Origin of the sequence: Vallitalea maricola (assembly GCF_036985595.1) — a bacterium.
Lineage (GTDB): Bacteria > Bacillota > Clostridia > Lachnospirales > Vallitaleaceae > Vallitalea > Vallitalea maricola.
The window spans coordinates 1-115343 of sequence record NZ_BTPU01000005.1 but is presented as its reverse complement, the minus strand read 5'-3'; the positions used below and the strand labels follow the sequence as shown (position 1 = coordinate 115343).

127 protein-coding genes are annotated in these 115343 nt (G+C 30.7%); 18 read left to right on the top strand and 109 right to left on the bottom strand.

From position 1 onward, the window contains the following. Positions 1 to 281: 281 nt before the first annotated feature. The 11 genes from AACQ14_RS02185 to AACQ14_RS02135 all read right to left on the bottom strand — a co-directional run bounded on the left by AACQ14_RS02185 (position 282) and on the right by AACQ14_RS02135 (position 9267). Positions 282 to 1133: an amidohydrolase family protein gene (locus AACQ14_RS02185; protein WP_339361924.1), complete on the bottom strand. Its 852-nt coding sequence runs from the start codon at positions 1131 to 1133 to the stop codon at positions 282 to 284. Positions 1134 to 1166: 33 nt separating this feature from the next. After that, a complete protein-coding gene (locus tag AACQ14_RS02180; protein WP_339361923.1) occupies positions 1167 to 3728 on the bottom strand; it encodes a hypothetical protein in 2562 nt (853 codons plus the stop codon). Between the two features lie 107 nt (positions 3729 to 3835). Beyond that, a complete protein-coding gene (xerA, locus tag AACQ14_RS02175; RefSeq protein ID WP_339361922.1) occupies positions 3836 to 4840 on the bottom strand; it encodes a site-specific tyrosine recombinase/integron integrase in 1005 nt (334 codons plus the stop codon). Positions 4841 to 5039: 199 nt separating this feature from the next. Next, a complete protein-coding gene (locus AACQ14_RS02170) occupies positions 5040 to 5891 on the bottom strand; it encodes a hypothetical protein (RefSeq protein ID WP_339361921.1) in 852 nt (283 codons plus the stop codon). A 45-nt stretch (positions 5892 to 5936) separates the two neighbouring features. Then, complete coding sequence (locus AACQ14_RS02165; protein ID WP_339361920.1) at positions 5937 to 6083, bottom strand: hypothetical protein; 147 nt, start codon at positions 6081 to 6083, stop codon at positions 5937 to 5939. After that, positions 6083 to 6346: a hypothetical protein gene (locus tag AACQ14_RS02160; protein WP_339361919.1), complete on the bottom strand. Its 264-nt coding sequence runs from the start codon at positions 6344 to 6346 to the stop codon at positions 6083 to 6085. The genes AACQ14_RS02165 and AACQ14_RS02160 overlap by 1 nt, the downstream gene beginning before the upstream one ends. A gap of 10 nt (positions 6347 to 6356) precedes the next feature. Then, on the bottom strand, positions 6357 to 7391 hold the full coding sequence (locus AACQ14_RS02155) for a hypothetical protein (RefSeq protein WP_339361918.1): 1035 nt from the start codon (positions 7389 to 7391) through the stop codon (positions 6357 to 6359). A gap of 14 nt (positions 7392 to 7405) precedes the next feature. Further along, positions 7406 to 7927 (bottom strand): hypothetical protein, encoded by a 522-nt coding sequence (locus AACQ14_RS02150; RefSeq protein ID WP_339361917.1) that lies wholly within the window; start codon positions 7925 to 7927, stop codon positions 7406 to 7408. Between the two features lie 9 nt (positions 7928 to 7936). Then, positions 7937 to 8329, bottom strand: coding sequence for a phage tail fiber protein (locus AACQ14_RS02145; RefSeq protein ID WP_339361916.1), 393 nt, complete (start codon positions 8327 to 8329; stop codon positions 7937 to 7939). 46 nt (positions 8330 to 8375) lie between these two features. Beyond that, a complete protein-coding gene (locus tag AACQ14_RS02140; protein WP_113671190.1) occupies positions 8376 to 8903 on the bottom strand; it encodes a distal tail protein Dit in 528 nt (175 codons plus the stop codon). A gap of 112 nt (positions 8904 to 9015) precedes the next feature. Then, positions 9016 to 9267 carry a hypothetical protein gene (locus AACQ14_RS02135; protein WP_113671191.1) on the bottom strand — a complete coding sequence of 84 codons (252 nt, stop codon included), beginning with the start codon at positions 9265 to 9267 and terminating at the stop codon, positions 9016 to 9018. Between the two features lie 73 nt (positions 9268 to 9340). Between AACQ14_RS02135 and AACQ14_RS02130 the strand changes: the two genes are divergently transcribed. Next, positions 9341 to 10003, top strand: a complete 663-nt coding sequence (locus AACQ14_RS02130; RefSeq protein WP_339361914.1) for a stalk domain-containing protein — start codon at positions 9341 to 9343, stop codon at positions 10001 to 10003. Positions 10004 to 10016: 13 nt separating this feature from the next. Here the strand turns inward: AACQ14_RS02130 and AACQ14_RS02125 are convergent, their stop codons facing one another. From AACQ14_RS02125 to AACQ14_RS01950, 36 genes are all read right to left on the bottom strand, one after another. Next, on the bottom strand, positions 10017 to 11945 hold the full coding sequence (locus AACQ14_RS02125; RefSeq protein WP_339361913.1) for a phage tail spike protein: 1929 nt from the start codon (positions 11943 to 11945) through the stop codon (positions 10017 to 10019). A gap of 4 nt (positions 11946 to 11949) precedes the next feature. Next, positions 11950 to 15072 (bottom strand): phage tail tape measure protein, encoded by a 3123-nt coding sequence (locus AACQ14_RS02120; RefSeq protein ID WP_339361912.1) that lies wholly within the window; start codon positions 15070 to 15072, stop codon positions 11950 to 11952. Positions 15073 to 15085: 13 nt separating this feature from the next. Then, positions 15086 to 15346, bottom strand: coding sequence for a hypothetical protein (locus AACQ14_RS02115; RefSeq protein WP_113671195.1), 261 nt, complete (start codon positions 15344 to 15346; stop codon positions 15086 to 15088). Further along, entirely contained in the window at positions 15346 to 15774 is a 429-nt protein-coding gene (locus tag AACQ14_RS02110; RefSeq protein ID WP_339361911.1) for a hypothetical protein, read from the bottom strand. Before AACQ14_RS02110 ends, AACQ14_RS02115 begins: the two co-directional genes overlap by 1 nt. A 68-nt stretch (positions 15775 to 15842) precedes the next feature. Further along, positions 15843 to 16700: a major tail protein gene (locus tag AACQ14_RS02105; protein WP_339361910.1), complete on the bottom strand. Its 858-nt coding sequence runs from the start codon at positions 16698 to 16700 to the stop codon at positions 15843 to 15845. A 25-nt stretch (positions 16701 to 16725) separates the two neighbouring features. Continuing rightward, positions 16726 to 17097 carry a tail completion protein gp17 gene (gp17, locus tag AACQ14_RS02100; protein ID WP_113671198.1) on the bottom strand — a complete coding sequence of 124 codons (372 nt, stop codon included), beginning with the start codon at positions 17095 to 17097 and terminating at the stop codon, positions 16726 to 16728. After that, entirely contained in the window at positions 17094 to 17594 is a 501-nt protein-coding gene (locus tag AACQ14_RS02095) for an HK97 gp10 family phage protein (protein WP_113671199.1), read from the bottom strand. Before AACQ14_RS02095 ends, gp17 begins: the two co-directional genes overlap by 4 nt. Continuing rightward, positions 17587 to 17907 (bottom strand): hypothetical protein, encoded by a 321-nt coding sequence (locus AACQ14_RS02090; RefSeq protein WP_113671200.1) that lies wholly within the window; start codon positions 17905 to 17907, stop codon positions 17587 to 17589. The genes AACQ14_RS02095 and AACQ14_RS02090 overlap by 8 nt, the downstream gene beginning before the upstream one ends. A gap of 4 nt (positions 17908 to 17911) precedes the next feature. Next, positions 17912 to 18253, bottom strand: a complete 342-nt coding sequence (locus AACQ14_RS02085; protein WP_339361909.1) for a phage head-tail connector protein — start codon at positions 18251 to 18253, stop codon at positions 17912 to 17914. A 9-nt stretch (positions 18254 to 18262) separates the two neighbouring features. Further along, on the bottom strand, positions 18263 to 18403 hold the full coding sequence (locus AACQ14_RS02080) for a hypothetical protein (protein WP_339361908.1): 141 nt from the start codon (positions 18401 to 18403) through the stop codon (positions 18263 to 18265). Positions 18404 to 18464: 61 nt separating this feature from the next. Further along, the gene (locus AACQ14_RS02075; protein ID WP_339361907.1) at positions 18465 to 19592 is read right to left on the bottom strand and encodes a P22 phage major capsid protein family protein; all 1128 of its coding nucleotides are present in this window, start codon (positions 19590 to 19592) and stop codon (positions 18465 to 18467) included. 36 nt (positions 19593 to 19628) lie between these two features. Continuing rightward, positions 19629 to 20198: a DUF4355 domain-containing protein gene (locus AACQ14_RS02070; protein WP_339361906.1), complete on the bottom strand. Its 570-nt coding sequence runs from the start codon at positions 20196 to 20198 to the stop codon at positions 19629 to 19631. A 43-nt stretch (positions 20199 to 20241) separates the two neighbouring features. Beyond that, entirely contained in the window at positions 20242 to 21261 is a 1020-nt protein-coding gene (locus tag AACQ14_RS02065; protein WP_339361905.1) for a minor capsid protein, read from the bottom strand. A 12-nt stretch (positions 21262 to 21273) separates the two neighbouring features. Next, on the bottom strand, positions 21274 to 22743 hold the full coding sequence (locus tag AACQ14_RS02060; protein ID WP_339361904.1) for a phage portal protein: 1470 nt from the start codon (positions 22741 to 22743) through the stop codon (positions 21274 to 21276). Positions 22744 to 22751: 8 nt separating this feature from the next. Beyond that, positions 22752 to 24233, bottom strand: coding sequence for a phage terminase large subunit (gene terL, locus AACQ14_RS02055; protein WP_339361903.1), 1482 nt, complete (start codon positions 24231 to 24233; stop codon positions 22752 to 22754). Positions 24234 to 24387: 154 nt separating this feature from the next. Then, on the bottom strand, positions 24388 to 24984 hold the full coding sequence (locus AACQ14_RS02050) for a phage protein Gp27 family protein (RefSeq protein WP_339361902.1): 597 nt from the start codon (positions 24982 to 24984) through the stop codon (positions 24388 to 24390). After that, on the bottom strand, positions 24984 to 25256 hold the full coding sequence (locus tag AACQ14_RS02045; RefSeq protein ID WP_339361901.1) for a hypothetical protein: 273 nt from the start codon (positions 25254 to 25256) through the stop codon (positions 24984 to 24986). The genes AACQ14_RS02050 and AACQ14_RS02045 overlap by 1 nt, the downstream gene beginning before the upstream one ends. Positions 25257 to 25278: 22 nt before the next feature. After that, a complete protein-coding gene (locus AACQ14_RS02040) occupies positions 25279 to 25572 on the bottom strand; it encodes a hypothetical protein (protein ID WP_113671210.1) in 294 nt (97 codons plus the stop codon). Positions 25573 to 25590: 18 nt separating this feature from the next. Continuing rightward, positions 25591 to 26061 carry a hypothetical protein gene (locus AACQ14_RS02035; protein WP_113671211.1) on the bottom strand — a complete coding sequence of 157 codons (471 nt, stop codon included), beginning with the start codon at positions 26059 to 26061 and terminating at the stop codon, positions 25591 to 25593. Between the two features lies 1 nt (position 26062). Further along, positions 26063 to 26512 carry a hypothetical protein gene (locus AACQ14_RS02030; RefSeq protein ID WP_339361900.1) on the bottom strand — a complete coding sequence of 150 codons (450 nt, stop codon included), beginning with the start codon at positions 26510 to 26512 and terminating at the stop codon, positions 26063 to 26065. A gap of 118 nt (positions 26513 to 26630) precedes the next feature. Continuing rightward, a complete protein-coding gene (locus AACQ14_RS02025; protein ID WP_113671213.1) occupies positions 26631 to 26936 on the bottom strand; it encodes a Mor transcription activator family protein in 306 nt (101 codons plus the stop codon). Between the two features lie 41 nt (positions 26937 to 26977). Beyond that, positions 26978 to 27490, bottom strand: coding sequence for a replicative helicase loader/inhibitor (locus AACQ14_RS02020; RefSeq protein ID WP_339361899.1), 513 nt, complete (start codon positions 27488 to 27490; stop codon positions 26978 to 26980). 5 nt (positions 27491 to 27495) lie between these two features. Next, positions 27496 to 27897, bottom strand: a complete 402-nt coding sequence (locus AACQ14_RS02015; RefSeq protein WP_113671215.1) for a hypothetical protein — start codon at positions 27895 to 27897, stop codon at positions 27496 to 27498. After that, positions 27897 to 28337 (bottom strand): regulatory protein GemA, encoded by a 441-nt coding sequence (locus tag AACQ14_RS02010; protein WP_339361898.1) that lies wholly within the window; start codon positions 28335 to 28337, stop codon positions 27897 to 27899. The genes AACQ14_RS02015 and AACQ14_RS02010 overlap by 1 nt, the downstream gene beginning before the upstream one ends. A gap of 8 nt (positions 28338 to 28345) precedes the next feature. After that, complete coding sequence (locus AACQ14_RS02005) at positions 28346 to 29014, bottom strand: hypothetical protein (RefSeq protein ID WP_339361897.1); 669 nt, start codon at positions 29012 to 29014, stop codon at positions 28346 to 28348. Beyond that, positions 29011 to 29298 (bottom strand): AbrB/MazE/SpoVT family DNA-binding domain-containing protein, encoded by a 288-nt coding sequence (locus tag AACQ14_RS02000; RefSeq protein WP_339361896.1) that lies wholly within the window; start codon positions 29296 to 29298, stop codon positions 29011 to 29013. Before AACQ14_RS02000 ends, AACQ14_RS02005 begins: the two co-directional genes overlap by 4 nt. Positions 29299 to 29302: 4 nt before the next feature. Beyond that, the gene (locus tag AACQ14_RS01995) at positions 29303 to 29782 is read right to left on the bottom strand and encodes a hypothetical protein (RefSeq protein WP_339361895.1); all 480 of its coding nucleotides are present in this window, start codon (positions 29780 to 29782) and stop codon (positions 29303 to 29305) included. Positions 29783 to 29796: 14 nt separating this feature from the next. Next, a complete protein-coding gene (locus AACQ14_RS01990; protein WP_113671219.1) occupies positions 29797 to 30009 on the bottom strand; it encodes a hypothetical protein in 213 nt (70 codons plus the stop codon). A gap of 13 nt (positions 30010 to 30022) precedes the next feature. Next, on the bottom strand, positions 30023 to 30208 hold the full coding sequence (locus AACQ14_RS01985) for a hypothetical protein (protein ID WP_339361893.1): 186 nt from the start codon (positions 30206 to 30208) through the stop codon (positions 30023 to 30025). Between the two features lie 35 nt (positions 30209 to 30243). Beyond that, on the bottom strand, positions 30244 to 30492 hold the full coding sequence (locus AACQ14_RS01980) for a hypothetical protein (protein WP_339361892.1): 249 nt from the start codon (positions 30490 to 30492) through the stop codon (positions 30244 to 30246). 24 nt (positions 30493 to 30516) lie between these two features. Continuing rightward, complete coding sequence (locus AACQ14_RS01975; protein WP_339361891.1) at positions 30517 to 30789, bottom strand: hypothetical protein; 273 nt, start codon at positions 30787 to 30789, stop codon at positions 30517 to 30519. A gap of 54 nt (positions 30790 to 30843) precedes the next feature. Then, the gene (locus AACQ14_RS01970) at positions 30844 to 31065 is read right to left on the bottom strand and encodes a hypothetical protein (protein ID WP_339361890.1); all 222 of its coding nucleotides are present in this window, start codon (positions 31063 to 31065) and stop codon (positions 30844 to 30846) included. Positions 31066 to 31078: 13 nt separating this feature from the next. After that, on the bottom strand, positions 31079 to 31468 hold the full coding sequence (locus AACQ14_RS01965; protein WP_339361889.1) for an addiction module toxin RelE: 390 nt from the start codon (positions 31466 to 31468) through the stop codon (positions 31079 to 31081). Positions 31469 to 31594: 126 nt separating this feature from the next. Beyond that, positions 31595 to 32500 (bottom strand): AAA family ATPase, encoded by a 906-nt coding sequence (locus AACQ14_RS01960; protein ID WP_339361888.1) that lies wholly within the window; start codon positions 32498 to 32500, stop codon positions 31595 to 31597. 17 nt (positions 32501 to 32517) lie between these two features. Beyond that, entirely contained in the window at positions 32518 to 34485 is a 1968-nt protein-coding gene (locus AACQ14_RS01955; protein WP_339361887.1) for a Mu transposase C-terminal domain-containing protein, read from the bottom strand. A gap of 32 nt (positions 34486 to 34517) precedes the next feature. After that, positions 34518 to 34730, bottom strand: a complete 213-nt coding sequence (locus AACQ14_RS01950; RefSeq protein ID WP_339361886.1) for a helix-turn-helix domain-containing protein — start codon at positions 34728 to 34730, stop codon at positions 34518 to 34520. A 267-nt stretch (positions 34731 to 34997) separates the two neighbouring features. Between AACQ14_RS01950 and AACQ14_RS01945 the strand changes: the two genes are divergently transcribed. After that, positions 34998 to 35438 carry a helix-turn-helix domain-containing protein gene (locus AACQ14_RS01945; RefSeq protein ID WP_339361885.1) on the top strand — a complete coding sequence of 147 codons (441 nt, stop codon included), beginning with the start codon at positions 34998 to 35000 and terminating at the stop codon, positions 35436 to 35438. 439 nt (positions 35439 to 35877) lie between these two features. Here the strand turns inward: AACQ14_RS01945 and AACQ14_RS01940 are convergent, their stop codons facing one another. The 8 genes from AACQ14_RS01940 to AACQ14_RS01905 form a co-directional block, all read right to left on the bottom strand. Then, positions 35878 to 36438 (bottom strand): GNAT family N-acetyltransferase, encoded by a 561-nt coding sequence (locus AACQ14_RS01940; RefSeq protein ID WP_339361884.1) that lies wholly within the window; start codon positions 36436 to 36438, stop codon positions 35878 to 35880. Positions 36439 to 36787: 349 nt separating this feature from the next. Beyond that, complete coding sequence (locus AACQ14_RS01935; RefSeq protein ID WP_339361883.1) at positions 36788 to 37720, bottom strand: alanine-tRNA synthetase second additional domain-containing protein; 933 nt, start codon at positions 37718 to 37720, stop codon at positions 36788 to 36790. A 270-nt stretch (positions 37721 to 37990) separates the two neighbouring features. After that, entirely contained in the window at positions 37991 to 38872 is an 882-nt protein-coding gene (locus tag AACQ14_RS01930; RefSeq protein ID WP_339361882.1) for a hypothetical protein, read from the bottom strand. Positions 38873 to 39037: 165 nt separating this feature from the next. After that, positions 39038 to 40168 carry a Gfo/Idh/MocA family protein gene (locus AACQ14_RS01925; RefSeq protein WP_339361881.1) on the bottom strand — a complete coding sequence of 377 codons (1131 nt, stop codon included), beginning with the start codon at positions 40166 to 40168 and terminating at the stop codon, positions 39038 to 39040. Between the two features lie 134 nt (positions 40169 to 40302). Next, positions 40303 to 41256 carry a sugar phosphate isomerase/epimerase family protein gene (locus tag AACQ14_RS01920; protein ID WP_339361880.1) on the bottom strand — a complete coding sequence of 318 codons (954 nt, stop codon included), beginning with the start codon at positions 41254 to 41256 and terminating at the stop codon, positions 40303 to 40305. Positions 41257 to 41289: 33 nt separating this feature from the next. Then, positions 41290 to 42180, bottom strand: coding sequence for a carbohydrate ABC transporter permease (locus AACQ14_RS01915; RefSeq protein ID WP_339361879.1), 891 nt, complete (start codon positions 42178 to 42180; stop codon positions 41290 to 41292). 17 nt (positions 42181 to 42197) lie between these two features. Further along, complete coding sequence (locus tag AACQ14_RS01910; RefSeq protein ID WP_339361878.1) at positions 42198 to 43142, bottom strand: ABC transporter permease; 945 nt, start codon at positions 43140 to 43142, stop codon at positions 42198 to 42200. A gap of 113 nt (positions 43143 to 43255) precedes the next feature. Beyond that, positions 43256 to 44953 (bottom strand): extracellular solute-binding protein, encoded by a 1698-nt coding sequence (locus AACQ14_RS01905; protein ID WP_339361877.1) that lies wholly within the window; start codon positions 44951 to 44953, stop codon positions 43256 to 43258. A 596-nt stretch (positions 44954 to 45549) separates the two neighbouring features. Between AACQ14_RS01905 and AACQ14_RS01900 the strand changes: the two genes are divergently transcribed. Further along, the gene (locus AACQ14_RS01900; protein ID WP_339361876.1) at positions 45550 to 46512 is read left to right on the top strand and encodes a LacI family DNA-binding transcriptional regulator; all 963 of its coding nucleotides are present in this window, start codon (positions 45550 to 45552) and stop codon (positions 46510 to 46512) included. A gap of 97 nt (positions 46513 to 46609) precedes the next feature. Here the strand turns inward: AACQ14_RS01900 and AACQ14_RS01895 are convergent, their stop codons facing one another. From AACQ14_RS01895 to AACQ14_RS01860, 8 genes are all read right to left on the bottom strand, one after another. Continuing rightward, the gene (locus AACQ14_RS01895; protein ID WP_339361875.1) at positions 46610 to 46927 is read right to left on the bottom strand and encodes a DUF4387 domain-containing protein; all 318 of its coding nucleotides are present in this window, start codon (positions 46925 to 46927) and stop codon (positions 46610 to 46612) included. A 24-nt stretch (positions 46928 to 46951) separates the two neighbouring features. After that, a complete protein-coding gene (locus tag AACQ14_RS01890) occupies positions 46952 to 48313 on the bottom strand; it encodes an acyclic terpene utilization AtuA family protein (protein WP_339361874.1) in 1362 nt (453 codons plus the stop codon). Between the two features lie 199 nt (positions 48314 to 48512). Then, the gene (locus AACQ14_RS01885; protein WP_339361873.1) at positions 48513 to 49772 is read right to left on the bottom strand and encodes a methylaspartate ammonia-lyase; all 1260 of its coding nucleotides are present in this window, start codon (positions 49770 to 49772) and stop codon (positions 48513 to 48515) included. A gap of 45 nt (positions 49773 to 49817) precedes the next feature. Then, complete coding sequence (locus tag AACQ14_RS01880) at positions 49818 to 51269, bottom strand: methylaspartate mutase subunit E (RefSeq protein WP_339361872.1); 1452 nt, start codon at positions 51267 to 51269, stop codon at positions 49818 to 49820. 1 nt (position 51270) lies between these two features. Beyond that, entirely contained in the window at positions 51271 to 52662 is a 1392-nt protein-coding gene (gene glmL, locus AACQ14_RS01875; protein ID WP_339361871.1) for a methylaspartate mutase accessory protein GlmL, read from the bottom strand. Continuing rightward, the gene (gene glmS / locus AACQ14_RS01870) at positions 52662 to 53078 is read right to left on the bottom strand and encodes a methylaspartate mutase subunit S (protein WP_339361870.1); all 417 of its coding nucleotides are present in this window, start codon (positions 53076 to 53078) and stop codon (positions 52662 to 52664) included. Before glmS ends, glmL begins: the two co-directional genes overlap by 1 nt. A 418-nt stretch (positions 53079 to 53496) precedes the next feature. Beyond that, positions 53497 to 54609: an anaerobic sulfatase maturase gene (locus tag AACQ14_RS01865; protein ID WP_339361869.1), complete on the bottom strand. Its 1113-nt coding sequence runs from the start codon at positions 54607 to 54609 to the stop codon at positions 53497 to 53499. Positions 54610 to 54768: 159 nt separating this feature from the next. After that, complete coding sequence (locus AACQ14_RS01860; RefSeq protein ID WP_339361868.1) at positions 54769 to 55581, bottom strand: TIGR00266 family protein; 813 nt, start codon at positions 55579 to 55581, stop codon at positions 54769 to 54771. A gap of 295 nt (positions 55582 to 55876) precedes the next feature. Between AACQ14_RS01860 and AACQ14_RS01855 the strand changes: the two genes are divergently transcribed. After that, the gene (locus tag AACQ14_RS01855; protein ID WP_339361867.1) at positions 55877 to 56611 is read left to right on the top strand and encodes an HAD-IB family hydrolase; all 735 of its coding nucleotides are present in this window, start codon (positions 55877 to 55879) and stop codon (positions 56609 to 56611) included. Between the two features lie 64 nt (positions 56612 to 56675). On the opposite strand, the gene AACQ14_RS01850 is transcribed toward AACQ14_RS01855, so the two are convergent. Beyond that, a complete protein-coding gene (locus tag AACQ14_RS01850) occupies positions 56676 to 58010 on the bottom strand; it encodes an MFS transporter (protein WP_339361866.1) in 1335 nt (444 codons plus the stop codon). A gap of 189 nt (positions 58011 to 58199) precedes the next feature. Here AACQ14_RS01850 and AACQ14_RS01845 point away from each other — a divergent pair, with 189 nt between their 5' ends. The 4 genes from AACQ14_RS01845 to AACQ14_RS01830 all read left to right on the top strand — a co-directional run bounded on the left by AACQ14_RS01845 (position 58200) and on the right by AACQ14_RS01830 (position 60267). Beyond that, on the top strand, positions 58200 to 59054 hold the full coding sequence (locus AACQ14_RS01845) for a helix-turn-helix domain-containing protein (protein ID WP_339361865.1): 855 nt from the start codon (positions 58200 to 58202) through the stop codon (positions 59052 to 59054). A gap of 133 nt (positions 59055 to 59187) precedes the next feature. Then, positions 59188 to 59433 carry a spore coat associated protein CotJA gene (locus AACQ14_RS01840; protein ID WP_339361864.1) on the top strand — a complete coding sequence of 82 codons (246 nt, stop codon included), beginning with the start codon at positions 59188 to 59190 and terminating at the stop codon, positions 59431 to 59433. After that, the gene (locus AACQ14_RS01835; protein WP_113675992.1) at positions 59433 to 59681 is read left to right on the top strand and encodes a spore coat protein CotJB; all 249 of its coding nucleotides are present in this window, start codon (positions 59433 to 59435) and stop codon (positions 59679 to 59681) included. The genes AACQ14_RS01840 and AACQ14_RS01835 overlap by 1 nt, the downstream gene beginning before the upstream one ends. Positions 59682 to 59694: 13 nt before the next feature. After that, positions 59695 to 60267, top strand: a complete 573-nt coding sequence (locus tag AACQ14_RS01830; protein ID WP_339361862.1) for a manganese catalase family protein — start codon at positions 59695 to 59697, stop codon at positions 60265 to 60267. Between the two features lie 94 nt (positions 60268 to 60361). Here the strand turns inward: AACQ14_RS01830 and AACQ14_RS01825 are convergent, their stop codons facing one another. From AACQ14_RS01825 to AACQ14_RS01785, 9 genes are all read right to left on the bottom strand, one after another. Then, positions 60362 to 61447, bottom strand: a complete 1086-nt coding sequence (locus tag AACQ14_RS01825) for a YibE/F family protein (protein WP_339361861.1) — start codon at positions 61445 to 61447, stop codon at positions 60362 to 60364. 153 nt (positions 61448 to 61600) lie between these two features. Beyond that, entirely contained in the window at positions 61601 to 63610 is a 2010-nt protein-coding gene (locus AACQ14_RS01820) for a 5'-nucleotidase C-terminal domain-containing protein (RefSeq protein WP_339361860.1), read from the bottom strand. A 268-nt stretch (positions 63611 to 63878) separates the two neighbouring features. Next, positions 63879 to 64658 carry a hypothetical protein gene (locus AACQ14_RS01815; protein ID WP_339361859.1) on the bottom strand — a complete coding sequence of 260 codons (780 nt, stop codon included), beginning with the start codon at positions 64656 to 64658 and terminating at the stop codon, positions 63879 to 63881. Positions 64659 to 64828: 170 nt separating this feature from the next. Continuing rightward, complete coding sequence (locus tag AACQ14_RS01810) at positions 64829 to 66601, bottom strand: glycerophosphodiester phosphodiesterase (RefSeq protein ID WP_339361858.1); 1773 nt, start codon at positions 66599 to 66601, stop codon at positions 64829 to 64831. A gap of 28 nt (positions 66602 to 66629) precedes the next feature. Next, positions 66630 to 67325 carry an ABC transporter ATP-binding protein gene (locus AACQ14_RS01805; RefSeq protein ID WP_339361857.1) on the bottom strand — a complete coding sequence of 232 codons (696 nt, stop codon included), beginning with the start codon at positions 67323 to 67325 and terminating at the stop codon, positions 66630 to 66632. A gap of 11 nt (positions 67326 to 67336) precedes the next feature. Continuing rightward, positions 67337 to 68104 carry an ABC transporter permease gene (locus AACQ14_RS01800; RefSeq protein ID WP_339361856.1) on the bottom strand — a complete coding sequence of 256 codons (768 nt, stop codon included), beginning with the start codon at positions 68102 to 68104 and terminating at the stop codon, positions 67337 to 67339. Then, positions 68079 to 69260 carry an ABC transporter substrate-binding protein gene (locus AACQ14_RS01795; protein ID WP_339361855.1) on the bottom strand — a complete coding sequence of 394 codons (1182 nt, stop codon included), beginning with the start codon at positions 69258 to 69260 and terminating at the stop codon, positions 68079 to 68081. The genes AACQ14_RS01800 and AACQ14_RS01795 overlap by 26 nt, the downstream gene beginning before the upstream one ends. A gap of 368 nt (positions 69261 to 69628) precedes the next feature. Continuing rightward, positions 69629 to 70657, bottom strand: a complete 1029-nt coding sequence (gene fbaA, locus AACQ14_RS01790) for a class II fructose-bisphosphate aldolase (protein WP_339361854.1) — start codon at positions 70655 to 70657, stop codon at positions 69629 to 69631. A gap of 165 nt (positions 70658 to 70822) precedes the next feature. Further along, entirely contained in the window at positions 70823 to 71671 is an 849-nt protein-coding gene (locus tag AACQ14_RS01785; protein ID WP_339361853.1) for a helix-turn-helix transcriptional regulator, read from the bottom strand. Between the two features lie 286 nt (positions 71672 to 71957). Here AACQ14_RS01785 and AACQ14_RS01780 point away from each other — a divergent pair, with 286 nt between their 5' ends. The 4 genes from AACQ14_RS01780 to AACQ14_RS01765 all read left to right on the top strand — a co-directional run bounded on the left by AACQ14_RS01780 (position 71958) and on the right by AACQ14_RS01765 (position 75828). After that, positions 71958 to 72785: a sulfide/dihydroorotate dehydrogenase-like FAD/NAD-binding protein gene (locus tag AACQ14_RS01780; RefSeq protein WP_339361852.1), complete on the top strand. Its 828-nt coding sequence runs from the start codon at positions 71958 to 71960 to the stop codon at positions 72783 to 72785. Positions 72786 to 72787: 2 nt separating this feature from the next. Then, on the top strand, positions 72788 to 74176 hold the full coding sequence (gltA, locus tag AACQ14_RS01775; RefSeq protein WP_339361851.1) for an NADPH-dependent glutamate synthase: 1389 nt from the start codon (positions 72788 to 72790) through the stop codon (positions 74174 to 74176). Positions 74177 to 74193: 17 nt separating this feature from the next. Further along, positions 74194 to 75351, top strand: a complete 1158-nt coding sequence (locus tag AACQ14_RS01770; protein ID WP_339361850.1) for an iron-containing alcohol dehydrogenase — start codon at positions 74194 to 74196, stop codon at positions 75349 to 75351. A gap of 189 nt (positions 75352 to 75540) precedes the next feature. Continuing rightward, positions 75541 to 75828 (top strand): DUF2325 domain-containing protein, encoded by a 288-nt coding sequence (locus AACQ14_RS01765; protein ID WP_339361849.1) that lies wholly within the window; start codon positions 75541 to 75543, stop codon positions 75826 to 75828. Positions 75829 to 75949: 121 nt separating this feature from the next. Here AACQ14_RS01765 and AACQ14_RS01760 read toward each other — a convergent pair whose 3' ends face one another. Beyond that, the gene (locus AACQ14_RS01760; protein ID WP_339361848.1) at positions 75950 to 77002 is read right to left on the bottom strand and encodes a DUF2804 family protein; all 1053 of its coding nucleotides are present in this window, start codon (positions 77000 to 77002) and stop codon (positions 75950 to 75952) included. 273 nt (positions 77003 to 77275) lie between these two features. On the opposite strand from AACQ14_RS01760, the gene AACQ14_RS01755 reads away from it, so the two are divergent. Next, entirely contained in the window at positions 77276 to 77536 is a 261-nt protein-coding gene (locus tag AACQ14_RS01755; RefSeq protein WP_339361847.1) for a hypothetical protein, read from the top strand. Positions 77537 to 77657: 121 nt separating this feature from the next. On the opposite strand, the gene AACQ14_RS01750 is transcribed toward AACQ14_RS01755, so the two are convergent. From AACQ14_RS01750 to AACQ14_RS01695, 12 genes are all read right to left on the bottom strand, one after another. Continuing rightward, on the bottom strand, positions 77658 to 78080 hold the full coding sequence (locus AACQ14_RS01750; RefSeq protein ID WP_339361846.1) for a DUF1893 domain-containing protein: 423 nt from the start codon (positions 78078 to 78080) through the stop codon (positions 77658 to 77660). After that, complete coding sequence (locus AACQ14_RS01745) at positions 78067 to 78585, bottom strand: ECF transporter S component (protein ID WP_339361845.1); 519 nt, start codon at positions 78583 to 78585, stop codon at positions 78067 to 78069. Before AACQ14_RS01745 ends, AACQ14_RS01750 begins: the two co-directional genes overlap by 14 nt. A gap of 93 nt (positions 78586 to 78678) precedes the next feature. Next, positions 78679 to 79086: a DUF3842 family protein gene (locus AACQ14_RS01740; protein WP_339361844.1), complete on the bottom strand. Its 408-nt coding sequence runs from the start codon at positions 79084 to 79086 to the stop codon at positions 78679 to 78681. Then, positions 79083 to 79814, bottom strand: coding sequence for a nickel pincer cofactor biosynthesis protein LarC (larC, locus tag AACQ14_RS01735; RefSeq protein WP_339361843.1), 732 nt, complete (start codon positions 79812 to 79814; stop codon positions 79083 to 79085). Before larC ends, AACQ14_RS01740 begins: the two co-directional genes overlap by 4 nt. Positions 79815 to 79983: 169 nt before the next feature. Continuing rightward, on the bottom strand, positions 79984 to 81618 hold the full coding sequence (locus AACQ14_RS01730) for a hypothetical protein (RefSeq protein ID WP_339361842.1): 1635 nt from the start codon (positions 81616 to 81618) through the stop codon (positions 79984 to 79986). A gap of 174 nt (positions 81619 to 81792) precedes the next feature. Further along, complete coding sequence (locus AACQ14_RS01725; protein WP_339361841.1) at positions 81793 to 83118, bottom strand: MATE family efflux transporter; 1326 nt, start codon at positions 83116 to 83118, stop codon at positions 81793 to 81795. A gap of 153 nt (positions 83119 to 83271) precedes the next feature. Continuing rightward, entirely contained in the window at positions 83272 to 84300 is a 1029-nt protein-coding gene (locus tag AACQ14_RS01720) for a potassium channel family protein (RefSeq protein WP_339361840.1), read from the bottom strand. A gap of 22 nt (positions 84301 to 84322) precedes the next feature. After that, positions 84323 to 85873: a polyamine aminopropyltransferase gene (locus AACQ14_RS01715; RefSeq protein ID WP_339361839.1), complete on the bottom strand. Its 1551-nt coding sequence runs from the start codon at positions 85871 to 85873 to the stop codon at positions 84323 to 84325. Positions 85874 to 85909: 36 nt separating this feature from the next. Then, positions 85910 to 86104, bottom strand: a complete 195-nt coding sequence (locus AACQ14_RS01710; RefSeq protein ID WP_293754754.1) for a DUF350 domain-containing protein — start codon at positions 86102 to 86104, stop codon at positions 85910 to 85912. A gap of 60 nt (positions 86105 to 86164) precedes the next feature. Then, the gene (locus tag AACQ14_RS01705) at positions 86165 to 86371 is read right to left on the bottom strand and encodes a DUF350 domain-containing protein (protein WP_113671497.1); all 207 of its coding nucleotides are present in this window, start codon (positions 86369 to 86371) and stop codon (positions 86165 to 86167) included. Positions 86372 to 86401: 30 nt separating this feature from the next. Then, positions 86402 to 87172 (bottom strand): hypothetical protein, encoded by a 771-nt coding sequence (locus AACQ14_RS01700; protein ID WP_339361837.1) that lies wholly within the window; start codon positions 87170 to 87172, stop codon positions 86402 to 86404. Between the two features lie 33 nt (positions 87173 to 87205). Next, positions 87206 to 87730, bottom strand: coding sequence for a DUF4178 domain-containing protein (locus AACQ14_RS01695; RefSeq protein WP_339361836.1), 525 nt, complete (start codon positions 87728 to 87730; stop codon positions 87206 to 87208). A 231-nt stretch (positions 87731 to 87961) separates the two neighbouring features. Between AACQ14_RS01695 and AACQ14_RS01690 the strand changes: the two genes are divergently transcribed. Beyond that, positions 87962 to 88345: a type III secretion system chaperone family protein gene (locus tag AACQ14_RS01690; protein WP_113671500.1), complete on the top strand. Its 384-nt coding sequence runs from the start codon at positions 87962 to 87964 to the stop codon at positions 88343 to 88345. A 47-nt stretch (positions 88346 to 88392) separates the two neighbouring features. After that, complete coding sequence (locus tag AACQ14_RS01685) at positions 88393 to 89067, top strand: PspA/IM30 family protein (protein WP_339361835.1); 675 nt, start codon at positions 88393 to 88395, stop codon at positions 89065 to 89067. Between the two features lie 85 nt (positions 89068 to 89152). On the opposite strand, the gene speD is transcribed toward AACQ14_RS01685, so the two are convergent. The 13 genes from speD to AACQ14_RS01620 form a co-directional block, all read right to left on the bottom strand. Beyond that, a complete protein-coding gene (speD, locus tag AACQ14_RS01680; protein WP_339361834.1) occupies positions 89153 to 89947 on the bottom strand; it encodes an adenosylmethionine decarboxylase in 795 nt (264 codons plus the stop codon). A 35-nt stretch (positions 89948 to 89982) separates the two neighbouring features. After that, entirely contained in the window at positions 89983 to 90561 is a 579-nt protein-coding gene (locus tag AACQ14_RS01675) for a rhomboid family intramembrane serine protease (RefSeq protein WP_339361833.1), read from the bottom strand. 145 nt (positions 90562 to 90706) lie between these two features. Beyond that, complete coding sequence (locus AACQ14_RS01670) at positions 90707 to 91663, bottom strand: carbohydrate kinase family protein (RefSeq protein WP_339361832.1); 957 nt, start codon at positions 91661 to 91663, stop codon at positions 90707 to 90709. Between the two features lie 44 nt (positions 91664 to 91707). Then, the gene (locus AACQ14_RS01665) at positions 91708 to 92754 is read right to left on the bottom strand and encodes an NAD(P)-dependent alcohol dehydrogenase (RefSeq protein WP_339361831.1); all 1047 of its coding nucleotides are present in this window, start codon (positions 92752 to 92754) and stop codon (positions 91708 to 91710) included. 56 nt (positions 92755 to 92810) lie between these two features. Continuing rightward, positions 92811 to 93764, bottom strand: coding sequence for an ABC transporter permease (locus AACQ14_RS01660; RefSeq protein ID WP_339361830.1), 954 nt, complete (start codon positions 93762 to 93764; stop codon positions 92811 to 92813). A 4-nt stretch (positions 93765 to 93768) separates the two neighbouring features. Beyond that, positions 93769 to 95274: a sugar ABC transporter ATP-binding protein gene (locus AACQ14_RS01655; RefSeq protein WP_339361829.1), complete on the bottom strand. Its 1506-nt coding sequence runs from the start codon at positions 95272 to 95274 to the stop codon at positions 93769 to 93771. A gap of 36 nt (positions 95275 to 95310) precedes the next feature. After that, the gene (locus AACQ14_RS01650) at positions 95311 to 96288 is read right to left on the bottom strand and encodes a sugar ABC transporter substrate-binding protein (protein ID WP_339361828.1); all 978 of its coding nucleotides are present in this window, start codon (positions 96286 to 96288) and stop codon (positions 95311 to 95313) included. A gap of 213 nt (positions 96289 to 96501) precedes the next feature. Next, complete coding sequence (locus AACQ14_RS01645; protein WP_339361827.1) at positions 96502 to 97662, bottom strand: ROK family transcriptional regulator; 1161 nt, start codon at positions 97660 to 97662, stop codon at positions 96502 to 96504. 129 nt (positions 97663 to 97791) lie between these two features. Next, entirely contained in the window at positions 97792 to 98091 is a 300-nt protein-coding gene (locus AACQ14_RS01640; protein WP_339361826.1) for a hypothetical protein, read from the bottom strand. A 14-nt stretch (positions 98092 to 98105) separates the two neighbouring features. Beyond that, the gene (locus AACQ14_RS01635; protein WP_339361825.1) at positions 98106 to 99050 is read right to left on the bottom strand and encodes a DUF4846 domain-containing protein; all 945 of its coding nucleotides are present in this window, start codon (positions 99048 to 99050) and stop codon (positions 98106 to 98108) included. A gap of 115 nt (positions 99051 to 99165) precedes the next feature. After that, positions 99166 to 100518, bottom strand: a complete 1353-nt coding sequence (locus AACQ14_RS01630) for a TldD/PmbA family protein (protein ID WP_339361824.1) — start codon at positions 100516 to 100518, stop codon at positions 99166 to 99168. Continuing rightward, positions 100518 to 101909 carry a TldD/PmbA family protein gene (locus AACQ14_RS01625; RefSeq protein ID WP_339361823.1) on the bottom strand — a complete coding sequence of 464 codons (1392 nt, stop codon included), beginning with the start codon at positions 101907 to 101909 and terminating at the stop codon, positions 100518 to 100520. The genes AACQ14_RS01630 and AACQ14_RS01625 overlap by 1 nt, the downstream gene beginning before the upstream one ends. A 145-nt stretch (positions 101910 to 102054) precedes the next feature. Then, the gene (locus AACQ14_RS01620) at positions 102055 to 102798 is read right to left on the bottom strand and encodes a DUF4184 family protein (RefSeq protein ID WP_339361822.1); all 744 of its coding nucleotides are present in this window, start codon (positions 102796 to 102798) and stop codon (positions 102055 to 102057) included. A 430-nt stretch (positions 102799 to 103228) separates the two neighbouring features. Between AACQ14_RS01620 and AACQ14_RS01615 the strand changes: the two genes are divergently transcribed. Next, entirely contained in the window at positions 103229 to 104281 is a 1053-nt protein-coding gene (locus AACQ14_RS01615; RefSeq protein ID WP_339361821.1) for a GGDEF domain-containing protein, read from the top strand. A gap of 137 nt (positions 104282 to 104418) precedes the next feature. Here AACQ14_RS01615 and AACQ14_RS01610 read toward each other — a convergent pair whose 3' ends face one another. From AACQ14_RS01610 to AACQ14_RS01575, 8 genes are all read right to left on the bottom strand, one after another. Continuing rightward, positions 104419 to 104910 carry a flavodoxin domain-containing protein gene (locus AACQ14_RS01610; RefSeq protein ID WP_339361820.1) on the bottom strand — a complete coding sequence of 164 codons (492 nt, stop codon included), beginning with the start codon at positions 104908 to 104910 and terminating at the stop codon, positions 104419 to 104421. Positions 104911 to 105084: 174 nt separating this feature from the next. After that, positions 105085 to 105576, bottom strand: a complete 492-nt coding sequence (locus AACQ14_RS01605; RefSeq protein ID WP_339361819.1) for a flavodoxin domain-containing protein — start codon at positions 105574 to 105576, stop codon at positions 105085 to 105087. Between the two features lie 22 nt (positions 105577 to 105598). Next, positions 105599 to 105982 carry an FMN-binding protein gene (locus tag AACQ14_RS01600; RefSeq protein ID WP_339361818.1) on the bottom strand — a complete coding sequence of 128 codons (384 nt, stop codon included), beginning with the start codon at positions 105980 to 105982 and terminating at the stop codon, positions 105599 to 105601. 11 nt (positions 105983 to 105993) lie between these two features. Next, complete coding sequence (locus AACQ14_RS01595; RefSeq protein WP_339361817.1) at positions 105994 to 106608, bottom strand: TetR/AcrR family transcriptional regulator; 615 nt, start codon at positions 106606 to 106608, stop codon at positions 105994 to 105996. A 126-nt stretch (positions 106609 to 106734) separates the two neighbouring features. After that, positions 106735 to 107982 (bottom strand): MFS transporter, encoded by a 1248-nt coding sequence (locus AACQ14_RS01590; RefSeq protein ID WP_339361816.1) that lies wholly within the window; start codon positions 107980 to 107982, stop codon positions 106735 to 106737. A 122-nt stretch (positions 107983 to 108104) separates the two neighbouring features. Beyond that, complete coding sequence (locus AACQ14_RS01585; RefSeq protein WP_339361815.1) at positions 108105 to 108932, bottom strand: endonuclease VIII; 828 nt, start codon at positions 108930 to 108932, stop codon at positions 108105 to 108107. An 81-nt stretch (positions 108933 to 109013) separates the two neighbouring features. Then, on the bottom strand, positions 109014 to 110411 hold the full coding sequence (locus tag AACQ14_RS01580) for a sensor histidine kinase (protein WP_339361814.1): 1398 nt from the start codon (positions 110409 to 110411) through the stop codon (positions 109014 to 109016). After that, complete coding sequence (locus AACQ14_RS01575) at positions 110408 to 111118, bottom strand: response regulator transcription factor (protein ID WP_339361813.1); 711 nt, start codon at positions 111116 to 111118, stop codon at positions 110408 to 110410. The genes AACQ14_RS01580 and AACQ14_RS01575 overlap by 4 nt, the downstream gene beginning before the upstream one ends. A 138-nt stretch (positions 111119 to 111256) precedes the next feature. Between AACQ14_RS01575 and AACQ14_RS01570 the strand changes: the two genes are divergently transcribed. Both AACQ14_RS01570 and AACQ14_RS01565 read left to right on the top strand, forming a co-directional pair. Continuing rightward, positions 111257 to 111964 (top strand): coiled-coil domain-containing protein, encoded by a 708-nt coding sequence (locus tag AACQ14_RS01570; RefSeq protein ID WP_339361812.1) that lies wholly within the window; start codon positions 111257 to 111259, stop codon positions 111962 to 111964. Between the two features lie 208 nt (positions 111965 to 112172). Continuing rightward, positions 112173 to 113207, top strand: coding sequence for a 2-hydroxyacid dehydrogenase (locus AACQ14_RS01565; protein ID WP_339361811.1), 1035 nt, complete (start codon positions 112173 to 112175; stop codon positions 113205 to 113207). A gap of 29 nt (positions 113208 to 113236) precedes the next feature. On the opposite strand, the gene pyk is transcribed toward AACQ14_RS01565, so the two are convergent. Next, positions 113237 to 114661: a pyruvate kinase gene (pyk, locus tag AACQ14_RS01560; RefSeq protein ID WP_339361810.1), complete on the bottom strand. Its 1425-nt coding sequence runs from the start codon at positions 114659 to 114661 to the stop codon at positions 113237 to 113239. 179 nt (positions 114662 to 114840) lie between these two features. After that, positions 114841 to 115245, bottom strand: a complete 405-nt coding sequence (locus tag AACQ14_RS01555; protein ID WP_339361809.1) for a secondary thiamine-phosphate synthase enzyme YjbQ — start codon at positions 115243 to 115245, stop codon at positions 114841 to 114843. Positions 115246 to 115343 lie beyond the last annotated feature (98 nt).

Here is a 115343-nt window from a genome sequence, read left to right as displayed (position 1 = left end):
TTGAAAAAGTTCCATATTTTGATAAAAATATAATGAAATTTTAAATTAGTTAATAGATATGCTGATTATAAGTATTTTTCCATTCTTATGTCTTCTCTCCAATTACCTTCATAATAAACAAAATCCTTGATTCTATCAAATTCTTTATAACCTATTTTTTCATAAAAAGCTCTAGCTCGTTTCAGTTAAATTGGCTCCAATTTTGTCTATTTCTTCAAATGTTATCTTCATAGTTTTACCTCTCATAGTATTTGATAATTAATATTATAGCATGTTATTGGCTACAAATTGAATACTCTTTTTGCATTAGCGTAGAAAACATCTTTATAATATTTTTTGGGTATGAGTTTTTTAACAAATCCAATATATGCGTTAGTATCTACCAAAGGCCAATCGGAACCATATAGTATCTTTTTGTAGTTATTAGCATAAACTAATGCTCTTTTAATGTGGTTCATGAAAAGTTTTTGTTTCATCATATAATTAACTTGTTTTTTGTCCCCAACAATCAAACCTGAAATATCTGTATATACATTGCTGTTCTTATATATTACTTCTGCGCAATCCATTACCCATGGGTCGCCTAGATGAGCTATGACAAAATTGATATCTCTATAGACACCAGCTATCTCATCTACTTCTAAAGGCTTGGAATATTTTAGCAGCCCTCTTTCTGAATAAGTATCACCTGAATGTATTACAACCGGCAAACTATATTTAACAGCTAATTCATAAATAGGTTTATATATGTCATCATATACATGATAATGATAATAGCCAGCGTAGAGTTTAATACCAACTACAGTATTATTATTGATATGGTATTCAATCTTCCCTAGTTGTTCATCTTTGGTTATACCTGTTAGCAATACTGGATTAATTCCTATACATTCATACATATTATGAGGTCTTTCATTCTCTAAGTCTAATAGCATTGGATTGTGGCATGAAGTATCAGGGAAGCTGCCTTCCCTGTTTTCTTCAACGCCCATACCAATACTAGCTGCTATGCCATTTTTATTAAATTCATCATAATATCCCTCATAAGAACAATCAACCAGGGAAATATTATTTGCAGTATGAATGAAAGATTCTATTTTTGAAAAATGTACATGAGCATCTATTATCTCCATAAAATTCTCCTTGTAAAGATTTCTTATTTTTAATTATAATATATCAAATCTTATTTTAAATAAATCCTCTAGCATAACTTCGTTCAAATTGTCTTTGCTGAAAACTATAAATGAAGGATTCTGCATAATAGATGTACCAGTATCACAGCTTATATAATTCGTATGTCCCTCTATTGATATACCATTAGTATTACAGAATTCAATTGGCTCATTATCATTTATTAAATAAATCATTCTGAACTCAGTATTATTAGAACCATGAACAGAAATATGATTAGAATATAGGTCAAATTCCGTTTTACCGCATTTATAAATAGTTTTTTCGCCTCTGTCACTCTGTACTACCCAGTTGTCTTCTAGATTGTCTCCTTGTTTAATGAACATCATATGTCCAAAAGGATGATCTTCTATATACTTAGGACTGTGTTGTTTTATGATCGGAAAATCACATAAAACAGGTATACCTGGAAGCAATAAGAAATATTGGTCTATACTAATACCTCTGTATTCCTCATTCTCTACTATATCTAGGGTAGTTTTTATACCCGACCATACATTTCCAAAGTTATCCTCTAAGCTTACGAATTCGGCTTTTTTCTTTTCTTTCGCTAATGAAGCAAAACTAAGCTTATTTGAGATGTATGAATATCCTCCAGTCCAAAAATTCCACCAACTCTTTACAGTTGGTTCTGGAAAACTATTATCCAACCATTCATTGTCTTTATGTATCAATGAATAGATACCCTGAGAAAAATCAGGTGAAGCTTTTATTTTGATAATTCCATTATCAAATTCATAAACTTCTTTACCTTGAACCGTACTTATATTTGAAGCAACTTTTTGGGTACCTTTAAAAAATACTGCTCTTTCTCTTTCAATATCTTTTACATCTAAACTGACATTCATCTTTATGATATCCATATCAGATTTATTTTCGTAAGAACATTTTAGCCTGGATTTATTATCAATAAAATCAAGTGGTTCATTTACAGGTTGGAACAAATTATTTTTGGATGTTATCTTAGCTGAACCAACTGCAGGTATTTTCTTAATCTCTTTAAACTCAACTTCCATATGATTTTCTATAAAAGGATTATTATTATTTATTCTGCATTCAAAGCTTTGATTGATACTTCCATAACTAATATCCTGTGTATTTCCCATATATTTTCTAAAATCCTGCCATGTTTCAAATGTATCAATTGTATATGTTACTGGCTCAGTAATAAAGCTTTTTCCAGGTAACAGATTATTGATTTCTGTATCAACTATTACAAATACCTCATCAAAATTCATTTTAGCACTGTTATGCCAACCGATACCTGTTCTAATGTTACTATATTCACTAAAAATCCAGTTTTCACTTACTTTATTAAAGTCCCATTGTTTTGTCAATATTCCATCCAAATTAGGAGTTCTAACTACTTTACCATCCATTGGTAATAAGACATCCTTTAATAGATAGAAAGCTCTTTGACAATAAATTAATTCTTTATAGGTATAATCCTCTGAAACATTTTTAATTTCACAGTATGTCTTGGCTATACCATTTTGAAATAATTCCACATAATAATCAAGAACTATATTCTTGAAATCTTCTAATTGGTAAGTAGCCTTTATTATCTCTGATTCTCCTTTGGAAATAAAAGATACTGAATCAGCTTTTTTGTTGAATAGTTCTATGGTATAAGGTTTACCAATCTGTGGTGCTCTAAGGAATATACCATCATCACCATATTTGCCTATACTAGTAAAACGAGTCGCATTATCTTTTTTCATTAGGGATATAGAATATTTACCATTATATATGGAGTAACATGTATCATCTTCACCATGATATCTTCCTGTACATCCTCTGAAAGAACCTCTAAGTTTAACATTATGTTTAATGGTTTTACCTGAAGCGTTGATTTTTGTCTCCAGCTCTTTACTATAGAAACCATAATCTGATAGAATACACGCTATAGGCAGTGATTTCTTTTCTTTTGCTTTCAATGAACAGACTTGAGATTTTTCTTTGAATGAAATCCATTCATCATCAATTAAAGAAAACTCAACATGGGCTTCTTCGTCAAAGTTGTTTTCTATATTAATAAAACAAACTATCTCTTCCTCCAAGTTCTTTAATCCATTTTGATTAGCTATCTCCATCTTAACAGGGAAGTTAGGATAAACTCCTACTTTGAATGTAGCATCCAATCCATTAATTGATATTATTGATGTCACACATGGGTGTGTTCTATATTTATCTTGTTCTTCCTTTATTGTATCTAATGTAAATTCACCATCAATTATTTTGCTATCCTTAATGTTACCTTTGTATTCAAGGTGATTTATTATATTTTTATCTTTTATTCCTTTAATCTCTATATCGAGATCTTTCCCACTCTTGTTAATACACTCATACTGTACCTTGTAATCATTACCGACAACTAGATCTTTTTTATTTACTCTTACTTTTATTTTATAGTCATCTGTTTCAATACAAGTCAAACCTCTACCATTTTTCTCGAATTCCATTTTAAGAGTGATGCCGTCTTTTTCCCACATGTATTCGTAATATTCAAAGTCACCTTCACTTCTGTATGCTGACAAAATAATTAAGCTATTTTGCCACAATAAATGAACCATTTTTTTATTAATAAAACAGCATTTAAAAATATGGTAAATGCTGTTTAAATTTTAATTAAATTTATATATTTTTAAGCAATCATGTGCATTTTATATTGACTATATATTATTTCCTTGCTTAACTTTGCATAAACTTGTGTTGTATCTGAACTTTCATGTCCCAACAACTCTTGAACTACTTCTATTTTAGCCCCATTACAAAGAAGTAATGTAGCAAATGTATGTCGTAATAAATGAGGGAACACCTTTATTTGTACTCTTTTACCAATATTACATATTTCTTTCTCAATGCTTCTTACTTTTAAAGTATTATAAGGTTTTCTATTGCTTATGAATAACCAATCTGTATTACCTTTTCTTATTTTCAAGTATTTTTCTAAGTAATATCTTGTTTTTGAAGTAAAATAACATTTTCTTTCTTTTCTTCCTTTTCCAATAATGCTAAATGTCATTCTTGACCAATCTATGTCAGATACAGATAATCCAACTAATTCGCTAACCCTACATCCCGTAGATAGTAAAAACTCTAATAAAGCACGTTCTCTATAAGTCAAACAACTATCTCTTAATTGCTCTATCTGCTCAAGTGTTAAAGCTTTTCTAAGGTTTTTATTCCTTTTAGGATATTTAATACCATTCATAACATTTTTGGTGATATATTCTTGTTGACTTAACCAACTGTAAAATGATTTGTAACAAGCAATATATGTTTCATATGTACTTAAACTAATCTTTTTACCTTCTAATATCTTAGCTAAAAATACTTTAATATCAATTTGGGTTATTGTATCTATACACCTATTATAATGAGCTGCCGCAAATAAATCCAATAAATATTTATAATTCTTTAATGTGGAATCACTCAATCCTTCAAGCTTTTTTGATACTAAGTATAGATATATCTTATCAGGAATATCTGTCTTTGTAAGTTGATATTTTTTTGTATAAATGTCATAATCATTTAATATGTTTTCAACTACACTTCTTACAGTTATACAATCAATAAGAGGTTCTTTGTCTATAAGATTATCTACTATCTTAATAACAACTTCATTATTTAGTTTTTGGGTTTTCATTCAACGTTTTCCTCCTTTAGGACATTGCCCTAAAGGAATTAATATGTTATACTAAAAATGTCCTTAGGGACTGATTGTTGAGGAAGCTTATACTCTTGTCAGGGAGAAGCTTCCTCTCCTTATGTCCGATATTTTATTATACTAATATTATACCAAACATACGTTCCTTTTTCAACAAAAACCCTTGTTTTTCCTTACTTTAAGCCTGTTTTTTTCTATTATTGTTTTTATGTAATATAGCCATAAATTCTCCTACTTTGAGATTATTCCCTAACTTCTTTTCCCAATATTCATAACTTATATTTGCACCATCTGTTATCAAGCCATCTAACCCATCCTTATACCATTTAGGAATGTCTTTAGAAGTATTAATTACAGTATCATTCGTATTAAAACAATTAGAATAAAACTTTCCATATCTTTTTTTATATCGTTCCTGTAAAGTATATGGAATTTGGCTTCTATCTATTATGATCTTACCTACATATACACCTTGAATATATTTTCCATTTTTCCATTTTCCTAGAATCTTTAATATTTGTTTGAAATCTTCTTCTAAAACTGTTTGACAACCTGTACTCCAAGCCCAAGTTTCACTATCATTCATTGAACGGTGATGTAAATTAATACCACTAGAAATACTTTCATATTCTATATACTGTTTACTATTCCGTATTACAGGAACTATTTCAGCTCCTTTTCCAAGTTCAAAAGCTTCTTCTCTTTTGCTACCATGTAACTTGGTGTATAAAGGATATACACCTGTACATAAAGTAGGCGTTTGAGAGCCATGATTAAATCTAGCTTTTACGTCCATTGGTATATCTGGCAATGTGCTGACATTTTTAGTTGAGTAAATCAAAATTCCATTTTTAAATATGCCTAATTCTGCTCCCATTCTACCAAGCTTATGTAATTCTTTTCCATAACTATTAGGTTTACCTTTATAATCACCTAAACCTTCTGCTAAAAGAATATTATATTCTTCTTGTGCTAATTCAGGATATTTCTTTATCCAACTATCTAATATTTTTTCAAGCATTTGTCTCATTCCTTCTTAAAATTATTGATTGATGCACTAGTATCCAATAGTATCCTATGACGCACTAATTATTGCTTCAACTGCTGTCTTATATTCTTCTTTTAGAATATCGTTAGTTGTAAGTGGTAATCCTGTTTTAGGATAAATCCATCCCTCATTGATTCTTCTGACTAATATATCAACTATGATTTGATTAATCATTAAATTACCCCCTCTGCTTCAAGTAATCGTGTCTCTAATTCCTCATACGATGGTTTCGTTATAATATCCTCTGTAATAATTTTGTGTGGTGTGGTTGATACATCTACACTTTTTACTATTTTATTATCCTGTTCTCCGTATTCTGTTAGGATGTAAGGTATACCATTAGGAATATCATGAGGTGAAGCTACTCCTTCAGCATCTGCTATATAGCACCATATTTTTCCGTCGTTGTCGTAAATAATCAAACTTCCTCTGTTCATTTTTTCACCTCTATTCTATTAAAGTAATTATTCCTGCATCTGCGTAACTCTTATTTCTTGCATACCATATTTTTGATGCATTAACTCCATCACTGTTAAACATAGTATTATCATTATTGTAGTAACTTATTGTACCAATAGCAGAGGTAGAAGGGTCAAAAGCCGATGATAAACCGATTATACCAGCTCCCTCATCCACGCCACCTGCAATAGAAACCGAACCATTAGATTGCCTAACTATCGCCATTGATGGTTTAAATCCTATACCTGTAATAGGCACATTAAAATACCTTAATTCTACATTAGTTGACCCACCAAAAGAATTTTGCGACATCACGCTACTTGGAAAAGCTAGAGTTGCCACTTTTCGCCCTTGAATCAGCGTTCCAACAATCCCAGTATCATCATCATTGCTGAATATCTTCCCTGCTAGTACGTGTTCAGCAAGAGCATCACCCTCCGCACTAGCCTGCAAGAAAAAATGTGTTCCATTATACCATACTGTATATGGCTTACCGCTTTTAAGATTAGGTGCTGTAGTAGTATTTGGTTTATATAGATTCTTAGCCCCTAGACTATTAATATCTATGGTAGTAGCACTACCACTATTATCAGCACTAGATATAAAAGTAAGTTTCATATTATCTGTATAAGCTGTCACACTAGGCATACTTAATGTTATAGTTGTACCTGTTCCACTAGCCACAATTACGTTCGCAATATCAGCCAATCCCGCACTAACTTCCTCAATATTACCTTTAAATGCATTATTATCATAAGCTGTCATATTCCTACTAATAATAGTTCCTGCTCCCCAAGCTCTTGCAGTTCCTTCAAATCCTCTGGTAACACCAGTTAAGTTATTACCATCTTTGCCAGTGTACTTGATTGTCTCTGCCTGTTCGTCATTTCCTATAGTAGCTATATTAGGGGCATTAGGTAGTTTTGAAGCATCTGCAAGGGTTATAGTGGTAACTGTATCAGTTATATCTTGTGTAATAGTGGTTACAGGACTATTAGGTATTGCTTCGTACATATCTTGCATTTAACTCACCTCACTTAATAATATTTCTCTGTATAATTAATGTTCAGTTCAATATCTCTACTTGTTTCAGCATCTTCGTAGATTACTGTAGTATTTCCATCAATACCGATAAAATCGCCCTTGAAATTATCAAAAGCATTTATACCATTAATCTTTACAGAAAAGTTATTAGTATCTATTTCTAGGGTATCACCAGTATTTAATACACCTAGATATTCCATAATCTTAAAAAGCCTTATCTTTAGCTCTGCAAATCCTTTACTATCCATCTGCCCTGATAACTTTCTCATTCGTATTAACTTAGCATCAATATTACCTTTTCCGTTAGTGCTTCCTGATACTTCAATCTGAAAAATCAATCTTGCTTTTGTTGTTCCTGCTCCTGCTCCAAACAAAGAAATAGCGAATAATCCAGTTAATCTAGTTGTAATCGTTCCATAACCAGTAGCAGTAAGGCTAATAAGTAAAGCCCTGATATACTGTGTATTAAAAGGTGATAAATTATATTTTATTCGGTTAAACTTTGCGTTACTCATAAGATCATCCTATTCCAATGATACTGTTAACTCATTAGCCTGTATTTTTAATTGGTCGTCTGTCTCAACTGTCTTAGCTGTATTCACTTCACCGTGGAAAAGGTAATTACCACCTGTAGATGCATCAAATAATCCAAAATGACTTATCGTTCCCCAATTCTCTGTAGCAGGGTTAAAACTTAATTCTGCAGTATTTTTAATAACTGCTTTATCTGACTCCTGTACTGGCTCACTGAATGTAACAAGCTGTCTTGAATATGCTGAATCACTTGGTTCAGTCCCTGGTGTTAAATCTGTGCCTGGTGTTGTGAAAAGACCTACATATACTTCATTAACTCCCATAAACACAAACCCTCTAATAGTGTTTAGCCACTTTGTTTCAAGGTAATTTGACATACCCATTATGTATCACTTCCTTTAGTTTTATTTAAAATCACTAAATAATTAGTTACTTCTCAATCTTAATCTTGAATCCATTAATACTGTTACTACCTATATTCTTAACCTTAATTACCTGTTCAGTTTCTGCAGTACCATTATAAGTAATATCTATCGTATGGCTATTATCATTAAATACATTATTAATATTTACCTGTGAACCATAAGCAAATGTATCACATTCAAAAACTACTTGAAAACTTGCTAACTGATAATCCTGTTCAAATGATATAGCGTTGTATATTCTTCCTGTATAATATTTATCTGGTTCATCATCAAATTGTAATTTACCATATCCTGATAACCATTTAGCAATTTCTCTTTTTCTTAGCTGCAGCTCTTGCAAAGATGAAAACTCAAAACCTAATTCAATGGTAATGAATCTGTTATTATAATTGTTATCAAAATTGGCTGTACCTGCTTTACCTGATACTTTTATACTTGTTTTATCCCTAACAGGTAGAAGCTGTCTATCTACAGAACGCATAATTAAATTGTAAGTATCTGAATGTATATTATTAAAAATAAGACCATACATATGTTATCACCTTTTACCTTCTACAAGTCACTGTTAAAGCAGTGTTAAAAGCTATTTTAACAACTTTTAAACCCTTTAAAATATATCTATTCTATCATTAAGTTATAATGCTTTAATCTTCCAGCGTTACCTCTTCATCAGGAATCATACTAATTAACTCATCAATCTCTTTTTCCTGATTAGTTAAAGCATCATATCTTTTTTTAATCTGTCTCATGCTGTCTTTCAGTCTTTCCTTTTCTTCCTGTGCTTTATGTTTCATAATCATTAGATCATTTTTTGATAGTACATCTTCTGTAGTTTTCTTGATGATTACCTTATTTTCTTCTATTCTTTTATCCTGATTAATTATATTTGTTTTCATTTTTCTTGTCTCCTTTTTATAATTTTGTGGTACACTATATATATAAATAAATAATTGAAAGGGTTGATTACTAATGAAAATTTTTAAAGGGTTCATTGCAGGTTTTGTATGTGCTGCTTTGATGCTCGGTTTATTTGGTGGCTCTGTTACAGCTTCTATCAAACAATTTGTCATGAAACAAGCTGAATATCCTATTATTATCAATGGTGAAGAATATAAAAGCGATAAACTCCCAGTTCTTACATGGGAAGGTAATACTTACGTTCCTCTTAGAGCTTTTGCTGATATTACTGGTACTAAGCTTGAATGGAACAATGAGTTAAAAAGGGTTGAGTTATTCAAGTCTTTAGCAGTAACTTCTGTCGAAGCTGAAACTATAGTTGATGAAGATAAACATTACATTGAAGCTCCTTATGAAGATGGTAAATTCTATGTAGAAAACGGTTTGAACTTTGTTGAGTTTGATGGTAAAAAGTATATTAAATCCAGTGATATAAGTGATGCCTTTGATTTAGCTTACGCTAAAAGTCAAGGTACAAAATACGATTATAGAATAAGTGGTAGTGTTTTACCTTGTAAAGTTTATGATAGAGGTAATAACAATACAATTTTAGTTGATAACATTGATTCTATTTGCTTTGTAAAAAAAGAAAACTCTAAAACGTCCTATACTGATGATTATATAGACTATGAAATATATCAAAATCAAATATTACCACTTATTGAGCAAGATTAATTTCTTGCTTTTTTTATTCAATCTGTACCAATTTGAACCATGTACTGCCATCAAGCGAATATTGTAAATACCCTTCATAATGTTTCAACATAATACCATCTTGTTTATAATCTTTAACCACCTTATTCATAGTAGCAACTTCTCTATTATTTAGATTCATCATACCTTCACCTGTATAAATATTGAAATCATCATTGTTAGTACGCAAAGTTATGTTATCGTTTATTACAGAACCAAATTCTAAATTATGGTCATTAGCAAATATAGTCAAATAGTTATTATTGTTTCTTATATAGGCTTGATTACTTGCTGTTGATATATCTATTTGGTTAAATACATTGGTATTGTCAAAGTTGATTTCACTACCTATATACATATCTTTTCCCTGTATCCTGAATACTGGTTCGTCGAAATACTTTATTGAGAATACACTACTATCAGAAGGATTTATCTCAACTTTTGTATTACTGGTGCTGTTATTAGCTGTTAAGACACTTCCTGTTATGGTACTTCCGTATATATCTATAGCATTGAGTGTCCCTGTATTGATGTTATCTGCATCAAGATTGATTACATTGACTAGTCCTGCATTTAATGTTCCTGTTATGATTTCATCTGCTACGAAGCCTTTACCTGTTCCAAATGTTCGCCAGTTCCATTTTCCACCGACTTTATCACTTGCTATTGCAAAGATACCAGGTCCTATATACATTGCTCCATAGTCCGTACTTGATGTATTAGTGTTTTCTAGTAAGTACCCTTTATCTTCTAATACCTCTGCTGTGTTATATGCTCCTGACGCTAATAGGTTATTTTTAAGGGTATTGATTGCTCCATCCAAGTAATTGGTATCAAGGTCTTTTGTTTGCTGATTAAACACCTTTTCAACGATATTACTAGTCTTATTATATTTGACATAAAAATCGGTCATAGTGACTGGTTTATCATTTACTGTTACTACACTTCTAGGTGATTCGCTCGGTATCATGTATTCTTTATATTTCAATATCCTAGATTTTGTTTTTATATTCAATTCTTTGTCAACTACATGGACGGTGTCCCCTAATGAAAACTTTTCTGTATTTGATGGGTCTAGTTTTGTTAAATCAACTACATTAACCCTATAAATAATTCTTGGTTTTTCATATTCTTTCAGGTATTCATTCCCTTTTTCTAATAGTAAGTTAGGGTTTGTTATATTGTTATATGTGATTTCATTGTTTCTTATAAATGGATATTCATTTATATATTGACTATCCAAATACTTTTTACCACCGTTTACACTTTCTATTGTAAGCCCGTCTTTACCATATACATATAATCTGGTGATAACATCAATACTTTGGATGGATTTTTTAATACTTGATATGTTTTTCTTGTATCTAAGCAAAATACCTTTATCTTCTCCAAATGTCTTTACTATGGATATTTTAAAGTTATCCAGTATCAACTCACCACCAAATGTATTTATGCATTTCTTTATATTACGAAGAATCCCCCCACGCTCTAACATCATATCGTTTCTTTGTGTTATATCTGTAGTAACTAAGCTGTATGGAGTATTTTCAAGTAGTTCATTTACAACTTCACTAAGGGTTACATTAGGTTTGTAATTATCAAGTACACCGTCTTTTTCTCGGTAGAAGTCATTCAATCTAAAGAATATATGATATCCTGATACATGAACACTCTTACTTCCTTTTGTTTCCCTCTTATAATCAATATTGTTGATAGTGAAAAGTTGACCGTCAACCTCTATGAAATTGGTGTATTTTACATACATTAGTTTTGGATCATCTATAAGCATATCAAATTCATAGGAATAATCTCCGTTGATCTCTTTGTTAACGAAGAAATTGAATACATTCTGTAATACTGCTACTCTCTTGAAATTACTACTGCCTAATGGCTCTTTTACAATGGGTAATTGACTAATCTTCATATTGTCACCTATCTATCACTTTTTCAATTTCTGTTGCTTGTGTATCGCTAAATTCTTCTATGTCTGCATCTGTTTCAAAGATGTTAGTACCATTATTATTAATGGTTACTTTTACATTCTTAGTATTATTGGTACTGTTATTTGTTGTACTAGCTGTTTTTTCTGTTGGTATCTCTGGTATAGTGAGATTACCACCTAGAGTTGTTTCATATCCTTTGGTTATCTCCAACTGTTTTTTTAGTCCTTCTTGAAAGCTTTTTGCTAGTTCTATACCTGTTTGGTAGTATTCTCCTGCTTTATCTTTTAGAAGCTTTATTATGTCATCTGCACTTTTTGTATATATGGCTTCATTATTCTTAGCATATTCACTTACTGCTTTTAACATCTGCTCATTTTGTTCTTTTATTACATAGCTTCGTTCATTTATTAGTTCCTTCTGGGTATTGTATTGGTTTTTTAGTTCTGCTTCTACAGTGTTATAGTGTTTCATCACCTGATTAGTTAGTGTTTCATAATGGCTTTTAAGCTTTTCTTCTTGCTTTTTCAAGGTTTCTATTTTGGTTTCATATGCTTTCTTGGTGTCATTTTCTTCTTGTTCTGCTAGGTCTTTGATGTTCTCCTGCTGTTGTTTAAGGCTGTCTATCTGCTCCTGATTCTCTATATCCCTTATTTGTTTAGCTAATTCTTTAGCTTTTTTCTGTCCCTCTGCAGTTGATGACTGTTTGTATAGTTCATATAGTTGTTTGGCTTCTTGTAATTCTTGTTGTCGGTCTTGTTGTTTAGCTGAATTTTGTATTTTGTCTATTTCTTCTTGGATAGCATCTAACTTTTTGTTTTTTTCTTCCTGAATGTCTTCAAGCTTTTGCTTATGAAGTTTCTCCTGCTCTTTGATTTCGTCCTGAACAATTTCTATTCTTTTCTTCTTTTCATCTTCCAGTAATTCAAGTTGATACTTTCTTGATGATTTAAGATTATCCTGTAAGTTCTTATAGGCTTTTTCTAATGCTTCGTCTTGGTCTTTTATTGCTTCTAACTGGTCTTTGTTTTGTTCTTGCAACAATCTGTTTGCTTCACTTATGTTGTCTATCTGTTTTGTATTATCAGCAGATATATCTATGTTGGTTTTCAGGTTGATGTCTTTTGTATCAAAGTTGATATCATCAATATTCAGTAGTTCTTTTTTATATGATTCCTTTTTGGTTTTGAGCTGATTCAATATTTTATCTAATTCATTGATACTGCTCTCTCTCTTTTTCTTTTCTTTATCAAGCATCAGATTACTTTGTCTCATTACCTGGGCTGTGATTGGATCATCATATTTTTGGTTATATGGTGTTCTTAACTTGTTTATAGTTTTAAGATAACCGTTTTCAACTTCAATACGTTTGATGACTTCGTTTGTCTTGATGTTGGTAAATGATATCTCATCTTTTATTTTTTCTTTTATAGCCTGTTTATTGATGTTTACATTGTTTTCTATTGCTTCTACTTCACTGTTGATGGCTGTTATGTTCAACCCTATTACTTCATTCTGGCTGTTCCTTGCAACTATTTCTTCACCTAATAGATTCCTAAGTGAATTACTGACTTTTATCAGGTTTTCTTTCTGTGAAGTGGATAGCTGTTGTTTGGATGTCAATTCCTTGTACTGTGATACAAGTTTTTTTAGTTCGTTGGTATTTTGTAATTGTTGGTTGTATAGCTGACGGTCTGTTGCTATTTCATCATTGGTTATTGTATTTCTAAGGTTCTGTAATTCAATCTGTCTTTCTTTTTCCTTATTGGCTTCTTTTAGTGCTGTTTCATAGGCTTCTACCCTCGAAGATGCATTTTCATAACTAACGCCTATCTTATCAAATTCTTTGTCTAGTTCTCTCATTTGTTCAGTTACTTTTGATAATGCATCTGAATCAAGTAGAAATTCATTAAACTCACCGTCTACACCTTGTGCTTTCGCTATTATCTCGTCATGCACTTTTTGTAGTTCATTATACTGCTTTACCAGTTTCTTTAATTCTTCTTTTTCTTTTTGGATTTCCTCTATCTGGCTGATAGCTATTCCTTTTTCTCTTATTTCATTGGTTTTCTGTAATTCCTGATTAAGCTTTTCTTGTTCATCTTTTGATTTAGCTGCTTCTACTGCTATAGCAGCTATTACTGCAGCTATTCCAGATATAGCCAAGACTACTGGATTAGCCATTAAAAATGTAAATGCAGCGTTTAGTTTGTTTATCGCTAATATCGCAGGTCCTACACCTGCAGCTAATAATCCTATTTGTACAATTACAGACTGTGTTTCATCTCCAAAGTCATTGAACGTATTAACTATTGGTGTAGCTATGTCTAATAATTTTTTCATTAGAGGGATAAGAGCATCACCGATGTTGGTTTCAAATTCTTTTACCTTTTCGTTGAAGATTCTTAGCTTATTGGTTGGACTGTCAAGGGTTCTTGCTAAATCTCCTTGATCATCTTTTGTTTGTTCCATGATGGCTGCATACCTAGCTAATACTTTTTGTTGCTGTGTCAGTTCCTTACCTGTTTCAGCAATACCATTTTTATATGCTACTTGTTTGACTGTAGCTTCATCAATCAGGATACCTAATCTTTTTAATGGTTCTGTTTCTCCTGATATACCTGCTTGTAATTTTTGGAATGCTTCCTCTGGCTTTAGATTCCTGAAGCTTGCCATATCATAACTAAGTTCTGATAATGAGGTTGACATCTTATAAGCCTGTTCTTCGCTAATCTTCATGGAGTTAAACATTGTTTGAAAGGTTGCGACATTCTTTCTTACTTCTACAGCGTTTAATCCTAAATCATTTCGTAACTTCTCTGAAAAGTTTCTTGCAGCATCAGCCATATTTTTCATACTTACTTCAAATAGGTTTTCGCTTTCAGTTACATCCATTGACATATCAAGGCTTGTTTTTCCAAGTAATGCTAATGGAGCTGTTACATATAAAGATAGGTTTTTACCTACTTTATCAAATTCCTTTAGTTTTTCTAATGCTCTTGTACTGGATTTTTCAAGTTCTTTATTAACATTATCCAAGCCACTTTTGAAATTAGTGTAATCAGTGCCTATCTGAACAACTAATTCATCAATAACTTCTTTTGTTGCCATCTATGCCACCTACTTATGATATAGCTTTCATCATATTTATTGATACCTCTGATATGTTATCCATGTTGAGAAGTTTTCCAACGTCTTTTTCGCTTAGTTCTAAATCCATACCGTGATTAATACCAATCATTAAAAAAAACCTTATGTCTTCATAGTTATTTACTTTCAACTTTTTCAGTGCTTCTTCCATTGAACCATATCGTTTTTGAATGTCTATTAATGCATTCAGATTATAGTCTAATTTGTAGTTTTTACCTTTTATTTGGATATCCATTATATAACCGCCTCCAATGGTACTGTTTTCTTGGTCTTGATTCCATTTCTATTTATGTCTATCATTCTAAATAATTCTTTTAATGTCATGCTTAGAAGGTCATTTCTGCAAAGTTTCAATTCAGCCAACCCAATGTAATAGTATTGTTCAAGAAGTTTTGATAGATCCGTTTTACTTTTTCCTTTACTTTTTGTTGTTTTATGAGTTTTATCATTGTCAGGCATATTACTGCTTATTGCATATATGATTTTACTTGTTATAAAAAAAACATCTTTAAGGTGTATTAAACATGGATTAAATTCTTGTTTTCCTCTTAGTGTTCCACCTTCTAATGCTACTTTTACAGCTACTAGGTTACCTACCTTAATATCTTCTAAGAATGTTTGAAAACTTTCGTATTTGTTATCTATGTAAAATAAAGCCTGCATATCATATGTTAGTATATATGTAGTGTCAGCAAGCTTTATTTTAACCTGTGTAACACCTATTGCATTCATTAGGCTGTTGTAAAATCTATAGTAGTATAAGGTAGGGTATTACCTGCTGTATCCATTAGCTTGTTAAGAATTACATTATGTAACATGTTTGCTCCTAAGTTTGCTTTTGGTGTAATCGTAACGGTTTTATAATCATCAGATAGAGCAATGGTTGTATCTACATCATTAACAAGTTCATCAACTACCAAGATGTTATTTAAGGTGTTTAGATTCATTGCTTTATTGAATGTTAGTGTTATAGTAGAATCTATTGCTACACCTGTTGCTGCATCTGCAGGAACTGAACTTACTAATGTAGGTTCTGTTGTATCTTCTTCAAATTCTTGGACAGCTTTGTACCAGTTAGCTGCTTTCTGTGGGTTATATCCTGGCGAATCTGTGTCAAGTGTCATCTTGAAAGTGTTATCCTCTCTTACTATAAATTCACCTGTTAATGTAACAGTTTGAAAGTTTATATTTTCACTTTCTGATTGACCGTTTTCCTCGTTTTCCTGCCATTGTCCGTTGTATAACCATACATAACGCTTTGCACCATTTTCTTTGGTAAAGTTAAATCCATAAGCCATCTTAGGTGCTTTATCTGTACTTTTGGTTATCATCTGACCATTGCTATATTGATGTCCTAATATTTTGGCTTTTAAGGCTAATGGTAAGTTTGTAAATGTTGCTGTTACTATGTATTTGGTTGTTTTTGCTTGTGTTGCTCTCGCTGCATTATCTCCATACAATGCACCTGTTGCTACTTGTGGAGCTATTTTTATATCAGTAGAGTAACTTGCAAATTCAGGAGTTTCATAAGTCATACCATTTTTAATAGCTATATGGGAGTTTTCTACACCTGTCATATATCCTTCCATGTATATCGTTCCTTTCTTGGTTATTCTAGTTTATTGATTCTATTACAAGCTTTCTATATCTCATTATCTTATGTTGTATACCTGTTGACTTTTCACTAAGTGAATGGGTATAGAATCTCTTGTACTTGTTTTCAAACATGACTTTATCTATTTTAATGGATAAGTCTGTTGAACTTGAATTTTTAGTCCATATATCAAGTTGAATAGCTACTTTACTTGACATTACTTTATTGTCTGCATATTTATTAGGTATATTGTCTATTTCAAGATATGTGATAATAGGATATTTTTCTGCATCTACTGGTGGTTGGTTAGGATATATCCTATTTTTCACAATGGCTGTAATGTCAGCATCATTTTTAAGTAGGTTTACTACTTCTTTATTAAGGCTTATCATTTCTTTTTCAACTCACTTTTTGATTCTTTTATGGCTTCTTTCACATCTACTTTTATATGATCTATATTCATATCATAGGCAGGCTGTAAAAATGGTCTTGCCTGTGTTCCCCATTTGCTTATGTTTTTGGCTACTGCATATGCTACGTCTTTAGCTTCACCTTCGTATGCTTCAACACCATTCAAGATAACACGTTTTACCCAGGGTTCTAATGCATCTACTGGTGGAAAGTGAGGGCTTGAACCAAATTCTATAATGGCTGCATATTCAAGATTCGTTCCAATTTCCACAACTGTTTTTGATTGTGTTGATATTAGCCTAGTTGCGATAGATGCTCTTAAATGTCCAGTATCTACAATAACAAGAAGTTTTGCATCTGATTCAACTTGTAAACCACCTTTATATAATGCTCTTTCTATATTGTTGGTGGCTCTTTGATGGTAGGCTCTAAACTTTTCTTTTAATCGGTTAGCACCTATGAAACCTTCTTTAGCCATCTACCTCACCTTTTAACCATTGCAATATAAATTCAGTGTGATAATCCCATTCATGAGCTAATACAACACGATAATTTTCATCACTCACACGAATATATTCGCCTTCTTCCATTGGTATAGGATTATCTGAAAAACACCTATAACGTATATTGTCTTTTTGTATTCCGTATTCTTCCTGTGCTGTTTGACTAGAATAAGGTTGAGCATCTATCGCAAATCCGTCTCCTGATTCTACAAAAGTTAATTTGATATATCCTTCATCATCTGTATTTTCAGTAACTTGCAATTTTATTGCTGTCGCATTAGTATACATGTAATCATCTCATTTTTATTTTTCTATAACGGTTCAATTTTTTAGCATAGTTCTTTATAAAATCACTGCCACCTGCTCCAGTAAGTTTATTGTAAGATTGATAGTTAATACTTCTATCTCCCTGACTTTCACTACTTAAATTACCTAAATAACTTCCTTTTCTTGAATTATTGTAAATATCAACTACTATGTCTACTAAGGTGTAATTAAGCCCTTGTGGAAATTCTTTTATATTGCAGTAATTAAGTATCTCTTCAAGATATTGATTTATGTAACTGTTAAGTTTATCATCTTCGCTTGTATCCGTAATATCTAATCTTAATTTCACTTCTTGCAAATAATCCAATAGATTCACCTACTTATTAGTTTTACCTTTGGCGTTATCCTTGTTCGGGTCTTTGTTTTCAGGCTTCTTTTCCTCTTTCTTGTCACAACGCTGCATATGATATTTTATAATGCTGTCACTATATTCTTTCTTACAGTAAGGGCATTTCATGTTGTTTCACCTCCTAGAAGGGTATTAGAAAATGTTACTAATACCCTATTGGTATGTAAGTTTATCCTAGAATGATTTCTGCTAGTTCTGCATAAATAGTTTTGAATCCATAAAGCACATCCATTGACATCATATTCTTTTTGAATTTCATATCATAACCGTATACTACTCTTAGAGTGATTCCGTTGTAACTTACTGTATATGCTTCTTTGTCTCTTGGTAATTCTAAACTTCTGGTTACAAATGCAAAGGCATTCTTATGGAAGCCAATGTTCGCTACGTGAGCACCTGCAGTTTTATCTATAAATGTTATTGGTGTATCATCAGAAATATCTTCTTGTAAGCTTGGATAGATATTTACTGCAGCTATAGCATTACCTGACGCTTCGGTTGTATCTGCAGTTACAACATGCTGATAAGTTCCTATTGTCAGTAAGTCACCTTTTACTAATTTACCTGTCATTGCTGTAGCATCAATGTTAATTATATTTTGACCTTTGGTTACTGCTCCATTAACTTTTGGATCAGTTGCACCTGTTGCAGTTCCTGCTTCATGAACGCTTACAGCTTGAGAATAATAATTATTTATACCGTATACACGACCAATAGAACCTTCTCGTAGTGCCATTGGTGTTCCTGCTTTATCAACATTTACTAGTGCATCAAGTGTTGTGAATTTTGCATCTGCATCAACATCCCATACAGCTTGTCGATTACTCATTGGTACTTTTCTTTTGTTCAATCCTTTACGAATATTACTAATGTCTTGTAATGCCCCTGGTGTTGTTCCTGATGTTCCTGAAAAATATGGAATGTCTTGATATAGGTCAAGTCCTTCACGGTTAATCTTTTCAGCAAGTGCTACAGCCATAGGCTCTGTAACTTGTTGTCTGAATTCTGCTGCTTCAAGTGCAAGTTGTTTACTAGTCACCTCTACGGAAACATCAGCTAGTTTATCAAGTGTTATGGATACTTTTCCAGTGTTGATGTCCTGAACTTCTACACCATTATCTTCATCAAAATCGTTCGCTTGAAATACTGGTGGTTTCTTAATCTGAATAGTATCCCCTTTTCCTGCGAACTCTTGTGAATAGTCTTGGTAAATCAAGTTAGGGAATACAAGATTGTCTACAAGTATTGGTAGTGCCTGTCTAGCGATTGACTGCATAGTTAAAAATTTATTAGCCATTATTAATCTCTCCTTTTAATCTCTAAATACTGATTATTACTGTTTATAGTGTCTTTCAAAATATTCTTTGTCACTTAGTTTACTGTCATCTGTAGTTGTTTTACTGCCTGTTATTGGTGTATTTCCTGCTATACGTTTGTTGACAGCTTCTTCAACTGCTTGGTTGAACATGCTTTGGAAAGTTTCAATTTTTTTACTGGTAGCTGCCATGTCTTCACCAATAACAAGCTCCAAGCAGTCCGTTGGTAAATTCTTTTCTGCAAGCAGTCTTGTTGTTTCAATTTTAAGTTCTCTTCTAGCAATGTCTTTTTCTTTTTCAAGCAGCTCTTTTTGTTTTCTTTCCCTTTCTGCTTTTTCTCTTTCATCATCATCAAGTTTAGCTAGTCGCCTTTCTTCTTCAAGCTTTGTTTCTAGCAGACTGTTAAAACTTTCTTTTTGTTCTGCTACTGCTGCAGCAACCGCTTCATTAACCATCTTTTGATGTTCTTCTTTTGTCAGCATGGTCTTTTCTTCTTTTGTTTCAGTAGTTTCTTTTGTTTCAGTAGTTTTAGTCTCCTCTTGGTTAGTCTCTTGATTATTGGTATCAATGTTTTTATTTTCTTCCATTGTTAAAGCCTCCTAAAATTATATTTAAAATATGTTTAAAGCGTTATGCTCCATATTTTTTATACCATTTTTCATAACTTAGATTACTTGGTACAAAGTAATATCTACCTAAGCTTTTAGCTCTTCTAAATTTGTTTATATCCATTACTTTATCAAAGATAGGTATTGTGGTACTTCTACAGTTTGGATGCAAAGGTGGGTAGTTCGTTCCTACAAGTGCATCTTTTATGTTAAATACTTTATTATCCTTTTTTCTGCATTTACTTGAAGTTCTTCTATCAAGGGTAGCAATAAATCTATATTTCATTACGATTCCTGATTGTTCATAGGACTTTTTATTACTGGCATTATAGATATAATTGTTCTCTGTACGAACTAACCTAAAAGCGTTGGAATAAGCTACATTCATTCTTTTGGCTACTTTCTTAGCCAATTCATGATTACTTTTCCCTTGTATAAGTCCTTGTTTAAACTGACTTTTAATGGTTTTCAATAACTTTGTTTTATGCTTCCATATCCTGTCTGAATAGTCTTTACCTGACCAGTCATAATGAATAACAAAGCTTAACGCCTGCCGATTGAGTCTTACAAAGCTTGTTCCTATATTAGTTCCTATCTGTATTTCGTATATGCTTCGATAATAATTTTCCTCATATACATCTATCAAGTATTTTTCTATACTGTCTTGAAAGGAGTTGTAGAGAGTTTCAATTTCATGCCTTATTTCGCTTTGTAAGGCTTGTAATCTTGTTATACTTCCTTTGGAACTTAAATTCCTAAGATAACGATTGTATGTATCATTCATGACATTATCAGCTAGATATTTGTCAACTTGCTTTTTAAACACTTCTAAATCTGTTTTATCAAGTTTTTTCCTAGCTTCGTAATAAGTCAGTTTGTTATCTTTGGCAAATCTTTTATAAAGCTGTTCTATCCTCTTATCTATTGCTGTCATGGATACCCTAAATTCTTTTTCCAAGTCTTTTAGATATTCTTTAGCTTTATTATCAAATTCTTTTTCTCTTCGTAATGAACGTTTTTTCCAGTACTCCTTACTTCTCATATAGAATTACCTCTATTCCTCTAGGTCTTCCATGTCGTCTAAATCATCTTCAAAATCTAAGCTGTCATTCTCTTTTTCCTTTTCTCTTTCAATCTGCTCTATCTCTTCGTCCACATCATCAATAAAGTTTAGTTGTTTGAGTTGTGTTCTCTTTGATGTTATGCCTTCAAGTCCTTGTGCTTTTTCAATGTCTTCTAAATCATTTAGGATCATGTTTCTAGTAAAGATAATTTCTATATCATCAGGATTATAGCCTGTTCCTTTTTTCATATTTATTACATTAGTTATAAGCTTTATTTTCTTCTTTTCAGCAGGTTCGAACTTGTTTTCTTTCATTATGGCAAGCTGTTCAAGTCCAATAAGCTTATACTTAATCGCAATACCTGTAAGATTCCCTGCAAAGCTTTCATCTGTTAAGGCAGGTACTTGACTTAAAAAGAATATATCTTTGTATAATCTGTTTTTATAATTTTCTACTGCAGTATCATTCATGTTTTTAATCAGCCATTGTGCCTGACCTTTTTCATCTAGTAGAAGTATCCTTTCTTCTTTTAATGTTTTGGCTGAATTAGAACTGTCTTCACTATCATCATCAGAAGTAAGTCCACTTGCTCCAACAAGTACTAAGTAAGCATCTGTGAAGTATTCAAAGTCATTGGCTGTGTCAGATTGTGCCAAATCGTAAGCATCAATTAAAGATATAACATCTTCAAAATCTCCTTTACGTTCTTCATTGTTCCAGTAAACTAAAACAGGTACATCACCAAATGGATGAGTTTTCCTTTCTTCCTCAACATAGCTTTCATCAGTTTTTATATAAGTTATGATTTCATCTTTTGTATAAACATCAGCATAGTATTTGATTTCATCTGTCAATATGTCTTTTTCTTCATAAGGTCTTATAGCAAAGGCTAGAAAGTTATCTACATCATTGGAATAGACTGGTATTATTTCATCAGCTTTAAATTTCTTATATTTTACCTTTGCGTTTTCATTAACGTATAATAATTCAAAGGCTACACCATTTATACTTGTTTGTTTACTTGTTTCATAGTTTACATTATCATTATTGTTGTCATTCATAACCTCATTCAATGCATCTATGTAATCACTTCTATGTACCTGACTTTTTCTCTTACCTTTTTTCCCAAATAGTTTTTTGAAGAAATTTCTTTTCTTCTTGCTACTGTTATCTTTTGTAGTATAATTAATCCCTTGACCTAAAAAGTAAGATGTTGCCATGTTGGTTATGTACTTTGCGAAGCCATGAGCTAGTTTATTGTTTGGTTTAGTAGTATCATTCATTTCTCTTTCTAATATTTGATTCTTAACATCATAGTACTTTTCCAGAACATCAAATCTAGGCACATAGGTACTGTTAAAGATATCTATTATTTTATTTATCAGCTCTCCTGTTACTTCTGTGCCTTTTGAAACTTTTATCATTGTTGGAACTTCTAAATTTATATTTGTTGTTTCCATCTAATCACCTACAATCCCAACTTACTACGTTTTATCACTTTTGCTTTTTTCTTTACTTTTACATCACCATTGATAACTTCGACTATACCAGTAGTAGCATCTGGTGCATCATCATGAGGATTTTTGCCTTTGCGTTGATACTTGAGCATATCCCTTGCATAAAGCTCGAACCTTGTTTCCCAATCCTCTGGCATGATTACTTGTTCCATGACATTACTGCTATTTACAATGATACGAGTTCTTTTGTTCTTGGATTGATGAAACCAAAAGACGTTAGTAATAAAGTTCTTGATTTTCCTAAGAATCTTGCGAACATTTCTAGCAAAACCACGACCACCGTTATTACTTTCAAATATGGAATTTCTAACACGGTGTAAATTCAGTATTCTAGCTGTTTCTTTTTCTGTTACTTCCATAGGTTCATCTGTGTAATAGACATCAAGAACATAAGCATATCTTTCTATAACTCCTGCTACAATACAGCATAAAAAGTCAGTACCCTCATCTGCAGTATCAATGTAAGCAATAACATCCGTAAATTTGTCTTTATCCACCATGTCATAGGTTTTAAATCTTTTATACAACGCACCTTTTTTGTCAATAGGCTCTTGCATGTAGTTAGCGAGAAAGATATCGTTGTCTATACCATCTTTTTTATCTGCAATGGCTTCTTTACTTAGTATTTGCCTACATAAAGGTTCACCATCTTTATTCAACACTGGCATTTTCAATTCATAACAACGGTCTGGGAATTTTTTAAGTAGTCTACCTGCTAGATCATCACTCGCCCATCTGGTCATAATAATAATCTGTAATGCACCTTCTAGCATTCTTGATGTGAATGTGTTTTTATACCAGTCCCAATGGTCATCTTTTATCTTTTCATTTACAGCTTCATATTTATTCTTTATAGGATCATCAATAATACCAATATTACCTCTCATACCTGTAATTGAACCATTAAATGATGTTGCAAGGTATGACATGTAAGAACCTTCCAAACTCCATAAGTCCATAGCACCGTCACCACGTTTGATATGTACATTTGGAAAAAAGCTATTGACAACATAACTATTATCATCACCGTAAGTTTCCTTATCTTCTATATGCTCTCTAACACCTTTTGCAAATCTGGTTGATAAAGTTTGGTTATATGATGTTGATATAATCTGATTCAATTTATTTTTACCAAAAGCCCATGTTGAAAACATCATAGCTGTATAAGATTTTCCATGTCCTGGTGGTAAGTTGATTATTAAAATGTCATAGGGTTTTCCTGTTTTCTCGTTAATTAATTCTTTTTCATACATCTGCTGCATGGTATTACATAATATATCTTGAAACGGTCTCTCATAAGAAAAAAAATCAGGATTCATATGATTACAATAAACTCTAAAATCATTCTTACCTTGTTCAATTATTTCCAATCGTTCAGTATTAAGATTTATACCCTGATTACGTTTTTTTATATCTTTTAATATTGATTCCATGTTGTCACCTTTTCATATACCTTTTAATTGTTTTTAAACACCTTTTAAAACTTTTTAACTTTCTTCTAGTGTATATTTGGTAGGTTGCATCTAAAATCTAAAATAAAAGGCATTATACGGCTTCAAAAATTAATTCTAAATAAAGGATATCCAGTTACATTTCTAGTTCTATTTTTTCAAATGTCTCGCTTGCAATAATTATCAGCTTTTGATAAAGCTCTGGGTACTTACTTTCTAGTTCGTCATAAAGTCTTGTTGTAAATTCTTCTAATGCTTTTTTACGCTTGTTCTCAATATCTGCCTTATACTTCATAAATTGTATTTTGAGTTTTTCGTTTCCTACTGCAGAACGCTGTAACTTGGTTACTGCTCCAATGACATCTAGTACACTTTCACTTTCCAGTTCTCCCATGTTGGCGTTCATCAGTCTCTCAACAACCATTTCAATGGCTATCTTGTTAGCTGCTTCCACCATATCAGTATCAGGATTATCTTTTGTTTCCTGTAAGACAGCTTTTACCTGCTCCCTTATTTTCTTAGAATGTTCTAGTCGCTCTTTGAAGTTCTTAGCATATCTGTGGACACCTGCTATAGATGTACCTTTTATTTCTCCTTCTTTTACTTCTTCCATGTTGTTGATCCAATTCACTATGTCCTTATAAGGAATACCTTTTTTCAGTTTCACATCAATAGCCTGCTGCAGCTCTTCGGGATAGGTTTCAAAAGTGTGTCTTGTTCCTCTTTTACCCATTACCTAACACCTTCCAAATAGTCAATACCTTTGGCTGTTATATTGGATATGTAGCGTTTCATACCATACTGACTATTTTTTACTTCACTGGTTGCTATAAATCCTTTGTCTTTCAAGTAGAAGATATCTTGGATAACGGTTTTATTATCCATTTCATAACCTGCTTCATTAACTAGACTTGTAATAACTTTTTCTCCAACACCATGAGGACTGTTTGCTTGAAGTATTTCTAATATGGTATCTCTTCTTTCTTTTGCTATTACATCTTTCATAAATTCCACCACCTTATTTTTCTTATATGATTATCCCTAGGTCACTTTCTAATCCGTCAACTATATCCTGTCCCCTTGCAGTTATTCTAAGAAGGTCATCATCTGTATTAGTTAAGTCTTTTTTATTCCATTCAATATAACCTTTGTCATTCAAGTAGTTTAAAACAGATTTAAACTTACTCATTGGCAATCCCTCTGTTGGACTGAATGACTTTTTAATTACATTAATCTTTACAAAATCGCCCTGGTACTTATCAAGCTCTTTCAAAACTTCGCCCCTAAATACCTGCTTAGTCCTTACATCAATGTTATGCATATTTAGTACTCCCTTCTATTATTTCTTTTGCAAGAATCCCTCTATGTTTTTCACTACACCATATACGCTGTCAAGTTTCTTATTTATGTCTCTGGTCTCACTACTAAAATCTTCCTGCTTGGTGTAATTTCTTGCCACATGTTCACGGAATGTATAAATTTCTTTTGAAAGCTTCTCCTGCTGCTCTTGTAATCTTCTGACCTGATTTTCATTTTTAGATTCTATGGTGTCTATCTTGGCTGTGATTTCTTTTTGTACCATATCCATTTTAGAATTTATGGTGTCAATAAGTTTTTTGAAGCCCTCTTCTGTCTCCTTATTGTTGTTAAGCTTATAATTATTAAAGTTTCCTTCTAGTTCCTCAATCTTGTTTGAATTGTTGCCCTGTTTCTTTTCAAAGTTGTTAAGTGTCCTCTTCATGAAGTAAGTGTTACCTGATACAAGTAAACCAACTACTACCATAATTACATCAAATATGTATTTCTCCATCTTACATCAACCCTTGTTCAGGCTTGGTCTCTTGTTTTAACTCGAATACTTTTTGTTCTATAACATTCTGTATATAACCATCTACGTTAGTAATCCACTTTGATAAATATTGCTTTTCGTTGTTACATACATTTACAACTTCATCAAAAGCTTTCTGTCCAAGTTTTTCAATTTCTTCTTTTTCGATTTCACCATCTTTTACCATTTCTCTTAATTCTTTGGCTGTAGTTTGTTCAATTGATGTTACTACCGTTTTAGATACTTGATTAATACGCTCCATTGCTTCTCGTATTAAGAAAGTCATGTTATCATTCTTAATCAGTGCTGTCTGCTCCTTTGCCTTTGCTGTTAATTGGGTAATGAATTTTACAGCATAAGCACCAATTAATGATATAATACCTATTACAATAGTAATGCCTAAGTTTGTTATAGTTTCTTGAATCTGTTCCATATCCTTTGACTCCTCTCTTTTTTGCCAATAAAAAAATATCAGCAGAACTTAATCTACTGATATTTTACTTCAATATATAATAGGGCTGTTAAGAAAAACTTTTAGTAATTCTTTTCCACTATATGTTTAAATCGAATAATGATAATTGTTGTTTAATTGAATTGTCACTTACAATTTGCTTTATCCGTTTAGTTGTCAAATTATATTTTTTAGCAACTTCTTTTAGATTGTACCGATTGTATTCTTTTTTTATTTTTCTGTCTCTTACAACTTTAAGTAGTTCATCCAGTTTGTTAACATATATAGAATCCCCACCATATATTTTGCATAATTCTAGCAGATTATCAAGTCCTATTATTTCAGCCAATTCTTTGTTTTTTTCGTCTAAATCTTGTATAGTGATATCGTTCGTCCAGTTGTTCATGTTAAACACCTGCTTTATATATATTTAACTTTGCTGTTCCTCTATGTTGTTAAATACTTTTGGTTGGCATTACCTTTTATTGCTCCTATTTTTGTCTTTAGACTTGTTGTCAGTAATGCATCACCGATAATATTTGCTTTATTCTCATTAATAAATTTAATAAGATGCCCTTTTACATACTCTGGGTTATGAATGCATAAGTTTCTATACCCATAGTTCTTAACAATTTTATAAGCTGTATCACTATGTTTTCTTATGTATTCAAGTCCTTCACCTGATCTATACATACCAAACTTATTTACAGCATCATACATAATAGCAACTAGTTCATCAGCAGTTTGTAATTCATTTAAACAAACCATCTTTCTAATGTCTGCTACTGTTGGTGGAAAGCTTTGTGTTTGTATGTATTTGTTAAGACCGATACTTACCAATCTGTAATCTAAATCTTTAACATTTTCATACCATGCATCTAACTGTTTTGTAGTCAATTTAAAAGTGCTGTAAAATGCTGAAATACCTGCTATAATCTTTTTAAATTCTGGTTTATCCAAGATTATTACCCCCAGTTCTGCAATGTATCGACCATGTTATTAAAGTTACTGTTTCCCTGTTTAGGCTTTTTACTATTATTCATCTGTATAGTTAACTTATCATAATTACGTCTTACTGCTTCTGGACTAAGAATGTTACCCTGCCAAAAGTTATTACTATGTGCATATGCTATAATTTCTTTTGTCGCTTCCACCTGTCTATTATCCAGTCTAAGAAGTCTGTCAAATCCAATAGCCCACTTATTCAAATCACTGGGTACTTTCGCATATGGATTACTTCCTAGAATACTGTTTTTAAGATACAGTGCTAATTCATATTCCTTTGAATCAATATCAAATGTTTTAGTTTTTCTTTTCTTGGGTTTATAATCAAATTCTTTACCACAATGAGGACATATCAGTTTCATTAGGTCACCTTCGCTTTCCTTTTTACCATACTTTTCAATCCTTCAATCACCTTGCTTTTTTGTCTTGTGTTTAACCATTTCAGATGATCTACTTGAATATTGATTCTTTTCTTGATGAAACCATTGAGACGTTTCATATCAATTTTATTTTCATCTGTTATCCATCCAAGCTGTCTAGTTAGTTTCATGATATATTCGTCCTGGGTCATTTTATTACTTTGATAAGAAGTTCTAGGGTAATAATAAGTCTTCCCCTGACGTCTATATAAATCTTTTATTACTGTTTGCTGTTCCTTGATGGTTAGTTCTCCAATACTATCTTTACCAGTAAGACCTTCGACGATACCATGTAATTCATCTTTAGTAATATTAAGTCCTTTTTCCCCTGCATTCGCCCATATCTTACGATTGTTGGTTTTCCATGTTTCTGATTTTTTCATCATAACACCTACTTGTAAGAGCAACCAATTCTTGTATTTTCTTTGACTAGGATAGTCTTTTTAAGCTTAGTTATAAGAAGTGGTATTTCTTCTTTGTCATATCCTGCAGCTGTAAGAATTTCTACAAGCTTCCTATAATTCATTGATTGATGTATAAAGTATAAATATACTTCAATATCATTCTTAACTTCTTCATCCACTCCAACACTTTCAAGAAACTCTTTGTCTTTTATCCAAGTACCTTTTAATTTCTTCTTGGCAAGTTCTATCTGTGTGTTGTTCATTTTCATTTCTTTCAGTATATCTTCTAAGTCTCTAGTTTCGTAATTTTTGGTGAATACTGCTGTTATACCTTCCTTGAATTTCTTGTCAAATTTATAATCAATTTCCTGTGTTTTGGTTATACAGTTTGATGTCACATTTTTAAGTAATCCTGAAAGGGTGATATAGTCCTGCATTTCCACATCTTCTGTTTTTTGAACAAGAGCATAATTATTATTGTTTCCCCAGAACTGGATAGTTTTAAGATTTTTATCTTCAAGTTGTTGTAGTCCTCGTTTCTGTAATTCTGCCTTGATAGTCTCCATTTCTTTTTTTGCTTCTGATTGTGCCTTGTGCTGTTTAGTAAATTCATCTACTAATTTGTCAATACGCATGGTATTATAATCCTGATTCATTTCTCTACACTCCTTTGTTGTTCTGCTATTGGTTCTTTGCCTAATGCTTCACTGATAGCATCATGGCAATTTTGACAAACATATTTACCTTTGTAATTCTTAACATTTTCCTGCTTTCCACAAAAGATACAGCGTGGTAGATAAGGCTTTAATATAATGTTTTTACCTTCAACAAATAATTCGTAGCCATCACCTGATTGTATACCGTATTCCCTTCTTAATTTAGCAGGAATCGTTATTGCTCCACTTTTTGATACTGTTCTGAATGTTCCTTGTGTCAACATCTAATCACCCTTTCTTATCATCATTTATCAATTCAATAATTTGGTCACATATAACATTGCATAAGTAATCACAAGCTTTTTCATTTATGCATAGGATTCTTTTATCTTTATAGATAACTCTTATTTCATAATCAGGAATATCTGAAAGGAATCCAACTACTTTTAATCTTTGTCCATCCTGAATCACTTTTTCTATATCCTTATAATCTGTATAGCTTTCTAAAATACATTTCTTGCAATCTTTTTCTTTACATTTATCTTTTAATACTTTTTGCATTTGTTGTATATTCTTAAGTGCACATTTAGTACAAACAAACATATAGTAACAATCATTACTATCTTTCTGTTGTTCTTTAATTTGTCTACCCAATGGAATCTCCCAACATTTCTCACCACATGAAGGGCATTTTGTGAGTATCCAATCTTTACTACCAGGTTGTGGAACATTACTTGCTAATGGCATACATATATATTTAACTTCCATTAAATCACCCTTTCCTATCTAACAACCAAAATAACTGCTTTACCATTTCCTGTTGTCCTTTTACCATTAGCTTTAACACTGTATGTATTATGAGTCCTGTAGCATGTTACATTATGTCTCTTAGCAAGTTCTTTTGTTAGTTCTGCATCTGTAAAAGCATTAAGAGGTTTATTGTATTGAAATACTGGTTTTCCTTTTACTGTTCTAGTTCCTTTTTTAATATTCATAGTATCGTATCTCCTATCCGACTTTTTTATAAGTCTTTTTTATCTCTGTAATTGTTTCATCTAATATTTTTTTATCAGTATCATTTAAATTGTTTTTACTTTTTTGAAGCTCCAAGAGAAAATATAATATATCTGCTCTTTCACCATTTCTTAATAAACATTTTGGTTCTTTATCCACTTTGTCGTAATAAGCTAACATAATATCAACCCTTTCCTATTTTTAATCATATTAATTTATCCTTCAGCATTTTCATCATACTCTTGTTCACTTATTGGTATTAACATGGAAACGTCAATATTTAGTTTGTTGGCTATTCCTTTCTTAGCTTTATCATGTAGTTCGTCGTACTTGTCACCAATTAATTTTCTGTATTTAGTTGTTAGCTTAATTTCAATGTAAGCACATTCCTTTTCACCTGTAACAGAATCATAAGCTAATCCTGCTTCTTTTAATACTTTGTAACAGAACCTATTCTCTATCATATGTATCACTCCATTTATATTTTTTTACCAACCTACTTTTATATCTTTGATTGTCCAATCAATAGCACTTGTATATACTGTATGCTTTTTATATGGTCTATAATCTATTTTGTAACAAGGCGTATCCCCTTCACCTTTATAAGCTGCCCATGCATTACATGGTGTTATATAGCCATGTTGTCTTAGATTACCCATATAAGTTGCTTTTTCAGTTACCTCATTACCAAAATGACCTTTTGCTATTATAGTAATTTTAGAACCAACTGGAATAGATTTAACTTTTTCTAGTAAACTCATTAATATACACATCCTAAAATCAATCTATTATTTGTACTAAGGTAATCCATTTACTCAAATACTTTCCTTTAGCGATTCAAGTTTTTTTCTTATTACTGTATTCTTATTACAATCTTCATAACTAGCACATTCCTTACAATATGGAGAATCTGTTTCACCTTCACAATCGCATTGATTATAAAGTTCTATTTGTAGCAGATTCAAATTATGCAATATTGCATCAAGCATTATATTAAGAATTTCTTTATCCTTATTTTTTCTTTTTTTATATCTCACAAGCTCTTCCCCCTTACAAATCACAAATTGGATTAACTACTTCTTCAAACAAATCCATTGGATTATATTTTGTTTCACCTTGTTTTATTAGATTTTCCTTATATTTCTTTATTTCCATAGCTATTTTCATCATCTTTAAAACACCTATTTCTTGTAAGTCTATATCTTTTTTAATACCTGTATTACTTGGCGTCATGAATACAATAGCTTCTGTTATATAAAGTGCATTCTCATAAACAGAAAAATCTTCAAATTCCTTATTCACTTCATTTGCAAATTTTCTTCTATTAAGTCTTGGCTTTACTGGTGGTAGTACTCCTTTTGCCCTCATTTCTGCACGAAATCGTTTATTTGCTTCCTTTTCTTTTATAGTCATTCTTTTGTATTTTCTTTTAGCAGCCATTACTTCACTTCCTTTTTTATTCCACTTTAACACGTTTTAAAAAGCTATTTACAAGCTGTTAAAAACGTGTTAAAATTAAATTCGTTGTTATTATATTTTAGGCTTTTATAAGCCTTTTTTTTATGTCTAATTAAATCCAATTCCCATGAATTTCGCCATACTCACAAGTCCTTCAATAGTTAAGTCTCCATTACCTGCAGCATTAAGATATAGATTAACTGCTCCACGTACTCCCCATTTACTAGAATGTGAAATACGATATAAAAACTTTTGTTCTTCTTCTCCAAGCGTTGGAAATAGTTTAACCATATCTTCAAATTGAACACTAGTTGTAAGTACATTTTTCCTTATTGCTATTCGACTGAATAACTGTGCTAGTTGTGCTTCTTGTTTTCCTGTCATTCTGTTATAAATCATTTCATTACCTATCAATACTAATCCACAACATGAATCATCTACTATCATAGAACGAAGATGTTCTAATGTCTTAATAGTCAAATGCTGTGCTTCATCAATAATAACTACTCTATTAGAATTTCTAAGTTTCCTTACTATGGACATGTAAGCAGCCATATTTGTTCGTTTATCTGTAATTCTAAGTTCTTCACAAAGTAATTCATTTACACCTTTAGTATTAGCAAATACAGGACTAATTGTTATCATAATTGCATCTGTATTTTGTCTGCAATACTCTCTAGCTCCTTCTGTCTTTCCAATACCTGCATCACCATAGGCAGTACCCATTACCCCTTGAATATGACAATATGTAATAACATCCATAACAGTTTTAGACACATGAGTAGGTTGGAAATCAGGTCTTTGTGGTGCTATTTGCTTTTGCTCCTGAACCTTTAAATAAGCTTCAATCTTAGGTATTACTGTATGAGGTGCTTTATACCCATCATTCAAAAATAAAGAAAGTGTTGCAGGCGATACATTTATCGCCTTAGCAAATGCTGATTTGCTCATTTGATTTTCTTTTAAGTATTCATTCACCATATTGATAGATTGTTGAATTTGTTCTTTTGACATATAATTACTTCCCTTCTTTAATAATATTTATTATTGTTTTTTCTTGATTTCTTTAGATTACTAATCATTCTATCCAAATCAATATTAACGTCCTGTCCTACAGCTTTATCCATTAGTTTAGGATTATATTCTGTTTCATCAACTCTAACCATTTCTAAAACCTTTGCTTTCGGCTCTTTTTGATTCTCAATGTTCATATTGGCACGTTTAAGCATTATATCTAATTTGTCAGGAGCTTTATAAACATTGATTGAATTATCTTTCAAATAATTTTTAACTGTTTTTTCCACTCTTTTAATCTCACTAGCAGCCTTTTTAATATCTTCTTTACTTGCTCCATATTCAAGGGCTTCTTTGTTTTCTGCTATGCATAGAAATTTATCATTTTCATCATAGACACGAACTGTTCCAACATTTTCAGGATCATATCTTAGATATACTTTATCTTTTTGATGTGTAACAATTAATTGTTTATTCCAGTAATATAAATCCTGACCATACAATTTAAGCTTGACACCCATTCTATTAACTGTCTGCATTCTGGTACTTCTCATAAGCATTAAGTTTAAATCTTCTTTTTTAGCAGTTCTTTTTATGATTAATTGTTCTTCATATACCTGGTTAGGACTTTTCCCTTCCATACCTTCACCATATTGCTCCTGTTCGTTATACCAACCTTCTACATATGTATAAAAGTTCTTTGTAAATTCATCATCCATAATGATACTATTAAGTACTTTTACTTTATCTTTTAGGCTCTCTGGTCGTTCTAAAATATGCCCCCCTGTATATGTATCTATTAACTTACAAAACTCGTTTTTAAACTGTTTAAACGCACGTTCAACTATTTTTGCACGTCCATTTCTTACTATGGCATTTGTAAATTTAATACCTAATCTTTCAAGTATTGTTGGAACTTGATGTTCTCCATCATCTTTAGTTTTTCTTCTACCCCTACCACCTATATCATGAACCAAGAATTCACGACCATTATCTGTATATATTTCTTCTGGTATACCATATCTTTCAATGGCTTTCTTTAAACAATACAGGTTTGCATCTGAATTAGGTGTATTGGTTACATAACAACCAACCATTTTTCTTGACCTTATATCCTGATAGGCTGTAACATATAACCTATGAGTTTTCTCTTTACCATCATCAAATCTAGTAATAACATCAAATGTATGGTTATCTGCAACCCATATTTGATTACTATGCAAGTTTTTATATAACCTTTTTATATAAGGCAACGCTTTATCTTCACAAGCTTTCTTACCATATCTAAAATACTGTATAATTGCATATGGTATCTTTTGGGCTTCTCTGTGATATGTTCTATAACTTGCTAGTGGAAGTAATTCAGGTCTTTCAAGTATTGCCCATTCTTTAACTAATCTATAGCAATGTGAAATATCGCTTCTTGCTTCGCTCAAATAATATTGTTCAAATATTGCCCATGCTGTAGGATTAATAGTTGTCTTTCCTCTATTCTTTTTTCCTCTATTCTCAATTAAAGCAGTATCACCATATGTTTTCCAATTCTTCCATCTACGTTTTAAAGTAGAAATTGATATATTATGTTCTTTATGACTGTTATTCCATACTGCAATAAATTGTTGATCCAACTCTGTTTTTTTACCGCCTGTATTTCTAAATGTATCCCAATCTTCCAGTAACTTTTTCCAGTAGATAATTTGTTCTCTTTCTTGCCTAGTGTATTTATCAAAGCTTTTTTCATTGTCAATATTATTAATTTCAATGTCAACAACTTCCTTTTGCCTTTGTAATCTATAATATTTTCTTTGGTATTTAGGTTCCAATGAAATTAGTGGTATACGATACTGTTTTCCGTTCTTACCACCACGACTTGATTCTTCTATCAAAACGTCATTTATATTTCCGTTAGTAATTTGATTTCTAATCCATCTTTCGCTACAATTCTTTAATTCCGCAACTTCTTTTACTGTAAGTAATACTTCCACTTTTCCACCCCCTTGTTATCCCTTACATTCCTCTAACTAGCAATCTTTTTTTCTTCAATCTCTAAAATACTGCATATTTGATTAACATGTTTTTGTGGTCTTTTAAGACCTTTTAAAATATCACATAAATAACTATCACTTATTCCAACTATTAAAGCTAAATCATGTTGTGTTAAATTTTTTTGAATTAACGCTTGTTTAACTTGCTTACCAAACTCTGTTGTCATTCTTCTTGTTTTTGCCATTGAAATTCCTCACTTTCAATACTTTTTAACATTCCACCAAGTTGATAACCAACATATTATTTAGATATAACTTTTAGATATGGTATATTTTTTAGATATGAAGTATAATAGAATTGTATATTTACGATTTATAAATTACTTGTATTTGACATGTTGTGTTACAATTTATGTGAAACTTTTCTATATATATTATTATAATTGCATATATGCAATTTGTCAATTATAAAGTTGATATTTTGCAATTAAATTCAAAAAGGAGTTGATTAGATGCAATCACTAGGAGAAAGAATTAAATATTTAAGAGAGTTAAATAACTTAAATCAAGATGAACTTGCCAAAGCATTTAATGGCAACAAAAGTACAGTTAGTAGAATTGAAAAAAATCAAACAAATCCAACTTCTATAATTCTACTTGCAATAGCTAATTTTTTTAATGTATCAACAGACTGGCTTTTGACAGGAGAAGAAAAAGTACATACTAAACAATCAAATTCTATTGACCTTCCCCCTCACTTTATAAAATTACTTGGTGATGTTTCAGATGATGAAGTAGAATTAATTTTAAATTATAGAAAATTACCAGATATTAAGAAAGGTAAATTATTAGGTAAATTAGAAGTAGAAACTTCTGTTGCAGATACGCAATTCAAAAAACAAAAATTATTCCTTTCAAAAGACGAAGAAGTAGCTACTAAAGAATTAGCTTGATTTTTATACTTATATAGTGTATTTTTACACAATTAAACATTAATAATTTTGTTCATTTATCTTGTCAATAACAAATATATTTAATATACAAAACTTTTATATTCCTTGTAAATACAGTATTTAATGATATTGAGGAAGTACTTCGCCAATTCGCCAATAATACTTCCCCAATATCAATTATATTTTTTCTATTTTTGTTTCCAAACTTTTAACTTTTTAAAACTGTTAAATGCCTATTCTCAATGGTTTAAAGATTGTTAAAAATTATTAAAGATAATACGTATTACATTTTACAGTACAATAAAAAAGAACCATTTTTTATATTTTGGCTCATTTTATAGAAATTAGTTTGGTTTATATAAATTCTTTTAACCGTTGTTATTTCGGGTTTTTATCATGTTATACCGTGTTTTTTCGTATTTTTCTTTTTTATCATTTATTATGTCAATATACAACTTCTGCCATCACTTTCAATCTTAATCTCCCTTACACTATCATCATACCAATCAAAAGTATCGAAGTATTGTTTTACAGCTTCAGTACGCATAACATACGGCATAAAATTCATAAGATGTGTACTGCCATCTCTTCTTTCCCAGAAGAATCCACATTTTTTATAAACTGGTACAGCTTTATCATTACCTTGCCAAGTATATAGATCAAGTCTTGGCCACTTGGACTCCATAGCCTTCTTAACACATTCTTTCACAAGGGTTTTACCTATTTTTTTACCAATATGGTCAGTTCTAACATTCAACAAGGGTATATAAGAAGCTCCTTCATCTTGCTTATACTCAGAGAAGCTGCAATAACCCACAACTTCATCTCCGTCAAGAGCTAGAAATGCACAGATATTACCCATTTTTTCATTTTCATTGATAACATCTTCTGCGGTTCTTGATACCTGTTCTCCTCCCCAGTTCTGTCCGCTTTGGTTCCACATATCAGCTAAAGATTCTGCATATGTGTGGTCATACATTACTATTTTGATTCCATTCATTGCTTTGCCCCCTTCTAATTCTTAAAAATGAATAAAAAAATAAGCCGTATTATCTACAGCTTTGTATAATAAAAAAACTGTAGTGTAAACTACAGTAATCTTACTAATATCAATTAATATATAAAAACTGCAGGTCTGTACCTACAGCTAAATATAACTTATTATTATAAATAGACAGTATCCTTCAACTGCAGGTCATGTTGTTCAATTATATTATATTGTTTGTTTTTCCCAGTATTTATATTAGTTTTTAACATTTACATGACCTCCTTTTCACTAATTCTATTTATTTACTTATTTATAATATCATGAAAATTATTCCATTTCAAGCATTAATTTTAGATATATCTTATAGATGATACTTCAAGCTATTTAATTCATTAATATTAATTTTATCTTCAAAACCTATAATGCCTATTAATGCATAGCTATTAGTCAGCGGATTATATTTTAATTCATTGACCAGTTGAAAATGTTCTATTTCAGAAGAATTTCTTAGATGTATTCTTGGTCCAGTACATGGGAAGTTAATATTATCTATAGCTATATGATTATCATCAACATAACACACATCAACATTCTTTTCAATAAGTTCCTTGGTCTTTTCCTCTAGAACATCAATGTCTATATTAGGTTTAGTATCAAATTCTAGAACAAAACCATGTTTTACGTCATTATGTCCCTCACAATGTTCAAATCCAAATTGTTTTTCTAAAACAAAACCAGTTAAATCTTCTGCTGTATGAGCCATTCTTCTGAATTTTATTGATTTGTGAACAATATTTGCAATATCACCTGGACATGGACCAAATATACTAGGTCGTGTCACAATAACTTCTTCTCCTATACCAATTATTATATCTGCATTAATATTAAGATATGGATATAGTAATTCAAAATGTTCAACGATGACTCTTTTTCCATTATTTACTGCTTCTCTTACGGCATCAGCTAACATATATATTTGTGTAAATGCTGATTCGAATCTAACATCAATATGATACGTATGGCTACTAAAAAAGCCTGTATCTGCACCATCTAATAATGGTAGAGGTCTTACATTAACTCCATCATCATCATTGGTAAGTTCTAGTCCTGGAAACATACCTTTAATAAAAACAGATTTTCCTGCTCCTGCATCACCAATGACACCTACAAGGTTATCTAGTGGACTTAAATATCTCTGAGATATCTGATGACCTAGATTTAATAATCTTTTTCTACCCCTAGGCGCAAAATAAACTGAATACATCAACGCTTCCTGCAATAATGTTATAGCCATGATATCACTTCCTTCACATAACCACCAACAGATGATTTAGCATTACCATTATACTCTATATAATAAATATAGGGTACACATACAGTATCTATATTAAAACTTTTCATCGCTTTCACCTCATATTTATTCTTAACAACATAGTATCATAACAAAAGCACTAATGATACCGTTATTTTTAATTATAGATAATAAGATGAGCAAAATCAATTAAGATTTTAATGTTAATTCTACTCTTGTGACCCTATATATCATAGAAAATCTATTCAATTATTATGCTGCATTTTGATTAATGTAACTTCTTACCAAATCATAATTAACTTTGATATTGTAATTGAAACTACTGTTTTCCTCTATTTTATTTTTAGAAGTCCTTTCAAACAATTTGAATTTGAAAGATGCAGTTCTACAGCTTTCACAATAAACTAAATGACATTCATAGTATTCATCTGATTTTTCACCTTTGTTAACATGTTTCTGTATAATTTCTTCTAGGAATACATCCATATTCATATCTTTCACTAATGTTTCTAGTTCATCAAAGAAAGCTTTTCCATTAGCTTTTGGTATATTGAATATCTTTTTACTCTTTTTATACTTATTACAAGTATCACAATATTCACTTTTACCTTTTATACCTGAACCAGATAATAAACAACCTGCTATAATACCAAGATAATCAATTATAGCTATTATCCATCCAAAAGTTGGGTTAGATACTTCTGCCAAAGTACGTGAACGACGACTAAAAGTAATTGGCGTATTCTCGATTAGATATTTATTATAATTGAAAAAAGTCATTGTACCATATCCATCTATCTCATAATTACTAATATGGTCCCCATCTAAAGTATAAACAATATCCTGAGTTTGTTCATCAAAACAAGTCAAATAATATGTAGCATATTTAATTGATACCAGACAAATAATTGCCATTAACACACCAATGAAAAAATGTGCACCTTTTATCTTCTTCTGGGATAAGAATAATCCTTTGAAAAATCCGAAGCCACATACATAACCTACTCCAATAGCTCCTACTGGCACAATAAAGAACAATGAAAAATGAATAATTTGAAAATCTGTAAATACCATTATGATTACTGGTAAAGCGATACTAACTATTAATGATAATAGACCTAAGATAATACTCATAGTTACCCTCCGTTAATATTATTTAATTTAATTTATACAATGCTATATATAAACACAGCCTTCATATTATAACAAATAAGTTGATTGTTGTTAATTAGTAATAAGTATGTATAGATATAGGTATTTATTCACATATATTTTTACATAATACTATATAAATCTACTCTAAATGCTAATTTTCTCAAAAGATTTAGTTTCAACTGATTTTTGGCACGCATCTAAAATACCTTCAATATTTTTACATTGATTAATTGAAGGTGCTTTATCAACAACAATATCATTTTCAATTTGATATATAAATGAAGCTAATGAAGCTATGTGTGAATCCATAAAAAAACCTTGAGACATCTTAGCAGCTGGATAAAATTTAATCATATGCTTATAATAACTATCATCTTTATAATAATCTTCATCAAGATGTATTATATTTCCTAGGAAATTATAATATTTAGCATCTAGAGGATTATCATAGACATCAACAAACAATGAACCTTTGGTTCCATAAATTCTTACTCTAATTCCATCATCACCTACTGCTATTCTAGATACTTCAACAGTTCCCTTTATGTTACTACTAGTATGTACATGGGTTAGTGCCCAATCATCAACTGTGACTGCTTTTTCATTGCCTCGACTATCTTTTCTTGTTTTTACAAAAGTATCAGTAAAACACATAACCTCCTTAACTGGCTCAACTAAAAATTGTAATATGTCAAAAGCATGACTACCTAGATCATACAGTGCTCCTCCTCCACTGATTTCTTTGTTCAATCTCCAGGCATAAAGTTTATCAGGGTTAAGATATGAGGAATGATAATATTCTATACGAAAACTAGTAATCTCGCCAATTACATTGTTTTCAATAGCTGCTCTTGCTTTTGCAAAAGCTGGAATATATCTCAATGTATAACATAATTGAATCTTTGATTTACTTTTGCTATATTTATCTAATATTTCCTTAGTCTCAGAATCATTCATAGAAAGAGGTTTTTCACAGTATATATTAGCTCCTGCTTCCAACGCTTTTAATATCAAATCTTTATGATAAATATTAGGACTACATATATCAAGTAACCCTATATCATTACTATCTAAACATATTGATTGTGAATCAACAGTTTTTTCAAAACCAAATGATTTGGCTATTTTTAATCTTACATCGGGATTTCTTGTAACTAATTGATTCTTTATAATAGAACTCTCTATAGGTAAACCTAATAAGTTAAAATTATTCATAGCGACCAAATGTATCTTACCAATAAATCCCAATCCTACTAAATTATAATTAATATTCATTTGCAGTCCTCCTTAATTAAATACCTAAATAAAAGTTCCTATTTCATATAGGAACTTTTATATTATAACATATTTATCAAATTATTTATAAGACAAATTTAACTAGTCTAATGGCTATAGTCTATAGATTATTCTTATTTTTTCATTAACATTTTCTTTTCTTTTTCAATCATTTCCCATAACTTATTTCCTGCATTATGAATAACTTCAAAAAATCTTGTTTCACAGGAAGTAGTTCCTGCTCTATTCATGTTAGTTTCAAATAACAATGGATCATCATAGTTAATTTCTGCCATAATCTCTGCAAACCTTTGCCAATTAAAATTATTATTGACTTGAAAAGGTATGGTATGCGAATCATCTCTACCATCATTTTCGTGCAAGTGCAAAACTAAGAGTCTTTCTTTATATCTTTCTAAAAAATCCATTTCATTATCAGGATTCAATAATATCCCATGACCGGAATCAAAACAAAATCCCATAAAATCCTTATCAAATTCATTAAATATCAATTCAAATTTTTCAATTTCATATTGGTAAGGTTCTGTAAATAAATTTTCAAGTGCAATTTTCACACCTTTCTCCCTACAATAGGGCTCTAGCTCTTTGAATGATTTAATTACTTGATTATAAAATACATCCTTATAACCTTTTTTCATTTCAATTTCTCCATACGGTACTAATAAATGAAGAACAATACTATCTGTACCAATAGCATGAGCTAAATCAATTCTGTTTCTAATCAAATCAACTCCTGCTTTTCTAACATACTCATTTTCAGAAGTAAAATCTTTTAGATTATCCCAATAATTTCTAACTTTAAATCTTTCTTCACGATCTTTAAATGGGAAACTTGAGTTTTTACCGCCTTCTGATGCATGAACAGAATATGCTTTAAGTCCATATGTATCTAACCACTCTTTTATCATTTTCATTTCATATTGAGAATATATATAATATCCCGTTCCATCATATTGCCAATGAATATATCCAATCTTTGCATCAGATATTTTTCTTAATTGTTCTTCTCGTCCTTCAACACTATTTGTATATCCATTAAATGTATTGCTAACAGCTATTTTATTCATACTATCATTCCTCTTTCTTTTTTTTATTTCAAATTAACTTTTTACACTACCTGAGAGTACACCTTTACTAAAATACTTCGCTAAATATGGAAGTCCAATTACAATTGGGATAAGCGAACATACTAAGAGAGCATAAAATACTGTTTCATAACTTATTAACCCATTACCAATAATCGCCTCTTGATCCATAGAATTCATTATTTCATTTAATGTCGTTAACTGTTTACGTATATAAACTTGAAGTGGTATTTTATTAACATCTTTTAATAAAAGTGATTCCCAGAACCAAGAGTTCCATCTCATAACTCCATAAAAAGTTGTTAATGTTGCAACAATAGATTTTGATAACGGCAAATATACATTATTTAACACTTGAAAAAGATTAGCCCCATCAATTTCTGCAGCTTCTTCAAGGTCTTTAGGAATATTGTTTTCAAAATAATTTCTAAGTAAAATAATATTAAAAGCAGATAATCCAAAGCCTAAAATAATCGCAATTCTTGAATTAGTCATTCCCAAACTTTTATAATTAAGATATTGAGGGATCATACCAACACCAAGCCACATAGTCAACACTAAAAACTTATTTAATGAATTACGAAGTTTAAAATCTCTTCTGGATAACGGAAAAGCTGCCAGTACTGTTATTACCATATTAAATATAGTTCCAAAAATAACATATATAAAAGTATTTGAGTAAGATCCCCAAAAACTCATATCTTTAAGTACATATCTATATGATTCAAATGTGATATCAATAGGGAAAAGTACAACTTCTCCACGACTAAATGCTAATCCAGAACTTAATGATACTGATAAAACATATATTAAAGGATATAATGTAATTATTGTGGTCAATATAAAAAAAGCATTAATTATAATAGAAGTTTGAGTTCTTTTTTTAAATTTACGTTTCACTTTCATTTGCTTATATCTCCTCTCTACCATAATGATACTTCTGAATACTTTTTCACAATTTTATTAGCAATAAAAGTTGTAGTTAACGCAATCAAGGCTTGAAATAATTCAGCAGCCGTCACCATAGATATATCACCAGCACCTTGAATACCATGTCTATAGATATACGTACTTAATATATCTGCCACTTCATATGTTTGTGGTGTATACAATAACAATGTTTTTTCATAACCTAAAGTTAATAAGCTACCAATTTTTAGAATAAACATTATCATTATTGTTCCTTTAATTCCTGGCAGACTAATATAACGTACTTTTTGGAACCATGTTGCACCAGCCAGTTCAGCAGCTTCATATAATTGAGGTGATATTGCCATTAAACTGGCAAAATATATTATTGATGAATATCCTGAATTTTGCCATATGGCAGATAAAATGTATATTGTTCTATAATATATTGGTTCAATCAAAAAATGTATTGGTTTATCAATAATACCCAAACTAACTAATATTTGATTGACAATACCACTTGATGGTGATAACAGCTTTATAATTATACTTGTTATAACTACTACAGATATAAAATGTGGTAGGTATAGAATAACTTGATAAAAATTTCTTCGAACCTTATTAGTCATTTCAAAGAAAAATAATGCTAATATAATTGGAATTGGAAAGAACCATACAATTCCATAAAAATTAATTATGATAGTATTTTTTAATGCTCTCCAAAAATATATCGAACCTTTTCCAAATAGCAATTCTCTAAAGTTGTCCAAACCGACCCAAGGGCTATCTGTAATTCCCATAAAAGGGCTAAAATCTTTAAATGCAATTGTTAGACCATATAGAGGTTTAAAATAAAACAACCCATACCAAATCAAAACCGGAATAATCATTATATATAATAATTTATTTTTCTTTATGTCTTTCATATACTCTGCCACTGATAATTTTGTTTTTTTCAATTTAGAACCTCCTAACACAATCTGTTCTAGAGTAATTTTTCCTTCTTATTCTTACATAATTGAGATATCCTAATAGTTTAACTATATAGGATATCTCTTGGTAGAGTACAGATTTACTTGTTTGCTTCTAAATATCTTGCATAAGCTGTAGTATAAATCTTTTCTAATTTATCTAATCCTAATTTTTTTGCATCTTCTATATAAGCATTCCAAGTTTTATCATCAATTTTTTTATATGGTATTGTTAAGAAGATATGATAATTTTCTTCTGCATATGAATCAATAGAAGATTTTAACTTTGCAACTTCATCTCTTTCCTCAGATGTCATAAATCCATTTAATAATGGTAAATATTCCCCCGATTTAAGTTCTCCACTTTTCTTTGCTTCATCATATAAAACAAATGTATTATATGATGCTGGTAATTCTTCATCTAAATTACCATATCCTAATTCATAATCATTTTCTAACCCTAATGGCAATCTACCTCCTCGTTCTTTAACTGCTGTTAAACGAGTTTTTCCTTCCTCATAGATTTCAGTACCTATTTCACCAATATAATGTGGAACTCTAAAATCCATTCCAAACAATTGTTTAGTTTCAATATCATCATAATGTATACCCTTTATACCAAAACCAATTAGATCATGACCTTCTTCTGTAAAGAAAGTATCTAGAAATGCAGCTGCGGCTTCTGGATTCTTACTACTACTGGAAATTGCCCATCCATGATCTTTTAAACGATAACGTTCATCATTATACATTCTTTCATTTGTTACTTGATTTACTGGTGGTAGCATTCCAACTAAATTAAATCCTTCTGGTGCATCATCACGATAGTTTAAACGCCCTCCCCAATATAATGGTTCGTATGTTACACCAGCTAAATCGTTAGGAAAATAATATGCTAAAGGATCTCCTTCAAAAGTAATAAATTCTGGATCAATTAATCCTTCATCATACCAACGAGAAAGTTCAATAATCGCATTTTTCATGTCTTCTGTAAACCATGCATGCTTTACACTAGTTCCTTCAGCTATCATCTTCCCATTAGTTGGTTCTTTATCTCTAGTTCTAGCCCCAAATAATGTTGGTAACGATGCATAGGTTTTATTTAAATTTCCTACTAATGGAACTTCATCTTTTAAGCCGTTACCATTTGCATCTCCATCTCTAAAGGCTATAAGAACCTGCTCTAATTCCTCAGTAGTTTGCGGTACTTCTAACCCTAATTTATCAAGCCAATCTTGACGAATAAACATTGCCGTACCAGCAATTATATATGTTGCTGGTGGATTTAAATTAGGAATAATATAATATTCACCATCGATCCCCATAATTGCAGCTTTTATTTCAGAATTTTCTGGTTTATTTAAATATTGGTGAAAGTTAGGCATAACATGTTCTAATTCATGTAATGGATAAAAAGCTCCTTGTTCAGCATATCTTTGTGCATCTGCATATATTTTGCTTCCACCTACGATATCCGATGGAAATCCATCAATTGCATGCAAATTATAATCATCAACAGATTTTGCATTAGGATTTGCAGTATGTTCAATATCAACATTCAAATCTTTTTCTAACTGTTGCCATATTTCTTTATCATCAGACGGTGTGTTGGCATTATCATTAAAGAATACTGACAATGTAATTTTATCTTTAACAATCGGACCATATGTTCCATCATAAATAACATTACTTTCTTTTTTTGACTCTTTTTGAGGTAATTTAGTATTATTCTGATTACTACTACATCCAACACCAATAAATAATATGCCAACAAATAATAAGCTTAATACTTTTTTCATTAAAAACACTCCTTTTACATTATGTAATTTTGTACAAATTAAAAATAGCCCTTCCTTAACTTTGTAAATGATATCCTAATGCTTACCCTTTTTAATGTGTAACTTAATCTTACTTATTATTTTAGATTATTGTCTTTTCTAATTTATCCAAATCCTAGAACTATATACATATAATATATCTAATCTAATTGTTACAAATGTAATTAATTACATTTGTAACAACCAAATATATACCAGCCTAATTATCCCTTATATCACCATAATATGTAATATAATATCAGGTAAAATATAGAAAGCAATACTAATGTAATTAATTACATTTTGTTTCAAAAAAATAATTATAGTGTTTCTGTCCTTTTAATTTTTAATACTACTTAATTTAGGGTAAATTACAACAAATAATTGACATGTAATTAATTACATGGTAAGCTATAGAATATCGCAATGTATTTTGCATGTTTAATTGTATCATAGTCTTAATTCATAGTCAAGATATTTATATGTATTAACGAATTAGGCTAACTCATTACCCATTAGAATTTATTAAATAATATAATATATTTTAAAATTAAACAAATTTTTTGGAGTGATATAAAATGAATATAAAAGAAATTGCTCAACGTTCTGGAGTATCTGTAGCTACTGTATCAAGAGTAATAAATAATAACCCAAAAGTTAAATTAGAAACAAGAAATAAAGTTTTAAGCGTTATAAACGAAACTAATTATTACCCACAATTTATAGCCCAAAATATGCGTGGAAGAAAAACAAACATGATTCTAGTAGTTATTCCAGACATTATTAATCCTGTTTTTAATGTAATGATTGATGGTATCGTCCAAACTCTTAATCTTAAAGGTTATAAAACTATTATAACTGTTCGTGAAGGAAATCTTGCTACTATATCTACATATACAGATTTACTGAAAGGCAGACAGGTTGAAGGAGCTATTTTTGTTTCATCATCAATAAAAAAAGAACTTTTTATTGAATTAAATCAATCCTATAATGTTGTAATGTGTTCAGAGTATTTTGATGACGTAGATATGCCTATAATAACAATTAATAATGAACAAGCGGCATATGAAATAACAAAATATCTAATACGTCTTGGCAAAAAAAATATAGCATATTTCAGTGCTAAAGGAGAATCTAGTTCCTCAAAAAACAGAAAAAAAGGGATTATAAAAGCATTAGATGAATTTAATATAAATTATACTCCTAACAGTTTTCAAAAATCTAATTCAAAGAAATTTGATTTTGGAAATCAAGTTATAGATCATATAATTAAATATCCAGATACTGATGCTTTAATTATTAACTCAGATTTTCAAGCAGTTTATGCTTTAAAGGCACTAAAAAAATTCAAGCGAAATATAGATATCGTTAGTTTCGATGGAACTTATTTTTTAGATATAATTGATGATAATATTACCTGCATTAAACAACCTTTCTTTGAAATTGGTACTAAAGCAGTTGAAGTTCTACTTAATAAAATTGAAGGAAAATCATACGAGAAGAATAATATATTAGCCTATAAGCTTATTAATGGTATCTAGTTTCTTTTATAATGTTATTTTAATCTTTAAATTCTTTAAGCTAAAAAAACTAAATTAACAAAGGCATCCATTATTGTATACTGGATGCCTGAATCATTTATAAGTCCACCTCTAAATCAACCAAAGGCGCATGCTGCTGAGCACCATAAACATCTGTCTCACCTAACCTCCCAGATGCCATAGGACGGACTATTGTTGCTTTTATTGCTTTTGCTGGTTTGAATTCTATTATATTAATAACATCTTCCATAGATATATGATATAAATCAGCTATAACTTTTTCATTGATAATTTTTTTCTCACAAGCTTTTTCAAATATCTCCCAATCTTTAAAAATGATATCAAAAGTTAATTCATAAGGACCAGCATTTTTACTTCTAATTACTTCTGCTATATCTTTCAACTTAGTTTTCATGATACCAAATCCCTCCTTACTTAATTACTGCACATTAAAATAATCAATCTTAAATAATTCATATGGATCATCTACCTCTACTATATGATAGATACTGAATTCATACACCTCTCCAGCTTTAAAGTCAGAAGGCGAATAAGGAAATGCCAAATTTCCAGCTGTTGATATTCTTCCATCATAACCATAATGAAGCATTGTAGACCTAGCAAAACTACATATTGTATTAGCAATCTTCTGAGTATCCGCTACCGCTTCTATGACAATACCAATCTCATGACTAGTAATTTCTTTCTTTGGTTCAAGAGAACCCATTACCGCATCTCTACCATACACTTTAAAATCCAAATGATATTTATAATCTGCATCCTTGAAATTATCTTTTACTCTATCTCTAACTTCTTGTATAATTGATTCAATCTGAGAAATCATTATACTATCTCTAGTCCCTGCTATTGAAACTGTTCTATAACCAACCTTCTTAGTTCCTTCCAATTTAACAGTATAAACATTAGAAGGCACAAATTTTGAACCAGTAACTTTTACAATATTATCTGTTTCTTGATGAAACTTCGTATCCTGTAAATCTAATATTCCACCAGGTCCTGGCAATATATAAGGATTAGTCTTTTCATACAAAGTATGCGCCGCTACAGACAAAGTAGTACATTTTCTAATAGGGTTAAGAGGTTCCAATCTGAAATTATCCTCTCCTAAGTAACCAAACATACAATCACTTCCACTACCAGGTGTAGCCGCAATACTAGCACACTCCAATATCTTACCCATATGAAGTGCTAATCCAGCATCAAACCCTTCCTTGACCGCTAACGCAGCAAAAACAGTAGGATCATATGCTCTACCAGCAATAATAACTTCTGCCCCCTCTTCCAGTGCCTTAATAATAGGTTCAAGACCCATTTGTCCCACAATACGCTCTGTCTTCTCCAACTCTTCCAATGTCAACTCTGGAACCGGATGCAAAGGTTTTACTTTCCCATCCAACAGCTTATTAATAACATACTCCTTCTCAATCTCAGCATGTATTACAGCCATCTTAAAAGATAAACCATTATCTTCACCAATACTCTTAACTATCTCAACAACCTCCTGTAAATGAGGCTCTCCACCCGAACCACCAGCAGTTCCAACAATAACAGGAATACCACTTTCTCTTGCAGCCTTTATCATAATCTCCAAATCTCTCTTAACAGCCGATTCATCAGTAAAAGAAATTCCCGCTCCAAGATAATAAGGCCCCGGATCAGTAGAACCAGCATCAACCGCTATAACATGAGGTTTTCTCTTCATTCCTTCTTCAAATGATTCCATAGGAAAACCATAACCCAATATAGCCGTTGGAGACAACACTCTCAATTCTCTACTCATTATAAATCCCATCCTTTCTCAAATCTCAATCCAAACAACTTAATTTATCTTAAATTTTTATATATATCCACAATCTATCCGTCAATTCATCCACCGAAGGGTGAAAAGTGTACTAATCACGCAGACCGACCGCTTCCCAGGGTAAGGCAAGTGATTAGTACACTTTTCTACCCTGACCGACTTACACCAATAATAAAAACTAAACCATGTTATTTCTTTCCTTCATCTCCCTAATAGCCAATATCCTCTCCATCTCATTAAAAACAATCATATATCCTTCATCCACACCCATTCCTGGTTTCGCAAGAATCTGAACTGGTTCAGTAGCCATAGCCAAATGCACACAAACTTGTGATGACCTATCAGTCTCATTACAAGTACCACCTTGATAAGCCCCTATTCCTTTTTCCTTACAATACAAAACAGCTTCAATAGTATTATTGATGCCCCCAAGATCTGGAGTCTTAATCTGAATCATATGTCCTGCTCCATTATCAGCAAAATACTTAATATCATCAAATGTATTACACCATTCATCAGCTACTATCTCAACATGAACTCCATTATCATCCAATTTTCTACAAAGTTCACTCAAAGCTTTCATCTGAGCTGTTCTTTCTTCCATATCCATAGGTCCTTCAATTCTCAAAGTCAATGGATGAGCCGCTTTCTCAAGCTCCTTAAGGTATTCAACCATCCTGTCACAATCATTATTAAAGATAAGTCCAATAGTACCATATACATCTATATGGATAACTGGCTGATAATCATTATTATCTCTTATTTCAACAACCCTATCACGAATCCACATGATATATTTTTTTAACAACTCGCCTTTTTCTCCTAATTTCAACTTAACATTATTAATAAGACCATGAGGTAGAATATCAGCACCTTTCAATATCATCTTATCAACGTTATTATATCTATCATCTCCAGATTGCATAAATATAGGAATCTCTACCTTAGAAACAGTAGTATCATATTCATCTGCAACCACCTCTGCCATTATCATTTTTTTACTCTTTGCTACAGCATCTAAAATAGCTTGAGTAACCCCATATCTTACAGCTGTATGCAATCTTTCACCTGAAGGCAATACATAATTATCAATTTCTTCTGCTAAATCTTTAAAACTAGTTAATTCTCTACCTACTAATACTGGTTTAATATACCTATCTATGATTGGTATATATTCTTTTGCAAGAAATAGTGGATCTCTTCCACCTGCCCCAGAATACTGAACTGCTGCACAATCCCCATAAGCTATTTGTCCATCTTCTAATAAAAGCATAACTGATATCGCCTCACCAGCTTGCCTTACAGAACTAAATCCTTTGGTAATTGGTTCCCCACTATATGTAGCTCCATTTTGTACAGCATGTTTTTTTATCGCTCTCTGGTCATCAAAGAAAAAACCTGTTTTCCCTTCCGATAGAATAACGTCTACAATTTTCATTTTTTCCATTCCCTTCTAAGAATACAATTACAGTATCTACTATTATTATCTTGGTCTTCCCACCAATCTTCCTTTACCTATTGCATATATATCATCAATAACCATTTGGAAACTCATATCTCTTTTTTCGTATTTTGCTCTTTCAAGCATTTTGCTATAATGATAATCTTTGATTTCTTTAGTAAATGGTATATTGGCACATTCTAAGAATCTAACTGCTCCCATATTATCTCTAGCTGGAAATACTTTTCCTGCATTTTGTCTACTTGGTGCAAAAGGTATGTCTATAACACCTGCCGCAAATGCTCTTAGAGTTCCAACAGCAATGTCACCTTCCCCAAGTTCTATTGTTTTGTCTATGATACAGCGTGTTTCAGCTTTAATTATGTTTTTCTCTTCTTCTAGTTCTTTAGTAAGTTCCATCTTTTGGTCTCTTAACATAGTTACAACTTGTTTAGTAGCTTTTATACCACTTGCATTAGCTTCTTTAGTTGGAACACCCATAGCTTCGTGAGGTGTTTTTACTATTACTTTTGTTGCTCCAGCTAATGCTGCTGTAGCTGCTCCCCATGAAATAACGCCAAATGCTTTTGATTCATCTTCAGGAAATCCACCCATCCATTGATGTAACACAGTAGTAACTATAACGTCTTCATAGCCTAATTTTTGTAGATATTCTTCTGTAAGTGTCTTTAAAGTACTAATAGCTGCCACATCTTGAATTAAGTTACCACATTGTCCATAGCCCACAGTAATATTCTTAACTCCTTGTTCTGCTGCAAGTAAACTTTCTATAATTGCAACACTATGGGAAATACATGGGGGTACTAATGTTCCAGTAAGCGGACCAAAAGGTTCTCTATTAATACTAATGCCTGCTTCTTCATAGAGACCTATAAGGCGGTCAACATACTGCCAATCATATATAGTTTTATCTAGGGGTATATTTTTCGAATATGGAATGTTATAAGAGATTCCTCCACCTTCATAGGAGGTAAACCCACCTGCTATTGTTATCTCAGCAAGTAGTCTTGCATCTGGTGTACCATGTCTAACTTCAACAGGTACATTTACAGATTCATTTACTTTTCTACATAAAGAAATGCCATGATTAACTGCAGGAAATCCGTTTAGAAGTGACCTTCCTGCTTTTCTACTTTCATTAATTCCTTTTTCAGCTTCATTATATCTATTGTGTCTTGTGTAGCTGTCAATAGTTGTTGGTAATAAATCAGCTTCTCCTTCATCTACAAGATAATTAAGAAGTTCTATGTGCTTATCAACTAATGCAACCCCTGCTCTTGGCTGTATCAATGTATTACCCAATTTACTGGCTTCACTAAGTTTTCTGGAAAATATCTTATGTTCTGGAATGGCTTCATGGTATTTTACCGCTTCTTCAAAATCTACTTCATTACCTGTTGACCATTGAAAAAGTACTTCATCCTGTATAGTTTTAAAAAGTTTACTATCTATCTTCTTATTTTTTAATTCCATATTAATCCACCTCTAAAATTAGTTTTATTTCATTTTTCATAATACTTAGTGCAATATCTGGATACTTGACTGCTAGTAATCCCATAGCAGCAAATATATACTTACTATCTATAAAAATCTTACCTCGCATAGGTTTTAATACTGTTGGTTCAAGAGGATCGAAAAGTGACTCTTTCAAAACCTCCTTGGCCCTTTTACAATTAATTATTGGACCACCAGTTCCAATAATATTTCTCACAGTTGTCAAGTCCTTACCTGTCTGTACATAAGTCGCTCCAAAAGGAGTATAATGTGTTTCTATTGTTCCAACATGTCTTTTAGTAGCATTTTTTACTGCTAATGAAGCCAGCCCAAAATCAAATTTCTCAAATATTTCATCACTATCAGTTATATATCCTGGGTTAGCTTTAATAAATTGTTGATACTCGTTTATTTGATTCTCTGACAGTTCAGCCTTATTCAATAACTCGTCAATACCACAAGTACCTACTAGAGCATCTGCGCTGTACCTTACTCCTAAATCACCTTCAACAGTTCTTTTGACAAATGGCTCTGGAAGTCCTTTTAAAAGTACCCCTCCTTTGCTGGGTAACCCTTCTGCTATGGAATGGATATCTGTGGTAGCTCCACCTACGTCAACAACTATCAAGTCTCCTATTCCTTTTTCTTTTTTGGTACCTTCTGCTAGAAGTTTAGCTGCTCCCAATACTGCAGAAGGTGTTGGCATGATAATACCTTCTATTAAATCCTTTACTTTTGAAAGTCCTTTGGCATAGACTATCCTTCTCAGAAAAACCTCTCTTATAGCAAGCCTAGCTGATTCAATGTTTAGAACATCAAGCTCCGGCATTACATTTTCACATACAGTAATCTCTTTCTCACTTAAAATATCTGCAACTTTTTCCTGTACTGATTTATTACCAGCTACAATAATAGGTGCTTTTGTCTTTAATGAAGCTAGTATCTTAGCATTATGTAAAATAACTTCTTTATTACCACCGTCTGTCCCACCTGTTAACAATATAATATCTGGTCTAATATTCTCTATCTCTTCTGCTTCACTCTCATTAAGTTCATAAGAAAATACTTTCATCACTTTAGCGCCTGCACTCAGTGCAGCTCTTTTAGCCGCTTCAGCAGTTAAATCTGGAACTAAGCCTATTGCTACCATCCTTAATCCTCCAGCAGCACTACTGCAAGCAAACATTTCTTTTATAGATAAATTCTTATGCTTGGATTCTAGTTTATCTAGAGCATTATTCAGTCCTTCACATATATCTGATTCAATTGTTGTAAATGATTTTGAAGTTCCTATAATAGCTTTATTTTCAAGATCTACTGCAGTTACTTTGGTATAGGTACTGCCAAAATCAATAAGCAATACTGCTTCCATTAATCATTCACTCCTAAATCTTCTTTAAGATCTTTAATAGATACATCTGGAAGTGTTCCTGGAGGATATACTTTATTAAATCCCATATGTAAAAATTTCTGCTTAACTTCTTCAAATGGTGTCTTACCAACTACTAAATTTCCACCAACGTATAGTAAAATATTGCCAATGCCTGCTTCTTTACATTTCTCTCTCAGTCCTCTACAATCCAGTTCTCCATGTCCGTATAATGACGATACTAAAATAGCATCAGCTCCAGTCTCTATAGCTGCCTTGATATATTCTTCCTGTGAAACCATTACACCTAAGTTAATTACTTTGAATCCTGCGTTTTCAAATGCATATGCTAATATTTTATTCCCGACTGCATGAACATCTGCACCAATTACACCTAACACTATCTTTTTATTATTCATTTTGTCCCTCCAAATTACAATTAATTATTTTTAAGGGTATTATACCTAACATTAACTATGCCCTTAATATATAATGAATAATATGATATGTCAATAGCTTTTTTATATATTATGCACAATTTACCAAATTAAACACTTGTTTTTTTGTAGCATTGTATACAATAATTCATGAATTACACTATACTTATCTACACCTCTACCATTATGTTATAATTATAACCACTCATTGAATAATTATTACTAGCAACATAACCCTAATCAAATTAATAAAATAAACTAATTTCTGCAATAACTAAAAAAAACAAAAGAGATACAGATTTTACTCTAGTATCTCTTTGGCTTATTTTATCTTATATTTATTTATATTAACATTAATGACTGTGTAATAGTTTTATTTCTGTCAAATTCAATAATATGACTATTTAATATTTCTAGCAACTTCTATAAATCTTGGTAATGTATATTTATAAAATTCTTTATAGGCATTACAGAAATAATTCTTAGTGTATTTACCATCAATTTTTGGTTCTTTATGTCTTTTACATCCTCCACGGCAAATTCTGTAAAATTCACATTTTTGACATTCTGGATCAGTATTAATGGATTCTTTTATAAAATCGATTGCTCTTTCCGATTTAAATATTTCATCAAAACCTGCGTCAACCACATTACCTAATTTCCACTCATCTAACACGTAAAAATCACAAGGATATATGGAACCATCTGCTTCAATAACTGAACTTACAGAACAGTGACCTCTCATATCACAACTCTCTGGTTCATAGCCCATTATGATTTGAAGGATATTATCAAACATTCTTATACTTATTCCATTACCACTTACAAAATCTTCATACCATAGATCAAAAATGTTTTTCAAGAATATTTCATAGTCTTTTGGAGTAAGTGAATAAGGATTTCTTCCTGGCTCTTCCCCAATTTCATCTAAACAAGGTATGAATTGCAAGAATTTGAAACCCTGTTTTTTATAGAAGTTATATACTTTCCTTCCGTGCTTGGCAATGTGCTTATTTACTACACAGAGAATGTTGTACTGGACATCATATTTATCAAATAACTTAGTTGTCTTTAACACTTTATTGAAAGTTCCTTCTCCATTAGGATAAACTCTATAGTAATTATGGATATCCTTATATCCATCCATAGATAATCCTATCAGGAATTCATTATCATGAAAGAACCTTGCCCACTCTTCATCTATGACAATTCCATTTGTTTGCAATGCATTGTTTAATTTAATATTATTCGTGTTATATTTTTTTACTAATACTATAAATTTCTTAAAGAAATCTAAGGAAGCCATTGTTGGTTCTCCACCCTGAAAAGCAAATGTTACTTGTCCTTCAGCGAATTCAAAAGCTTTTTTGACCAATTGTTCCAATGTCTCTTCTGACATTATTCCATAGTTCTTGACTTCTCTGCTATTCATTACATCATAATAAAAGCAATACTTACATCTTAGATTACAATTACCTGAAGCAGGTTTTATCAGTGTAGTAAGTGGCGGCATACTAACATCTCCTTGCATTATATGTCAATCATTTTATCCATATTTTTATTCGTATCTACTTATTATAACATTTTTTTATGTTTTTTTCAGCATATTCTTGAAACACACTTTACGTTTTGTTTAATAAGCAATGGGAAATGTAGTAAAATCAATTATGATTTAGTCGCCATCAAATAAATTACCTAATCCACCTAATACATCTAGTACACTGCCTTCACCTTTTGATTTTCCTCCAGGTACTCCTCTAACTGCACTTAGCATCCTATCTGCTAATCTACTAAATGGTAATGACTGAATCCATACTTTTCCTGGACCAGATACTGTTGCGAAGAATAATCCTTCTCCACCAAAGAAAGCACTCTTGATTTTTCCAACATATTCAATATTGTAACTAACATCTTTTGTAAGAGCAACTAGACATCCAGTATCTATCTTCAATGTTTCACCTGGCATAAGCTCTTTTTCAATGACTGTTCCTCCTGCATGTACAAAAGCCAGTCCATCCCCTTCTAACTTTTGCATTATGAAGCCTTCTCCACCAAAGAAACCTACACCTAATTTCTTTTGGAACTCAATTCCTACTGATACACCCTTAGCGGCACATAGGAAAGCGTCTTTTTGACAGATTATTTTACCTTGATACTCAGTTAAATCCATAGGTATAATTTTCCCTGGATAAGGTGCTGCAAAAGAAACGTGTTTTTTATCATTCCAAGTATTAGTGAATACTGTCATAAATAAACTTTCTCCAGTTAATACACGTTTACCAGCTCCCATTAATTTTCCCATAAATCCACCTTGGTTGCTTCTCTGAGAACCATCGCCAAAGATTGTTTCCATTTCAATACCTTGATCCATATAAGTCATAGCTCCAGCTTCCGCTATTACACTTTCTCTTGGATCCAATTCAATCTCAACCAACTGCATGTCGTCTCCCTGAATCTTGTAATCAATCTCATGTGCTAATGCCATAGTCATACACTCCCTTACTGTTATTATTAGTCTTAATTATTTCTTTAATAATATCAAATAAAAACATCAACTTCAATTAAAATATAATTAATTTACTGTAAATTACTGAGTATCTATATATTCATTCAACTTAATTTATAATAGAAATTTATTAAAATACGTACAGTTTTATTAGTAAATAATGTATAATAAATATAACAATAATTAAATACTAGATATTATGGGTTATTATGATATAGTATCTTATATCATATTTACATTCAATTATTAATCCGACAAGAAAGGTGGTCATAATATGAGCAATATTGCAGCTTTTTTTGATATTGATGGAACTTTATATAGAGAAGGTCTTATAACGGAGATATTCAAGAAATTGATTAAATCAGAAATTATTGATAAGCAAAGATGGTATAACGAAGTTAGAGAAAAGTATATTAAATGGGATAAACGCATTGGTAATTATGATGATTATTTGATAAAAATGGCTGAAATATATATTGATGCTATTAAAGGTCTTCATAAAACCCAAATTGAATTTATAGCAGGTAAGGTTATTGAACAAAAGGGTGATAGAGTCTATACTTACACTAGAAATAAAATCAAATGGCATACTGAACAAGGTCATAAAGTTATTACTGTATCTGGTTCACCATTTGAATTGGTTAGTGCTATGTCCAAGAAACATGGTTTTCACGATTTTATTGGTTCCATGTATCTGACCGATGATAAGGATATCTACACTGGTGAAGTAAATCCTATGTGGGATAGTGTAAATAAAAAGAAAGCGATTAATGAACTAGTAAAAAAATATAATATCGATTTATCTAGATCCTATGCATATGGGGATACTGCTGGTGACTTCTCAATGTTGAAATCCGTTGCATTCCCAGTTGCTATTAATCCAACAAGAGAACTTGTCAATAAGCTGAAAAACGATTCTCAAACATATTCAAAAGCACAGATAATAGTAGAAAGAAAAGATATGGTTTACAAGTTATCCCCTTCAGATATAATATTTGAAGATAATTGATAATAGCTTGTACAATAATAAGATAAGGGAAGTCTTCCAATATATATGGTAAGCTTCCCTTTAGTTATTCTGCTTCTTGTTCCAATTTTTTGTTTTCTATAAACACTTTTACGAATAATGGACATAGTAATAATAATAAACCTGATATGAAAAACGTAATTTGCATATTATTTATATGCATACCCAAAATTACTAATTCCTTGTTTTCTAATAATTTTATTATCCTACCACCTATCCAAACCGCTATTCCACTAATAATTCCTCCAATAGCAGCATTTAGTCCGATATACATAGTTCTTCCTTCTTTTTTAGCATATAGAAATTGTATATTGAACATGGATATCCCTATACCTCCCCAAGCTATACCAGATAGTATATGTAAAATAGGTGCAAAGACAGTATAATTAGATACATTAACAAATCCCCATGTGAAATGCACTACAGCTAATATCCCAATGGAACATTCTGTACTTAAAAACCATGATTTCTTATCTGCTATACGACCCCATTTATTAGCTACTACTACCCTTACTACAGTTGCTACAACTGATAATGACATCATGTAAGTGTATTTCAGATTAAGCTTAGTAACCATATATATAGCAATGTAAGGACCTCCTATCTGCAAGGAGAAATTCCATATTATAAATAGTAGTATTATCTTTCTAAAAGATGTATCTTTTAACGGTGTTGTTAATACTTGTTTAATATTATATTTTTTGATAACGTAATTTTCTTTAAATTCATCTATATGCATCAAAGCGTAAATATTCAAAAGCCCTAGAATTGCAATAATTCCACCAACTACTGCAAAACCTATCATTTGATTACCTGCATCCTTAGAATAATCAAGTACTTTTCCTAAAAAGATTGTTAGTATAGCTGTTGTTCCTAGAGATATTTTATCTCTATAGGCTAAATACTGCCCTCTAATTGATATAGGTGTAACATCAACTAACCAATTAAATAATGCGGGACTAATCAAAGCATTCATTGAGTAAGCTAATATGTAACATAAAATAAAAGCTTCTAATCCATATCCAAGTGGTATGAGTAACATAGGTATGAAATATACTAATGACAGTAATGACCTAAGTACTATAGCCATACTTATAATTGTTTTTTTACGGCTTTCTAATCTCTCAAATATCAATGAAGAGAATATCTGTAATAAACCAACTATTGCAGGGGCTACTGCTACCATTCCATTTACTTGTTCAGATCCATTTAATAAGTTAATGAAACCAGCTAAAAATGCTCCAGCTGTCAAGGAATTTTGTCCTATACCTGTGACACCTTCCATGATGAAATATTTTCTACTTCTATGTTTAGAACTAACCTCTGTTGTTTTATTTTTATAGCTCTTATTTTTTAGCACACTTAATACAAGTGACCCCATTATGCTCCACCTCGTTTCAAAACTATAATTCAAAAAGCATTATACTCACATTACTTCATAAAAAAAATGTTTATACTGGTATTTACAATGTCATTTTTGGTAATAGAAATAATGTAAAAAAATTGGGGTTGTATTCATCTTTCTTTATGGTAAAATGAATTTTAAATAACGAAATTAAGGAAGTGCAATATGAATATAGCAGAAATAGTACATAGGAAATTTCAAAATAATGAATCTCATCATAGAGTTTTAAGTAACAATAATTCTCTAGGAGTGTTACTTAGTGGTTATGTTAGGAAAAATAGCATAAATGGTTCTCATATCAATTATACACCTAAAGAATATCATGGTTTATTTGTTTTATCTGGCAAAGGTATTTACAAGGATGATGAAGGTAGAGAAATATCCATTGAATCTGGAGATTTTATTCAGAGATTTCCTAATAAAACTCATAGTACCATAGTTACTACAGACGACTGGAGCGAATTATATCTTTCTATAGGTCATAACGTTTTTAATAGTCTAGCTGAGATATATGTATTTTCTCCTGATAAACCTGTTTTGACTCCTGGACATGATTTTGAACTTATTCAACAAATGCTGGATTTTCATTACAGACTAGATAAAGCTAACAGAATTGAACTTCCTCTACTTATGAATGAGGCTATTTCTATTATTTCTAAGGCAACTTACCTTGATAGGATTAATAGGACAACAACAGATGAAATGAATATATTAGCAATGAGTATTAAATACATAGAAGAAAATATAACCAACAGGATTTCAGTTGAAGATGTAGCATTATATGTAAATATGGGTTATGAGAAGTTTAGAAAGCTCTTCACGAAGCAATATAGAATTTCACCAGGTAATTACATTCTTAATAGGAGAATTAACGCTGCTCAAAAATTATTATCTGCTGGTAATTTATCAGTAAAAGAAATCTCTGTGGAACTGGGCTATCCAGATTCTTATACATTTTCTAAGCAATTCAAGAAACTTACTGGACATACGCCTTCGGAGTTTAAAAGGTTTTACTATTAGGACAATAAACAAAAATCTATCCTCTTCTCTTATTAGAGATTTAAGCAATAAAAAAAATTTTATTATTTGGAAAAACACTAATTTTACATATATATCATATGGTAACTTATAGACATTTATAAGGAGTATATTAATGAGAGATATGTACAACTCAAAAAGACCAGTTTTTCTGGAACGTCCTAATAGGATGCAACCTCCAGTAAGACCAGATAAAGAGAATAATGAATCTATGAAACAACCTGAACCCGAGATTAGATTGGCAACAGCTTATATACCCAACCAACCTTATGTAGGATTAGTCCCTTTACAAGAAGGCTTCCATAGAGGAAGTATGTTTCCTAATCTATATCAACCTTATCGTGATTGGAGGCGTCATTAATGTATGATAAAAAATTAATGAGAGAAATACAACAATTAGGATTTGCTGCCTTAGACCTTAATCTCTATCTAGATACCCATCCTGATTGTAAAAAAGCAATTTCAGATTATAATGTTATACAACGTCAATATGAAAACAAGAGACGTATGTATGAGTTAAATGTGGGTCCACTAGTTAACTTTGGTATGTCTCCAAGCAAATATCCGTGGGAATGGTTAGATGGACCATGGCCATGGGAAAATGAATAAAGGAGGATAAAGTATGTGGTTATATGAAAAAAGATTGCAATTTCCTGTTAATATTAAAAAGAAAGATCTAAGAATGGCAGGGTTACTAGTTACCCAATACGGAGGACCTGACGGGGAATTAGGTGCTGCTATTCGTTATCTTAATCAAAGATATGCTATGCCAACCAATAAGACTAAAGGATTGTTGACGGATATTGGAACTGAAGAATTAGCCCATGTAGAAATAATATCCGCAATGATTTACCAACTACTTAAAGGTGCTACAATCCAAGAATTGAAAGATGCTGGATTGGCTCCACATTATGCACAACATAATCATGGCCTGTTCCCAACTGATGCAAGTGGAGTTCCTTTCACTGTAGCAGGTATCGGCTCATTGGGTGACCCTGTTACTGACTTACACGAAAACCTTGCTGCTGAGCAAAAAGCTAGAGCCACTTATGAACACCTTATGAATCTTACTGATGATCCAGATATAATTGAACCATTGAAGTTCTTACGCCAAAGAGAAGTAATTCATTTCCAACGGTTTGGTGAAGCTCTTGATGATGTTCAGAATGAATTAAATAGAAAGAAATATTATTAAAATTTAGTTATTACTAGTTTTAATACATATAAAATTAATCATACAAATAATTCAAGCTAGAATTTGCATAATGCATTAATCTAGCTTATTTATTTTATCTTTTATTCTTTTTATTAACTTTGCTTTTGTTACTTTGAATAGTTTTCCGCTTCAATATCATTACAGATATTATTGCGGTAACAGGAACAGTCAGGACAATCCCGATACTTCCTGATAATCCTTGGATAATCTCAGTACCTATAAAAGGAATGTTCATAAATTGTCTTCTTCCCATTTGATATCCCCATATAAGCATTATACTATTAAGTGAGCTACCTGCAAAAGCTAGAATAAGTGTGTTGGACATGGTTCCCATAACATCCTTACCGATATTCATTCCTGATTTGAATAATTGTTTCTTTGATAATCCTCTATTAGTTTGATGTATCTCAAAAATTGATGATGTAATAGACATAGCTACATCCATAACTGCTCCGAGAGAAGCAATCAATATAGCTGAAAACATTAATCCACTTACCTGTATCTTATAATCCTGAGCTACATATACCAATTCCTTACCTTTATCCATTGTAATTCCCGATAGATGTGCTAAATTACCAGAAATATACGAGATAACCCCTGCAATAACTACTCCTATAATCGTACCTAGAATAACAGTCAGTGTCTTTAGATTGAAGCCACTTATCAGCAAGAATGATACTATTATTATAATTGAAGCAGTCAGTATGGTCACTACGATAGGATTATTTCCCTGGAATATTAGGGGAAGCATAAAAAATATTATCATAATGCCTGTAAATATCAACGAAATAATTGAATATACTCCTTGCATACCTCCAAGCAGTATTAATAGAATAAACAGCAAAGCAATTAAAATATATAGTATATTTTCTCTTTTATAATTATAAATCCAAACATTTGCCTCTTCCAGTGAATCATCAATACTAGCAATTACCTTGTCATTAGCTTGTACATAGACATTATGGCTCCTGCTAAGGGGATTTTTCACCTCAAATATTTTACCTTTGTATTCACCTGCTAATATTTTTATCTTAACTACCTGAGTACCTAGATATCTTCCCTCAAAGGTAGGATCTTCATCAATTTCTTCACTTACAACTTCAATTACTTTAGCATTTTCAAAATCCTGTTTAAAGTAATTAGGTTGTTTTATATTCATTTTAAATATTGGAGACAAGATTATAACAAATGCTACTAATAATATAAATGAAATAATAGGTAAATACTTTCTCATTAGCTTGTCCTTTCTTGTGCATTATAGTAATTAGAATGGTTAAAAGAGGCTGTCTGGCAGCCCCTTAATCTTTACTTATTATGATGCTTTTGGTAACTCTTCAACTCTATTTTCTTCTAGTTGACCTTCTTCAATCAGTTCATTAACATTAATTGATTTTACATTAGGTGTTCTTCCATCTTCAGATCTTGGAATAGTAAGATCACCATTCTTTATCATTTCATATACGGTATCTTTATAAGGACTTTCTAGGTCTATGCCTATTATCTTCCAATTATTGTCAACTGTTGGTACAGCTTTACCTTCTTTTTCTTCTTTAATATATTTGATTATTAACTCACGTATCCTACCAGCATCTTGCATTGTTTCATATGAATCGTAGTATACATCTTCATCAGTTACAAGCTCTAATCCCTTTAAAGTACCAAAACGATAATTATTAACAGCCAATTTGTATGTTTCATCATCTTTAACTGGCTCACCATTAAATGTTAGGTTTGTAATTCTATTATTAGGTTCTTTTGAGATATCAATATCATAGTTTACTCCAGCAAACATATCATAATTATATCCTCTAATATCAGGGTTGAAACTTACTGTTACATCACCTTCTGTATAGGTATTATAATAGCTGACTGACCATTCCATATATTTTTTCAAATTCTCGCCAGTAATATTTACACCCATCAATGTATTAGAATATTTATATATGTTAGCTACATCTTTTTTCTTGAAATCACCTTTTACTAGGTTCATATCATTCTTGAATGCTGCAGCTGAACTTATCTGTGCATCAGTATAGAATAATTGCACCTCATTGATTAAATCCATTAAAGGTGTATCTTCTATTTGAGCAGTAGGCATTGTTGTAACCTTTGCTTCTCCAGTAATATAATCAACATTTTTAACGTAATCATCTTCTATGTGTCCAACAACAATATTTGCATCTTCTACAGATTTTTTATGTACAAATTCAAACTCAGATAATATCTCTTTATCTTCTTCAATCTCATTAGTTTCTATATTTTCCACAGTAACATCCTTAACAACATATCCATCTTGTGATTCATCTAAAGTAATTTCAGCTTTTGCAAGTGCCCATCCATAACATCCAGGCTCAATTAATTTTACTCCATTAGCTTCTTTATCAGAGAATTTTGAATGTGCATGTCCACAAAAAATAACATCAAATTCAGGAACTGCTTCAGCAATCTCTAATGCACCTTGACTGCCATACTCACCATCTGGACCTATATGGAATGCTCCAACTAGAACATCATATTTTCCTTCTAGTTCTTTTACAACTTTCTTAGCTTCTTCCAAAGGTTGTGTAAAACTTAATCCTTCAAAATGTTGTGGTGAACTAGCTTCCCATCTAGGAACATGAGGTGGCAATAATCCAACTACTGCAATACGAATACCATCTTTTTCAAAGATTTTATAAGGCTCTACAAAACGCGTATCATCTGTTTTATAAATATTTGCAGCTAAAACAGTATTATTGAATGCTTCAATATTTCTATCTAGGAATGATTTATCAAAATTAAACTCATGATTTCCTAGTGTCCATACATCATAACCCATAGTATTCATGGCTTGTACCATTGGATGTATTGGTAAATCATTGAATAGTTCAGCGCTATTATCTTGTACTGTATCACCACAATCTAATAATATGGCATTTGGTGCTTCTGCTTTTTCTTGCTTAATAAGTGTTTGAAGCTTTGCAAATCCTGCATCAGCATCTGGACTATCAGTTGCATATTCATATGCGTATATACGTCCATGTACGTCACTAGTTCCAAGTATTGTTACTTTTTTACCTTCTGCAATTTCTTCCTCAACTTCTGTAACTGTCTCAGTTTCATCAGGTATTTCTAATTTCTGCTCTGGATAAATCAAATGAGGATTAGTTAATTCATTAACTTCTGCAAGCTTTTCCCATGTTATGTCATATTTTTCAGCAATCTTCCATAAAACATCTCCTGGTTTTACAGTATACACTTCATTAGCTAATGCAGATGTTGCAAAAATGCTTACCAGCATTAATACAACTACTAGAAGTGTAAAGGGTTTTCTGATTTTCATTAAAAATCATCTCCTTCAATTTTATTGATTACTTAAACCTATAAATTTTTTGATAGTTTTCGCCATCATTTTAATTATAATCCTAATTTTAATATATATCAATATGTTGCTACTTTATTTAACGTAATATTTACATATATTTTGACTCATTTCATTATATTTCGACTTTTTATTTTTAAGTTATACCTATTTCGACTTAATTCTCTTTTATACTTTTAGAATCAAAAAGACGAAGATATCAAGAAAACAACATCTTCGTCTTATGCTATTATAATTTTACATCTACATTTTTACCTATACCAGCTTCATTTTGTTTCTCTTCTATATTTTTTTCAGGGTTAGTGTAATTTATTCTTTCTTCTTTTTCGTCTTCTTCTACCTGATTATTTATCTCTTTATTCTTTTCTTTGGCTTTTTCTAATTTTTCGCTTGCTTTTTTGACTAATTTATTAGCTTTTCCCAAAGCTTCCATAGCTTCTGTTTCTATTTGGTCTGCTTTTGACCTAAATGATACTGACTGTTTTATCCTAAAATCACTCACATCAATACTTTGACCTCTACCTCTATCAGTTTCAACCTGCTTTTCAAGTATCTTCGCATCTTGTCTCATCTTTCTTGCTGTATTAAATTTATTATTGGCAGTATCTAGTGCTCTAGAAGCTTTTATCATTGATTTGGAAGATAATTCTATTCCTAATTCAGCTTTTATTTCATCTAATGGTGTAGGAGGCTTTTCTTCTTTTTCTTTTTTCTTAGCTTCAATTTCTTCTGCCTCTTCTATTTTTTCCTCCACCTCATTCATCTTTTCTTTCATTTTTTCTTCATTAATTTTTTGTAGTAATAATTGCTTTTGCTTTTCTAGCTGTTGAATTTTTTCTTGCTTTTCTTTAGCCTCTAATTTTTGATTTTCTCTTATCTCAGCAATGTTCTTATCAATTCTTACTATTTGCTTTTGCAATCTAGTAATTGGAGTTTCCTTTTTCCCATTATTTCTAATAGGGTTATTATATACATTAACTCCACCATTAGTATTTGTATTGATATTCATACTCTTCACCTCTTAATTTAATTACATTCATTTTGATTAGTAACTGACATTTCATATATATATATCGTCAGTTGCACAAAAAAATTTAATAAAAGACATAACATAATTAAAATACTCAATTACAGAACTAATTATATCAATAGAGTTAACCTTAATAATCATAAATAGTTTCATTTATAAGTTTTTAGTATATTTATTAGTCGTTCATCATAATCGGTTATTATGTTATCTACACCCATTTCTATGAATTCTTTCATTTTTTCACTATCATTGACTGTCCATACATGAACATCTCTATTCATTAAATGTGCTTTTACTACAAAATTTTCATCAATATAACTTTCTTCAATACTATAAAAGTCCACACCTTTAATACTGTTAATATCTCCTATTGCAAAAAACATGATATAACCTGTTTTGATGTTGCTATCTAACAATTCAACTTTTTGCAGTAAATCATAATCTAATGATGTCACAACACATGACTTAACAATATTGTTTCTATCGATTATATCAACAACTTTTTTGACTAACCCTTTTCTGTTTTTTCTCTGCTTGAGTTCAATATTTAATCTTATCCTACCTTTTGCATAATCTATAGCTTCTTGTAATGTAGGAATCTTTTCTCCTTTGAATTCTTTACTGAACCAGCTACCAGCATCTAACTTTTTGATCTCACTATAGTTGGCATCATATAGATTCTTGTCCAGCCCAGTAATTCGCTTCAGATTTTTATCATGAAAAAGCACCACTTTTCCATCTTTAGTTTCTTGTACGTCAATCTCAACAAAATCCGCTTTATTCTTAACTGCTTCTTTAATTGCAGCAAGAGTGTTTTCTGGTGCTTCTTTTGAACTACCTCTGTGAGCAGTAACACCTACCTGATAATGTGTATTTTCAAAATCAGCTGACACATATTTTGTAATAAACAGCACTAAACAAAATGATACTACCAATATTAATTTCACAGTTTTCCTATTGTTAAATATTTTATCTATCAAAGACAGCTGTGTCCTTTTACTCAAAGGAAATACTTCTAGAGGACTATCATTAATACTTATATACAGATAAGTGAAATGATGAATAACATAAGGTATAATTAAAAAACTAATTATATATAAAATTACTCCAAGAAGGATGATTAAACCGTTAATAATAACATTAGAAAAAGAATCATTATAGGATAATATTGGAAAAGAAATTGCTATACTTCCAAATATCCCTACACTTATTATTACAACTAACAGAACTGTGATTGATAGATGTTTTATTACGGTCTTGAAATTATCTTTTACTAAATAAAAGCTTTTCTTCATTGCTTGAAGAGCTGATTTGTTCTCAAGCATTATTATCTCCATAGTAAAAATCCAGCTTATGGAAAAAATAAATAGAACGATGGTTCCTATTTTCATAGTCATATATAGGAATCGATTCCTATTTATATATGCTTTTACAAAAGATGGTATTTTCAGAGATGTTAATAAACTAGTATGATATCCCATGTCAAGCCAAGGAAATATGATTATGACATAAACCAATATTAATAACCCACCAAACCCAATGAGATTTTTGAACCTTTTCACACAAATCTTCAATACATTCAAAAGGCTGGTAGGCTGTTTATCTATAGAAGCTTCATAACTGATAATTACAAGTCCTCCATATTCAAGAAGAAGAACTAACGTAGCAAAAATAATTATTAGTATCCCACTTAAAAATCCTTGTGGAGACAATAGGAATTTCAGTATAACTCCATTAAAAAGTATATTCATCCCTTTACTTTTCATAATCAGTTTAAACAATTCTTTAAATATTGGAATTAGGACAATTGCAATCAATATTTTAGCTACTATATGATATTTTATAAAAGTCCAAAAATATTTTCTAAAACTATTAAATATGTTTTTGTATTTTTTACTTAATGTATGCTTTTTGTAAATCACTGAACTGTCCCTCCATACATATTCAACATCATTTAATAGTCGTTAACATTTTTCTATAATCATTTAATTTATCTTGTTGTTTGATACGTTCCCTTTTGGGGATATTTATTTCGATTTCTTGTTTAATTTTAACTGGTCTGCCATCTAATATGTATATCTTGTCTGATAATAATAAAGCTTCATCTAGATCGTGGGTTACAAATATTACAGTTCTATTATCCTCTTCCCATAATTCTAGAAAAGCATTAATCAATTCAATCTTCAGATCATAATCCAACCCTTGAAATGGTTCATCCATAAGTAGTATTTTTGAACGATAAGCAAAAGCTCTTGCTATAGAAACTCTTTGTTTCATACCACCACTTAATTGTTTTGGATAATAATGACTGAATTTGCTTAACTTAACTATATCTATATACTTCTTAGTTAATTGATCAACATTTATATTCTTATTACTTTTTAGTACAAACTTGATATTGTTTTCTATTGTTGCCCATGGTAACAGCCTGGTATCTTGAAAAATATAGGATACATTACTATCAATGCCATCAATTGATCCATTATCATATTTGAGAGTCCCTGAAATAATATTGAGAAGTGTAGTTTTACCACACCCAGAAGCACCTAGAAAACATACTATTTTATCTTTTTCAATTGAAAGATTAAAGTCTTTCAGTATAGTTAAATCATCAAACGCCTTACTGATATTATTAAGTCTAATCATTATTATTACACCTACTTTTGTATACGTACTGGCAGAATTTTTCTAAGTAAATACTTGAATATATATTCTAGCATCAAACTCAAAACGATAACAACTATTGTCCAAGCAAATAATTGTTCTGATTCTATATATACTTTTGCATTATAGAGTTTTGTACCTATGGAAAACTTAGGACTGCTAAGTACCTCAGCGGCAACTGTTACTTTCCATCCTAGTCCAAGAGATGTTATCATAGCAGTTGTAATATATGGAATGATTGAAGGTACATAGATATCTTTTATTATATATCTTTTATCAACCTTATATACATACGCCATGTCTATCAATCTTCTGTCAATATGTTTAATTCCTCCAACAACGGAAGTCCATATGATAGGAAAACACATCAAAAAGCATATAAAAATAGGTACATTCTCTGATTTGAACCATACCAATGCAATAAGTATAAAAGACATAACTGGTGTTGATTTTACTGCAACTATTATTAGATTAAGAATTTCATACATAAAATGGTTAATTCCGCATATTATACCTACCAATATTCCTACAATACATGCTATTATAAAACCGAAGGCAACTCTGAATATAGTTGCAAAGATTGTCTGCCAAAACATAACTGTTTTGATTTCTTCCAATAATACCTTAAAAGTATTATAAGGAGTAGGAAGATATATTTCCTTATTGATAGCTAAGGCAATAATCTCCCATACTATTATCCAAAATATTAAAGCTATTATTTTATATACTCGTCGTCTATTTTTGGTAATAGAAGTCTCCATCAGGTAATTTTCCTCCTAATGACTTTGGATTGAAGTCAAATAGTATTTCATATAGGTTATGTAATGTATCTTTTGCATCAGTAGCATTCATATAAACTATATTACAATTAGGTATAGCTTTTTGTGCAATGGCAGCACTAGGTAAGATTTCATTTTTTTCAATTAACTTTCCAGCTTCTTCATGATTAGCATTAACAAAGTCTACTGATTCTTTATATTCTTGTAGAAATTTATCTACTAGTTCTTTATTGTTAGCGGCAAATTCTGCATCTACTACGATACATCCCATTGCAAGTGGACTATCTTCACCTTGGATTTTTTCCCACTCTTTTGTAATATCAAGTGCAATTCTAGCATCTTTGTTTTTCATTGATACAGTAGTTACAAATGGTTGTGGTAATAAAGCGATTTTGTTGTCTCCTGATATTACAGTTGTAGCAACTTCTGCATGCTGCATAGAGAAATTAATATCTACATCTTTTTCAGGGTCTATATCATTTTCCTTTAATATATATTGTAATATATAATCTGGAACTGATCCTTTTCCACTAGCATAGATTTCTTTCCCCTTAAGGTCATTAACATCATTAATCTCATTACCTACTTCCATGATGTATAATACACCAAGTGTATTAACTGCCGCAAGTTTGATACCACCTTTTGTTTTATTATATAAAACAGAAGCTAAATTTGTTGGAAGGCAAGCAAAGTCTACTTCTTTATTAACAATTTTACCAACCAAATCATCTGGTGCACCAGTTAAAGTAAATTCACAATTAACTTCTGATTCACCTGTAGTTACATCTTCCATTAATTTTGCCATACCCATTCCTGTAGGTCCTTTTAATGTAGCAACTCTTATAGTTGTATCTTTTAAGCTTGTTTCATCTGAGGATTCATCTTTGTTTTCTTCTTTATCAGCTTCATCCTTATCCTCTTCTTTATTAGTTTCGTCTTTAACATCTTTATCTGCGTTCTCTTCTTCTTTATTATCTACTGATTCTTTATCTTCATCAACTTCTTTATTGTTCTCTTGTTCCTGTGTATATACATCATCCTCAACATCTTTCTTTTTATTGGATTTACCCCCTGCAAATAAAGCAGTCATAAGTACTAGTGTAAGCATCAAACACAATATTTTACTCAAATTCTTCATAATCATTTATCCTTTCTTATCTCTCATTAACTTCTAAATTGGTAGCTATATATATTGAACTTAAACATTAAACACCCGTTTCAATAAGTCCAATATATTTTCCTTGATTTTATAAGTTGAATAAAATTACTGGCTCTATAGCAATTATTTAATTCAACTTATGTATAATATAAATTTTATTTATTTTTTATATATAATTTATATAATTAACTATTATAACATAAATTTACTCTTTCCAAATATTTATTTTACATTTTTTACCCTAATTTTATCATTGACCTATTAAAAAGAAGTAACTATATTATTTTACAGCAAAAAAAATATAGCTCATCTTATTATTATAAGGTAAGCTATATTTATTTATAATATTATTGTCTACCCATAGTTTGACCGCTTGATCTTAAAACGTTACAAGCTTCAATAACTCTTTCAGCCATACCTGTTTGAGCTTTCTTTAAGTACGCTCTTGGGTCATATGCTTTTTTATTCCCTACTTCACCCTCAACCTTAAGTACTTCATCATAATGCTTAAACATATGTTCAACTACAGGTCTAGTAAATGCATATTGAGTATCTGTATCAATATTCATTTTGATTACACCATATTCAAGTGTTTCTTCTATTTCTTCTTTTGTTGATCCTGAACCACCATGGAATACTAAGTAGTAGTTAGCATCTTCTCCATATTTAGCTTTTAATGCATCTTGACCTTCTTTTAATATAATTGGCTTTAACTTAACATTACCTGGTTTGTATACACCATGTACGTTACCAAATGTTGCAGCTAACATATATCGGTCACCAACATCTTTTAAAGCTTCTTCAAACATAAGCATATCTTCTGGAGTTGTAAATAATTTATCTGCTGCTACATCTTCATTATTTACACCATCTTCTTCTCCACCAACTACACCAGCTTCAACTTCTAGTATAATCTCATTTTCAGCACAAAGAGCCATAAGTTCTTTAGATATTTTGATATTTTCTTCTAGTGGAATATCAGAACCATCAAACATATGACTGTTAAATAGATTAGGTAACCCCTGTGCTCTTCTTTTCTTAGTCTCTTCAATAAGAGGCTTCATGAATGGCTCAACATTAGCTGCTGTACAATGGTCTGTGTGTAAAGCAATGTTAATATCGTATTTTTCAGCCATAAGATGAATATGATTAGCAAGTGATATAGCACCAATTGCACTATTGGCAACCATACCTGATGCATGCTTTCCTCCACCTATGGATACCTGAATAATTCCGTCTGATTTTGCCCTAGCGAACGCTTCTAGAACTGCGTTAGCTGTTTCAACATTAGAAACATTAACTGCTGGATAAGCAAACTTATTTTCTAAGGCCCTATCAAGCATTTTGCAATAATTTTTGTAATCAACTACTGGCATGAAATTTCACTCCTCATATATTTATTAATACTTTGCCAATTCAAAGTATTCTCCTATTATTGTGTTACACATTCATAATAAGATATTATTTATAATACGTCAATGATAATGACAAAAATATTTTATTTATATTACCTAAATAATATTACAGGTAGTAAATTTTTATTATATTTTTTCAAAATAAGTTAATTTATATTGTTTAGGTGTCATATTATACTTATCTTTAAATAGCCTTATAAAATATGAAATATTCGCATATCCCAGATTAAAAGCTACATCTGTTACACTTTCATTTCTTAGATATTCTAATGCTAACTCTAATTTTTTATTCTTAATATATTCAACTGGTTTAATACCAACAACTTTCTTGAATAGATGGGAGAAATTAGATTCTGACATATGCAAATCTTTTGCTATCTCCTTTATATTAATCATTTCTTCAATATTTTCATTAATATATTTTACAGCTATATTTATTGGATGAGAGCTGTTTCCATTAAGTATCTGATATGTGGACTTATTCTTTATCAAATCAAATACTAATTTTTGGGCATACAAATCAATCAAGAATTCATTATTGTTCTCTTTACTCTTAGATGCAGCAAATATATTATTAATATCTTCTGATATATTATATTTATTTTGCCCTAGGAAATAGTTGTTATCTGTTTTAACCTCTTCCTTTATATAATCTTCTATATTGACCTTATTAAGTACATTGTTTACTAGTTCATCATTTAACTCAAATACCAATGCTTTTGTATCTGTATCTATATCCATATGCACTTTTGAATTAGAAGGTAATAATAGATAATTATCGTTTGTATACATGAATTTTCTGTTATTATTTAATGTTACATGCTTTCTTCCACTGAGAATTGTACAAAAACGAGAATAATCATATGATTTATATTCACCTGAAAAATTTTTGGGCAAATCATAATATAGTATTTTTACATAATCTGTCTCAAACCCATCAAGTCTTTCTAGTTTTTTATCAAAGAGATTTAACATAACTCCACCTTCTTTTGTTAAATTTTTATCAATTTCAATCAAAAAAGTATTACTTTTTAAAATTTAATGTTAGTTTTTTTTTAGATTTCATATTATAATGTTTCTCATAAATACATGATAACTAAAACTTACAAGAATGTCAATGCTAGTATTCCGCCATTTTTTTGGAGGAATTGATAAAGAATAAAAAACTAGCTTTATTTACGCGTCATTTAAGTGTTAAGTATTTAATAAGTAACAAAATGTCTAATAATTAACAATCACAGTATAATAACGAGGTGTCAGAATGTATAAAATCGTAGCTAAAAGAAAGTTAAATGATTTAGTTGAACTTATGGAAATCCATGCACCATATGTTGCAAGGAAATGTGAACCTGGTCAATTCATCATTCTAAGGGTTGATGAAGATGGAGAACGAATTCCTTTAACTATAGCCGATTATGATAGAAAAAAAGAAACAGTAACTATTATATATCAAGTTGTAGGATATTCAACTAAGAAATTAAGCCTTAAAAATGAAGGAGATTCTGTAGAAGACTTTGTTGGTCCTCTAGGTCAAGCAGCACCTCTTCATAAAGTAAAAAGAGTTTTAGGTATAGGTGGCGGTGTTGGTATTGCTCCACTTTATCCTCAATTAAAAAAAATGAAAGAATTAGGTGTACAAGTAGATACTATACTTGGTGGCAGAAGTAAAGAATTCATAATTCTAGAAGATGAAATGGAAAATATAAGTGATAACGTTTATTATGCTACAAACGATGGTTCAAAAGGAATCAAAGGTTTTGTAACAGATAAACTTAATAAATTAATAGAAAATGGCGAAAAATATGATTTAGTTATTGCAATTGGACCTTTAATCATGATGAAAGCCATTTGTGAAATAACCAAAAAGCATGATATCAAAACAAATGTTTCCTTGAATCCTATTATGATTGATGGTACAGGTATGTGTGGAGGATGTCGTGTAACTGTAGGCGGCGAAACAAAATTCGCATGTGTTGATGGTCCTGATTTTGATGGTCACCAAGTTGATTTTGATGAGGCCATGAGACGTCAAGGTATGTATAAAGAAGAAGAAAAAGATCATGTATGTAGACTAGGATTGGAGGACTAGAAATGCTTAATAAATCATTAACAAAAACACCAATCAGCGAACAAGAACCTTTAGTCAGAAATAAAAACTTCAAAGAAGTAGTTCTAGGTTATACAGAAGAAGAAGCAATCTCAGAAGCTAAAAGATGTTTACAATGTAAACACAAACCTTGTGTAAGCGGATGTCCTGTCAATGTACCAATTCCAGAATTCATTAATGCGGTAAGCCGTGGTGAATTCGAAGAAGCATACAAAATAATCACTACTGAAAATTCATTACCTGCTATTTGCGGAAGAGTCTGTCCACAAGAAAATCAATGTGAAGGTAAATGTGTAAGAGGTATTAAAGGTGAACCAGTAGCAATTGGTCGTTTAGAGAGATTTGTAGCAGATTATCATATGCAGAATACAAACGCTAATGAATCAGCAGACATTGAAAGAAACAATATCAAAGTGGCTGTTGTAGGTGCTGGGCCTTCTGGACTTTCATGTGCATCCGAATTAGCTAAAAAAGGTTATGACATAACACTATTTGAAGCTCTACATAAAACAGGCGGTGTATTATCTTACGGTATTCCTGAATTCAGGCTTCCTAAAAAATTAGTTAATAATGAAATTGAAACAATAAAGAAATTAGGTGTAGATATTAAGACTAATGTACTTGTTGGTCGTTCTATTACAATAGATGAATTATTTGAAGAAGATTATAAAGCTGTTTTTATCGGTAGTGGTGCTGGTCTTCCAAGATTTATGAATATTGAAGGTGAAAATCTTAATGGAGTCTACTCTGCTAATGAATACTTAACTAGAGTTAATCTTATGAAAGCCTATGAAAAGGATTCTCCAACACCTATAAAAGTTGGTAAAAGTGTTGCAGTCATAGGTGGTGGTAATGTTGCTATGGATGCAGCTAGAACAGCAAAAAGATTAGGTGCAGAGAATGTATATATAATCTATAGAAGAAGTGAAAACGAACTTCCCGCTAGATTAGAAGAAGTTCATCACGCAAAAGAAGAAGAAATTATATTCAAGCTATTAACAAATCCAACTAAGATAATTGGTGAAAATGGATATGTTACAGGTATTAATTGTATAGAGATGGAACTTGGTGAACCAGATGCATCTGGAAGAAGAAGACCATGTCCAATAGAAAATAGTGATTTTGTAATTGATGTTGAAACAGTTATAGTAGCAATAGGTCAAACCCCTAACCCACTTATCAGACAAACGACTGAAGGACTTGATACTCAGTCTTGGGGTGGATTGATTGTTGAAGAAGAAACAATGGAAACCAGTAAAGAAAATGTTTATGCTGGTGGTGATGCTGTTACAGGTGCAGCGACAGTTATACTAGCTATGGGTGCTGGAAAAAAAGCTGCTGCTGCAATAGATAATAAATTAAAAAGTAATTAAATAAGGAGGAAATTATAATGAGTTTACAATGGTTCAGAGTTCCAAAAGATATCGTATTCGGAGAAGGTGCATTAGAATATTTATCAACTTTAGAAGGTAAAAAAGCTACACTTGTTACAGGTGGTAGTTCAATGAAAAGATTTGGTTTCTTAGATGAAGCTAAAAAGCAATTAGAAAAAGCTGGTATGGAAGTATCTATAGTTGATGGTGTTGAACCTAATCCATCTATTGATACAGTAATTAGAGGCGGAAAAGAAATGGCTGAATTCAAGCCAGATTGGATTATTGCAATCGGTGGTGGTTCTGCTCTTGACGCTGCTAAGATTATGTGGGTTTACTATGAGTATCCAGAAACAAAATTTGAAGACTTAGTTGCAGGTAAATTCCCAAGACTTAGAACACAAGCTAAATTTATAGCTATTCCTTCAACAAGTGGTACTGCTTCAGAAATTACTGCTTTCTCAGTAATCACAGATACAGAAAATCATATTAAATATCCATTAGTATCTTATGAAATAACACCTGATATTGCATTATTAGATGCAGCACTTCCTGCAAAAATGCCTGCTCATATTACAGCTAATACAGGTATGGATGTGATGACCCATGCAATTGAAGCTTATGTTTCAACATCTGCAACTAGCTATACAGATCCACTTGCTATGGAAGCAATCAAATTAGTATTCAAACAAATTCCAGTAGCTTATGCTGAAGGTAGTAACATGAAAGCAAGAGAAGATATGCATAATGCTTCTACTCTAGCTGGTATGGCATTTACAAACGCCTCACTTGGACTTGTTCATAGTTTAGCTCACAAAATTGGTGGAGAACTTGGTATTACTCATGGTTTAGCTAATGCTATCTTATTACCATATATCGTAGAATACAATATGAAAGCTACAGACAAATTTGCTGAGATTGAAAAGCAACTTGAAATTAATGATTTAGTATCTGAATTAAAAGAATTAAACAAAAAAGTTGGTATCCCAACTACTCTAAAAGAAGTTACAGAAGTTGAAATGACAGAAGAAAAATTCAATGAAGTTTTAGATAGAATGAGTAAAAACGCTTTTGCTGACCCATGTACCCTTACTAACCCAAGACAATCTAGTGCAGAAGATGTAAAAGAAATATATAAAGCAGCATTCTATGGTACAACTGCTAAAAACATTTAATCAATTTATTAACTAGCTTACAACCTTATATTATATAATGTAAAATCCCTCTTGAAATCGAAAATCGAGAGGGATTTTCTTATGGCTATATATAAATTTAGGTAAAAACTAAATATTCCTAAAACTGATATTGACAATCATTATCATTTCTAGTATAATATAAGAAAATAAGTTAAAAAGGTGATTATTATGAGTATAGTATTAATTGGCGGCCATGACCGTATGCATAGAGAATATAAAACAGTCTGTAAGAAAGCTGGACACAAGTTAAAAGTATTTACCCAAATGTCAGGTGGATTAAGTAAGAGTATTGGAACTCCCGACGCTTTACTTATATTTACTAGTACAGTTTCACATAAAATGGTTAAAATTGCTAATAAGGAAGCAAAAAAGAAAAATATTCCAATTCTAAGATGTCATTCCAGTAGTATTGATGCCCTACATAATTCTATAAAAAACTTAGAATCTGTAATTTAATAGTTTCTAATAATAAAAAGGCTATTAACTAGCCTTTTTATTATTGCTTAAATATCTATAACATTTTTTATGCAATACTTCTTAAGATTATATATACTAACAAAAATGTTCCTAACCTCATTTAAATCCTATATCTTTTCTTTTCACCCATACCAAAAAACTTATCAAGCATGATTTTATTATCATTTTTATCCTTGATATATCCTCTAAATGTTCCCATAGGACCTTCATAATCTGAATAAATGATGCCATAATTAAATTTCAGCTTAAGCTTAGCCAATGGATAAAATAATATATTTACCATACCATACTCATCTTTTATTTTCCACACTTCTTTATCATCTTTAACTGACCTTTTGAATTTGATTGGTGGCAGTACCTGCATATTACCATTCATCCATAAACAATTCTCATTATATTTTTCATGGTCTTTGATTTGATTATCTGTCAGATTAAACCCTATAAGTCCCGTATCTTTATTATTGATACATCCTGTAACCCAGTCATATTTTACATTACTTGGATAATATCCTTTATGATCATCAATGATAGTAAAAGCTGTATTCTTATCAAAAACAATTTTCTCTTTGCCAAGATAGAGAATTCCTTCCATATTCATTAATGCTTTATGAGAATATAGCCCTCTATTAGTATCAAAAGGTTGACAGATAACGATTGGTTCTGTTAAGTGAAAAGCAGTGATTTCCAATTTTATATTTGGCAAATCATTTTTACTTCTTATTTTAACAATTATGTTGATTTTACCTTCTTCAAGATTGTTATATATTATCATCATGAAATCTTTTGATATATATTTACTTTCACTTTGATACATGCTTGTACTTAATATTTGTTTCCATGGGATACAGTATTTTCTATAATTATAGAGTTTATTATTTCTTTTATCATAGATAGATAATTGATTAAGGGCAGAAGTTTTAGTATTATAAACTGCTCCAAGCATAAAAACATCCTGATTACCTGCTTGAAATGCTTCCCATTCCTTTAATTTTAGATTTTTGAAGTGCTTACCAAATGGAAATCCTAATGGTTTCTTAGCATCTAACATATTTAATTTTTTGACTGGTTTATTATATGTTCCAAATTGAAATTTTCCATCTTGATCTACTAGACTATTGATTTGATTTTTAACTTCCCTTGTATAACCTTCCATAATAGAACCTCCTAAAGAATATATTATCTTTACGTAATACTCTATTGATGTCATAAATTATAGTAAATACAAGTCAGTCTTTTATATCGATATAATAAAAACTATCATAAAATTCATCAAACTCACAACAAATTACATAATAGTCCTTAATTTAAATTATATAATTATTTTATCTTTTAAACAAGTAAATTTTTTACATCCATCGAAACAATACGTATACTATCTCACTTTCTACTCATATATTAGTTATGAGTAGAATTCTATGGAGGATATATGGATAATAAAGATATATACTATAACGAAATGCCTTTTAAGAAAATCAGAGATAAAATGAATTTAAAAAATTACCAGGATAAAATGGTTATGATAAAATCAAAGATGGGGTTTACTCATATGTTTCGTCTAAAAGAATGTAAAAAAGATTATATTACTGGTGTAATGTATACTGGAAAAGAGTTTGAACCTGTTAAAATACCCCTTAAAAATATTGATTGTTTTTATGCTGCGAGATCAGATTATAATAATAATAAATGAATCCATTATTCTATAAGAAAAAAGACTATGCCCTGTCGTCCTAAGGAACTTTCCTATAAGATATAAAAAGCTTTGCATAAAATGTGGTCTATGACATGTTTTTATATGCAAAGCTTTATATTTATTGATTTTTAGCCAGTTCCTTCAATGTGTCCAAAATAATATTATAAGCCTCTTCAACATCCTCTATATCAGAAACTGCATTCTCTATTGGACAAGGACCTGTACCTGTACGGTTAATTATTCCTGAAACAACCTTCTTATATTCTACATGAACATTATATTTATTAGCTAATTCTAATGCTTTTTTGCTGATTATAGGTGTAAGTACTTTCGTAGCTTTACTTTTTATAGCTAAACACATGGCACCTTTACCTATAATCCTATCAATAACCGTAATATTCTTATATTCATGATTTTCATTAATATAATCTAGTAAAGGTTTTACTCCTCTTTCCGTTGAAGTAAATACCACTTCATCATTATTTTTCACAATACATGTATAATTGTTTTCATTTAATGTATTACTATTAAGCTGTTGCATGTTGGTACCCTACTTTCCTGATTATAAGCATCACTGATGGAATAACAACTATCTGCAAGGCTATACCTGGCAACCCAGCTATTGTCATCCCAACTACATTGATAAATGGTGGAAGTGTTATACCAAATAAACTGGTTGCACATATAATCATTATTCCAACAACTATTCTACCTGCTACCATTGCTAAAATCAATGATAACATCATATTCAATCTAAATTTATTAAATAATAGACCTGCCATCAATCCATATACAGGTAACTCCACAATCATAAAAAATAAAGTTGGAACAGGTGGCATTCCTGTGAAAACATGACTAACTAGTACAGATGTTAATCCAACAAGTAACCCGCTGATAGGTCCACATACGAATCCTGCTAATAAAACAGGTATGTGCATAGGCAAGAAAGCTCTACCAGAAATACTCCCAAAAACATGAAACATCTGAGGTAATATAACCCCTAAAGCTGCAAATAATGCTGTATAAACCAATTGTTTACTCTTCATAAAAATTCTCCTTCCAAGTTGTATGTAATATTTATCATTACTTTCTGTTAAACAAAAATAAACACCAAAAAAGTATAACAACCTTCTTGGTGTTTATATATATCTTAGTACTTCTTGCACTAATTCTTCAATGAGTTTATTTAATTTTTTACCTTGTACTCCTGCAATAACCATATTGCACTTATTGAAGGGTAAAAGTATTTTTTTTGCGTCACTGGATGAAATTGATAAGGCAATTTCAGTTGTTATTTCACCCATCATAGCGTCAGGCACCATGATTGCAAGTGGACCTAAAATAATATCAACTCTTTTACTCATTACTTTTATAGCATTTTCACCAGTAGCACCGGAGTTCGCTCCAGCTTTTATCATACCAGTAGTTGCAGTTGAATTCGTTCCAAGTGCAATTAATTCATGAGTTTCATCAATATTATTTTTTAACTTATCAATAATAATTTTCCCAATGCCGCCGCCCTGTCCATCAACTACAGCTATCTTCAATTAACCACCTCTTCTCCTATTAAGACTCTTAATAAATTCTTTATAGGTAATTTCTTTTTACCCGAACCATAACCAATCTTTCTGATGGTCATTTTAGGCATTGAAATGAAATCTTCTGCTATGGTTTTAATGATAGCAGCACCAGTTGGTGTTACTAATTCAGTTTTGATATTAGTCTGATACACCGGCACATCTCTCAAAACTTCCATGGTAGCTGGAGCAGGTATTGGTATAATACCATTTGCACATTTTATGAATCCAGTACCTAAATGAATAGAAGATGCATATATTTTATCAATATCAAGTAAATCAATACAAATTGAAGCTCCAATAATATCTACAATAGAATCCAATGCACCTATTTCATGGAAGAAAATATCTTCTATAGGCTGCCCATGAACCTTTGCTTCACTCTCAGCAACTAAGATAAATATTGACTTACTGATTTCTTTCGCTCTTACACTAATTGAACTATCATTTATAATATTAATAATATCATTTAAATTCCTTTTTGGATAGACTAAATTTTCATCAATATGTACATAAACATCTGTCGCACTAATTCCATCTTTTCTTTTTTTATTAATATCAAGGCTGAATCCCTCAACACCAAGTTTATTCAATTCTCCAATTAGAATGTCTTTATCAACACCCAAATCAACAAGTGCTCCTAAGGTCATATCGCCGCTAAGACCACCTAAACAATCAAAATAAAGTATTTTGTTCATGTCTATCACCTCCGCTGTCCAAATTTGTACCAAACGTTTGGAACAACTATACTTTATCATATGATACTAATTTAGTCAACCTTTTCTAACATAAATTTAACCATTTTACTATAATACATTATAAGTAAAATGGTTAAATAATATTACTAGAAATTATTTTTTGTATATTTTATTTTAAATACCCTTTTTCCTTAGCCCACTTTTCTTTTGAATCCAATATATCTTGGTATTCCTGCGGCGCTTCTCCATATATCTTTTTCAGATAGTATTCTGCCCTTTTAAGATCATTATATGTGACTAAGGGATAATCATCTCTCTTATACTTACCCTCTTCTGTAATACAATAATATAAATCTCCATTATTCTTAATCCAACCATCTTTCGTATTCAATATACTATGCAAGAATTTCTCTGCCAAATCAAACATTTCTTTGTCCTCATATAATAAGTGATATCTATACAATACTGTCATTTCTGAAAGCATGTGGTTCAACGAACAATGAGGCATCTTATCGTTACCATTATAATCCATATAGTCAGCTACAAAAATATTTCCATCAACATAAAAACTATTATCATCAACAAAATCAGTAAAAAACTTAAAGTAATTATCTAATACTTCCTTGATTTTTTCATCAGGATACACTTCCTGCATATGTAAAAAACTACTTACAGTATCTGTATTAAATCTAGTATCATAAAAATTTTCTTTTATGCCATATTCATCATATATCCAATTGGACCTTGGTTCAGTAGGAATGTAATTTTTATCAATATATAACTTAGCATAACTATACATTAGACTTATACCATAAGTTGTAAAGATACTGCCTTGATCCAATACCCAATAACAAGCTCTCATATGTGTTGCACAAGGTGTTCTATAAAAATCATTTTTAGCAGAAGGTCTATAAGTACTAGGATTATCATAATATACACCATCAGCCCATACATATTTTATATTAGCTAGATCCAATGCCGTCAAAGTATCAATGTTAAATTTGACCTTCTTATCATTAATTAGATTCTTTAATGATAGAACTCCTTCTACTTTTGTTGAATAACCTTTTTTAACAGGTAATTTATATTTATAGGTTGTTTTATCATCAATAACCATATTGATATTTTGTTCTATTTCACTAACAGTTTTTACACTTCTTCCTATCTCTTTCTCATGAAATACTCTTCCAAGTTTAATATGATTGTTATCCCCATCAATAAAATTAATTATATTTGGAAGAACTGTACTTGAAATTACATCTTTATCATTAAATATTAATGTTTTATCTTTATAATATCCTTCTAAAATATTATAACCATCTCCCTTACCTGCTTCTACACTTAAAGATAATGCTTTACTTGAACTATTGTTAGGAATATATTCAATATAATATATCATCCCACTATCAAATACTTCATGAAAAGTCAATAATACCTTACCATAATCACTGGATAAGTCTACTTCATATTCATACTCATTCATATACTTATGTTCCATACACTTTTCACTAGAAACAGTAGGTTCTATCTCATCTCCACTACCACTTTCAAACATAAGAATATAATCAATATTATCATCATCATCTAAATCCAAATCTAATTTTAAGGATGTTTCACTTAACTCCTTTTTAACTGTATTAGTTATAATTGATAACTTATTATTTGATTCATTATTCTCTTTTATACTATTTCTAACAGCACTAGTATCATTACCAAAACCATTAATAACCAATACCACTGCCCCAGTAATTATACCCATAATTAATATAACTCCAATAATCTTATTAAAAACATTTCTTATCATTTGCAACTCTCCCTCTTGTCCTATAACGTTAATCTCATATTAATAATCACCCTTATCACCTATTGATTATACATATATACCCGAAAAAGTACAATACAAATAGAATAAATAATACTTTTTTCACAAATTATATGACTGTCAGAACAAAATAATTTTTCTGACTTACTTGAATTATCATCTGTCATATTCAATTTTATACTTAATAAAATCAGCTTTCTTATAATAAGAAACAAATACCCCACTAATTAACATTTCAGGTAGCAAAAATCCTATAGCAATCCCATCAACCCCAATCAAGTAAATCATGCTTATACTTGATAAAGGAATCAATATTATAGTTCTAATAAATGCGATAGCTAACGACTCTATTGGTCTATTGATTGCAGTAAAAAACAATATTATCTGAACTCCAATGCAAGAAGATATATACGCTATACCCACACCCAGGTATATTCTAAAAGCAGCAAACACCAAATCTTTATTATCCAAAAGATAAGGAAACAATATAAAGGAAACAGGAATCAATACAATATATAGAATAACAGCATATACAACACTTCTCTTAAGTGAATAAGCAAATATATTTTTCAATTTCTGAAAATATCCTTTTCCCAAAAATCTGGACAAAATTGGCTGTAATCCAACTTGTGAGCCAACATATATCTTAGTAATAAGCGCAGTAAAAATAGTTGCTGAAGCAAACGCTTCTAAATACTCATTAGGCAAAAACTTAAGTATAGCTTTATTCACAACATAAATCATAATAGCATCCGTAAAAACCGAAAGAAAATCACTACTCCCATTATAGAGAATTCTCTTCAATTCATGAAAATGGTATGAAGGAATAATAAATTTAATCAATTTAGATTTCTTTATAAAATAATATATGTTAACTCCAAGATGAAATATTTGGCTTAAAAGTGTGGCTAATGCTAATCCTTTAACACTCAAATTAAAAACTATTACCAATAATAGATTAAAAGATAAATTTATAATCATAGTGATTATATTCACTTGATAAGTGAATTTTGGAGAACCATCGTTCATAATCAATTTATCAAGAACTGTAGATATTATCTGTGGAATAAAACTGATTCCCAGAATTCTAAGATATATGGTTGCTGCTACATGATACTTTCCACTTGCACCTAATATACTAGCTATAGAACTTGCATTAATTGACGTAATCATACCGATTATCATAGAAATAATACTTATTACTATCACAATAAAACTAGCCAAATCATTAGCATTATGGATATTATCTCTCCCTAAATAAAATCCTATATAAGAACCTAAACCCGCTGAAAACATCACAGACAACGCTATAATAAAAATTACTAATGGCATAATAAGTGCTAAGGAAGCAAGTACAACAGAACTGATAAAAGCTGCAGCTATAATATTATCTGCATTAGAAGCCACAGATAAAATAACCTTCGTTTTAATTACTCTATTAGAATATTCTTTATAATAGTCCCTGAACTCTTTTTTTTCCATAAACTCGCCTCTAACTTTCCAAAAATCAACCAACTAATATCATTACAATTATCTCATTTAGTATTTGTAGATTATCATAAATTGATTCGTAAGTTAGAGTCATTAAAAATAAAAGGTACAAGTCATAAAATTTGTTTTTATGACTTGTACCTTTTATAATTTTTCATTAGCTATATATATGATAGCATCATCTTTTTGTATTTTCCTATCTTTATCTGGATTTAAATATACTTTTTCATTAGCGATACCAACTACGATTGTATTATAATCATTAATATATTTCATTGACAATTCTTTGAACGATATTCCTATATCGTCTTCTTTAACTTTACATTCATACAATTCATTACCGTAAGAGTTAGTCAATAATTCTTTTAATACAGAACTTACATTCTTATAGACTGCACTCCTAACCATAACTCGGCTGCTCATTTGATTACTGACAATAATATCATTTACATTGGCTCTTTCAAAATGAGGTATATTCTCTTCATTAAGCACTTCTGCAATCAGATGAATATCTGTATTGAATTTATCAACAGCTAGACATACAAGAACTGATTTAGCATCTGCCATTCCATCATTATTCATCAAATTTTCATCAGCTACAACCATAACAATATCTGCATAAGCAATATTAGCTCTTATAAGTGTTTCATCTATAGTAGGATCTCCATGAACAAAATAGGTGTTTTTGTATGGAAGATTCAATCTTTCAACGTCAGAAACTATAACTATTTTACGTTCTTCACTATCTTCAACTAATTCCTTTAACATAGTTTCACTTTTTTTATTCCAACCAATGAGTACGATATGATTTTCAAACTTGATGTCCATAAGTCCCATACCTTCTTTCATTTTATTATCTATAAAAATCGATGCAATAGCTGCTGTTAAAAAACCAAATGTACTAATACCTATTAACATTAAAGCTATGCCAAATATACGCCCTGGGACAGTTATAGGGAAGTAATCACCATATCCAACAGTTGTGGTTGTAACAAATCCCCACCATAAAGAATCACCATAACTTAAATCAGCATTAGCCTTACTTTCAAAAACATAAAATGCCGTTGAACAAACAAATAATGCGACTAAAAAAATTCCTATCAATTTATATATCTTGCTTTTTTCCATTGATATATGAAGAACCTTAATTGCATTTATTAATACTGATATCATTTCATCGTCTCCCTATATCTTATTAATAACTGTCCCATGCTTTTTCATAATATCCAAATAAAACAGGATTGGTGAGGCTGTTTACCTCTACTTTATCTTTGGATTTTTTCTCATCATCAGCAAAAACAAATAAAGCTTTTACCATATCATCATTCAGATACTTAGTTGGGACTGATAGATTAATATCATCTTTATCAAATTCCTGATTCGAGGCTAATGTAAATCCCCAATCTCCAAAAGAAGGAACATACAAATGATATCCAGTAGTATATAATCCTTCAGACTCAACAGTTTTACGAATGCACCAGTAAGCTTTTTCAGCATAATAAGGACTTGTTGATTGAATAGCAATCATACCCCCATCGTCTAATCTACTATATATCAGTCTGTAAAATAGATTAGTATATAATTTATTTAAAGCTTCATTGTTAGGATCAGGAAGATCCACAATGACAACATCATATTTATTGTTTGTTGTTTCAAGAAACTTATAAGCATCCTGATTAATCACATTTACCTTATCATTATCCAATGATTTATTATTCAATGATTTTACTAGGGGATTGGTCTTACAGAACTCTACTACTTCTTTATCTAAATCAACTAGAGTAATTCTTTCAACATCATCATATTTCAAAATCTCCCTAGCAGCCAGTCCATCACCACCACCAAGGATTAATATCTCTTTACGTTCTTTTGCAAGACTCATTGCAGGATGAATTAAAGATTCATGGTATCTATATTCATCCTGTGAACTGAATTGCACATTACCATTAAGAAACAAACGAAGGTCATCACGATGTTTTGTCACAACTATCCTCTGATGCTTGGTTTGCTTCCTATATATGATTTGATCTCTATAAAAACTATCTTCAATTTTATCTGCAGTGGAATCAGCTGTTATAAAACCTACAATAATTATTAGTGCAAAAAATGCAGCTACAACTTTAAGTATATCAATTCTCTTAATATGCTCACTATACTTATATATGATAATATTAGCTACTACAATATTGATAAAACCTACTAGAAAAGCAGTTTTTATATACCCTAGATGTGGTAATAGAATCAAGGGAAATGCAACTGAACCTATTAGTGCACCAATATAATCAAAACTAAGTACATTAGCAAGTGTCATTCTAAGATTATTTTCTTTTTCTTCAATGATGCGTGTAAGTATAGGTATCTCTAATCCTACTAAAATACCAATTGTAATTATTGTTATATACATAACAGGCAGATATACTTTGGTATATCCGTATGCAGCAAATAACGCCACTGCCGATATACCTCCAACTAGACCTATTGTTAATTCAATAACCACAAAAACATCAAACAAATTACGTTTGAACTTCTTAGTTATATATGAACCTATACCCATAGCACTCATATATAATCCTATAGTAATAGAATACTGCTTAACACTATCCCCCAATAAATATGAACTGATTGCACCAATAATCAGTTCATATATTATTCCACATATAGCTATAATAAAAACAGCAAACATCAGAGGGGCAGCATTAATTTTTCCATTACTCATATCTTTTTTAATGCTATTTTCCTTTGCCATGTTAACCTCCATAACTTTTCACAAAGCTATCTAACCTTATATTATTGCAGCACTAACAACTATTGCCACTCCAATAAATATTCCTGCTACAGCTAAACCTGCAGCAACATTGTGATCGTCAATCTCTTTATTCAAATCAAATGGTGTAATTATATCAAACACCTTATATCCTATTGCGCAGAAAAACATACCTATTGCAAAATATATAATACTAGAAATGATAGGGTTCATTTTTCATACCTCCTTTAATTATTAGTTAAAATTTCTATTGTCCTATATGTATTAGAGAATTTATGCTATAGCAGCTTTTATAATTATTGCTACTGCAATAAAAATTCCAGCTATTACTGCTCCCACAGCAGGATTTTTCTCCTTAATCTCTTCAGCGAAATTATAAGGTGTTATCATATCAAACACTTTATATCCTACAAACATTAAAACTAACGCTAGTATAGCATAAATAATAGTCGCTACAAATTCATTATTTAAGAAATCCATTTTAGTCTCTCCTTTCTTCACATGTTTAATTTATTTACCGAAACTTGTTCCTCCACCTAATCTTGATTTGGAACCTGCACTTCCTGAACGGACAGATTTTGTTCTTGATGTACTACTAGTTGAGCTGCTTGTTGAAGAGCTTTTACTAGTTGAACTGCTTTTGCTTGTTGTACTACTTTTTGATGTTGTACTACTATTTTTTGTTCTGATTTTACTAGATGCGTCTTTATCTGTTTTTATTTTAGTTGAATTAGCATCTGTTTCATTAGTGGTTGTTTGACTTTTAGTTGATGTAGTATTCACATTCTTAACTGGTTTACTATATCCATTTCCATAACGATGATTATCCTTAGTATAATATCTGCTAGAAGTATAAGCAGTATCATAGAATAATATAATGTTATTTCTATATGGTCTATACAGCCCGTAATATCCATTATTATGTATATATTTTCTTGATGATATCTGTACATATGTCTTTCCATCTTCACTTTGATAGATTAATACATAATAATCATCATATGTTAATTGTATAGCTTCTTCATTATCTAAATCAGTATAGTCTTCAGGCCTGTCTTCATTAATTAGATACAATGCAGTTTCTTTTACACTCATATCCGATGAATAAACCTTTGCTTTATCTGATTTATCATAATTACTTGTCAAACTAGTGGAATACTCAAAATTAGAATTATTATCTAGCTTTTTCGCTATAGATTTATGGGAACCTAATGAACTGATTGTCCCAATAATCAACACACACACAAGAATACCCAGAAATATCTTTATACCTTTGCTCATGCAATCTCCCTCCTTCCTATACTATTAACAAGACTAACTTTTTGGATAAATAACAACATTATAATCTTCTATTTCTCTACCAATTGCCATTTCTACTTCACCGTTCCATATCTCAAGGGAAAGAAGATTTTCTCCATCTTCATCAGAATACTCATAGTAATCAACTTCTTCACCTTTTACAGCGTTTACTTGACCTTCTACATATTCTACTTTTGCATCGCTGCCTTCTTGCATATAATATGTAACTCCTTTATATTCGTATACTCTTGGAGCCTCCGTGATTATAGCAACAACTTCCCTATATAAGCATATTTCGACTTCATCATCTTCTTCTACACTTAACCAATAGGTTTTTCTAGAATCTTTTAGTTTGTACTCCGTCCATCTCCATCCATGATCATTGAACTTCAATATACCTTTTACTTCATAATCAACTTCTTCAATAGAAACAATATCACCAACCCTCATGTTAAAAACTGTGATTTCGTTACTTTCCATTTCCATCTTTGCAGTTTTATTGGCTCGTGATATATTTTTAATTCTATCAATAAAACCCATTAATATTCACCTCCTTAATTACATCCAGTTTATATTATCACATATTTTATTATTATAAAAGTTATATTGCAAAACTTGTAATATTTTGCTTAAAATATGTCTTTATTGATAAGTTACTATTGAAATTTATATGTTATAATGTATATAATATATAGAGTTAACTCACTTATAATATGTTATGAGTACATTACTTTATATTTAGAACCAACAATACATAAGGAGGTTATTACAATGGATATAAAACAAAGAATTGAAAGTTTCATGCTAGATATGAATTTAGTTTTTGAAGAACTAGACGAAAGCACATGGAAGATAGAAGATGATTTATCTCATATAGATAATATCGTAGTGAAATTAGTAGAACCAATAGTTTTATTTAGAGTAAAAATCATGGAGTTACCAAAGACGAATAAAGAAGAATTCTATAGAACAGTCTTAGAATTGAATGCTAATGATTTAGTTCACGGAGCTTATGCTATTGAAAATGACAGCTTAGTTATAATAGATACTTTACAGGCAGAAAATCTTGACCAGAATGAATTCCAATCAACAATAGACAGTATTGGTCTAGCTCTAATACAACACTATGATTTATTAGCTAAATTTGCAAATTAATGACTATAACACTATAACCTAAAAATATCAAAGGGAGGTAACTTATAATGGGTATATTTAATCGTATAAGTACAGTATTTAAATCAAATGTTAATGATCTTATTTCAAAAGCTGAAGATCCTGAAAAAATGTTGAATCAATTGATTATTGATATGGGTGAACAGTATAACAAAGCAAAAGGATCTGTTGCGTCAGCTATAGCTGATGAGAAAAAACTTAAGAAATCTTTAGATGAAGAAGTTGCAAAAGCTGCTCAATGGGCTAAAAAAGCTGAATTGGCTGTTGCTAATGGTAATGATGCTCTAGCATTACAAGCTCTTAACAGAAAGAAAGAATATGATGACCTTGCTGAACAATATCGTCAACAATGGCAAGCTCAAAAAAATGCAACTGATAATTTAAAAGCAGGACTTAGAGACCTTAGTAATAAAATAGAAGAAGCTAAACGTAAAAAAGGCTTATTAATCGCTAGAACAAAACGAGCTGAAGCTCAAAAATCTATTCAAAAAACTATGTCAAGCGTTAATGATACAAGTGTATTTGATACTTTTTCCAGAATCAGTGAAAAAGTAGATACAATTGAAAGTGAAGCTGAAGCAGCTACAGAATTAAATAGCTACATGGCTAATGATGATCTAGACAATCAATTTGCAGAACTTGAAAATTCAGATTCTGAGGTAATGGATGAACTTGCTGCACTAAAAGCTAAACTTGGTAAATAGTAATATATAATCTAATCAATAATTATGGGGCTGACAGATAATACAACCATTCAAAAAAATGTATTATCCGTCAGCCCCATTAATATTATTCTTGTCCATAAAATAGAGTATTCAATTCATTTTTAATTTTGTCTATTATACATTTAACTTTTTTATCTTGGAGATCTCGTTTTTCTAAGTTAAATAAATGTTCATCAATTTCAAAATCATTATTTCTCATTTTGGTATAATATATATTTTCTTTTGGCAAATTAAAATCAACCAACTCACAACATGACTTATTATCCTCTGAAATAAACTCTTGTATGGATTTTATATTATTATCATTGTAACGTTTTCTTCCATCAATATCTCTGTTGAATCCTCTAACCCTATAATCTAGAGTTACCATATCTGAACCAAATTGTTCAATCAAATAATTGATAACTTCTAAAGGTGATATTTCACCACAAGTACTAACTTCAATATCTATTCTTACCACAGATATATCGCTATGATTATTGTTTTCTGGATAAGTATGTACAGTAACATGACTCTTATCTAAATGTCCTACTACATGCCCATCATTAGGTATGATATTTCCTCTGTTGCAGGAATCATCCACTTTAACAACTGGTATCTGCCCTTCTGAAATCAATAAATTGACACTGGCACCTTGTGGGTCATAATCCTGCTTGGCGATATTTAATATATTAGCACCAATCATCTTAGTAACCTTTCTAAGTACTTTTGTTAAATTATCAGCACTATAGTTACAATTGATATAATCTATATATTGTTCTTTCAACTCATTACCATCTATATAATAAATATTATAAAAATTCATATTGAGAGTTTTAGTCAGGTTATTAAAACCATATAATTTATATTTTTTATTCAATCAAATGCCCTCTCTCTAATGTAAAGCTAAACATCCTAAATAATTTGCTTCTTCTTATTTTTTTGTACTATGTATATATATCCCATCCCTACAAGAGCACCTAATATATGACCTAATTCTGAAATATTATTAGTCACAAATAGTCCATTATATATTTCTTTAGCCAAGAATAATATAGCTATAAAAATAAATGTAAGGGGAATTTTTCCATCTTTCATATTAGTGAAGGAAGTTAACATTATCATCATGAATACAATACCACTAGCTCCTAGTATTCCACTACCAAAAATAATAGCTTGAAAAAATCCAATCACTACTGTTGTTATTATAATTAATATTAAAATTGTTTTTGAAGAATATTTCTCTTCAAGCATTGGTCCTATCAATAGAATTAAAGTAATATTCCCTAGCAAATGATCTATAGAAGCATGTCCCAAAGGCCATAAAATCATCTGAATCAAACTTATCAAAGAAAATCCACCTCTATAAACAAATAAAGAATTTATAATATCTAAAGGTATAATCTTATCAATAAAGAAAATTGCTGTTGCTAATAAAGAAAATGTCAGAACCACTGGTGAGTTATATTCTATTTTGTTTAATATGTTTTTCAAGTTACTCCTCCTCGTTATTTCATATACCATTGTTATTATTATAAACATTTATGTATGTTCCTGCAAGATATTCTTGATTTCTGCATCTAATAATCTAAAAAGAAAGAGAGTATATCACACCATGATATACTCTCTTTCTTCTTTATTATTTCAAACATAATCTGTTAATAATTTCCTCATTCGGCATAGCTGGTATAGCACCCTTTTTAGTGGTTGTAATTCCTCCTGCTGCATTAGCAAATAACAAAATTTTATCCAATTCTTCTTTTTCCATCATTTGAATATCTTTTAAATCTTTATTCCTGATTTTGTAATGTACTGCTCCTAGAAAAGCATCTCCAGCTCCAGTTGTATCAATGGAGTTCATTTTAAATGATTTTATGAATCCTGATACATTTTTATTTGAATAATAGGAACCTTTATCCCCCATGGAAATCAATACAAGGGAAACACCCATTTCCTTAATCAATTTTACACACTCATCCATATCTGTTATACCAAAAAGAAATTCCATTTCTTCATCTGATATTTTTACTATATCAGCTAAAGGCATCACTTGTAGTATCTCTTCTTTTGCAACCCTATAATCTCTCCAGAGAGCCTCCCTATAATTAGGATCATAGCTGATAATTTTACCCTTTTTCTTAGCATATTCCACTGCTGTTATTGTTGCACTTTTGCAGGGTTCATCGGTTAAAGATACTGAACCGAAATGAAACATATTGCAATTATCAATTAATTCTTTATTAATTTCTTCTTTTGAAAGCATCATATCTGCACCAGGTTTTCTATAGAAACTAAAAGAACGCTCTCCCTGTTCACTTAGATGTACAAAAACCAATGTTGTATGCACATCTTTTGACATAACAAGTCCACTAGCATTTATATTAACATCTTCTATTACTTTCTTTAGAAAGCATCCAAACTGGTCATGACCTACTTTTCCTATAAATCCAGTTTTCCCACCAAGTCTAGCATTCATAGCTAATACATTTGCTGGAGCTCCTCCTGGATTCTGTTCGAAAATAGGAAGTTTCTTTTCACCGTATTTAACTGGTGTAAAATCTATGAGAAGTTCTCCAATGGCAACTACATCATACATATTAATTCTATCCTTTCTTATTCTGCCCTAACAACAATACAATCCTATTTGATACGAACGACTGCCTTAACGATATCAGCCTTATTCTTAACACTGCTATCCATTGCATTTTGGATATCATCAAAATCAAATATATCTGTTACTATATCCTCAGGGTTTATTTTACCACTAGCCACAGCATCAATTGCCATAGGATAAATGTGACGATATCTAAATACTGTCTTAAATGTTACTTCTTTATCTAACGCTAAACTCATTTCCAAAGTCATCATACCAGTTTTGCCATAACCTACCAATACTATGTTAGAACCTTTTCTAACCATATGTATTGTTTGATTAGTAGTAATTTCAGTCCCGGCAGTTTCGATTGCCAAATCACAACCTTTACCATTTGTAATCTCCATCAATTTTAAGACTGCATCTGTTTTTGATGCATTTATTACATGTGTAGCTCCTAATTCAAGAGCCTTATCCAAGCGTTTTTGCATTATATCTACAACAATAATATTGGATATTCCCCTAATTTTCAGTGCCAGTATTGTCACTAATCCTATTGCGCCAGCACCTGTAATTACAGCAGTTTGACCCGGTTGTGCTTCACCTTGATTTACAGCATGAATTCCTACAGCTAATGGTTCTATTAATGCTCCTGACATTGTACTAACATTATCCGGCAACTTAAAACATAAGTCAGCATCATGAGCAACATATTCCTGAAACACTCCATCATATGGTGGTGTAGCAAAAAATTCTACATCAGGGCATAAATTATATTTTCCAGTTTTACAAAATTCACATTTTCCACATGTTTTACCTGGTTCCAAAGCTACATGGTCTCCTACCTTCAAGTTAGTAACTTCTTTACCTACTTCCACAATTACACCACCAGGCTCATGACCTAATACAAAAGGTGGTTCCACTATATAATTTCCAATACGTCCATTCTCATAATAATGTAAGTCTGAACCACATATTCCTACATACTCCACCTGAATTAATACTTCTTCGTCCTTTACTTTTGGAATTGGACGTTCTTCATATCCCATTTTTCCAATTCCATTCATCACAGCTACTTTCATTTTTCCTTCCATACTGCTACCTCACTTACTTTCTTTATTAATAATAGTTGTTTTACATCTTTTAAAATCTATACTGCAACAGCTTTTAACTTACGATTTTTTTGAATACAGTCAAATGCAACTGCAAATAATAATACAATACCTTTTGTTACCATTTGAACATATTGGCTTACATCAAGTAGAACTAAGCCGTTACTAAGCACACCAATGATCAGCACACCCGCAACTACATTTGAAATCTTACCAAATCCACCATTCACACTAACACCGCCTAGTACAACTGCTGTCAATACATCAAATTCAAAACCTTTACCTGCTAAAACTTGTCCAGAATTGGTTCTTGAAAGCATAACAATTCCTGCAATTCCTGCAAAAAGTCCTGATAATGAATACACCAGATATTTAACTCTCTTTACATTGATACCAGATAATTTTGCAGCTTCTTCATTACCACCAACAGCATAAAAGTATCTGCCAAAATATGTTTTATTTAAAACAAATGCTCCGATTGCTAGAATTATGATTGTGATAATAACTGGTATAGGTATTGGTCCCACGTATCCTTGTCCTAATTCAGAAAAATATTTAGGAAAACCAAAAATAGGTATACCTTTACAAATTATATAAGCAATACCTTCTATTATTGTCATTGTACTCAAAGTGACAATCAAAGGCGGCATTTTAAGATTAGCTATAATCCAGCCATTAACAAAACCAATAGAAACACTCATAACAATTGCAATAAGGCAGGCTATAACAGGATGTACCTCTGCATTTACCATTAACCAAGCAGTAACTATATTTACTAATGTTATTTGTGATCCAATTGAGAGATCTATCCCGCCAAGCAATAGTACAAAAGCCATACCTACTGCAGCAATTCCTAACATAGATACCTGACGAGCTACATTAAACAAATTTGATGGGATAAAAAATGCCTTTGATGTTACACTAAAAAAAATAATCAACAATATAAGAACAGCAAAAATTCCATATTTCTTAAATACAGCTATAAAGTTCATGACATTATTCCTTTCCTTTCACACTTGATGCAAAACTCATAATCTTTTCTTGGTTAAAATCATCTTTATCCAACATACCTGTTATTTTACCTTCAGCTAGAACAATGATTCTATCTGACATTCCCATTATTTCTTCCATTTCAGATGAAATTAATAAAATAGTTTTTCCTGATTCAACTAATGTATTAATTAATTTATAAATTTCATATTTAGCACCTACATCTATTCCTCTAGTTGGTTCATCAAGTATAATCAAATCAGGATTAGAAGCCAGCCATTTTGCAATAATTACTTTTTGCTGATTGCCTCCGCTTAGATTCTTGACTAACTGTTCAGTATTAGGTGTCTTTATATTGAGTTTACTTTTATATTCGTTGGCTATACGATTTTCATCTTTTTTATCTACAACTGATAACTTTGATATTCTATTAAGAATTGCCATACTAATATTACCTCTTATATCAATATCAAGCATTGCACCTTGGTTTTTCCTATCTTCTGGAACAAGTGCAATACCATAATCAATTGCTTCTCTAGGGGTTTTGGGAGATATTTCTTTTCCTTTGAAAAAGATCTGACCTTTTGTTTTTGGTTTTATACCGAAAATCAACTCTGCAAGCTGGGTTCTTCCTGAACCAATTAATCCTGCAAATCCTAAAACTTCTCCACGTTTTATTTGAAAAGAAATATCCTTAAGTCCATTCCCATATAAATTTTTTACATCTAACAGTATTTCATCTTTAACTACTGACGGACGAGAAGGATATGTTTCTTTCAACTCACGCCCAACCATAAGTTTTACAAGCTCATTAATATCTGTTTCGTTGGTATTTAATGTTTTTATTTTTTCACCATCTCTCATAACGGTTATTCTATCCGTTAATCTAAAAATCTCGTCCATCCTGTGTGAAATATAAATGATAGTAACACCAGCTTCTTTTAACTTGTCCACTATCAAATACATGGATTCCACTTCTGACTTAGTCAAAGGTGCTGATGGCTCATCCATAATAAGAATTTTAGCTTTTTGAGACATAGCTTTAGCAATTTCAACAATTTGTTGGTATCCAACTGTCAAATTACTAACTAACTCATTAGGGTCAATATTGATATCGAATTGTTTGAATATCTCTTTAGATTTATCCACCATTGCTTTTTTATCAACTATTATTCCTTTTTTTCTTATAGCTCTACCTAAAAATATATTTTCAGCTACTGATAATTCACCAACAATGTTAAATTCTTGGTATATGACAGCAACTCCACTTTCTTCTGATAATTTTGGTGTCATAGATGAGAATTTCTTACCATCTACGATTATTTCACCACTATCAGGAATTACTGCTCCGGTACATGTTTTAATTAATGTAGATTTACCTGCACCATTTTCACCTACTAGAGCATGAACTTCACCTTTTGCAACCTTAATAGTAACATCATTCAAAGCCACTACTCCAGGATAAGTTTTAATAATATGATTAAGTTCCAAAATTGTGTTTGTAATATCCATTATATCTACCTCACGTAAACATTTTAATATATATATTTATTTATAATACTCATCAATATTTTCTGTCGTTACAGTAAAAGTAGTACGATATACTTCTTTTTCTACAGATTCACCTGCAACAAGTTTTTCTAACCAGCCATATATTTCTTTTGCAATGGCATCACCATCACCTGTAATAAGAACAGACATCCTATTTGCTTCATTATTCTTGATTGCTTCTAATTCTTGCTCTGTTGCATCAGCAGCGAAAACACCTATTTTGTCAGTTAATTTGCCAGCTGCTTTAATAGCTTCATTGGCACCAACTGCACCACCACCCCCTATACAAGCAACTACTTGTACATCTGGATTTGCTTGAAAGATTGTTTCCATTTTTGTCATACCTTCAGTAGGATTAATTGCACTTGTCTTAGCTACAATAGTAGCTTTTGGTGCATTCTCTTTTAATGCGTCAACAATACCATTACCTCTTTCTAAAAGAATTGGGATTTGGGGATAATCTAATACTGCAACTTCACATACCCCATCATGAACATCGTTTATCCATTTAGCAGCTTGTTCACCAATGATCTTACCTAATTCATAATTATCAATTAACCAAACAATATCTGCATTTTCTAAATTTTCATCCCAGCTATACACTTTAATACCAGCTTCTCTAGCATCAGAAAGTACTTGTTCTACTGCATTAACATCTACAGGATGAATAACAATTACATCAACATCATTTGAAATAAAATTCTCTACTTGTTCTATTTGTTTTGATGCATTATTACCACAATCCAAATATGTCATGCTACCACCATCTGCTTCAACCAGCCCTTTTAATGCTTCACATGAGCTTGACCAAATCTGATTACTTAGATCTTGAACTGTCATACCAACTGACATACCAGATTTTTCAACATTTTCAGTCTCTGTTTCACTATTGTTTTTCTTTTCTTCTTTACTACACCCAGCTATCATTGTCATAGCCAATGCCATCGTTAATACCGCCAATAAAATCTTTTTCATAATAAATTCCCTCCAAGACATTTGTATTTTGTTTATTAAACTCTTTAATTAAGTATCTACATAATATCACCTGCTTATATTTCTGTCAATAGTTTATTGTATTTTTACATAATAATAGTTTCTATTATAGTGTTTTTCCCATCAAAATACACAATAAAAAACCAGCACATAATTCAATTGCTGGATTTTTGTACAAGACTTATATTAATTGATTTATACAGTACATAAAAATGCTTCAATATGCTGTAATGCTGCACCTAGAGCTGATGCTTCTACACGATATCGGCAAGGCTTAATATATGACGCATCTATTTCAAAAGTATTTAGCATTGCTACCTCTTCTTTCAATCTTGAAATATACGGTTCAATATGACTACCAACATACCCTCCTAAGATAATAGTACAATCAAATATCATTCGTAAGTTATTTATTTCTATTGCCAAATAAGATAGATATTGATTCAATATCTGTTTGAATTCATTATTTCCATTTTCAATTTCTTCAAAAAAAGTTTCTAATTTCCCATCTGTATGTTTTGATAATGTTTTAGCTGAACAATAAACATCTACACATCCTCTTTTACCACAATAACACTCACTGCCATTTGGAATTAGAGTCATATGTCCAAACTCACCACCTCTTAAATTATCTCCTAAGTATAATTTATCAGTAATAGAACTCTCACTTAAATATGACTGTGCATCCACAATAATTGCACCCCCTACACTATTACTTAGAGATAGATATACTGCATTAAAACACTTATCATAATGATACATTTCTGCAAATCCTGAAGCATTAGCATCATTTACTAGAATACATGGATATGGTATGAATTCAGTAAATATATCGGTTTCAATGTTAGTCAAATTAAGAGCATGAGAAAAAAGAATCTTATTCTTTCTTGTATCAACAATTCCTGGAATTGAAATGCCAACTCCTAAAAATTCTTTATTGGGACCGACTTCACTATTTTTAAATTCAAGTGCTATATTAGCCATTTCTTTGTAATATTCCCTATTATTGATAAATGGCTTATAAACACGTTTATGTTTTAATACATCTCCCGATAAATCTGTTAATACAACCCCAATATGATTTTGAGTAATATCAATGCCCAAGGCATAATGTAAGTTTCTTACTGGTGCAATAGCAATAGCTTTTCTGCCGCCTGTTGATTGAAATTCACCAACTTCATCTACCAGACCTTGTTTCATTAATTCATTTATATTTTGCAGAACAGTCGGCATACTAATACCTAACTCCGATGAGATATCCGGCTTTGATACTCGTCCATATTTATTGAGATATCTAAAAATTCTATTTCGATTAATCTTTTTTATCTCCACGTTACTTGCTCTTCTTTTTATCATGTTATCCCCATCCTTATAACTTTATTAAAGTATTTACATTAGTAGCATTGTATCATTTTATCAAAACTTATACAAGTAATAATTCATAAAAAAGTTCCCAACAATGAATGTTAAGAACTTGAACTACTTTTATTGAGCTACAATCTCTTCATAACTTCTGACAGTATATTCCCTTCCTTCATCAGTCAGTTTAAAAATTCCATTAGTCTCAATAATATAGTTATCATTTTTTAATCTCATTACAATACGTTCCAAGAAATCTTTCTGCCAATTCAAATGATTACATATACTTACTATTCCATTTTCTATATATTCATTTTCATTACCTTCGTGATTATAAACATGGAATAACATTGTTTTTGCAGCAAAATCAATTTCTTGGTACTTACGCCTTCTCATTATAGTTATTATTCCACGTTTTGGTCTCATTAAATTATTTTATATTATTCAAATCTTTTAAGTTGATCTCTATTGAATGTCCATTCTGGAGTATTGATTATTTCATCATCATTAAGTCTATACCAAGGATTTAGCTCCTTATTATTACCATTACATAACACTTGAATATCCTGTGCAGGCATATAACTCTGAGCTAGCATATATAATTTTTCCCCTGTTTCTTTATTAACTGCCATATCAATTACTATAACAGCATGTCCAGGACTTCCTCCTTTAATGAAAATATCCCCTATCTCCATATCCTCTATTTCTATATCTTTAAGCTCTTTTGACAGGGATAATGTGCCTGCATACATAAATACATACTCCATATAATTCAGAAAATCCTCATAAGTATTGGATGGTTGTGTTTTTTTTACATATTCTGTCTTATTGCCATCTATCTTAATGCGATAACCATCTATCCATTTACTGTAATCAACTCTGAAACCATTGGTAAAATTAAAATGTATCTTATTATAATCCCCTTTACCAAATAGATACTCTCCCCTCAGTCTCATAATTGCATCAGCACATTGTTGTAGATTTTTATCTCCTATACTCATATCAATGACTGCTTCATAAACGTTAGTTCTATCTTTTATATTACCATCATAATATTTAACTTTTGAACCATGAGGTTTTAATGGAAGGTTTCTTAAATATTCCCCAAAAGATTTTTCTTCAACTTTTACTCTCTCATAATTATCAGGTACATTGAATCTTTCTTGAACAGTTTTACCATCAGAATTAATAATGTTATCCTGTTCATCATCTACATCAGCAATATCTATTTCCTTATCCTTTTCTTCTTTTTCTTCTATCTTTGCATCATTATTATTTTCAACCACATCTCCTATTATTTCTGGAATACTATCTGATTTGTCTTTGTCCGTTGCACAACCTGTTACTAATATTATCATTATAATTAATACAATATACTGTTTCATATTACAATCCTCCTTGACCTTTGATAATATAATAGCTGTTTCTTGTCTTCCGTAGAAACTTTTTATAAGATAAAAAAAGCTCTCAACAATATTGTCAAGAGCATTATCTTTTTGGTTATTCTCCTGCTACTGATAAACTACTGATTTTTAAGGATGGTGAACCAACATATCCTCTACTAGGCATTACGAATTCCAAGTCATTTCCTATGTCTTCAATATTTTTCATCATCTCTATATAATTACCGGATATGGTAATTTGATTAACTGGTCTGGTAATTTTACCTTGTTTGATTTCATAACCATAAGCAGAAACAGAAAAATCTCCTGAAATGGTATTCAATCCTGAATGCAAACCTTGTACATCAATAATTAATAAACCTTCTTCTACACTTCCAATCAACTCATCCAAGCTCTTCTTACCTATTTCAATATACATATTGGTAGGTGCAATATCTATAATTGAATTGTAAGCTGCTTTATATGCATTACCTGTAGACTCTACACCATCTTTGGTAGCCGTTTTAAGATTATGGAAGTAAGTTTTCAAAATACCGTTACTAACCAGTTTCTTGTATTTACTAGCAACTCCTTCTGCATCAAATGGTTTAGTGTATGCCCCACCTTTCATAAAAGGATCATCAACAATAGTAATTGATGGATTAGCTATCTTTTCCCCTATCTTGCCTTTTAATAGCGATAAATCTTTATGTACATTATCAGCTGAAAAAATTGGTGCAAATGCCCTTAGAATTTGTGCTGATACATCAGCTCTAAGGATAATTGGATATTTCCCTGATTTTATTTGAGTTGCTCCGAGCATTGATATCGCTTCATCTACTATTTCTGCAGCTATTCTCTTACCATCAATCTTATTAAGATTATCAGCGACTTTATATCTAAACGCTGATTTCACATCATCATTTTCTTTTACATCAATGAATGAATAGGTTTCTACACTGTTAGTTTCATATTCAAGATTAAGTCCTTTGGTATTACTGATTATTGTACGATTAGTAGTCTCTCCAAGTATATTATAAGGCATGGCAAATACTCTATTATCTTTTTTGAATATTTCTTTTTCTAACTCTATCAGATAATCAATCTTCTGTTCATTACTTATTTTTTCTGAGTCCCTATTATAAGTAATTACATTTTTATATTCCTTAGAACCTTCAAATATGATATCAACGTCATCGTTATCAATTATCTTAGCATTTTCCATGGCTTCATCTATGAGCATGTCAATACAGCTTTCATCTAATTTTTCTGTATATGAGTAACCCATTTTATTATCATACAGTCCTCTAAATGAAAGTCCTTCTTCAACGGAATTTTCAAAAGTGTCAACATCGCCTTTGAACACCTTTATACTAAGCCCTTTTTTATTTAAAATGTATACTTCCATTTCATCAAATCCAGCTTTTTTACCCTTATCAAATAACATTTTAATCATTTTCTTATTATCCATTATTTATCACCATCCCTTCCACCAACAGTCATTTTGCTTACTCTAATAGTAGGCTGCCCTACATTGACTGGTATACTACCACTTATAGAACCGCACATACCTTGACCATGGTCTACATTATTGCCAACCATATCAATTTTCTCAAGAACTTCTATTCCAGTTCCAATTAAAGTAGCTCCACGAACAGGTCTATCAATCTTACCATTCTTAACAATATAACCCTCAGTTACAGCAAAATTGAATTCACCTGTTGATGTATTTACAGAACCTCCACCTAGATATTTAGCGAATAATCCATATTCGGTATTGGCTATTATTTCTTCTCTTGTTGACTTACCTTCTGCAATGTATGTATTAGTCATTCTTGAAGTTGGAGCAAAACGATAAGATTCTCTTCTACCAGAACCTGTTGACTCCATATTCATGCGTCGTCCATTAAATTTATCTATCATATAACCTTTTAGAATACCATTTTCTATTAATACGTTTTTCCTAGCCTTTGTACCTTCATCATCTACATTTATTGAGCCCCAAGCGTTAGGTATAGTTCCATCGTCAATTGCAGTAACTAAATTTGAAGCGACCTGTTCGCCAAGTTTGTCAGCGAATACTGATGATTTTTTAGCTACACTTGTAGCTTCTAATCCATGACCGCAAGATTCATGGAACAATACTCCTCCAAAACAATTATTGATTATAACTGGTATTTTGCCGCTAGGACAATAATCAGCTAATAACATTGTTTTTGCCATCCTAGCTGAATCTTCTGCGTATGCATTCACATCAATCTTATCAAAAAACTCATAGCCCATTACTGCCCCAGGACCATGTATCCCTGTTTGCATTTCTCCATTTCTAGAAGCTATTGATTGAATCATAATCCTAGAACGAATTCTGTTGTCTTCTACAAAAGTACCTTCTGTGTTAGCAATAAGTACCTTCTGATTATGGTCTAGATACTGTACCTTAACTTGTGAAATAAGAGGGTCATATCCTTTGGCAGCCTCATATGCTGATCTCATTAAATCTACTTTATGGAATTTCGATATTGAACTTGGCATAATTTTGATAGGATGGATATTATGGAATTCACCTTTATTAAACTTAAGTACCAAATTATATTTCGCACCCTTAATAGCGGACGCAGCTTCTTTAGCTACTTTTATAAGATTATCTCTAGTGGAATTATTAGTATAAGCATAAACACAATTTAGTCCATTGAATATTCTTATCCCTATACCATATATCTTACCTGAAACACTTTTTTCAAGCTTTCCACCTACTAAGGATAATTGTGTATCATTCCTGTCCTCTGCAAATATCTCTGCGAAGTCCCCTCCAGTAGAAACTGCTGCTGTCAATACATCTTCAACTAACGCTTTACTTAACACTTAATTCCCTCCTCATATTAAAACTATAATTATAATTAATCATTATATGCCAGGTATATCGGCAAAATTAAAAAATTATATATTTTATACTATCATATTTATTAAATTAATGGAAATATAAGCACATTATTCTAATTTAATTAAACTAATCTTGCATTTTTACTTTTATTATTATTGACATGATAATCAACCCTATGAAAAATCCGTTTATAGATGTAATAATTAAGCTTGCTATCAAATACTTTCCTGTCAACATTCTTTTTATTATCATAACGAAGATTGTTATTAATATCACACCACTCCAATAAATTATTTTATTAGCTGTTGCATTCTCAACACCCATATGCGAAGTTTTATCTCGTTTATAGATGATAAATAAAAAGATTACTATCAATCCCATGATTGAACTTAGATGTTGTAACAGATTGTACACTGGAAGTCTAATACCAGTAATATTTATATATTCTCTTAACACATGGAATTTTTCTACAAAAAAACCAGTGTAATGTGTAAACCCATCCCAAAAAATATGTGAAAATGCTCCAATCAAAGCTGAATATATAAAGACTATTATTCTTAATACTGAGTTTAATTCCCACTTATCTCTAGCAATATAATAATAGTTATTGCAAAAAGGCTTAGGTAAATTAGTTATCATAGGTTCTTTTATTATGTAATGAAATATTAATGCAAGTATCAATATTAAAGGTAAATTAAAATATATTTGTCCCAAAAAACTATGACCAATAGTTCTATAAGGTCTAAAATGTAAAAAGTACTCAAAATCAGGTGCCATTGATCCAATTACAAGAGCTGTAAAATCAACATATTTACTTTTTTTCGTTCCAAAAGGTAAGACAATCGCTGGATGTGATAAAGTAAAAGGCATTATTTCCACCACCTATTAATTAAAATTCATTTTATAAGATTATAGCATGACTATATTAGACTTAAGTTAAAACTTAATTAAAAAAACTTAGTAGTTAGAATAAAAAAAAGTGGCAGATAATAAGTATCTGCCAAAAAATGTAATAATCAGTTAAAAAATAACATTAGGTATAGAGTTACCTAAAATATTTAACACTTATAAGACGAAAACACTACATAAAAAGTTTCATTTCATGTAGTGGTAAATAATGTAAATTAATCTTAAGCTATCTATAAAATTATGTTAGTATAAGAATTATTGAATAAATCTAATTAATCTATCATCTACATTGAAAGGACAGTGGGTATATGATAAAATTAAAAAATAAAACTTACTAGAGAATTTAACAGATATTATTAATATTTACTAATAAGAAATGAGAGTGTAAATCATGTTAGAAGATAAAATTTTCAACTCAATAGTAAAAACAGGAATAGTTTTATCAGCCATATGTATAATTGGTAATATAATTTTTAAATTCCCTCTCATAATCAACACAAAATGGATTTTTTTAATAATTATGTGTTTCTTCGCATTATATTATGAGACTAAGGAGCCCCCTAAAAAAGAACATGTAAAATTTTTATTTTTTATATTCATAATTTTGTTCTTTATCCCCGTTGGATGGTTTGATTCAGGTGGAACTGCTAATAATACAATTGCCTATGTATTTATAATCTTAATATGTATCACATATCTATTTAATTCGAAAAAAAGAATAATATTAATAATTATGCTAATTGGAGTTTTTACAGGACTTTACATATTTGAACATTTTAGACCTGATTTAATTAATTCACATCCATCAGATTCACAATTTTGGGATAGACTACTTCAAATCCCACTTACATTATATGCATCATATTATTTAATCAAACAATTTGCTAATGCATATACTACTGAAAAGAAAAAACAAGAAGAATACAGTATAAAATTAAAAGAAGCTAATTATAAATTACATAATCTAGCAACTTCTGACTCATTGACCCATGTAAATAACAGAAGAATCTTCGATGAATATCTACAAGCTCTTATAAGTGATCAAGAAATATCTAGCTCTAGTATATATGTAGCTCTTTTGGATCTTGATAACTTCAAGAAAATCAATGATACTTACGGACATCTTATTGGTGATGACTTGTTAATATGTTTCGCTAAAAAAGCTGGTGAAATTATAAAAGCACCCAATATATTAGCTAGATGGGGTGGAGATGAATTTGCTATCATTTATACTGGCGATGAAACTAACGTAAAATCTAAGATGAATGATCTATTGGAAGCTATCCAGAAGATAGGTCAAATCAAAAATCTCAATTCATCAATTAGCATTGGTTTAACTAGATTAAAACCTAATGATACAGTAACTGATTTATTAAGCAGAGCTGATTTAGCACTTTATGAAGCTAAATCAAATGGTAGAAACAAGTTTATAATTAATTATTAATTCATAGAAGGTATAAGTGAAAGAATCTATAATAAATAAGTAATATCTATATATATTGAACTTAAACATCTATCACCCATTTAATAAGTTCAATATATTTTCCTTAATTCAACTTATATGTACAGGTATAAATTTTATTACCTATTATTTATTATATCTGCAAATTCATTAATGTTTTCTATAATCATACCGTTATTTCTATGAGTACTAGAATTATCAGTTTTTGAAACCATTTTTACAATTAATCTATGAAAAAATCTAGCTTTCTCTTTATTGACTTCTCCTCCAAAACACCCTTTTACAATAGTCTTTCTACATAATTCATCAGGGAAAGCATCATTCAACTGCTTAATCGCAATATCCCCTCCTACAGAACATGTTACAAACAATCCTATTTTTTTATCTACCAAAATCTGTAGATTATCCAAACAAAATCTTCGTAATTTTTTTTGGAGTCTTCCTACATATATTGGTCCTCCAATAATAATCTTATCATAGCAGCTTATATCTTTAATTATATCCTGTTGAATATTAACTATCTTTACTTTACCCTGCAAATCATTACATAAAGCTTTAACACATTTTTCTGTAAAACCATATTTGGTACTATAGATTATTAAAACACTCATATATATACCTCCCACTCATAAATAATTTAATATATATATTATATCTTAATATTACAGATTAGATTCTATTTAAGTAATACACAGTTATATGATTATAACACAAAAAAAATAATGGTAAAAGAAGAAGTGAATAAATAATTCTTCTTTTACCATTAAATATAATTACTACTACTATTAGCAATTATTTATAGCATCTGCAAATCTTTTTACGTTATCCATACATATTCCATTATTCCTACTAGAGGTATTATCATCAGATTTTGATACCATCTTAATGATTAGGCGATCAAAAAAACGTGCTTTTTCTAGATTAACTTCTCCACCAAGATAATCTTTTATCACTGCTCTATTATATAGCGCCTCTGGAAAAGCGTTTTTTATTTGTTTTCTTGCATCATCTCCTGTCATTGAACATGATATATATAATCCTATTTTTTTACTTAATAATATATTAAGGTTATCTACACAGAATTGCTTAACATTTTTACGAAGCTGCCCAGCATATATAGGACCCCCAATAATGATTTTTTCATAACCCGATAAATCGTTTACACTTTCAATCTGCAAATTAATCATATCTATTTTACCATCTAATTCATTCTCTAGAGCTTTTGCACATTTTTCTGTAAAGCTATACTTTGTTCCATAAACTATTAAAGTACTCATAACAAACCTCCATTATTAATAATTATTGTGAGCCTTTACTCAAAGCATCTTCTATGGCTTTTTTTATAGTATTACTACTAACTGTTGCTCCAGTAATACCATCCACCTGTAAAGATTGTTTTTCAATAATCTTATCTGTTATAGTTTCAGCTTTTTTACCTAGACCTGTTTGATGTTCATCAATTATGATAGTCTTGATAGTATGATTTTTAATCTCTACACTAACCCATGCCTTGACTAATGTAGAATCATGACTTCCTTTATAAATTCCATCTTCTAAGGTATTAAGGTCAATATTGCTTACCTCAATTTCCTTTACATGAATTGATTTTACAGCGAAAAAGGCTATAACAAGGATGCCTAATATTATCAGAAAAACTTTACTACGTTTCTTTAGCTTCTTCATCAAACCACCTCTTATTGTTTTTTGATTCCACTTATAAGAATATCTAATTGCTGATTGATTAATTTTTCTTTCTGCTCTATATCAATCTCCCCTTCAATAATCAATCGCACAGTTAATCCAAAAATGGAAACCCATAAAGCTTGAGCTGTAAGCTCAACATTACATTCTTTAAACTGATTTAATTGTATCCCCTTTCTAATGCTGTCACATAATATCTTAATTGATTTTCTGTCTTCACTGACCCCTTTATGAAGCATACTTGTATATTGCAAAATAGAGACCTTGTCACTTAGAACTATCGCTAAATAGTAATCGGAAAATTCGAGAACAGCATTAATATAACTTATGAACCTCTCTCTTATTTCTTTCTCTGGTTCCTTTTCGTAGTCTTTTATAACCCTAATACTATTTAATATCTCTCCATAGCCTTCTTTTAATAATGTTTCTATAATCTCTTCTTTATCCTTGAAATAATGATAGACAATACCTGGAGAATAATCTAATGTATTGGTGATTTTTCTAATGGATATTTTATCAATCCCCTCTTTTACCATTATTTCTCTTGCAGTATTCAATATTAACTGCTTTATTTCTTCTTTTTTATTTATTTGCCTTTGTCTACTCATAATTACCTAACTCTTTCAAACATATATTAAACAATATTTAATTACTAAACAGTGTTTAATCTTATTATATATTTTTATACCCCTATAGTCAATAGAAAGGAGTATAAAATTTATAATCAATATCTATTATTTAATTTGAACTTTTTTTGCAACAAAGAGATTGACAAGTGATAAGGCAGCAGCAAAAAAGAATATGTACTGTGGTCCCCATGAACTCCATATTAAACCACCAATAAAAGCACAGACTATTGAAACAACATGATCCATACTAATTCCCATAGATAGAGTAGGTGTTATATCAGACATATCAACTGCTATTGAACGTAAATATACAGTCTTCACCATTCCCATTTGCATGGACATCCTATCAATGATTATTAGACTATAAGCAAAGATAACTGGTAAACCAACAAGTGAAAGCTTACCAGTGGCAAATCCAGTACTTATTAAACCATAAGCAACATATACACCAATAAATGATAATGCATCAGCATATAATAATTTTTTTACTCCAAAACGATCTAACCATCTACCAACTGCTGGTATAAAGAAGATTCCAATAAAGCTGCCTATCATCATGAGAATAGCTAATGTATCTGCTTTTTTATTTAGAATGTCAATGAGAACCCATGGACCATATACTACCATTATCTGTTTCTGAACGCCGTGCATAATAGCTAATATATAATAATATTTATATTCTCTACGAAATACAAATTTTAATTTTTTCTTTTTCACCAAAGGTCTTTTCAATAATTTCAGTAGATATACGAACAAAACAATTATCACAAGAAATATTACTGCATCAATAACAAATATGTACTTTATTTTAGTAGTAAAACTAAAAACATTTGTCCTAAAACCTACGAACACCATAATAGCTGCAACCATACTGAAAGCAGTAAATACCCCTTTATACTGACCCATCCTTTTACCTATCTTTTCATCATCAATCAAAGAAATTCCAATACTATCTTGTAAAGGAAAGAATAAATGCATTCCCATAGAATTGATAAAAAGAAATATTAGCATTACAGAAAATGTTGGTGTTATAAACCCTAGTACTGCAATACCTATAAAACTTAGTACTTGTGCAATAATTGAAAGTCTGATATCCCCCATGAAAGATAATGCTGTAACAACAAAAATACATAATATTCCAGGCAATTCTCTTGGAAATTCTATTATACCACGTTGATAAGCTGTAATATTATAAGCATCTTTAAAATAATTAGAAAAAATATCATTAGACAACCCTAAACCAAGTGCAGTAAGTGCTAAAATAATAAAATATATAACCATTTCTTTCTTCATTGCAAAAAGTTTCGTCATAATCTTGTCTCTCTTCCTATGATTTAGTTTAGATATATTCATAAATAATGGTGTCATACAGTTTCTATATAAATATTTTAATGATTATATCATAAATCCATATAATAATAAACATAAAAAAAGGTAGAGGAATATTTTTTATTCACCTACCTTACTTTATTTATCTATTCTGGCTGACAATTTTCACAATAATAAATACTGCCACCCAAATAAGCTTTTTTTATTATATTGCCTCCACATATTTTGCATGGTTCCTTATATGTCTTTTTGCTTAATATGGTTTTGTAACCTCCAGAACAGCCAAATAAATCTTTCTCAGTATCTCTACCACCTTTTAAAGTCATTTCGTGTAAAGTGGATTTAATAGATTCATATAGTTTGTCAATTTCATCCTGTGAAAATGATGATACTTTTCTCTTAGGATTTATTCTAGCATTAAACAAAATGTCATGTAATACTCCATTCCCTAATCCTGGTATCCTCTGTTCAGTAGCCAATAAAGCTTTTGCACTTTTATTTTGTACTTCTTCATGAGATATTATTTTTTTGTAATAATCATAATCAAATTTTTCAGATAACGGAGAAGGTTTATCTTTTGCAATTTCATAATATATATTTTCAAACTCTCCCTCTTCAAAACACCACATGCCTCCATACATCTGCACAGATGCAATAAGCAATGAACTATCTTCAAACTCAATTAAAAGTTGATGTTTCTTGGGAATCTTCTCATCTTTGTATAAAACCTTCAAGTTGACACCATCCCCAAAAACTAATCGTGTAGTACCTAGAATAATTTCAACGTATCCCCCAAATGCTATTGATTCATCTATTGTCTTACCTGCTAATTTTTCATGATACTCTTCTGGCTCACCAAAAAACCAAGCAAATTTGTGTGGTGAACCATTAGCTAATACTTTACTGATTTTTTTGCCTATAAGTGTATCATTAATTTGTTGTGATAATGCTATCGCTTCTGGTATCTCAATCAAGACTTTCCCTCCATTCAAATAAAAAATTCAACACATATAATTTAACATATTTAACTTGACAACAGTATGTCATATTTACTACTAAATCTTTTTGAAAGTCACAATAAATTCAGCTCCCCCATTCTCATTATTGGAGATTCTGATTTGTCCACCATGTTTCTTGATAATGGATTTGGTTATGGTCATACCAAGACCTGTACTACCATTCGCTCCTTTATAGAACCTTTCAAATAAATGCTCTAAGTCTTCTTTACTGAAACCATCTCCATCATCACTGATGATAATATGACATAACTCTTGTTCTTGTTTAACAGCAATATCTATATTAGATTCTGCGTGTCTAATACAGTTTGATAGGATATTGATAAATCCTTGAATCAACTTATCTTCATCTGCATATATATTAACCCTATCTTCTATAGATAATTTGATTTCTACTGATTTCTTAGCCGATAATCCATAGACTTTTTTAACTGCATTTCCTATTAATTCTTTTAGATCAACCAGTTTCATCTCAAAAAATTCATGAGTAGTCTCTAATTTTGATAGAAATATTATTTGCTCAACTAGTTTTTTCAACCTTAAACTTTCATCAATAATGATATCAAGAGCTTCTTCTGTATTATCAAAAACCCCATCTTTCAGTCCCTCTGCATATCCACTAATGGATGTCAAAGGTGTCTTCAATTCATGAGAAGCGTTCTGCAAAAATCTTTTTTGGGATTCGTCATAGTTCTTTAATTCATTTACCATATGTTCCAGAGATTCGCTTAATTCCTCTATTTCATCTCCTGTATTAATCATCTCTATGGAGTCAAAATCCCTTTTTGATATTCTGTTGGCTCTGTTTTTTAATTTTATTATAGGTTTTGTCAATGACCTTGCAAAAATTACACCAATAACCATAGATATAAGACCTATAATAACCATAATTAGAATGTTTATTTTCAATATGGTGTTTGTTAGATTAGAAACTTCTTTAGTAGTGATATACAAAATAACCCAATACCTTACTTTTCTATTATTATTAACTAATTTATTTATTGGAAGCACAGTAATGTAATATTTAAAATCGTCTTTATCATTTTCAATAATAAAGTTTTCTTTACCTTTCTGTATTCTATTAGTTAATTCAGTTAACATCTGACTATCAAACTGTGAGTCTTTTGATTGGGAGATAACAACATTATTAGCCGTTTTAGTTATTACTTCAAGTCTGCTATCCAAACCAACCTTATCCAGCTTGTGAGAACGCATAATTACATCTTTGAATTTTTCTCTATCAATATTTTTTTCACTACCAATTTCTGTATTAATGACATTTCTTATGATAGCTGCTTCATTAGTAAGATCTTCCATAACTTTTTTCTCTAAAAATACTTTTATAGCAATATTGGCTACAATGCTACTAACAAGTAATGCACCTATTATCAGGGGTATGAATTGTAGGATGACTTTTTTAGTAATATTTCTTCTCATGATTCACCTTGGTCAACAATTTTATAACCATAACCCCAAACTGTTAATATTTCAATCTTTGAATTGGTGTCTCTTAATTTCTTTCTGATTCTCTTTACTAAGTCATCTACAGCTCTTTCTTCACCATAATAATCATATCCCCATATGTTATCTAGTATTTGCTCTCTTGAAAATGCTCTATTCTTATTTTTAACCATAAATAATAGAAACTCAAACTCTTTGTTGGTAAGCTTTAATTCATTACCATTAGCTACTGCTTTTCTTTCATCCTCTAAAATTATCAAATCATTTATTAACAATCTTTTTAATTCTTTTTCATCTAAATTACTGCCGTTAGATTTATCAATTCTTCTAAATATATTTTTGATACGAACTACTAACTCTCTTGGACTGAAAGGTTTTGATAAATAGTCATCACTTCCAAGCTCCAGACCTAATATCCTGTCAATCTCATCATCTTTTGCCGAGACCATAATAATTGGTATATCACTGGACTTTCTAATTTCTCTACATAATTCATAACCATCCATACCAGTCATCATTATATCAATAACCATCAAATGACACTTAGTATTATTAAAGGCTGCCAATGCTGATTCACCTCTTTGAAAGGTTTTGACTGTATATCCTTCTTTTACTAAATATGCTTTTATCAAATCTCGAATACTTTTCTCGTCATCAACCACATAGATTAATTTATCTGTCATATTCCTATCCTCCACTGTTCTAGTATCAAAATTTATTTTTACATACTTTTTCCACATTTACAATAATATTCTGCCGTATTTTTATTTTACACTATAACTGTAAACAAGTTAAGAAAAAATTTGAAAGGATGATTTAATATGAAAAAACTTGTATCAACTATTTTAATACTGGGAATAATGACTTTCTCAGGTATATCTGCTCTTGCAGAGAGCGCTCCAGAAAATGCGAAAGAAAAAGTTCAGATTCCAGAAAATGTTATTGAGTTAAGAGATGCCATAAAAGATATGAACGAAAACATCAAAATCACTAGCGATTCAATAAAAGATATTCGAGATTTAGAAAAGGATAGCTTAAAATCTCAAGCAGATGAAGTAAAAGACAGAATTGATGCAAAAAAAGAATCAAACAAAGCATTAAAAGATGAATTTTCTACTACAAGAGATAATTTCAACACCTTGAGAACAGAATTAAAACAGCAGGTAAAAGACGCAAAGGAATCTGAAGACAAAGAAAAATTAACATCTCTTATAGAAGAAAAGAAGACTGCTGTAAACCAGTTCCAAGCTCAAAAGGCTGATGTTCTTTCTAGGAAAGCAAATATTGAAGACGAAAAATTATTATTCCAAGATTTAAAGTCACAATGCAAAAATCATAGAGATGAAATAAAACCTTATCTAGAAGCAATTAAAGAAAGACATTCTATGGTTAAATCTCTAAGAGAAGATGCTAAAAATGCTATGTCCTCTCAAGATTTTGAATCAGCAGCAAACCTTCTTACTCAAATATTAGAGCTAAAAGAACAAAATTACAATGATTTATTGATGATAAAATCTATAATAGAATAAGATGCTATAAGTAATTAATACTTCTAAACTAAAAAAAGATAGATTCTGCCAAATATCCAAGGCAGGATCTATCTTATTTTATTGATTATTCATACTTGACTTATAAAAATTAATAATTTATAATAATAACTAATTAATAATAATTATTATTTATTCTTATAAATAATATATTAATATTTACTTAATTATACTATAAGAGGTGACCTATATGTTGAAAATAGCTTTTTTTGATACCAAACCATATGACAAACAAATATTTGAAGTTTTAAATAAGGATTATGATTTTAAAATAACATTCTTTGAAGAACGCTTGAGTGACAAAACAGTAAAGCTTACAGAAGGATTTGATGTAGTTTCTATATTCGTACAAGACAAAGCTTCTTCATTTGTTGTAAATAAACTACATGAATATGGAGTTAAGCTTATTGCACTTCGTTGTGCAGGTTATAACAATGTTAATTTTAAAGCAGCACAAGGAAAAGTTCATGTGGTTCATGTTCCAGCTTATTCACCCCATGCAATAGCAGAATTCACAATGTCTATGATGCTGACATTAAATAGGAAAATACACAAATCACACAATAGAACAAAAGATCTTAACTTCTCACTAAGTGGTTTATTAGGATTTGACATGTACCAAAAAACAGTAGGTGTCATTGGTACAGGTAAAATAGCAAAAATTCTAATTAAGATTCTAAAAGGCTTTGAGTGTAATGTTATCGCTTATGACATATATCCTGATAATAATTCAGCCGAGGAGTTAGGTTTTAGCTATGTTCCTCTTGATACTCTATTTAAAGAAAGTGATATTATCACTTTACATTGTCCTTTAACAAAAGATACGGAATATCTTATTAGCGAAAAAAGTATTAATAAAATGAAGGATGGGGTTATGATTGTTAATACTGGTAGAGGTAAATTAATTAATTCCAAAGATTTGATTGAAGGTCTTAAGGAACATAAAATAGGTAGTGCTGCCTTAGATGTCTATGAAGAAGAAGATAAATATTTTTATGAAGATTTCTCTGTAGAAGGAGTAAATGATGATATATTGTCAAGACTTATTACATTCCCTAACGTACTAATTACATCACATCAAGCCTACTTTACAAAAGAAGCACTAAACAATATTGCCTCCACTACTCTTAATAGTATTAAGCAGTTTGATGAAGGCAAACCATTAGAAAATGAGATAGCATATATATGCGATGAAAATGGTTGTGTAATTAAAAAAGTTAATTAAAACTAGAGGGGCTGCTAAGCCCCTCTAGTTTATTCTACTACTTGTACTTTCATTAAGTTGGTTTTACTTCCTTCTGCAAGAGGAACCCCAGCTGTTATTACCACCAAGTCTTTTGAATTAACTATTCCTAATTCTCTTGCCATGATTACTGATTTATAAAATAATATGTCTGTAGACGTTTCCTGTTTTAAAAATAACGGTGTAACACCCCATAATAATTGCATTTGTCTTCTAACTTTTTCATCACTAGTTACTGCAATTATCTGCACATTAGGTCTGTACATAGAAATCATTCTAGCCGTGTTACCACTATAAGTAGGACAAATTACTGCTTTTGCTTTTAGATGTATTGCAGTAGTATAAGCGGAATAACTAACAGCATGTGTAATACTAGTCTTACTTTTTTTGCAGATATTTCTCTGTTCGTGATCAGCCATGCTTTCAGAAGCATATGCAATCTTACTCATTACTTTTACTGCTTCAACTGGATTTAGTCCAGCAGCTGTTTCCCCTGATAACATAATAGCATCTGTTCCATCAATAATAGCATTAGCAACATCAGAAACTTCTGCTCTTGTTGGTCTTGGATTTTTTATCATAGAATCAAGCATCTGAGTAGCTGTAATTACAGGCAGCTCATTTTGATTACATTTATCTATTATCATTTTTTGAACAATAGGTATTAATTCTGTTGGTGTCTCCACTCCTAGATCACCACGGGCTATCATAATTGCATCAGATACTTTTATGATTGAATCGATATTGTCTACACCTTGCTGGTTTTCAATCTTAGATATTATCTTAACATCCTTACCACCATTATCATCAATAAATTTTCTAATCTCTAGAACATCTTCCTCTTTTCTTATAAAAGAAGCTGCTATAAAATCAATATCATGTTCAAGACCATAAAGTATTTCCTCTTTGTCTTTTTCCGTAATAGCAGGTAGATTGACATTTACATTAGGAACATTAATACCTTTTTTATTTTTTACTATACCACCATTTTTTACAATACATTTAATAGTTTTGTCTTTGGCATCAACTTGTAGTACTTCAAGTTCAATTAAACCATCGTCAATTAATACTTTACTGCCTTTTTTGACATCCTTATATAATGTAGGATATGTTATACAAAAACCTTCTTTGGTACCATCAAAATCTCCATTGCATATTGTTATTTGCTGACCTACTTCAAGTTTCAATTGTCCGCCAACAAAATTCTTAGTTCTTATTTCGGGACCTCTTGTATCCATTAAAATAGCTACTGGAACATCTAACTCTTTTCTAACTTCTTTTATTATATTAATAATCTTCTTATAATACTCTTTTGTTCCATGGGATAAATTAAGTCTAGCGATACTAAGTCCATTTTTTACAAGCTCAGTAATAGTTTCTCTATTATCACTGGCAGGTCCTATCGTACAAATAATCTTTGTTTTTGCTTTATACAATATTAAACCTCCTAAATTTATATTAATATTATTGTTAACTTTACTAGAAAACATATATATGCAAAAAAAATTTGTAAATTATATACTGTGGAAAAATATTTATTTACCACTTGTATTTCGTTATATACAAAAGTTTCTCCCATTGTATTATACACCTGAAAGTTCCATTTGTAAAGTGATTATTTTTCTATCATAATATTAATCATAGTTTTTCTATTGCGAGGTCCATCAAATTCACAAAAATATATTCCCTGCCAAGTTCCTAATAGTAGTTTTCTCTCTTTGATTATAATAGTTTCTGAGAATCCCATCATACTTGATTTTATATGTGCAGCAGAATTACCTTCCATATGACGATACCCATCTTCTAAGGGTACAATTTTATTAAGTTCCATCAACATATCCCTAGTAACATCTGGATCAGCATTTTCGTTAATGGTAATTCCTGCTGTTGTATGAGGAATGAAAACAGTACATATTCCATCTTCTATACCTTCAGATTCTATTATATTCTGTACCTTACTAGTTATATCAATCATCTCAACATGTTTATTGGTTTTTACCTGAATCATCTTAGTTATCATATAATCACCTATATTATATTATTTTTTACATATTTCAGTTTAAACCAATTATTAGAAATAATCAATATAAAGAAAAGCTATGTGGAGAGAATAAAAAA

Bases quoted from the DNA above. Each gene is read 5' to 3' on its own strand.
- AACQ14_RS02140 (WP_113671190.1), bottom strand. From the start codon at position 8,903: ATGTATGGTCTTATTTTTAATAATATACATTCAGATACTTACAATTTA.
- AACQ14_RS01580 (WP_339361814.1), bottom strand. From the start codon at position 110,411: ATGAGAAGAAATATTACTAAAAAAGTCATCCTACAATTCATACCCCTG.
- AACQ14_RS02030 (WP_339361900.1), bottom strand. From the start codon at position 26,512: ATGGAACAGATTCAAGAAACTATAACAAACTTAGGCATTACTATTGTA.
- AACQ14_RS01885 (WP_339361873.1), bottom strand. From the start codon at position 49,772: ATGAAAATTGTAGACGTTATTCTATCGGAAGGGAAAACAGGTTTTTTC.
- AACQ14_RS01995 (WP_339361895.1), bottom strand. From the start codon at position 29,782: ATGGAAGTTAAATATATATGTATGCCATTAGCAAGTAATGTTCCACAA.
- AACQ14_RS02070 (WP_339361906.1), bottom strand. From the start codon at position 20,198: ATGGAAGAAAATAAAAACATTGATACCAATAATCAAGAGACTAACCAA.
- AACQ14_RS02150 (WP_339361917.1), bottom strand. From the start codon at position 7,927: ATGAGTAACGCAAAGTTTAACCGAATAAAATATAATTTATCACCTTTT.
- AACQ14_RS02185 (WP_339361924.1), bottom strand. From the start codon at position 1,133: ATGGAGATAATAGATGCTCATGTACATTTTTCAAAAATAGAATCTTTC.
- AACQ14_RS02130 (WP_339361914.1), top strand. From the start codon at position 9,341: ATGAAAATTTTTAAAGGGTTCATTGCAGGTTTTGTATGTGCTGCTTTG.
- AACQ14_RS01685 (WP_339361835.1), top strand. From the start codon at position 88,393: ATGGGTATATTTAATCGTATAAGTACAGTATTTAAATCAAATGTTAAT.
- AACQ14_RS01880 (WP_339361872.1), bottom strand. From the start codon at position 51,269: ATGGAATTAAAAAATAAGAAGATAGATAGTAAACTTTTTAAAACTATA.
- AACQ14_RS02000 (WP_339361896.1), bottom strand. From the start codon at position 29,298: ATGTTGACACAAGGAACATTCAGAACAGTATCAAAAAGTGGAGCAATA.
- AACQ14_RS01815 (WP_339361859.1), bottom strand. From the start codon at position 64,658: ATGAATATCAATACAAATACTAATGGTGGAGTTAATGTATATAATAAC.
- AACQ14_RS02080 (WP_339361908.1), bottom strand. From the start codon at position 18,403: ATGAAATGCCCTTACTGTAAGAAAGAATATAGTGACAGCATTATAAAA.
- AACQ14_RS01840 (WP_339361864.1), top strand. From the start codon at position 59,188: ATGAGAGATATGTACAACTCAAAAAGACCAGTTTTTCTGGAACGTCCT.
- AACQ14_RS02050 (WP_339361902.1), bottom strand. From the start codon at position 24,984: ATGGGTAAAAGAGGAACAAGACACACTTTTGAAACCTATCCCGAAGAG.
- AACQ14_RS01570 (WP_339361812.1), top strand. From the start codon at position 111,257: ATGAAAAAACTTGTATCAACTATTTTAATACTGGGAATAATGACTTTC.
- AACQ14_RS02120 (WP_339361912.1), bottom strand. From the start codon at position 15,072: ATGGCAACAAAAGAAGTTATTGATGAATTAGTTGTTCAGATAGGCACT.
- gp17 (WP_113671198.1), bottom strand. From the start codon at position 17,097: ATGATAAGCCTTAATAAAGAAGTAGTAAACCTACTTAAAAATGATGCT.
- AACQ14_RS01565 (WP_339361811.1), top strand. From the start codon at position 112,173: ATGTTGAAAATAGCTTTTTTTGATACCAAACCATATGACAAACAAATA.
- AACQ14_RS01830 (WP_339361862.1), top strand. From the start codon at position 59,695: ATGTGGTTATATGAAAAAAGATTGCAATTTCCTGTTAATATTAAAAAG.
- AACQ14_RS02025 (WP_113671213.1), bottom strand. From the start codon at position 26,936: ATGAACAACTGGACGAACGATATCACTATACAAGATTTAGACGAAAAA.
- AACQ14_RS02135 (WP_113671191.1), bottom strand. From the start codon at position 9,267: ATGAAAACAAATATAATTAATCAGGATAAAAGAATAGAAGAAAATAAG.
- AACQ14_RS01705 (WP_113671497.1), bottom strand. From the start codon at position 86,371: ATGGATTTCTTAAATAATGAATTTGTAGCGACTATTATTTATGCTATA.
- AACQ14_RS02075 (WP_339361907.1), bottom strand. From the start codon at position 19,592: ATGGCTAATAAATTTTTAACTATGCAGTCAATCGCTAGACAGGCACTA.
- AACQ14_RS01865 (WP_339361869.1), bottom strand. From the start codon at position 54,609: ATGCCGCCACTTACTACACTGATAAAACCTGCTTCAGGTAATTGTAAT.
- AACQ14_RS02045 (WP_339361901.1), bottom strand. From the start codon at position 25,256: ATGAAAGATGTAATAGCAAAAGAAAGAAGAGATACCATATTAGAAATA.
- AACQ14_RS01595 (WP_339361817.1), bottom strand. From the start codon at position 106,608: ATGAGTAGACAAAGGCAAATAAATAAAAAAGAAGAAATAAAGCAGTTA.
- AACQ14_RS01720 (WP_339361840.1), bottom strand. From the start codon at position 84,300: ATGATATCAGTATTAATAAATGCAATTAAGGTTCTTCATATATCAATG.
- AACQ14_RS01770 (WP_339361850.1), top strand. From the start codon at position 74,194: ATGAGTTTACAATGGTTCAGAGTTCCAAAAGATATCGTATTCGGAGAA.
- AACQ14_RS01755 (WP_339361847.1), top strand. From the start codon at position 77,276: ATGGATAATAAAGATATATACTATAACGAAATGCCTTTTAAGAAAATC.
- AACQ14_RS01605 (WP_339361819.1), bottom strand. From the start codon at position 105,576: ATGAGTACTTTAATAGTTTATGGAACAAAGTATAGCTTTACAGAAAAA.
- AACQ14_RS01890 (WP_339361874.1), bottom strand. From the start codon at position 48,313: ATGAGTAGAGAATTGAGAGTGTTGTCTCCAACGGCTATATTGGGTTAT.
- AACQ14_RS01960 (WP_339361888.1), bottom strand. From the start codon at position 32,500: ATGTCAAAAGAACAAATTCAACAATCTATCAATATGGTGAATGAATAC.
- AACQ14_RS01860 (WP_339361868.1), bottom strand. From the start codon at position 55,581: ATGGCATTAGCACATGAGATTGATTACAAGATTCAGGGAGACGACATG.
- AACQ14_RS01750 (WP_339361846.1), bottom strand. From the start codon at position 78,080: ATGCAACAGCTTAATAGTAATACATTAAATGAAAACAATTATACATGT.
- AACQ14_RS01990 (WP_113671219.1), bottom strand. From the start codon at position 30,009: ATGAATATTAAAAAAGGAACTAGAACAGTAAAAGGAAAACCAGTATTT.
- AACQ14_RS01665 (WP_339361831.1), bottom strand. From the start codon at position 92,754: ATGGAAGGAAAAATGAAAGTAGCTGTGATGAATGGAATTGGAAAAATG.
- AACQ14_RS01725 (WP_339361841.1), bottom strand. From the start codon at position 83,118: ATGGAAAAAAAAGAGTTCAGGGACTATTATAAAGAATATTCTAATAGA.
- AACQ14_RS02035 (WP_113671211.1), bottom strand. From the start codon at position 26,061: ATGGAGAAATACATATTTGATGTAATTATGGTAGTAGTTGGTTTACTT.
- AACQ14_RS01795 (WP_339361855.1), bottom strand. From the start codon at position 69,260: ATGAAGAATTTGAGTAAAATATTGTGTTTGATGCTTACACTAGTACTT.
- AACQ14_RS01895 (WP_339361875.1), bottom strand. From the start codon at position 46,927: ATGAAAACTAAGTTGAAAGATATAGCAGAAGTAATTAGAAGTAAAAAT.
- AACQ14_RS01785 (WP_339361853.1), bottom strand. From the start codon at position 71,671: ATGTTAAATCTCTTTGATAAAAAACTAGAAAGACTTGATGGGTTTGAG.
- AACQ14_RS01670 (WP_339361832.1), bottom strand. From the start codon at position 91,663: ATGTATGATGTAGTTGCCATTGGAGAACTTCTCATAGATTTTACACCA.
- AACQ14_RS01600 (WP_339361818.1), bottom strand. From the start codon at position 105,982: ATGAAGAAGCTAAAGAAACGTAGTAAAGTTTTTCTGATAATATTAGGC.
- terL (WP_339361903.1), bottom strand. From the start codon at position 24,233: ATGGAATCAATATTAAAAGATATAAAAAAACGTAATCAGGGTATAAAT.
- AACQ14_RS01940 (WP_339361884.1), bottom strand. From the start codon at position 36,438: ATGAATGGAATCAAAATAGTAATGTATGACCACACATATGCAGAATCT.
- AACQ14_RS01620 (WP_339361822.1), bottom strand. From the start codon at position 102,798: ATGCCTTTTACTTTATCACATCCAGCGATTGTCTTACCTTTTGGAACG.
- AACQ14_RS01800 (WP_339361856.1), bottom strand. From the start codon at position 68,104: ATGGAGACTTCTATTACCAAAAATAGACGACGAGTATATAAAATAATA.
- AACQ14_RS01950 (WP_339361886.1), bottom strand. From the start codon at position 34,730: ATGGCAAAAACAAGAAGAATGACAACAGAGTTTGGTAAGCAAGTTAAA.
- AACQ14_RS01900 (WP_339361876.1), top strand. From the start codon at position 45,550: ATGAATATAAAAGAAATTGCTCAACGTTCTGGAGTATCTGTAGCTACT.
- fbaA (WP_339361854.1), bottom strand. From the start codon at position 70,657: ATGCCAGTAGTTGATTACAAAAATTATTGCAAAATGCTTGATAGGGCC.
- larC (WP_339361843.1), bottom strand. From the start codon at position 79,814: ATGAACAAAATACTTTATTTTGATTGTTTAGGTGGTCTTAGCGGCGAT.
- AACQ14_RS02145 (WP_339361916.1), bottom strand. From the start codon at position 8,329: ATGGGTATGTCAAATTACCTTGAAACAAAGTGGCTAAACACTATTAGA.
- AACQ14_RS01640 (WP_339361826.1), bottom strand. From the start codon at position 98,091: ATGAGACCAAAACGTGGAATAATAACTATAATGAGAAGGCGTAAGTAC.
- AACQ14_RS02110 (WP_339361911.1), bottom strand. From the start codon at position 15,774: ATGCAGGCTTTATTTTACATAGATAACAAATACGAAAGTTTTCAAACA.
- AACQ14_RS02170 (WP_339361921.1), bottom strand. From the start codon at position 5,891: ATGAGACAAATGCTTGAAAAAATATTAGATAGTTGGATAAAGAAATAT.
- AACQ14_RS01615 (WP_339361821.1), top strand. From the start codon at position 103,229: ATGTTAGAAGATAAAATTTTCAACTCAATAGTAAAAACAGGAATAGTT.
- AACQ14_RS02160 (WP_339361919.1), bottom strand. From the start codon at position 6,346: ATGAACAGAGGAAGTTTGATTATTTACGACAACGACGGAAAAATATGG.
- AACQ14_RS01635 (WP_339361825.1), bottom strand. From the start codon at position 99,050: ATGAAACAGTATATTGTATTAATTATAATGATAATATTAGTAACAGGT.
- AACQ14_RS02060 (WP_339361904.1), bottom strand. From the start codon at position 22,743: ATGGAAACAACAAATATAAATTTAGAAGTTCCAACAATGATAAAAGTT.
- AACQ14_RS01610 (WP_339361820.1), bottom strand. From the start codon at position 104,910: ATGAGTGTTTTAATAATCTATAGTACCAAATATGGTTTTACAGAAAAA.
- AACQ14_RS01690 (WP_113671500.1), top strand. From the start codon at position 87,962: ATGGATATAAAACAAAGAATTGAAAGTTTCATGCTAGATATGAATTTA.
- AACQ14_RS02010 (WP_339361898.1), bottom strand. From the start codon at position 28,337: ATGAAAAAATCAGAAACATGGAAAACCAACAATCGTAAGATATGGGCG.
- AACQ14_RS01825 (WP_339361861.1), bottom strand. From the start codon at position 61,447: ATGAATATAAAACAACCTAATTACTTTAAACAGGATTTTGAAAATGCT.
- AACQ14_RS01985 (WP_339361893.1), bottom strand. From the start codon at position 30,208: ATGTTAGCTTATTACGACAAAGTGGATAAAGAACCAAAATGTTTATTA.
- AACQ14_RS01935 (WP_339361883.1), bottom strand. From the start codon at position 37,720: ATGGCTATAACATTATTGCAGGAAGCGTTGATGTATTCAGTTTATTTT.
- AACQ14_RS01760 (WP_339361848.1), bottom strand. From the start codon at position 77,002: ATGGAAGGTTATACAAGGGAAGTTAAAAATCAAATCAATAGTCTAGTA.
- AACQ14_RS01710 (WP_293754754.1), bottom strand. From the start codon at position 86,104: ATGAACCCTATCATTTCTAGTATTATATATTTTGCAATAGGTATGTTT.
- AACQ14_RS01855 (WP_339361867.1), top strand. From the start codon at position 55,877: ATGAGCAATATTGCAGCTTTTTTTGATATTGATGGAACTTTATATAGA.
- AACQ14_RS01655 (WP_339361829.1), bottom strand. From the start codon at position 95,274: ATGGATATTACAAACACAATTTTGGAACTTAATCATATTATTAAAACT.
- AACQ14_RS01930 (WP_339361882.1), bottom strand. From the start codon at position 38,872: ATGAGTATTATCTTAGGTCTATTATCATTAATAGTTAGTATCGCTTTA.
- AACQ14_RS02065 (WP_339361905.1), bottom strand. From the start codon at position 21,261: ATGAGAAGTAAGGAGTACTGGAAAAAACGTTCATTACGAAGAGAAAAA.
- AACQ14_RS01845 (WP_339361865.1), top strand. From the start codon at position 58,200: ATGAATATAGCAGAAATAGTACATAGGAAATTTCAAAATAATGAATCT.
- AACQ14_RS02125 (WP_339361913.1), bottom strand. From the start codon at position 11,945: ATGAAGATTAGTCAATTACCCATTGTAAAAGAGCCATTAGGCAGTAGT.
- AACQ14_RS01780 (WP_339361852.1), top strand. From the start codon at position 71,958: ATGTATAAAATCGTAGCTAAAAGAAAGTTAAATGATTTAGTTGAACTT.
- AACQ14_RS01965 (WP_339361889.1), bottom strand. From the start codon at position 31,468: ATGGCTGCTAAAAGAAAATACAAAAGAATGACTATAAAAGAAAAGGAA.
- AACQ14_RS02095 (WP_113671199.1), bottom strand. From the start codon at position 17,594: ATGGCTAAAGAAGGTTTCATAGGTGCTAACCGATTAAAAGAAAAGTTT.
- AACQ14_RS01745 (WP_339361845.1), bottom strand. From the start codon at position 78,585: ATGAAGAGTAAACAATTGGTTTATACAGCATTATTTGCAGCTTTAGGG.
- AACQ14_RS01920 (WP_339361880.1), bottom strand. From the start codon at position 41,256: ATGAATAAAATAGCTGTTAGCAATACATTTAATGGATATACAAATAGT.
- AACQ14_RS01925 (WP_339361881.1), bottom strand. From the start codon at position 40,168: ATGAATATTAATTATAATTTAGTAGGATTGGGATTTATTGGTAAGATA.
- AACQ14_RS01695 (WP_339361836.1), bottom strand. From the start codon at position 87,730: ATGGGTTTTATTGATAGAATTAAAAATATATCACGAGCCAATAAAACT.
- AACQ14_RS01915 (WP_339361879.1), bottom strand. From the start codon at position 42,180: ATGAAAGTGAAACGTAAATTTAAAAAAAGAACTCAAACTTCTATTATA.
- AACQ14_RS02115 (WP_113671195.1), bottom strand. From the start codon at position 15,346: ATGGATATCCAAATAAAAGGTAAAAACTACAAATTAGACTATAATCTG.
- AACQ14_RS02165 (WP_339361920.1), bottom strand. From the start codon at position 6,083: ATGATTAATCAAATCATAGTTGATATATTAGTCAGAAGAATCAATGAG.
- AACQ14_RS01945 (WP_339361885.1), top strand. From the start codon at position 34,998: ATGCAATCACTAGGAGAAAGAATTAAATATTTAAGAGAGTTAAATAAC.
- AACQ14_RS02090 (WP_113671200.1), bottom strand. From the start codon at position 17,907: ATGTATACTAATGCGACAGCAATAAAATTGCAAGTTACTGAAAATACA.
- AACQ14_RS01715 (WP_339361839.1), bottom strand. From the start codon at position 85,873: ATGGCAAAGGAAAATAGCATTAAAAAAGATATGAGTAATGGAAAAATT.
- AACQ14_RS01590 (WP_339361816.1), bottom strand. From the start codon at position 107,982: ATGAATATATCTAAACTAAATCATAGGAAGAGAGACAAGATTATGACG.
- AACQ14_RS01820 (WP_339361860.1), bottom strand. From the start codon at position 63,610: ATGAAAATCAGAAAACCCTTTACACTTCTAGTAGTTGTATTAATGCTG.
- AACQ14_RS01650 (WP_339361828.1), bottom strand. From the start codon at position 96,288: ATGAAAAAGATTTTATTGGCGGTATTAACGATGGCATTGGCTATGACA.
- AACQ14_RS01905 (WP_339361877.1), bottom strand. From the start codon at position 44,953: ATGAAAAAAGTATTAAGCTTATTATTTGTTGGCATATTATTTATTGGT.
- AACQ14_RS01730 (WP_339361842.1), bottom strand. From the start codon at position 81,618: ATGATAAGAAATGTTTTTAATAAGATTATTGGAGTTATATTAATTATG.
- gltA (WP_339361851.1), top strand. From the start codon at position 72,788: ATGCTTAATAAATCATTAACAAAAACACCAATCAGCGAACAAGAACCT.
- xerA (WP_339361922.1), bottom strand. From the start codon at position 4,840: ATGAAAACCCAAAAACTAAATAATGAAGTTGTTATTAAGATAGTAGAT.
- AACQ14_RS01850 (WP_339361866.1), bottom strand. From the start codon at position 58,010: ATGGGGTCACTTGTATTAAGTGTGCTAAAAAATAAGAGCTATAAAAAT.
- AACQ14_RS01630 (WP_339361824.1), bottom strand. From the start codon at position 100,518: ATGGATAATAAGAAAATGATTAAAATGTTATTTGATAAGGGTAAAAAA.
- AACQ14_RS01555 (WP_339361809.1), bottom strand. From the start codon at position 115,245: ATGATAACTAAGATGATTCAGGTAAAAACCAATAAACATGTTGAGATG.
- glmS (WP_339361870.1), bottom strand. From the start codon at position 53,078: ATGAATAATAAAAAGATAGTGTTAGGTGTAATTGGTGCAGATGTTCAT.
- glmL (WP_339361871.1), bottom strand. From the start codon at position 52,662: ATGGAAGCAGTATTGCTTATTGATTTTGGCAGTACCTATACCAAAGTA.
- AACQ14_RS02105 (WP_339361910.1), bottom strand. From the start codon at position 16,700: ATGGAAGGATATATGACAGGTGTAGAAAACTCCCATATAGCTATTAAA.
- AACQ14_RS02005 (WP_339361897.1), bottom strand. From the start codon at position 29,014: ATGAATCAGGATTATAATACCATGCGTATTGACAAATTAGTAGATGAA.
- AACQ14_RS01980 (WP_339361892.1), bottom strand. From the start codon at position 30,492: ATGATAGAGAATAGGTTCTGTTACAAAGTATTAAAAGAAGCAGGATTA.
- AACQ14_RS01700 (WP_339361837.1), bottom strand. From the start codon at position 87,172: ATGAGCAAAGGTATAAAGATATTTCTGGGTATTCTTGTGTGTGTGTTG.
- AACQ14_RS02040 (WP_113671210.1), bottom strand. From the start codon at position 25,572: ATGCATAACATTGATGTAAGGACTAAGCAGGTATTTAGGGGCGAAGTT.
- AACQ14_RS01835 (WP_113675992.1), top strand. From the start codon at position 59,433: ATGTATGATAAAAAATTAATGAGAGAAATACAACAATTAGGATTTGCT.
- AACQ14_RS01975 (WP_339361891.1), bottom strand. From the start codon at position 30,789: ATGAGTTTACTAGAAAAAGTTAAATCTATTCCAGTTGGTTCTAAAATT.
- AACQ14_RS01805 (WP_339361857.1), bottom strand. From the start codon at position 67,325: ATGATTAGACTTAATAATATCAGTAAGGCGTTTGATGATTTAACTATA.
- AACQ14_RS01660 (WP_339361830.1), bottom strand. From the start codon at position 93,764: ATGAACTTTATAGCTGTATTTAAGAAATATGGAATTTTTGCTGTTCTT.
- AACQ14_RS01575 (WP_339361813.1), bottom strand. From the start codon at position 111,118: ATGACAGATAAATTAATCTATGTGGTTGATGACGAGAAAAGTATTCGA.
- AACQ14_RS01645 (WP_339361827.1), bottom strand. From the start codon at position 97,662: ATGATAAAAAGAAGAGCAAGTAACGTGGAGATAAAAAAGATTAATCGA.
- AACQ14_RS02015 (WP_113671215.1), bottom strand. From the start codon at position 27,897: ATGAAACTGATATGTCCTCATTGTGGTAAAGAATTTGATTATAAACCC.
- AACQ14_RS02155 (WP_339361918.1), bottom strand. From the start codon at position 7,391: ATGCAAGATATGTACGAAGCAATACCTAATAGTCCTGTAACCACTATT.
- AACQ14_RS01765 (WP_339361849.1), top strand. From the start codon at position 75,541: ATGAGTATAGTATTAATTGGCGGCCATGACCGTATGCATAGAGAATAT.